The organism is Neolewinella persica DSM 23188 (genome assembly GCF_000373105.1).
GTDB classification, from domain to species: domain Bacteria; phylum Bacteroidota; class Bacteroidia; order Chitinophagales; family Saprospiraceae; genus Neolewinella; species Neolewinella persica.
This window is the reverse complement of sequence record NZ_KB890418.1, coordinates 67,877-164,806: the sequence shown is the minus strand read 5'-3', so window position 1 is coordinate 164,806 and position 96,930 is coordinate 67,877. Positions and strand designations below refer to the sequence as shown.

Below are 96,930 nucleotides of genomic sequence, written 5' to 3'. Positions count from 1 at the left end.
AGCTGCTCCTGACCGACGCCATTACGGTACGGGAAGGTGTTGGCGCCAACGGTGTGGGTAACGGTCTTGGCCTTGCCTTCAACGGTGAGCTTGCCCCTGCGTCCGCGCAAAACGTGCTGCACCAGAACACGCCCAACCCGGTTCGCACCGAAACGGTAATCCGCTTCGAGCTGGCCGCTGCCGCTCCTGCGACGCTGACGCTGCGCGACGCTGCCGGCCGTCTGATCTCCGTTCGGGAAATCGACGCTGCTGCTGGTCTGAACGTGGTGGAATTGACCAACATCAAGGCTTCCGGCGTGCTGACTTACACGCTGACGGCGGGTGAGTTCACCGCNTCTAAGAAGATGGTGGTGGTTAAGTAAACTGCATGCCAGACGCTCAAAGGTCCCCTCGGGCCGCTTTGAGGTCCTTGTACCGAAGCCCCGCTGCTCCTAGATGGAGTGGCGGGGCTTTTTGTTGTATACCAAACAAGTTACAGAATTATGTAATTTTACATATAGTTTCATCCCTAGTTAAAACACACCCTCTCCAATGAACGTCAAGGCAATTTTCGCGCTGACTGCCTGGATTCTTATATCTACGCTGTCCGCCCAAAACCGTCCAACCGGTGAAGTATTCGATGCTGAACTCTATAATTCTCTCCCGCTTAAAGCAAAAGTAAGTTCCCGGAACATTTTGCCCCCACGGGCAAACCTGGAAAAGTACTGTCCTACGCCCGGTGATCAGACCAGCTACATGACCTGTGCTGCCTGGAGTTCGGCCTATCACTTCCGGACCATTATCGAAGCCAAGCAACGCGGCCTCACTGATAAAGCAGAAATTGACAAACTGGTGTACAGCCCAACCTGGGTCTACGAAATCCTGAAACAAGAGGGAGATGACACCTGTGGAGAGGGGCTTGCCACGGCACGTTCTCTGATTGTTTTCAAACAGTTGGGCGTCCCCAGTTATGAGTCGCTTCCATTTGCCTGCCTATCCGGAGACCAAACCACCAGATTTAGCAAACTGGACCCCTTGATGCCCGAAGCAGCCAAGGCAAAGATCAGGGACTTACAAATCCTGTTCCTGGCAAAGGAAGGCATCGATCCCCTGGAAAAAATCAAAGCCATCAAAAAAGTATTGGCCGAGGGTTATCCAGTATTGGTGAGTCATACCCTTTATGACAGTTTTCACTCTGCCAAAGATGTTTGGCGAACACAGCCAGGCGAAGCCACGGCGAGTGACAGCCACGGCAGCCACGCAATGGTGATCGTAGGCTACGATGACGAAAAATTCGGAGGCGCATTTCGATACCTGAACAGCTGGGGCCCCAACTGGGGAGACGGCGGCTACATTTGGGTCCCTTACAAGACTACCGGAGACCTTTGCTATGGTGCTTACCAGGCATTTCCGTTTGCCCGAAACCCCGCTCCTGCTCCCTTCACAGCACCTGCGCCCGCGCCTGAACCTGCTCCGGTTCCCGCCCCAGCTCCTGCTCCAGTAACGCCAACCCCGGATCCGGTCCCCATGGCCGATGTTTTACCAGCAGCTGGTATGGAATTTCGCCTGCGGGACGGAAGCCTGATGAAGGTGTCCCGGGTCTCCACCCGAAACCTGATTACGGAGGACGACACCGTTGACGAACGCCCCGCATACCGGATGACTTCGCCCTACCCTTCCGGCACCCGCTTCAGGTTTTACCTCGAAACTGAAAACGAAGGTTACGTCTACGCCTTTGCCTCAGACCTGACGAGTAAGGTCAATAAAATCTTTCCTTATGACGATCAGGTCTCTCCGCTGGTTGGTAACAACTCCATTATTGCCTTCCCCTCCGACACCAAAGTGATCAGAATGGATGACAACCAGGGAACTGATTATCTACTGGTCTTATTCAGCCGGCAGGCACTTAACCTCGACCAACTTACAAAAACCATGGAAGCTACCAAAGGTGGGTTAACCACTAAAGTAAAGGCTGCTCTTGGGAAGGCATTGATTGACCCCAGCATGGTGGAATATGAAGCCGGAGACGTTGGTTTCGCCGTTAAAAAAGGCGCTCAGGGGACAGTCGTTCCCGTACTTGTGGAAATCTCTCACCAGTAGGAGTGTTCAGTTTTCAGGATTCAGTTTTCAGACATCAGGGTAGTAATATCTGATGCTAAAACCTGAATCCTGAACACTGAGACCTGATCGATAAATCCTGAAAATTGAATCTTAATGTCCCATCTTTTCATCTTCAATTTTGTGCCAGGGAAATTCGATAGAATGTCGCCTGATAGTAGCCGTCAGGCAAACTTTTGCCCGGCTACGCCAGGCCAAAAGTATTTATCGTACGGCCGAATCGCTCTAACTACTTTACTCCTACTGGTTTGTATTTCACTTTCGGGGCAGTCCCCCGAGCTGGTTATCCCCGCCAACCACGGCCAACGAATTTTCAGTATGGACGTAAGTCCCGACGGGAAGTTAATGGCATCCTGTGCCGGAACTGAAGTCAGAATATGGGACTACAAATCGGGCAAACTACTCAGGTTGCTAGACCTAACGGGGCCGGAATTCTGGACAAATGACCTCAGGAGTGTTGCTTTCAGTGCCGGCGGCAGACACCTTGCTGCCATTTCTGGAAATCGGTTTTATCTGATTGATGCAGATGACCTGACTGTTCTAGTTGCCGAAGATATAACCCAAGGGATGGGGGCTAAGGACAAGTACGCCAGGGTGAGCGATTTTCAATTCGAGGTCGGAGTAGTTGCTGCACACCCAGATCGAAACGAGTTTTACTATGAAGCCCGCTACGAAAAAGAACATCGTCTGATTCGCTACGAGGCCGGCAGTAAAAAAACGTCCATAGTCGCCACCTTTGCTTACCAGGGTAAGGCTGAACGGGTCGCCAAACGCATTACTTTCAGCCCGGATGGCAACCAGGTCCTGGTCACCTATTTCACCTCTGATGACGCAGTAGTTGTGGGATTGAATGATGGCAAGGTTACTAAGTATCCGGGTGGACAATACTGGCTTCCCAACGGAAATTTATTACTGCAACGGCGGTTAGCAGCCGGGCTAAGCCTGGCGGTATACAAGCCCGATGGCACGGTGGAATGGACCAAAAGCATTGCCGGAATCGACTTAAAAGTCGGCTCTTCGGAGTATTACGATCGACACTGGGGCAACCTGGCCATCGACGAGAAAACGCAACGGTTCTACTATGGATTTGAAAAAGGTGGTATGGTTGCTGGCAACTACGTCACCGGAGAAGACGTAGTACTGGTCGACAAACCTGGAAAACTAACCAATGCCGCGCTGACGATGGGTCCAAACAGCCGCCTTCTCGTTAGTAACGGTTATCCCTCAAAAATAGCTGAAGCAGACGCGGAAACAGGCAACAACCTGCGCTATTTCGGGGTGCCGTTGCTGGCCATAAGTAATATGGTAACCGATGTGACTTCACCGCACTTTGCGCTTTCGTCGCATGCTGGGGAGAATAAGTTGGTTCAGCTGACGCCACGTGGCTTACGGGTTAAAGCAACAGGTAAAACGCAGGAGGGAACCTCCACCGCCATAAGCCCCGGAGGACAATTTGCGGCAACGATCAGTTTAAAAAACGGGATTACCTGGCTCAATGGTAAAAATGGCGAATGGTACAGCCTTCAACCCGAATTTCCGGAAGCACGTGCGGTGGCCCTCGACGTAGCAGGAAATATGGTGGTGCAGTCAGCGGCGGGATTCAGCTATTTCGAAAGCCGGGTTCCAACACCAAAATGGTCTATCGCAGGCAGGGACCATCCCGATGCCTTCGCAAAGAACTATTGGGTGGCCATCTCTCCAGACGGAGAAATGGTAGTTGTTCTGGATTTCCTGGAGGATGAAGGAAGTATTTTAGCGGCCTACAGCACCAAAAACGGTAAGCTGAAGTGGCAAGCTGAAATGGAATTCAATAACTTCACTTTTTCGCAAGATGGGCGGGAATTGATTGGCGTCGGGTACCACCATGAAGTAGTGAAGCTCAATGCTAACAACGGCAAAGAACTGTCTCGGACCGCGGGAGACAAAAGCATTTATTTTGAGCCCAGCTTTAGTGCCGACGGGGCTTTGGTCGCAGGAACCAGCAAAAAGACCGAAGGAAGAACAGACGAAACGATTGAGATCGTGGGCACCAAAAGCCTTCAGGTCGTAAAAGCACTGCGTGGGCACATCTCGACCGTCAACACTGTGGGCTTTCTGCCGGATGACTTTTTCTTATCGGCCGGTTTCGACAACACCCTTCGGCTATGGGACCTGAAGACGGGCGTTGAAATGGCCAAATTTTTCCTTTTTGACGAAACCAACGATTGGGTAATATTAAGTCCGAATGGCCGGTTTGACGCTACACCGGCAGCCATGAAACACTTGTATTACGTCCTTGACAAACGTATTATTCCGCTGGAGCAATTTTACGAAGGCTTCTATACGCCGGGGCTGTTGGGGCAACTCCTTGACCGAAAGAATACTCCTGCTCCGCCATCGGTAAACATCGGTACGGTGGCACCTCCCCCGAAGGTAACCTTGCAGTATGTAGCGGGCACCAGGAACCTGATTGTGGAAGATGACGAGGCTGACGTAAGGGAGATTCAGGCGCAGACGCAGGATGCAAAATTGGTTGTAAAAGCAGTGGCTCCCCAGAGCGACGTTGCGGAGATCAGGCTGTACCACAATGGTAAACTGGTCGGCGACAATACCCGAAACCTTACTGTGGAGGAGGATGTAGCCGAATCAGAAAAAACCTTTAACATCGTTTTGCTGCCCGGTACAAATGACTTCCGGGCAGTGGCCATCAATACCGACCGAACGGAGAGCTCCCCTGCCCTGCTCCGGTTAACCTACACTGCACCTGCGGCCCCGCCCAAAACTTCTCCTTCCGAAGGCATTACCCTGCACCTGATGACTATTGGCATCAACAGTTACAAGAACCCGCGGTACAACCTGAATTACGCCGAAGCGGACGCCAGGGGGCTGGCAGAAGCCGTTACCGTGGGCCTGAGTGGGATCGTTGGCCAAACCAAGGCCTATCACCTCCGCAATGAAGACGCCACACGACAGGGTATCCTGCAGGCCATTCAACAAATTTCCGAATCGGCTACTCCGGAGGACGTTTTCGTATTTTACTACGCCGGTCACGGTGTGATGAGCGAGGGAGCCGGCAAGGATTTCTACCTCATCCCCTGGGACGTTACCCAGCTGTACGGTAATGACCAGGGGTTGGCCAGTAAAGCCATTTCCGCCCAGGAAATGAAACAATTAGCGGCTGGCATCCCTGCCCAAAAACAGTTGTACATCCTTGATGCCTGCCAGAGTGCAGGTGCCGTTCAAAGCATTGCCTACCGGGGGGCTGCCGAAGAAAAAGCCATCGCCCAACTGGCCCGTAGTACCGGTACGCATTGGTTAACGGCCTCCGGTTCAGAGCAGTTCGCCAACGAATTCGACGAGCTCGGCCACGGAGCTTTCACCTTCGTTTTGCTCGAAGCACTCGCCGGCAAAGCATCCGGTTCCGACCTCCGGGTTACCGTAAATGAGCTAAAGGCTTATCTGGATGAGATGGTCCCGGAAATTACGCAGAAGCATACCGGGCAAGCACAGTATCCGGCTAGTTATGGGTTTGGTCAGGATTTTCCGGTTAGTGTTAGGAAGTAGTCAGGGAGCAGGACTCCGTTTCAGGCGGGGTGACGTATTGACTTAGCTATATTTTGGTGCTACGACAGGTGCAGCGACCTTACTTATTCTATAACTCTCCGTCTCGCTTCGCGAGACGAAAGCTCAATACTGCTGGTCTTCTACGACCTTGTCAGGGTACGCTAGTATCCATTCTCCTTACAAATCAGCGACTGACGCTGAAATATGGCCCTCTAAAAAGTGAGTCCTGACCGCTGAATACTGACACCTAAAGCCTGAACACTGAGTACCGAAACTAGTGTACCCCCTTCCGCTTAACCATCCCCCCCCGGGTATCATTAATACTGGCCATGGTGATGAAGGCTTTTTCATCAACACCCTGAACGATGCCGGTAAGCTTATTGATTTCTAATCGGGTAATGACCGTGTAGATGATGTCCATGTCTTCTCCTTCTTCTGAGGTACGGTAGCCACCACGACCACGATAGATGGTTACACCGGTCCCCATACGTTCAATCAGGGCCGCGCGGACCTCCTCACTCCGGCGGGAGATGATGGTTACGCCGGTATATTCTTCGACACCATCAATGACAAAGTCAAGTGCCTTGGAAGCTACTATGTAGGTAAGTAAAGAATAAAGTGCCTGCTCAATGGATAATAAGTAGGCCGCTCCACTGAAAATTACGATATTGATCAAAATGACCCAGTCACTGACTTTAACGCCAAGCCTGCGGCTGAGGTAAATGGCCAGCACTTCCGTTCCATCCAGTACACTCCCACCCCGCATGGAGAGGCCAATACCGGACCCGAGAAAGAATCCACCAAAAACGGCCACCAGCAATTTGTCCTGCGTCACTTCAGGGAAGTGAATGAAGAGCAACGTCAGGGCCAATAAGGTAATGGCTATAGCTGTCTTATAGGCAAACCGCTGACCGATTACTACTCTCGCTAATACGAGAAAAGGCAGGTTGACTAAAAATAACAATATGGGCAGTTGCCAGCCGGTAACTTCCACCAGCAAAAGAGAGATACCCGTAACTCCCCCATCGATAAAATGATTGGGAAGAAGGAAGCTCTCCAGGCCAAAAGCGGCGGCAGCTACTCCGGAAATCAGGAACAAACCGTCTCTCAACAGTTCAAGAAGTTTTCGACTCATGGGGTTGTACCGTTTTTAGAGAATGGGTTAAGGGTAGAGACCACGTAACAAAAGGAATTCATAAACGGTGGTTTTCAGGCCTCAAGGTTGCTAAAAAAATAGGCGACAACGTAACTATTGCTCACCTCATTTCAGAAAGCGATAAAAACACTCCCCCACACATCCCGGTTTGAAGACAGGGTTCCAAATTATCCGGAGCTACAAAAGAGGGCGAAAAATTGAAAAAATCAATCGAAGGAGGCCGTACCAAAATATTTGTTTTTCTCAAAATCCTCGATCATTTGTACTTCTAAAGGAGTGTTTTTCAGCACGGGGTATTTCCGCCAAAATCGGGGCTTGTATTTAATCTTGCGAATTAAATCATAGTCGCTTTCCCCATCGGACCTATCCTTCCCCAGGCGTCGGGTGGGCATTTCTTCCAATACAACGAAGGTGGAGCGGACCTCATTTGAAGAAGTTTTATCCAACTCCAGCCACACAGCATCAAGCGTTATCACGGAAGAAATGCTGGCCGGTACCAGAGATGAATTGTCACTTGACCGTTTCATACGATAAGTTACCTCATGGACTTCGTTACTCGTGCTTACTTTGTCCTTGTCGAAGGTCAATTCTAAATCGCCGGCACTAAGGATCGTAAATTCCAGCAGATCCAGTGTAGTAGTATCTACATAAACTTTAGCGGAATAGGATCCTTCCGGAGCACCATCCTGAGGGAAGCAGTTAATAATGGCAATCGTCCTGTTTTGAGATTTCAGGTATTTCTCTACGTCTACTGCATAGAATTTTTGCAATTCCATATTCAGGGGATAACCTGCTCTACCTTTTTCGTAGGCCTCAACGAAGGTCTTTATCTTCCGGGTGTAGACTGAGAAATTGTATATGTTCATCCAGCCATCGCCGGGGCTGATTGCGAAGCGGCCGGTTTCCATTTCCCAACGCATGACTCCCTCACTGCTGAGGCCAACATCGATAAAACTTTCCAAAAGGCTGGTATAACGATCGTCCACTTGAGAAGTTTGTCGGTAATAGCCGCGCCCCTTGAAGAATATGCCCGACGTACTTTTTAATTTCCCCAGTGCTCCGGAGAGAAAGCGTAATCCTTTGGAGCCATTTACTTCTACAAGCGGTAACTCTATTTTTGCGGGCGAAAGCTTTACTTGAACAATTTTCGCAGGATCAGTAAGGTTCAGCGCATAGTCTTCGTAAAGAATATGGGAGATATTGATCGCTACGCCGTAGCCCTTAGGCCATATTTCAAACTGACCAGCCCCATTAGTGATCGCTCCACCGTTGTAGCAACCGGGACAAGCAATGGTAGCATAAGGTACCGGCTCACCAGAATCGGCATCCATTACCATACCATTAAAAGAGGTCGCGATCGAATCTTCCTGAGAAAACAACGACGGGGAGAACAGGGCTAAGAGTGCCAGCAAAATAGTTGCCTTCATCAATCTATAAATTTAAGGCAAAGGTAGGTAAGCACGTTCCGTAACCGGAGTACCTGTCGCTTAAAATTGGCTTAAAAAACTAACTGGATATTTTCCGTTCACATCACCTTCTCAAGTCCCGCTTCCCAGCTTCTGTAAGCAGCCTCGAGAGTAGATTTGTTGTCTCCGGGCCTTACAGTAGCCAGTACTTCCTGCCGGCCAACGGCGGCGGACAGATCATCCGCAAGTCCGACCGAAACAGCAGAAGCCAAAGCGGCTCCAACGGCTCCGGTAGTATTGTGCACCTCAATGATTGCGCCGGTCAACGTGGCGATCGTGGCGCTAAAAACCTCACTCTGAAAAAGGTTATCGTTCCCCACCCGGATGGTACTTAAGTCAACGCCAAGCTCCTTGAGCACTTTCATACCGTACACGAAGGCGAAGGCGACCCCCTCCAATCCGGCCCGAACGACATGGGCTTTGTCGTGCCGGTTAAGGTCAAGGCCCAGCAGGTGAGCGCCCACATTTTTATTGCCGAGCATCCGCTCCGGACCGTTGCCGAAGGGTAGAAAGTGAAGCCCGTCGCAGCCGGCCGGAACACCGGAAGCCATTGCTTCCATATCGCCGTAGCTGAGGCTGGCGTCGCCCACCAGGTTTTTCACCCAACGGTGTAGAATACCTGCACCATTGATGCACAGCAGTACGCCGATCCGGGGTGTACCGCCCTCATGATTGACGTGGGCGAAGGAATTGACCCGTTGGCCGGGATCGAAGGCCAGTTGATCCGTAACGCCGTAGACCACGCCGGAGGTGCCGCCCGTGGCGGCCACCTCGCCGGGGGCGAGGACGTTGAGGCTCAGGGCGTTGTTGGGCTGGTCGCCCGCACGATAGCCGACGACGGTACCCGGCATCAGGCCAAGTTCTTTTGCGGCAGTTTCATGGAGTACGCCCTGCTTTCCTACGGCGGGCACGCGGGGAGGAATGAGTGCTTTATTGAGGCCCATTTCATCCAGCACCAGGCTGGCCAGTTGGTCTTCTTTGAAATCCCAGAAAACGCCTTCGCTGAGGCCGGTAACCGTGGTGGTGGCTTCGCCCGTCAGGCGCAGGGCGATGTAGTCTCCCGGGAGCATGGCGTATTTTGCCCTGGCGTAGTTGTCTGGTTCGTGATCAGCCACCCACTTAAGTTTTGCGGCGGTAAAATTGCCCGGGCTGTTGAGGCAGTGGCTGAGGCAAGCCTCGGAACCAATGCTTTTGAAGGCTTTGTCTCCCATTTCCACGGCGCGGCCGTCGCACCAGATGATGCCTGGGCGAACGACCTGGTGGTCAGCATCCACCAAAACCAGGCCGTGCATTTGGTAGCCGATTCCCACTGCTTTAATGTCTTTGCTTTGCACCTGCGTCCGCGCCAGAATATCCTGCGTGGCAGCCACTACATATTTGTACCAATCCTCCGGGTTTTGTTCCGCCCAACCAGGTTCCGGCACGTCCATTCCCATTTCGGTATCAGGGGCCGTCACGCGGGCCAGCACCTTTCCCGTTTTCGCCTCCACTAAGGCTGCTTTTACTGAAGAAGAACCGATGTCATAACCTATGGTATACACGAGTGAATGGTTGAATGGGTGAATAAAAGAAGGGAGCAAGAATGTACTCCGGAACGAACTCCGCGTTTCTCCGCTTCTCCGTGCGAAAATTTAAAGCATTCCCGCGCGAAGTGGCGGAGCAGCGGTGTGGCGGAGAGAAAACAGAAAGCCGGCGAGTACGGGAGAACTGGAGGGTGAGTAATGAGCAAAGCCCGAAGATAAGCACTCCTTTCTTAGGCGTTTCGATACCATCGATTCCGATTTCGAAATTTCCGGGCGGGGCCGCAGGTGCAGAATAGGATGGATAGGAGCAAGGGGGGGAAAGCGCCAGTTTTTTCCCATCTTTATAGCCGTTATTCCATCATTTACGCATTAAGTCCCCCTCCCTTGAAACGAAGCTTCTACCTCCTGCTCCTCCTTACTTTCTCCTTTTCCGCCTTCGGCCAGAAAATAAAGTTCAAGAAACGGCAAATCCTTTTTGACAAGGAAGTTGCCTACAACTTCGATAAAACAGCTGGCAAGGGATTGGTCGAAGATCGGGCATTTGCCATGACCACTGTCACTGGAGACACGATCCTCACCTTTGAACCCGTTTCGCTTCATTTTGAGGTATTGCCCTTCCAGAAAGAGGCTACCTATTTCGATACTTATCATCTGATGAAGCTGCACGAAACGGGAGAATCCATACCGGTCGATTATTCTCCCATCGGCCTGCCCAGCCGTGCCTTTCAATACATGAGGAGCACTAATCTGCTTACGCCTGACGGCCTCGATTACGATCAACTGAAGCCCTTCGTCAAATTAATGGGCTCCGCCCAGAATATCATTGATGATCATCGTCAGGAGAACCGTAACCGACGAGATCGATACGAGACTACCGTTGCCAAATATGGCGAGGATGCCTACGTTGGCCGAAACGATGGGGCCGTTGTTTTAGTCAAAGACAAAATTCAGATTAATAAGGTCAATATTGGCCGATGGGCCGAAACGGGGAAGAAAAACGGAATTGGCAAAACGGGGAAGAAACTGGAATTCGTTGTCTACATGGTTAAAAACATGAAAGGCAACAACATTGCCCAACTGCACATGGCACTGGCTGAAAACCGGATAATCGTTCTTCCGGAAGTGGATGATGAGCGACATGAACTGGACTTTATACCGACTGTGGTCGCGACCAAGACGACCGATTTACTTAAGAAAGCAGCGCAAAAATTGGTTGACCTGGGGTATTTGTAGTAGGCTACTAATATTTACAACTTGCCCGACGGGGAAGCAGACACGCAAAAGCCCCGTACATCGGTTGATGTACGGGGCTATTTTTACACACTATTCGTCATTTGGTTTTTAACCAATTTAGTATTGGTTAGGCCAGTGCGAGGGAAGCGGCCGCAGGAAAGTCAACCGTTACTTTAGTAATTCCGTGCAGGTAATTCGTCACCGTGATTTCGGAAATAACCAGTACGGCGTCCACTACGGTCTCCCGGGTATAGCCAGCAGCCAGTAGCGCATCGACCGTTTCCTGGGAGGGCTTGCCACGTTGCAAGGCCGTTTCGCTGGCGAATACAGCTAAAGCATCAAGCTTCGTGTCGAAAGAGGCGTAGCCTTCCCGCAGTTCGAGGGTCTGCTCTTCCGTAAAGCCTTGTCCTTTGCCAATTGCGGTATGGGCCGCCAGGCAGTAAGAGCATTCGTTGACCTGGCTTACGGCCAGGTTGATGACTTCCTGCTCTTTTTTACTTAGGCTGGACTTGCCATTAGCGTAGCCAAGGAAGTTACTTAGTGCGTTTTCAGAATGTGCCAGGGTAGCGTAGAGGTTAGGAACGAATCCAAGACCTTTTTCCAATTGGTCGAAGATGGCCTGGTTGGCGGTAGATACTTCGTTACGGGTGGGAACTGAGAAATTTGCCATACTAAAATTGTTATTATTAATTGATTAGAAATAATGTCGGAGATTGCTTTCCCCTTTTGACATGGCAAAGATGCAGTGGGTAAGCAGCGGTTCACTTACCGATGCTTCCCGGGGGGATGTCAGTTTTTCCTTTTGTGGTGTTTGGAGACTTATTTCATTCGATGTAGGATGGTTAAGGGTGCGAAAATCCTCGTCCGACGAGCCAGCTCCTCCGTCACGTCCCGACAGAAGAGCGATTCCTTTCCCGCCACAGCCACCATTCCACCAATAGCAAATTACCCAACCACCCCAGCCAGGCCACCACCCGGTAGGTATCCATCGGTGGCGGAGCAAAAACCGCCACGATCCCAAACTTCCACAGCCTCAGGGTGACGGCAGACAGCGTAAGAGCATAGCTACGGAGCATAAAGGCCCGGTGCCTTGGCCAGTCTTTCCGGCGGGCAAGCTGCAGCGCGCGCGCCGTAAAGCCAAACCACAGAACAGCCTGCAGGCAAAAACTGAGTTGAGACCAGGGGCCACCGTTGGCGTGTACGCCCATCACCAGGCCCGTGGGTGCCGCAACTAATAGGATGAGTCCCACGTAAATCATTCCCAGGCTCCGATGGGCAACAGGCCAATTACTGCGGACTGTTGTCGAGAATTGGCTCATGCCGGCCAATAACACGAAGATGCTGGTGTACACGTGGCCGAAAAAAGACCACTGATAATATGGTCGGCTGATCTCCGCTTCTTTGAGACGAAGAAAGGCTACGTCAAAGTTCACCGGTACATACTGGAGGGTGATCAGGGCCATTAGGTAGGCGAAGTAGGCCAGGGCTAGGTAGACTCCCAGGCTAAAGGCCTTTCCTATGGCCATTTTTACAATTTGTAAAATTCTTGCCCCATTCCCTCGGTCCCTCTCCCCCGGAGAGGGACGACTCTTCGGTAGCGACTTAAGGCAAGTATTAGTGAATTTCAGCACGTGATTATGACTTTTGAAGTCTAAGCTTTTCCTTCATTTTACCTAAAAACACAAATGCTTGGGTCACCCCTCTCCGGGGGAGAAGGACCGAGGGAGAGGCGACTTCTGGAGAACCATGCCAAGTTTTAATCCTCTCATCGCGAATGAGAAAACCTCACCTTCAGGCTTACCCCCGTCCAAAAGAGTCATAGTACTCGGCTGCATTCTTTTCGTATTTTAGCAGCAGGCGAATGTTTTCCTTTTCAAGGTCGGTGAAATCGCTCCGGATGTCGGTATGAATGGGGATATACCAGGGCTGGGCGTCAAAGAATACCCGCAGCGGGCGGTTTTTGAAGGAGTAGCCATGGCGGGCGTAGATGGTGTTGCGAATGATGGTGAGATCTCCTTTCTTCAGGTTGTCTACTTCGCTTTTCTTCAACCTGCGATTGGAGGCATTGATCTCGTAGATGGCCTCGGTTGCCGTAGCGTACTGGCTTTGCATCCATTCTTCAAACTCGCCGTCGCCATAGTCCTCTGTGACCTTTTCTTCGATACTATTAGTCCAGTCGACGAACTGCTTAGCGTATTCAATCATGATGTCGGGGTCATAGGCAAATTCTTTTTTCTCCAATTGATACCTGCGCTTACGAATGTTGATGTTGCCGTAGGCCAGCCAGGTGCCTTCCAGGACGTCGTCTTCGATGTAGAAGGTGAAGGCACCGTCGTATTTATCATCGCCTGGTTCCCGCACCTTGAAGGTCATCGGATCAGCGATGCCATCCCGGCCCATCCGCCCGTAAAAGGGGCGGTCATTGCCCGCCACCACACTGTGGCCGATGACGGAGTCCCCGATGATCTTGTCGATAGAGAGATTGATCTTATTCTCCCGATCCCAGACGTAACCTTCGTCCAGAAATAGGCTGCGGTCGTCATAATCTCCGTCATTTCCAGTGTCCTTGCGGAAATAGCCTACCCAGCTGCCCAGGTATTCTTCGTTTTCGCTGTTGTCCCCGACTTCGGTAGCTGGAACGGGTGCGGGCGCTTCAGGCACCGGAGTTTCGACGACATCGGTTCCTTGTTCTACATCTACTATTGCTCCCTCGTCTTTAATGGGGTTACCGCAGGATTGAACCAGGAAGAGTAGGATAAGGATGGAAAGGAAGGGGTGTTTCATTGGGCTAAAATAGGGCTTGGAAATGAAATTAGCAGGACTGAAAGAAGCGGAACCGGTGGGAAGGTCATAGGCGGTACTATCGGCTAGGCAATATACTCTGCTTCATTAGTCGTTAGCATCCTAAGCCGACCAGTTCGCTGGAGGTGCTAGGGCAAGGCTACATGGCTTCCTCCCATTTTCAGCACCTACACGATAAGAAAACGGTCGAAAAAGTCCGATATTCGCGACCACGAAAATCAACTCTGCAAAAGCTTAGTATTTACTAGCATGGATGAGGTTACACCTCTTTTGACAGATGGCCCCAGTACAATACGTCGTTAATTGGGTTATAAACATTAAGAAATGAAAGAACCACTACTCCCAGAAAATGAAGAAGAAAGACTGGCGGATACCATTGCACTTAACTTAACATCCTTTGATAAGGCTGAACACTTCGAAAGGATTGTTTTGATTGTATCGAAATGCCTGGATGTACCTATAGCCTACTTTTCATCTATTGAAAGCACAAAACAAATAATACATAGCTCTTGTGGCATAAGTAACCTTTCAACCGACAGATCAACCTCTTTTTGTGGACATACAATTCTACAGAATGAAATTTTCATAATTGAAGACACCCTAAAAGACGAACGATTTTTTGACAACCCAATGGTAGTCAATGATCCAAAAATCAGATTTTACGCAGGTTTTCCTTTAACCAGCCTATTGGGCAACAATATTGGCTCACTTTGCATAGCAGACACTATTCCAAGAAAGCTTAACGAGGAAGAATTAAATGTTTTTAAAGCCTTAGGAAAACTGCTGGTAGAACGACTTCGGATGTATAAATTAGGGAGCATTCAAAGCCAAATTCAAGAATCAAAGGAGAAATTAGAATCTTTAAACAAAGGGTTATTACAATCTAAGCAATATTACCAGCAGTTGTTCGGACAATATATGAGTGAATCACTATTGGATAGCGTGATCAATGAGGAACAACAACCAAAATTAGGCGGCGAGGATAGGTTTGTTACCATACTGATGAGTGACTTAAGAGGTTTTTCTTCGCTTTCTTCAGAATACGAGGCTAACGTTATTGTCGAGATCCTCAATTTGTATTTTGATGAAATGTTCACCATAATTCACAAACATGAAGGATACATCAACGAAATAATGGGCGATGGAATTCTGGTTGTATTTGGCGCACCTAATCACGTTCAGGATTGTACTAAAAAAGCGATTGTTTGTGCAAGGGAGATGCAAGAAGCGATGAAGCAGGTCAACAATAAGCTGCTAAAAAAGAACTTGACATCCTTAGAAATGGGCATAGGGATCAACAGCGGCCATCTAATTGTTGGAAACATCGGTTCAAAAAAGAGAATGAAATACGGAGTAGTTGGCGAGGTCGTAAATATTGCATCAAGATTAGAATCATTGGCCATTCCGAATCAAATTTTGGCATCTGAATCTACTTTTCGTAAAAATGCGGACTGGATTCATCCAATTGGGCAAATGAGAACAAAACTTAAAGGATTTCAGGAGCCTATTCTTATTTACGATGTATCCTGAAAATCGGTACTGGCCTCAAAAAACAGGTCAGCCAGAACTCAATTTACAAGTCAGTTTTAATTTAAACCAATGCACCTAAAAGAAAAAATAAGATCCTTAATCAGCAACATAAAAATGCTCAACAAGGAGGAAATTGAGATAATCGTTAAAATGACCATTGTCGACGACTTTAAAGAAAGTACACTCTTGCTAAAAGAAGGACAAATTCCGACAAAATGCTACATGGTAGTAAAAGGCTGTGTTAGAGAATACATAATAAAAGATGGAGAGGAAAAGTCAACTGCGTTCTTTATGGAAGGAGATACATTCACGCCTCATTCCCGCAACAGTAAACCCTCTAAATTCTATTGGGAGTGCGTTGAAGATTGCATTCTAACCATCAGCAACCAGAGTTTTGAGGAGGAGATACGTGCAGCCCTTCCAAGGTTAGATGCTGTTTTTCAAGAAATTGCCATAGAAAAAATAAACAGTGCAAAAGAAGAGTGGAGCCAATTTGTTACGTCATCGCCTGAAGAAAGGTACCTCAATCTACTTGCAACAAGGCCCCTTCTCTTAGACAGGGTGCCGCAACACCAGATTGCCAGCTATCTTGGCATCAAGCCACAGTCGTTGAGTCGAATACGGAAAAGGTTAACGAAGAAAAAACCTAAGACGCTCCATCCTACTGTGACGAAATTAACTTAAGTGAATGGCAGGCTTTTCGTCGAGGCATACCTTTGATCGACAAAAAACCTGTAACATGAATAACAGAATTGCAACTGCTTCCCACTTCCTCTTCCTGCTGCTTATAATATTTAGTTGCCACAGCTGCACATCACCTAGAGATAAAAGCATTAAAGAGTGGAAAAAACACGAATGGAAAATAGTAAAAGCCGACAAAAGCGACGATCCTACCTGGGTGATATCCACTCGAAAAATATTTGATACAAATTTCTTAGAATACAAAATCGAAGGGGGAATAAGATCGTCTCCAAAAGCTTGTATGTCTTCATTTAAGCAAGATATTTATAATCTGGCTAGTGATTCGAATAGTAAAAAATTCCCTACCTATGAAATTGTCAGAGCTTCTAAGGACAGTCTCTTAACCTACGTCATTCACAATGAACCCTTTCCTTTTAAAGATACAGAAATGAGCGTCCGTTATTTCTTCTTTCAAGATTCCGAAAATTCTGCCGAAGGGGTTAATTGGCAAGAAGGCTGGGAGGACGCGTCAGTTCCACCGCCATCTAAAAAGCTATCTCGAATTCAAGTCTTCAGAGGTTCCTGGAAATTTTCACCAGGTGCTGGCAGCCATTGCAAAGCCATAAATAGTGTACAATTCGATGCTAAAAAAATGCCGCATTGGCTGGTCAATAAAATGGTGGTTAAATTTTTAGTTGAAGGACTGGAAAAAATCAGAAAAATGGCCTGCGTACCGGACAGCTTCTGAATCAGGTGGAATAAATAAGGAAGAACGGAAGCCATTCGCTAGGCTTGCTTATACGTAGGTATCTGGTAACTTATGCCTTCCACTGCATTAGGTGCAGCTTCGAAAACTGTGTCTCGGATGGGCGCTAGAATTACCTGCATCTCGGGTGATAGACTCTGCATGTATTCATCAACTGACCTGGGAGTTGAACTTGCCATAGCATAAGTAATTAAGAGCGTTATTTATACCATGGAGTGTAAGCCAAACGTATTACCCTCGGTATCCTTGCCCAGGACCATAAATCCGTAATCACCAAGAGAAATTTTGGGCTGTATCATGTTACTGGATTGAATTTACTCATTGCGAATTAATTTCGTCGGGATTAATTTGTTTCAGAGGTTGTTACTATGACCTTCCGCATACCTTTTAAAATTCTCCAGTATGGATTGCCATCCGCCCCGCTGTTGCTCGGCGGTATTAGTATCCTCAATCTCGAAGATCTCCGTGACCAAGGTCTTGTCCCCAAGATCTTCAAATTGGACTTGCATGCTTCGTCCATCTTCTATTTGTCCTGCAATCACTTTTAATGGATCTACTTTTGAATATTTTCCATTGAAATCAAAACCCATGGATCCATCTTTGGCCTCCATACGCCAGGAAAATTCCCCACCGGCATTAAGCTCATTTTTAGCGTTTGGGCAGCACCAATCATCATTTGCGAAATTCCATTTCACGATATGTGATGGGTCGGTCCAATAGGTCCAGACCTCCGCGATCGGACGATCGACTTTTGTTTCAACAGTGATTGTTTTTGGTCTGGTTGGTTCCATTGCTTATATTGTTTTGATGCAAAGATGGGTGTTAAATTCTTGCCCGGGCGGGTGTAATATCGACAATCCGAGGGGTGTTTTGCGACAAAAAAAGCATTATCTTTAGCGTAGACGTCTATTCTCATTTTTATGAAACATATCCATCCTAGTACCAATAGGCAATACCAGCGTAGTGAACATCGGGGGTACTCACCAAATGCTCTCTTGGGTAAATGAGTTTCTCGCCAGCACGGGTCGTAATCTGATCTTCGACATCCATTTGGTGGGGCTCGAAAGCAACACAGAACTACTTATTGAACGATAGTTCCAGCACACGCAACAAGCATCCTAAAGCTAAAGCATCGTTACTTTTCCATAATGATCAGGCCAAAAAGTAAACCTGCCTCTACCCCCTTACCCCACTAGGCGACTCCCCGGTAACCCGCTTAAATAACCGGCTAAAATGCCCACTTTCCAGAAAGCCCAATTCATCAGCAATCTCCCCCACCGGCTTATCGGTATACAGTAGCAGCCGGCGCCCTTCAAGCGCCAGGCGTTCATGGATGAGTTGTAGCGGGGTCTTCTGCCCCAGTTTCTTGAAGAGGTTACTCAACGTCTTCGGCGACTTAAACAGCATCGAAGCATAATCCGCCACCTGGTGGTGTTCCCGGAAGTGTTTCTCTACGAGCAGGCTGTACTGCCGGGAGAGGTCGTATTCCGGAGCGATCGTGTCTTCGGGTAGTAGCTGCACCTTGGCGGCCCGGGTGATGATAATGATCAGTCGCTTGAGGAGCATGCGCAACATTTCCCCCTGGATGTTGTCGGGAGTCGTAAACTCGTCTGCAAAAACGGGCAATAACAACTCCATTTTCTTCATGGTTTTCTCATCCGCTTCCAGCACCATGGGGCTGGGGAATCCGTAGAAGATGAAGCCCACACAACTCACTTCTGCATCATGATCGATCACACAGTAGAACTCCCGGTTAAAACCCCAGGCGGTAATATTTTCAGGTCGTTCAAAACGGTAAGTTTGCTGATCGATCAGCAGGATGAGGCCGTTGGCCGGTACTTGATGGGCAACATCATCTACCCAACAAGTCTGTGTGGCACCACGGTTCCAGGCGATGGTGAGCATATAGCTTGCATCCTCAGCAAAAGCCTCCCGGTGCAGGTTATTGTCGCCCTGCCATAGGTGGAGGATGCCTTTTGTTTTTGATTCTCTGTATAGATGGTGCATGGACGCTAATGATAATTACTTGTGGAACATGGCCAAACCAAAAAAGTAGGAGCTGGAGAACATTTTACTGAGTCATCTGCTGTTTGAAGTCATTTTGGTCAATAATCGCTAAATCGTTATCTTAGCCATTAGGCAGCAAAAAATTTACCTGCCACCAATCTTTCTGCAATGTCTTAATGACAGTTTCAGGTTAATCATTCCCCCTTAGAGACCAAGTTTGTAGCACTCGATTTTTTCACTATAAAAGTGTACTGCTATGAATTTCCTTTCGTCTCGCATCTTCCTTCTCATAAGTAGCCTTCTCTTACTCTCGCTAAGTTTATCCGGACAGTCAAAGCCGGGTAAAGTAGTAAGCAAGATTAAAGTCTTCTCTGGAGAAAGCTCCTACTTCGGCTACTTTCAGCACCTTGACTCCACTGGCCTCTATTTGGCCAACACGGTAATGGGTTTAGAGCAGCCCAGTGCATTGATCCACAGGCCGTTTTCCTCCGTAGATGCCATCAAACTTCGAAAAAAAGGCAGCGGTACTACTGGCGCTATCCTGGGCGTGCTTGGCGGCGTAGCTACTGGTTACATGGTCGGTTGGCTTGCGGGGCAAGGTGATGATTGCAGCTATCGAACGGTATATTTTCTGGGCTCTCCCATAAGGGTAAAGCCAATAGGCCCTTGTGGCCCCGGAGAAATAGGCGCATTCATGATGATTCCGGGGGCTGTTGTGGGTGGCATTATAGGCCTTGTTATCGGGAATTCATCAAAGAAGTTCACTTTTGACGGCAGTTACGACAATGTTCGTAAGCAGGAAAAAGCCATCAGGAAATTCGAATATCGACGGTAAGTATTATGTCTACATAACGGCGCGGGCGCGGGATGCAGGCAAGGGTGTAAAAGCAGGGTTGCCATCCTTGCCCTATACCTTTTTATGCACCTGCGCTGCGCCGCCCCACCCTATTCCCGGAGCAAGCGCTTACCTACCCAGCCTTCTTTAAATGCCTCCAATAGTAGCCCGTAAAGTAGCCTTCAGCAAATGCGGAAGCACCGATGTTAAAAGCAAGTGAGCAGGACTAGCTGGCCTACCCTAATGCCAAACGATAGCTACTAACTCCTGGTTTCTAGTGCCTAGATCAGGCCGCCTCAAAAACCATACTCCCCTCCAGCTCCTTGAACTGAACCGGCAGCACTCCACTACCCTGCTGCTCGTTGGTGTAAACGCCATAAATGGTATCCACCGCCTCCATCGTCAGCTTATTGTGGGTGACGATGATGAACTGGCTGTCTTTGCTGAACTTCTTGATGATCTTGTTGAACTTGGCAATGTTCGCATCGTCCAACGGGGCATCAACCTCATCAAAAATACAGAACGGGGCTGGCTTCAGCAGGTACAACGCAAACAGCAAAGCTGTAGCCGTCAGTGTTTTCTCTCCACCCGATAACTGGCTAATCGTAGTGGGTCGTTTTCCCTTAGGCTTAGCGACAATCTCAATCTTGGATTCAAGCGGGTTCTCCGGGTCCAGCAGGATCAGGTCACAATTGTCGTCCTCGGTAAACAGGCTACGGAATACGTCGATGAAGTACGTCCGCACCCGCTCAAAGGCGTCAAGGAACTGCACCGTCGCCTTGTTCTCAATTTCTTTGATGGTTTTGATCAACGTAGCCTTGGCGGCCACGATATCGTCCCGCTGCTTGGAGATGGTGTCGTGGCGTTCCTTCATCTCATCGTATGCCTCCACGGCCATCGGGTTAATCTCCCCGTAGTTTCCAATGCGGCCGCGCAGGCGGTCGACCTTCACTTCAAGATCACCGGTAGCTCCGACCCATTCTTCGATTTCAAGCTGTCCAAGCTCTTCCAGTCCAATGTTGAACTCAATTTTGAGCCGCTCGGCTAAACCATTGATTTTGAACTTAATGTCCGTAAATTTTTCCTTGAGCTGATTGACCAAAATCTGGCCATCTTGCCGGAAGCGGTTCTCCCGCCTCAGCTCATCTTCCATGCTGTTGATCGTCGTCCGCGCACTGAAGTAATCCTGCTCGGCCGCATTCAAAGTAGTCTGGTACTCCGTCTTATTGGCGTACATCACCTCCAGGTTCTTGGCCTGGACCTTCTCCTGCTCCTCAAACTGACGGGCCTCTTTAGCCAGTTGCTCCAGCTGCGTTTTATTGCTTACATCCTGGTCACCAAGCTCCTTTAGTCGATTTCTGCGAAAATTTAGTTCCCGCTCCAGGGTCTGTACCTGGTTTTGCTGCTGGATGTACTGAATGTTCTGTTGGTTGTAAGCAGCACTGGCTTCACTGAGCTGCTCGCTCAACTGGCGGTAATTACCGTCGGTACCAGCCAGCTGTTCCCGCATTTTTTCTACCTCAGCCTGGCTTTTTTCCAGGTCCTTAACGATGACAGCATTGGTTTTCACAATCTCCTTCACCTGTTTATCCAGGTTATCGTTTTTAGTCTGCGTTTCGGTGAAGTAATTCACAAAACTCTCCACCCGGGCCCGTAGCCCCGCACGCTTCTGCTGCAATCTGCTTAATTCGCGTTGCTTTTCCTGGATGTCTTTGTCCACCCGGCGCTGCCGCAGTTCGTTTAGTTTATTGCGCTCCTGGTAGAGCTCTTTTTCGATGGCCCGGGCCTGTTTCTCAGCCGCTTCAATGGCTTTTTCAAGCACCTCCAGGTTTTTCTTCCGACCAATTTTCTTCCCTTCAAAAAGCCCCACGCTACCGCCACTAACGGAGAATGGACGACGGATAAACCGTCCGCTTCGGGTCAACACAGTGATGCCTTCCGGTGGCCGTTCGGGGAGGGCGTCGGTATCGGTTACCAGTACATTGTGCAGCAAGTGGTCCAGCAGGGGTTGGAAGACTTTGTCGACCTTAACGACGTCGGTGGCCAGGCGCGTTCCCGGAGGTAACAGCGCAGGCCCGCCCTGGTAGCCAGGAATCGCATCGAGGAGGAAGAAATTTGCTTTACCCTTCTGGCTTTTGCTCAATAAAGAGATGGCTTGGGCCGCCTCCCCGGCGTCCTCCACCACGTAGTAATTCAGGATACTTTCGAGATAGTTTTCGATGGCTACCCGATAATCCTGATCAACCAGCACCAGATCAGACAACAACTGCGGATCTTCCTTCCACTGCTTGCTCTGGCTGAGGAAGCGTATGGATTCAGGAAAGCCCTCCAGGCTGTCGATCATGCTCTTCGTGAGCTTGAACTCATTCCTCCGGGCGTCGAGCCCACGGTTGATTTTGCTTTCTTCGTTCTGCAGCCGGTCAACTGCCTCCGTAGCCTTGTCGAGTGCGTCAAGGCGTGCGGTTTCCTGAACTTCCAGTGCCTCGATCGCTTTAAGCTGCTTAGCTTCTTCCGTTTCCAGTTCTTTCAGCGCGGTTTCCAAACTCTCTTTCTCCCCCCGCCGATCATCCATTTCGCCGGCATTGCGTTCAATCTGGAATTTGAAGTTCTCCACCTGATTACCGTTGATGGCACGCCGCTTTTCCAACTCGAAGATCTTTCGTTCCTCTTCCTGCTGGGCTTTGAGCCCCTCATCCAGCCGACCCTTTAACGACTCATGTCCGGCCCGGATTTCTTTCAGTGCTTCTTCCGCAGCGTCAAGCCCCGTTTTTCGCTCCGTCTCCAATTCCTTTTCAACGGCAATCTTTTGATCCATTTCCTCTATTTGGGAAACGAAGTCGGTCAGCTGCCCACCCGCGGTGGCAATATCCTGCTGGAGTTTCTCGGTCTGCCGGCGCACAAAAGTCTTGCGCTGGGCCAGCATCTGCTTTTCATTTTCCAGGCCTCGCAGTTCGTTAACCAGCTCGTTGAGTTTCTTCTGGCGTTCACCGAGCAGTTTTTCCTTGTCAACGTGCTTCGCACGTTCTGCTTCCAGGTTAGCTTCCAGGGTTCGGATTTTAACGTCGGTAGCGCGGTATTTATCCTCTGCTTCGGTAATCTGGCCTTTGAGTTTACCGTAGTCTTCCCGCAGGGCAGAAACCTTTACCTGGGTGAGCTGCAGGCTGAGTTCCTTGTACTGGGCTTTCAGCTCCAGGTAGCGGCGGGCCCGGCGAGCCTGCTTTTCCAGGCTGACGAGGTTGTTATTAATCTCGTGCAGTAAGTCCTCAATCCGGTCGAGGTCGCCTTCAGTGTTCTTCAGCTTATTCAGCGTCTCCCGCTTACGCGCTTTGTATTTACTGACCCCAGCTGCCTGCTCAAACATCCTTCGGCGGCTATTGTCCTTGTCCGAAAGGATATCATCCACCATACCGAGGGCAATGATGGCGTAAGAATTGGAACCAATGCCAGTATCCAGCAGAAGGCTGGTGATGTCTTTTAGCCGGCACTGAACCCCATTGAGGCGGTATTCGGAGTCGCCGGAACGGTACAACATGCGGGTGATGGTCACCGTATTGTATTCTGTAGGCAGCAACCCCTTATCATTGTCGAAGGTCAGGCTGACGGAAGCCAGGTTACCCGCCTTCTTACTTTTAGTCCCGTTGAAGATGATCGAACTCATCTTGTCCAGCCGCAGTTCACTACCTTTCTGCTCGCCCAGAACCCACCGAATGGCATCGACGATGTTCGACTTTCCGGACCCGTTAGGGCCTACGATTCCAATGACGTCCTCATCAAAATTGACGACCGTCTGGTTAGCAAAGCTTTTGAAGCCTTTTATCTCAAGTTGGCGTAGACGCATAGAGGGCGAAGGTAGAATGTTATACCGGTAGATTGTTAGTCAGGGCGGCCGGAAGTTTTCCGCAGGATTTCCACAGGGTTTTACACATTTCAGGAACCAGAAGCCAGGAACTAAAAACTAGTTGCTAGTTCCCTGGTTACTATGTTCCAGTTCTTAGTTCCTGATTAGGGCGCGGCCGCAGGTGCAATTGAAAGATAAAAGTGCAATCAATTGCCAAACCATACTTATATCAAAGTTACCCGTTATACCTTTAGAACCTGTTTGAAAATCCGCTCTTAGCGATTTATCTCCCCTCCCTCATGCCCATCATCTGGATCGGTTTTTTCCTCTTCGTCGGCCTACTCCTTTTTCTCGATCTTTTTGTCCTCAATAAGAAAGACCACGTACCCAGAACCAGGGAAGCCCTGAAATGGACCGCTTTGTGGACCACAATCGCTTTGTCCTTCAGTGGCGTCATTTATCTGGTGTATCAAAATGGATGGATCGAATCCACCTTAACGCCGCAAAAAGCCACCATCAATTACCTCACGGGGTACCTCGTGGAGTTGTCCTTAAGCATGGACAATGTATTTGTCATTGCCGTCATCTTCAGGTACTTTAAGGTTCCGCCTCAATACCAGCACCGGGTGTTGTTCTGGGGAATCCTCGGAGCAGTAGTATTTCGCCTGCTGATGATTCTGGCCGGCGTATTCCTGTTGCAGCAATTTGACTGGATGTTCTACGTCTTTGGGCTGCTACTCCTATACAGTGCCTACAAAGTAGTGGGTGATGCCGAAGACATTCATCCCTCGGAAAATCCAATTATCCGGTACATAAAAAAAGTCATACCGGTTACGTCAGATTATCACGGCCACGATTTCTTCTTCAAGCGCAGGGGCGTTCGGGCAGCTACGCCGCTGTTCATCGCCCTCGTTATGGTAGAAACCACGGATGTTATCTTCGCCGTTGATTCCATCCCTGCCATACTGGGTATTACTACAGATTCCTTCTTGGTCTTCTCTTCCAATATCCTGGCTATCCTGGGCCTTCGCTCCCTGTATTTCGTCCTTTCTTCGATGATCAACAAGTTCGAATACCTTAAATACAGCCTGGCTTTAATCCTGCTGTTCGTAGGTGTAAAGATGATGCTCCACCAGGTCTGGCACCCGGAAGACTGGATATCACTAGTGGTCATTTTCGGGTTGTTGGCTGGCGGGGTTATTTACTCGCTGTCGCAGCCAGACAAGGCGAAAAACGTTGAAATCATCCCGGACGAAGGGCACTCTAGGCCCGAGCTGTAGCGTTTCGCGGCGAACCGCCTTTCACGCTGTGCTTAAATCTGGCTAGCAGGCTGTCGGGGAGAACCGAAAGGCTGTTAAGCAAGGCTCAAAGCGGTAAGGCGAGTTTTTGCATTTTAGGTTTTTCGGCTGGAGGTTCACGATCAGACATCGGCACAGCCAAAGGCTTTTGTTTCTTTTGGCCTTCACCACGAAGTAGCCGCGAAGCGAAAAGAAAGCCCCCGGCAGGGAGGTGTAACGGGGAGCCATGTAAAAATGTGTGCAGTCCGTAGGGCTTGTCCCAGTCCGTATCGACACCCTGAAAACGCTTCATTCGTTCGCTAAGCGAACGGCGAATCCAATCTGCCTTTAGGGGCTGGGGCAAGCCCCGCCCCTGTGATAACGCCTTGATTCACGAAACTGCTGAATCAGTCCACTGGTCACTAATTCGCTTTTCAACGCAACACCGCCACGCGGCCAGAGGCCAACGTTTCCGCTCGCTACCGGAGGTAGCTTCGTCCGGGGCCGCTCCTTGCTTCTTTAACTTCCCATTGCACCTGCGACCGCGCCACTTTAGAAGCCAGGGGCTAGGGAGCTAAGAACTAGTTGCTAGCTACTAAGAAGCCCCTCCTGCCAATGGCAAGAGGGGCTTCTTTATTAAACCTTAAACGTCTGGGAGGAAACGTTTAGGCTTTCGAAGTTACGGGAGTCGCTTCAGTCGTCTTTGCTTCCATGTCCTCAGTAAGGTCGTGGACAATTGGCGTAGCAATGAAGATGGAAGAGTACGTACCAACAATGATACCTACCAACAGTGCGAAGGCAAAGCCCTTGATGCTGCTACCACCGAAGAGGAAGAGCACGAGGACCACGATCATCGTAGTGACGGAGGTAATAACGGTACGAGATACCGTACTGCTGATGGCACCGTTGATCACCTCGGTCTTACCGCGGCTCACATAGGTGTTGAGGTATTCCCGAATACGGTCATATACAACTACTGTATCGTTTATCGAGTAACCGATTACCGTAAGGATAGCTGCGATAAAGGCCTGATCAACTTCCATGTTGAAGCCGAAACGAGCCCAGCCGAAGGAGAAGATACCAAGTACAATGATGCTATCGTGCGCGAGGGCCAGGATGGCACCCAACGAGTACTGCCACTTGTTGAAACGAAGCAGGAGGTACAAGAAGATCAAGAGTAGACCAATGGCTCCAGCCCAGAAAGCGGAACGCTTAATGTCGTCGGCAATGGTAGGACCTACTTTACTTACACTGGTAATATGGGTACCGCTGTCGCTCTCAGTATGGCTGAAATTGTCAAAAGACATGCCGCTGTCGCCAGTAGCTGTCTGAACACCGGTGAACAACGCCTCAAGCACAACTTCCTGTGGTTCTTTGCCATCGATCTTATCGGTGGCGTCGATCAGGTAGTTCGTCACGATGTTGTAAGTATTGTCACTGTCAACCGCCTTGATGGTAGGTACACCGCCGAATGGTTCGGTCAGGGCAGTACGCAGCGTTTCGCTGTCGATGTCCTGGTCAAACTCAACTACGTAGCTGTAACCACCCTTGAAGTCGACACCGAGGTCGAAACCACGAGTTGCGACAGAAGCGAGGGAGGCAACTACCATCAGGCCAGAGAGCGTGTAAGTAAACTTACGCTTGCCCATCCAGTCGATGTTGACATTAGCAAAGAGGTTCTTACTCGGAGCAGTCCAGAAAGAAAGGGACTTGCCACGGTCCAACCACCATTCGATGGCCAGGCGACCAACGAGTACGGCGGTAAAGACGGAAGCAATTACACCTACGATCAGTACTACAGCGAAGCCCTTGATGGGGCCAAGGCCAAACCATGCAAGCGTACCGGCCACCAACAAGGTGGTTACGTTCGCATCGATGATGGCAGAGTAAGAGTTACTGAAACCGTCGGTTATGGCGTTTCGATCTGTCTTGCCGGCGCGGAGTTCTTCCCGTACGCGTTCGTAAATGATTACGTTGGCGTCAACGGCCATACCGATCGTGAGCAGGATACCGGCAATACCCGGAAGGGTAAGGACCGTACCGAAGCTGGACAGGGCACCGAAGATGAAGATCAGGTTAAGCAGCAGGGCGAGGATCGAAATGATACCGGCACCACCGTAGTAAAACATCATGAACACCAGTACGAGGCCGAAACCAATCAGCAGGGCCGTAATGGAACTGTTGATGTTGGCGGCACCGAGTGATGGACCGACGATACTTTCCTGGATGATCTCCGGACGCGCAGGCAGTCGACCTACCCGCAGGATGTTGGCCAGGTCAGTAGCTGTTTGTACGTCGAAGTTACCGGTAATGGCAGTGTTACCACCGGGTATTGGACCGTTTACTTGTGGTGCAGAGACAACCTTATCGTCAAGCAGGATAGCTACCTGCCGATTTTGGTCGTTCGCCGCCTCGGTCGTCATCCGGGCCCAGGTGCGGGCGCCTTCAGAGTTCATACTGAGGTTTACGGCTACCTGACCGTCGGGCTGAGGGCCGGAACTGGTACTGGTAATCGCCTCACCGGTCAGCAGCGCCTCGCCGGAGCGGGGCATTTCCAACTGGTAAAGGGCGAAAAGGTCAGTGGCTTCTCCATTTTCACCAGGTAGTGGGCTTTCTTCCCAACGGAAGATCACACCACGGAACTGGCGGGCAACTGCAGGAGATTCCAGCAGCTTGGTAATGGTGTCCAGGTTACTCTCCGTTGCGATACCGAGAACAGCCTGGCCCAGGTTACCCGTGTTGGGGCTGAAAAGGCTGAACAGTGGTCCGGCAGTCTGGTTAGTGGTTTCAGTTGAGTCGATGTTAGCAATCTGATCCGTCAGGTTACCAAGGGTATCCAGGGCGTAGGTAGTATCTACACGCCAGGTTTTGACTTCAACGAAGTTGCTGTCGCGGCCGGCTTTGATCTTCGCCTCACGATCCAGCTGCTGGTCAAGAGCGACCAGGGCATTGATGTCGGAGTTGTCTACACGCTTAACGTGGTAGAATTCCAGTTTGGCGGCTGCCTGAAGGAAAGTACGGGCACGCTCCGGGTTCTCGATACCGGGAAGTTCCACGAGGATGAGGTCGCGGTCGGCATCGAGGCTGACGTTAGGCTGGACAACGCCCAGCTGATCGATACGCTTTTTAAGCAGATCGTAGGTCAGGCTAACGGTTTCGGTTGCTTTTTCGCGAAGAATACGGATGACCTCTGCATCTGAAGTAGAGGTGGTGATTTCGTCGCGAAGGGCGTCGTTGGTGGCGAAGTAAGGGGCCAATGTCTTGGTGCCACGAACTTCCTGCCACGCATCAGCAAACAGGGCGATGTAATCATCTTGTGCATTCTTCTGAGCTTGGGAGGCTTTAGTAGTTGCTTCTTCAAATATGTTGTCTTTCGTCTTCCTTGCTAATGCGTGGAGAAATTCCTCCAGATCGACTTGCATAACGACGGCCATGCCGCCCTTAAGGTCGAGTCCCAGGTTAAGTTGCTTAGACTTAAGGTCCTGGTAGGTGAACGATTTGAATCCGGGTACTTTAAGGATCTCCTGATCGGAGATGCTGTCGAGGTAGAACGCGTAATTAGCGCGAAACTCCTCTCCTTCGGTCTCTCCTGATTGCTCTGTCGCAAAGTCTTCGGCATCATTTTCTGCCCCATTGGTGGGAATGATGTAGAGGTACTGTACGGCTGTCACGATCAGCATGACCACAAGGAAGAATTTGATAATTCCTTTACCTTGCATAATGATAAAAATTTAGGTTCAGCGTGGGCCGACCCTATGGTAGGACCAACACTATTTGAAAAAGGGTGAAGCTGCCGGTTTACATAACAAAAGCCTCCTTACGAAGGCCAACGGTATGAAACCCGGCAATCGCCAGACCGGAGCCTCCCAGACCCGGTTTTCGCGAAATGGCTGCAAATATACGAATAGTTCGTTTATACCAGCAGTTACCAGTAAATATGCAAAAGTTTTTGCGGGGAACCGTGCAGAGGAAGCGCTTAGTCTACCAAAGGCGGGCTTTCCTCGACGGAGGCAGGGAGCCTTAGATAGTTCCAAGGACTATTGCTTGATCACCTTGCGGGTAACGGAACGCCCCTGCTGATCGCGCACCAACACAAAGTAGGTACCAGCAGCAAATGGGCGCAGATCCAGTTCAGTTTGATCCGGAGTAGTGAACTCTTTGCGAACCAGCTGCTGGCCGGATACATCGAACAGTTCTACACTAAGCGGTCCAGTAGTCGCGGTTCCTGAAGTAGTAATCCAGAGCACATCCGGCGTCGGGTTAGGGCTCATGGTTACCTCCAGCGGCAGGGCCTCCTGCCCTCTTATATCGGTGATGTTGCCTTCTGAATCAAAAACGATAACAAAAACGTCGCTGGAAATGCTTGTTTCCGAAGCGTAGCCAGTGGCGATAACGGCTGTACGGGCTGTATCGACGAAAGCAATATCTGCGGGATATATACTCGTATAAAAGTTCGAAAATTCGAATGTGTTTACTAACGTCATCGCTACCGGATCAACCTCTACAACGCGGAGTAATTGGGGGTCGCCTACCCTCCTGGTGTTGTAGCCAAACACCAGCGTAACCTTACCATTGGGTCGTTGAGCCAGTTGATGTCCATAGGGGATAAAATGTCCACTTTCTATTACTATCCTACCAAGATCAGCACCATCAGCACCTAATTTTCTAAAATCAAGCTGCCTATCCTCAATACTTCCTCTACGACCAATATAGTTTAAAACCCCAATTGCCCCGTCGCGCATAGAAAGCAGTTTCGTCTCTGATGAGAAGTTAAAGTTCGGAATTTGGTAGGTATTCCTCCAGTTCTCCACCCCGCTTGTAAGATCATAGCTAACAACAAGAGTGCTGTCATCCTCATACGAGGATCCAGCAATAAGAAGGTTGCCTTCTTGGTCTACCTGCATACAGGAAAAAAATCCCGTTCGCTCCGTATAAAAAGAATTCAATTCTGCACCGGTAGAATCGGCATAAACAACTCTGGAGCGGAAATAACCACTACCTTCATCATCTATGGTGAACTTGCTTTCCGAAAAGGCAAATTCCCCTTGCCCAAGGTCTGCTATAAAATTAGATCTGAAACCAATTTGGTCCGTTTCGGGTTCAGCCCTCCACAACTCATTTCCTGCCGGGTCCGCTTTGGTTACCACTAACCCCGTGTTATTGCGATGATGAATCAGGAAATTTCCGTCCCTTGTTGGCACCACAAATGCTCCATTGTTGACTACTGTGCGTTCAACAAGTAGCTCGCCTAAAGAGTCGATGGTCCAAAAGCTTATACCGGCCTGACCATCTGGACCTGCACTGACGGTTTGTAGCAATAATTTGCCATCCGGAAGTGCAACAATCCCGCGTGCGTTCTCTTCATCATCATACCAGGCGCTTCCTCCTTTAAAAAACGTTAAAGATTGGTCCGAATTATCAAACCGCGAGAAAGCCTGATCACCATCATCATAGAGCGCCGAGAGCATAATATCACGACTCTCTATATAATACGAACCGAATAATTCAAAACCATCCACATATCTGCTTTCTTCCACAAAGGTGTTAGTTGGGACGTAATTATTTAATTCAATGAGTTGATAGTATTGGTCAACAGGATTATTGATGAACACTTTGTTTTTTCCGTACCAGGTCGCCCTTTCTCCTTCATGAAAATCGGTTAATCCTGATATCAGGTGCTCTTCAATTCGATTACCCAAAGTATCCATAGTGATAAAAGCACGGCTCAGGTCCCTTCTTCCCGCAACCACAATTACCGAATCACCAGGAGGGCGGTGAGCAGATGAGAGAAACTCATACGCACGCGCATTGGGATCGTTGACAGCATACTTAAATAATTGTTCCCAAAGGACTTCACCAGTTAGGGTGACCAGGGTAACAAAAACCTCGTCTCCTCGACCTCCCGTCATTAGAAGATTACCATCCGTCTGCCGTTCAAGACTCCATATTTCCGAGAAACCATTATTAAGATAGGTGAAAAGTGGCACGAGTCCTTCGGTGGCCGACACGCTGGCTACTTTAGGTGCCGTTTCCGGGAAATCTCCATTTTCAGCATAAACAAGGACCACTTCCGTCGAGCTGATAAAGTCAAGCCCCCTGATCCCCCCCCTTAGATCGTCGTGATCAATTAACGACTGATTCCAACTTAGGCTACCGTCCGCGTTAAAATAGGCCAAATTGACCGTATCTTGTTCATTGTAATATCCACTATTATAGACAACGAGGAATCCGCCATCTGGCCCACCAAAAGTTTCCAGTAGTTCTTCATGTTTAGGTAGTGCCCACACGGTACTGTCGATAAAACCTCCCGTTGGGCCAATGGTCCAGAAGGCGATGTCGTTACTTGAAGACTCAGCATTTTCCCTGGTGCCTATGAGTACGAAGGCATCTTCTCCGGTTTTTTCAATGGAGAATCCCTTTTCTTCCGCCCAGGGATAAGGCAGGCCGTAATATTTGCGAAAGATTTCCTCTTGACTAAAAAGAGAAAGGCTAGTCATGATTAACATGACTATTGGCAATAAGAATCTTAACATTAATAGATTGCTTTAGGTAAGTTGTAAATAGGTCTCACAAACTTACAACTTTACCTACGAAAAGCCACTTAAAATCATACTCCTAAAGATATCGTGAGTCTTACTCGATATCGGTAAAACTTTTGCGAAATAAATTCCCTACAGTACGCTGTCCACTATATTACAACCCCGCCACCAACTCAAAAGCCTCCTTAATCGCCCGCTTAGCGTCCAGTTCCTTAGCGTTGCGGGCGCCACCGATTAATTGAACCTTTATCCCACTCGTTTCCAGCTTGTCGGCCAATTCCCGCAGCGGCACCTGGCCGGCGCAAATAACCACGTTTTCCACGTCCAGTACCCGGGGTTCACCAGCCACCGTGATGTGCAGCCCGGCATCATCCACCTTCTCGTAGGTACACTGGGCCAGCATATTGACCTTTTTCATGGTCAGGCTGCTACGGTGGATCCAGCCGGTGGTTTTACCAAGGTCTTTGCCGTGCTTGCCTTTGGATCGCTTCAGCAAAAACACCTCCCGGGGAGAAGGCAGCGGTGCCGGCGCAGTTGCCAGGGAGCCACCGCGTTCGTAGTCCATGTCTACGCCCCATTCCTTCATGTAGTCCTCGACGCTGAGACTGACGGAAGGGTGATCGAAGTCATGGCTAAGGAATTCAGCTACGTCGAAACCGATGCCACCGGCACCGATAATGGCTACGGACTTTCCTACGGGCTTGCCTCCGGCCAGCACTTCGGCGTAGTCGAGTACTTTGGGATGATCAACGCCCGGGAAGTCCAGCTTACGGGGCGTAACGCCGGTGGCGATGACCACCTCGTCGTACCCTTTACCCGTCAGCATTTCTGCCGTTGCTTTGGTATTCAGGTGAACGTTTACCCCGAATTTCTCCAGCATCACGCCATAATAGCGGATCGTCTGCTGATATTCTTCCTTGCCGGGGATGATCGTCGCCATGTTGAATTGCCCACCGAGTCGACCGCTCGCTTCGTAGAGATCGACTTGGTGACCGTTTTCGGCGGCCACTGCTGCGGCAGCCATTCCTGCGGGTCCGGCGCCAATGATGGCCAGTTTTTTGGGCGCGGACGCAGGTGCAATGACCAGTTCCGTTTCGTGGCAGGCACGGGGATTGACGATGCAACTGCTGACTTGCAGAGTGAAGGTATGGTCGAGGCACGCCTGATTGCAAGCAATGCATGTATTAACCTCCTCAGGTTTGCCGGCAATGGCCTTGGCTACAATGTTGGCGTCGGCCAGGAAAGGCCTTGCCATGCTCACCATGTCGGAGCAACCATCGGCCAATACTTGTTCTCCAACCTCAGGAGAATTGATTCTGTTGGTGGCCACCAGGGGGATATTGACTTCCCCCATCATCCGCTTGGTCACCCAGGCAAAACCGCCGCGGGGTACCACGGTGCCAATGGTCGGCACCCGTGCTTCGTGCCAACCGATACCGGTGTTAATGATCGTAGCGCCAGCCTTTTCAATCTTTTTGGCCAAATGCACCACTTCTTCCCAGGTGCTGCCACCTTCCACCAGATCGAGCATCGAAAGCCGGTAGATGATGATGAAGTTTTCGCCAACGGCTTCGCGTGTCCGCCGGACAATCTCCAGGGGAAACTGAATCCGGTTCTCGTAGGGCCCACCCCATTTGTCGTCCCTTCGATTGATCTTGCTGACAATGAACTGGTTGATCAGGTAACCTTCAGACCCCATCACTTCTACACCATCGTAACCCGCTTGTTGAGCCAATTGGGCGCATTTTACGTAGTCTATGATGGTTTGTTCCACTTCGTCCGTGGTCAGTCCGCGCGCGGGGAAAGGTGAGATCGGTGCCTTGGTGTCGCTCGCGGAGACGTTGTGCTCAGAGTAACCGTAGCGACCGGTATGCAGGATCTGCATACAGATTTTGCCATCTTCGGCGTGGACGGCATCGGTCACCACCTTGTGCTTCCAAACTTCGTCCTCATTATCAAGCGGGTGACCGACGGGCAAGGCCAGCCCGGCCTTATTTGGGGCTACGCCTCCGGTAACGATGAGCCCTACCTGGCCGCGCGCGCGCTCGGCGTAGAAAACGGCTAACCGTTCATGCCCCCCTGGAATATCTTCGAGCATGGTGTGCATACTGCCCATCAACACCCGGTTTTTCAGGGTGGTGAAGCCAAGGTCAAGGGGTTCGAGGAGTCGGGGGTAGGTTGGATGGTTTTGCATGGTTTGGTGAAAATAGGACTCCTTCTCTAATTAGCGAATTTTCGCAGGACATTTAATCCACCAGATCATCGCAGGTAAAGTCTGGCAACAATATCCCATACGGATAATGGATCTGCCAATCGGCTAATTGGACTCATCAGCTCGCGGTCCTTTGGGTTGTTTGTCCTGATTTAATCGATAGACAAAGCCCATCACTACGCTTTGTGATCGACGCCATTGAAAATTGCTTTCCGATTTGAAGCCCGGGAGGTCGACGATGCGACGTTCAATACGGGTATTAAAGATATCGCGGCCGCTAAGGGTAAGTGATCCCTTTCCTCGTAGCACGTCAAGTGACGCTCCAATATCTAATGAGTAACGAGAAAGGGTACGGCCCTGGGCGTTATTTTCGGGTGCCTGGTAATCAAAAGAAATTTGAAAATCCAGCTTTTTGCTTAGCTCAACCTGATTATTGATCCTGCCACTCCAGGAAGCAATATTAGCGGAATAATCTTGCTCCTGGTAGCTCCCCTGGATGTCGGCCTGGTAAAGATTAAAATCAGCATTTACCTTCCACCAATCGTTCAGGTCGTAATTAAAATTAAATTCAACACCAAATGCGTTTCGTGTAGCAAGGTTAACCGGGAAGCGAGTGGTAGTGCCGTCTCCGTTAGGAAGGACCAATCGTTCGATGACTCCCGTTGTTCGGCGGTAGTAGATGCTCGCAAGGACGGAACCTTTAGTTAAATAACGCAACCCGCTAACTTCGTAGGAGTCGGTAAATTCAGGTCGTAATGAAGGGTTCCCCATTGGGTTACCACGAGGATCATTAAAATTAGAAAAGGGAAGCAGCAGGCGAAAATAGGGACGACTAAGACGTCGACTATAGCTCGCTTGAATCTGTGTTGTTTCTGCCAACTGGTAAGACACTGATGCGCTCGGAAAAAGGCTGAAATAATTTTGCGGGCTCTCAGTCTCTGCCTTTAATAAGGTTGCATTGATATCCGATAGTTCTCCACGCAATCCAGCCTGAACCCCCACATTACCAAATTCTCCGGAACCGATGAAGTAGGCTGCGTAGATATTTTCGGTGTACTCCAATTCGTCGTCGAAATCAGAAAGGGGAATGAACTGGCCGGCGGCATCGGCCTCCTCCACCAGAAAAGCATTTCTGATCGTCCTTAGCGCCGTCCGCAGACCTCCCTCCAGCTTGAGGCTATCGTTGAAGGGATGCACGTAATCTGTCTGGAGTAGCAGATTAGTTTCGTATTCAGTATTACTGGCATTTTGCAGTCTGTTATCTTCAAGTATCGTGCTGGTCTGGGTAAAATCGGTAAGCTCAAGGTCATCATCAAGAATATACTTGAAGTCGATGGTGAATTCCCGGTCCTTCTGGTCAAAAGTACGTTTGAAAGAGAGCGCCGTTTCCAGCTGTTCGTTGTTGGAATCTTCGGTGCCTTCACGGATGGTGGTATCCGTCACATCGCCCGAACTGTTGAGGTCCCGGTAGGTGACGGTAGCGAAATTCTCGTCGCTAGATTTACGGTAGAGCAGTGAGCCGGTGAGCACGTTTCGTTCTGAGAGGTACCAATCCAGCCCCAACTGGAGGTTACCGCCGAGTCCGCCGCGGTCCTGGTCGGTCTGACTATCGAAGGCATCCACGAGCCGGCCTCCTTCGTCGAAGAAACGCTGGGTAGCACTGCCGCCTCCCGGAGTACGTTGGTAGCCGACGCCGAAATTAGAGAAGAAATTGAGGTTATTGCGTCGATAATTAAGGTTATAACTCGCTCCAAAATTTTCGGGAACCCCGACGTTAGCACCGAAGGAACCATTGAAGCCCTTCTTCTTATCCTTTTTGAGAATGATGTTAATGATCCCGGCCTCCCCTTCCGCCTCATATTTGGCTGAAGGATTGGTAATGACTTCGACGGATTCAATGATGTCTCCCTGCATCCTCCGAAGTGCGTCAAGATCTCCGGAACTTAGCATAGCTGAAGGCTTACCATCCACCAGAATCCGCACACCGTTACTACCCCGCAGACTCACCGCTCCTTCGGTATCCACCGTTACGGAGGGTACGTTGTTGAGAATGTCGGCCGCAGTACTACCCGCGCTGGTAAGGTCTTTTCCAACGGTAAAGACGCGTTTGTCCAGTTTTAGCGCCATACTACTGCGTTCGGTCGTAACCTCAATAAGGTCAAGCTCAACGCCAGCTTGTCGCATCGTTAGTTGGCCCAGATCTTTCTTCTTTACGGTAGCGGGGATGATTATATCCGATAGCGTATTATTCTCATAACCTAGAAACTGGAGCACCAGGTAATAGCTGCCAGGCTGGATATTAAAGGAGAATTTTCCATCCAGGTCAGTGGTTGCATTCGTCACCATGGAACTGTCAGCGGCGGAGTAGGCAATCACGGTAGCAAAAGAGAGAACCGCTTCATTATCCTCCTGAATCACCCTACCGGATGCAACTACAGCACTTCCAGGCTGCGTAAAACCAACCGTTGAAAGCATTAAGATAAGTATAAAGGCGTAGAGGTATCTCACTGAGTTTGACTTTAAGGGGGCTTCGAAGAATTAACCGTCTAAGAAAAACAGGCAGTTTTTGTTGCGCTTCTTCCTTTATTAGAAATTTTTCTAAATAGCTCCGACTCTAAAATTATACTTCTGCCTGGTTCTCCTCAAGACCTCAATAATTCCCCCTTTCAAAACCACCATCCGACCCGACACCCCAGTGCCATCTCCGGCAACCACCGCCTGCCTTCCTGCACCGGGCCGAAGAATCCCCATTCTTCAAAATCGTCAATGTCTTCTCGTACGCCTACCCGGTCGGTGTATTTCACGTCCCTTAAAAAAACACCCAGCCCCGTGTATACATCAATGAAAAGGTGACGGCCAATAAGACGCTGAATACCAACTTTGCCGATAGCCGATAGGCGGAAACGGTCTTGTCGGGCAACATCAACGGATAACCGGTCTCCTTCCAGCGTAGTGAACCTGCCCTGAATATTACGCTCCATGAAGGTCACCGGCAACTCTAAGCCGACGTAAACATCCCGGTAATTCCTACCTACATCGTACCGTATTTCCGGTCGAAGACCAAAAAAGCTATAATCCCGTTTAGCCAGGTCATTTGGTAAGTCAGAAGAGCGATCAAAGCCATACTCAACGTCCAGCAGGTAACTGAACCGGTTACTTTTGAACTGCGCGCCCAGTCGCAGGCGGGGCAGCACGTTGATAAAGCTGAAGGGCATAAGGTGCAGGCCGAACCCCCGTTCCATATCTGTGCCGGCCGCGAAGCGGCTTTCCTCCAGCACTTCGCGTTGGGTGGTCGAATCCAGGCTCTCCAGCCAGCGCTTACTCACGCGGGCCGGAGGATTACTCTGGGCAAAGAGTTCGCCGGCCGTCAATAGCAGGCACAAGCAGAAAAAGCAGTACTTCATAAATAAACAGGGTTTAGAAGTAGGAACGTTTCCAGGTGAAATTCGCTGCATGGGATTGATCATCAGACCGTTTCCGTCTTTTGACCGCGCAACCGCCTCATCCCGTACTGCACGCCGATCATGACCGCGAGACCGATCACGTAAGAACTGATGAACAACAGCCAGTCGTAGGTATCCCGTTTGAGGGCATCACGACCGGAGGTAAGGCCCCATAGGTTGCCGATTCCCCGTTTGACGAAAAATGTAGTGACCAGGTTGGAAGCCAACAAACCAGCCAGGTAACCGATGGCCAGGTTGAGTACTTCCTGACCGATGAATTCCTTAAATTTTGGCATACTTTTTTACCTCAAATGTAAGCGCTTGCCTGGGATTTAGCCTTCGGTCTTATTTCGGCGCTTTTAACCCCAGCCAGCGTTAGAAAAACGCTTCATTTACAACTGGAGGAACAACCGGCACCCGAATTTTGAGGAAGCATCCATTCGGGTCGCACGGCCCTGACCCATTGCTCCTCCATCCTTTCCCGGCACCGGCGGCCGCGCCCTCCCCTTCCGCTTTCACCCAAGCAAGAACTATCTACGCCCTCCATCGTTTACCATCCGCAACCCCAAAATAAAAGACTTATGCCCCAAGCTAAAACCCTCGGCGAACTACGCGCCACTGGCTATACTTCCCGCTCCGTAAAGCAGGAACTACGTGATAACCTGATCAAAAAATTAAAGGCCAAAGAGGAAGTCTTTCCCGGCATTATCGGTTTCGACGATTCGGTACTACCCGATATTCAACGTGCCGTATTGAGTCGGCACAGTATTCTGTTACTTGGCCTGCGCGGACAGGCGAAGACCAGAATTGCCCGCCTGCTGGTAAACCTCTTAGATGAATATATGCCGGTAGTGGCTGGCAGTGAACTCAATGATGATCCGCTGGCACCCATCAGCCGCTACGCGGAAGACCTCATTGCCCAGCACGGAGACGCAACGCCCATTGAATGGGTACACCGTGATGAGCGGTACGTCGAAAAACTGGCGACGCCCGATGTCTCCGTCGCTGACCTCATTGGCGACGTGGACCCCATCAAAGCCGCCACCCTCAAGCTGACCTATGCCGACGAACGGGTGATCCACTACGGCCTGGTCCCGCGCGCCCACCGGGGAATTTTTGTCATCAATGAACTTCCTGACCTCCAGGCCCGCATTCAGGTTTCCCTTTTCAACATCCTGCAGGAAGGCGACATTCAGATCCGGGGCTTCAAGCTGCGCCTGCCGCTTGACATTCAGTTCCTTTTCACCGCTAATCCCGAAGACTACACCAACCGGGGCAGTATTATTACACCACTTAAGGACCGGATTCAGAGCCAGATCCTGACCCACTACCCCAAGACCATCGAGATCGCCAAGGCCATCACGCAACAAGAAGCGGACCTGGTGAAGTCTCAGTCGGAAATGGTAGCCGTAGACGACCTACTTAACACCATGTTGGAGCAACTCGCCTTTGCGGCACGGGAAAGCGAATACATTGACGAAAAATCCGGCGTATCGGCCCGCCTGAGCATCACCGCACTGGAAAACCTGATTTCTACGGCGGAGCGCCGCGCGCTGCTCGCCGGTGATAAGAAAACGAATGCCCGCATTACTGACTTTTGGGGGGTGGTTCCTGCCATTACCGGTAAAGTAGAACTCGTCTACGAAGGAGAACAGGAAGGTGCTTACGGGGTAGCCATGAAGCTCCTCAGCCAAAGCATAAAAACCAGTTTCCTGGAACTCTTTCCAAACCCGGAAGAGGCCGAAGCCAGTGGCCGTTCAGACAGTGACCCTTATGGCATCATCCGAGCCTTCTTCAGCGGAGGCAATGTGGTGGAACTGCTCAATGATGCCTCCAACGACGACTATCATAAGGCGTTGGACGGCGTCGCCGGCCTGCGCAAATTCGTCACCGGCCACTTGCACGACCGAAAGCTTGGCAAGGAGGAAACCTACCTGCTGATGGAGTTGGTCTTACAGGGCCTTGCGGAAACCGACGTACTGAACAAAGAGACGATGCAAAACAGCCTCAGTTTCAGAGATGTCCTGGCGGATATGTTTGGCAGTGAGGACCTGGACTTTGGATAAGGGGCGCTGCGCGCCCAGTTGCAGGGACGCTTCGCGCCCAGTTGCAGGTGTTGCAGAGACGCTTCGCGCCCAGTTGCAGGTGTTGCAGGGACGCTTCGCGCCCAGTTGCAGGTGTTGCAGGTGTTGCAGGTGTTGCAAAATAAACCAATCCTGTAACTCCTGCAACAGGAGCGAAGCGCGCGCGCAACAGGAGCAAAGCGACCTTGTTAATCTTTTGTGAACGATCTTTGCCCCTCAAATCTAAACTTCAAGCAAATGCTCCTAGTTGGCGGCTATACCACCAATATTCCCCAAGGGCCCAAAGGAAAAGCCCGGGGTATATCGGCCTATGATTTCTTCCCAACCGACGGGCGGATCGAATTCCTGGGATTCACCCCGGCCCTTGACCCAAGCTACCTACTGACTGATCGTAAACGCAGCATCGTATATGCGGTACAGGAAGTTGCCGGTAATGGCAGCGCTGGAGTAACGGCGCACAAGATCAGCAGGAACAACAGGGGTAAAATAAAATTCGAACTGATCAGTGATTTCACCTTGGCCAGTGAAGATCCTTGTCACTTAGCCTTTGCTGGCAACACCCTATTGGTTTCCAGCTTCAGCAGTGGTCACTTGCACGTGATCGAACGGCAGGAAGACGGCAGACTGGGTGCTGAATTGCAGACCGTTACATTGGAAGCCTCCAAAGAGGGAAAAATGGCGCACGCCCATTGCGCACTCCTGGTTCCTAAGAAGAATTGGGTCTTGGTATGCGACCTCGGAAATGACCTGTTAAAAGTATATGATCGGGCAGAGGACGGTACATTGACTGGCCGGCCGGAACTAGACCTTCCTTTTCAGGAGGGCCACGGCCCACGACATATTGCGCTGCATCCTGAGGGAGATCTTGCGGTCGTTAATGGAGAAAATGTGGGCCAGGTCCATCTGATAGACGTTAGCGGAGACAGACCATTGCGGGCGACCACCGCCAATGCGCTGCCGGAACGAGTAATCGAAGAGGCCAGCGGTGCAGCCATCCGGTTTGGAAGCAGTGGTAAGATGATTTATACCAGCGATCGCACGTTCAGCGTCGTCACGGTATTAAGGGTTGACGAACGGGGGAAGAAATTGGTCGTTAGAGACACCTTTCCAAGTGGCGGAGAATCTCCCCGGGATCTGATTGTGTCTCCCAATGATCAGTGGTTACTTACGGCGAATACACACGATTCAACGGTAGGCGTTTTCAGGATAGATCCACGAGGGGGGTTGGTTCATCACCATACCTTCCGGAAGGTACCCAGCCCTTCTTCGCTTGCCTGGTTGTAGTTTTATCACTGCTTAATCCCGTTAATTAAAGAGATTCTGCCCATGAAACCACACTGGCTCGTCGGTCTTGCAGCACTGCCCATCGCCTACCTGGGCCGTAAGCTCAGAAATGACCCACAATTTGGCGCGAGCGCAGGTGCCATGAAATACGTTAAAGAGCAAGGTTCCGTAGCCTGGAAGATGGGCGCCTTCCGGAATCTGGATAAAACGCGGTTACAGGAAGACATCGGCAGTCTTTTCGGAGACTTGGTCGGCTATATCCAGGCTAAGCATACTCAGCCCGAAACACTATTACCCGTAGCCCTCAACGATACAGCTTTGCAGCTTGACCCCTCCAAGGATTTTATGACATGGTATGGTCACTCTGCACTCCGGCTGGAAAGCGGTGGAAAAACGATATTACTGGACCCCATGCTAGGAGAATGGGTAGCTCCTGTCCCCTTCCTTGGTCATCGTTTTCCTTACCAAGATTATAATCCGCTGGCAGATTTTGGGACCATTGACCTCATTGTCTACTCCCACGATCACTACGACCACCTGGATTTCGATACCCTCATGGCTATTAAGGATCGGACCAAAGCATTCCTTTGTCCACTTGGTTTAGGGGCGCACCTCGTCTCCTGGGGCATACCCCAGGACAAGATTACCGAAGTGGACTGGTGGCAAAGCGTAGAGCTAGCGGGCTGTCGATTCACGGCCACACCGGCCCGGCATTTCAGTGGGCGGTCTCCGAGTACTCGTAACAAGTCATTATGGACCGGTTTTGTCATCGAAACCAACCTTAATAAGCTATATTTCGGAGGAGACAGCGGTTACGGCCGGCACTTCAAAGAGATTCATCGGAAACTAGGTGGAGGCTATGACTTGACCATGCTGGACAGCGGGCAATACCACGACCGATGGAAGAATGTTCACATGCAGCCAGAAGAAGCCCTGCAGGCACATGCTGAACTTGACGGTAAAAATTTACTACCCATTCATTGGGGAGCCTTTAGCCTAAGCAATCACGCCTGGTTTGACCCCGCTGAAAGAATCACGAAAGCAGACGCAGCCGGCTGTGTGGTCAGCCCAATGGTAGGCCAGCGTTTTGAAATTGGTAATACTACAGACTGCCAGGAACATTGGTGGGTGGAACCATCGCCAAGTAAGGGATAAACTAACCAATTCGGTTTAACCCTTGAAAAATGTAAGACTACTACTGACTAACCGTTCGCATCAACCCCATTCCCGTAAGGAAGAAGATGCCACCAATGATGGCCACTCCCCAAGGATTCTGTCCGAAAGCTAACCCCTTATTGAAGATGGACATAACGCCAACGGCCAGGCCGATAGCGCCAACGACCGTAAAGAGAATACCGAGAATTTGCTTGCTTTTCATGCTTATTAACTTTGGCGCGAAGATAGAATGCACGCAGCCACTAATGTGTAATCAGACTAAAATATCCTTCACCACGTGTCCGTGTACGTCCGTCAGGCGGTGCCTCCGTCCCTGTTGCCTGAAGGTAAAACGTTCATGATCGATGCCTAATAATGGGTGTCGCTCAGAAGAATTATTGATTGCAGGTTAGTACGTTCTGCTCAAAAAAAACACATTAACGTTCCCTCACACCTAAAGTATTACAGCTTTGCCTATATTTGCCGTCGAACTTTTGGTTCGAAAAAAGAGCTTAATAATCAACGGGCTGTTCCCGTTGGTTACGACGAAATAACATCAAACGTGAAATCATCGCATCGAAAGCGGAAACTGCGCCTTCCCCGGGTTGTTTTAGTTTCTGCGCTTTGCCTACTTGTTTGTGGCGCCATTGTCTACTCCCTTGTTGGCTTGGCACCACCTCCACCGGCACCTCAATTAAGTCCCTCTGCCTTCCCATTGGTAGAGCCAACCGTTAAATACGGCCTTGCTCTCGACACCGTGGAGTATCGGGTTGATACGATCCGTAATGGTCAGACACTGTCTGACATACTCACCGCTCAGGGTCTGGGCAACCAGGAAAGCTTTGACGCTTCAACTCGCTTCAATGGAATGTTCGACGTTCGTGGCCTCCGGGCCGGGCGTACCTATAGTGTACTGGACGACCCTGACACTGAAGGTGCTGACTTCCTGGTCTACCAGCCAAGTATGTTCAACTACGTCAGATTAGACCTTCAGGGCAATGAACTCGATCTTAAAGCCGACCTCCCTATGGTGATGGAGTTGGACTTTGCTTCCGGCGTAATCGAATCCAATGTCTCAGATGCGTTGGATGGCACGGGCCACACCGTTGCCCTCACCGCCGGCATGGAAAGTGCCCTGCAGTGGTCGGTAGATTTTTACCACATGCAACCACAGGATCGTTTCCAGCTGGTATTCGAAAAGCAAAAAGTTGGTAAAGACGAAGCCATTGGCAAAGTACTCGCTGCACGGTACAGCACTGGCGGGGAAGACATCTACGCCTTTTGGTACGAAACGCCCGATTCTTCTTATGCTGGATTCCTCGGCCTCAATGGCGAACCGATGAAATCTACCTTCCTGAAGTCTCCGGTCCAGTTTAGCCGGGTCAGCAGCTCGTATAATTTACGTCGTTTTCATCCGATCCTCAAACGGACCCGCCCACACTACGGCACGGATTATGCCGCGCCTTACGGCACGCCTATCCTATCCGTTGCTGACGGTGTGATCATCGAACGCGGACGTCGTGGAGGTAACGGAAACTTCGTTAAGGTCCGTCATAACAAACAGTTGACGACGCAGTATCTCCACATGCAGAAGTTCGCCTCAGGGCATAAAGTGGGCAGCCGGGTAAAGCAGGGAGAAACGATTGGCTACGTTGGTTCTACCGGCCTGGCCACCGGGCCTCACGTTTGCTTCCGCTTCTGGAAAGACGGCAAACAAGTTGACCACACCAAGTTTAAATTCCCACCGGCCAAGAAAATGGACGACGAGATGCTCCCCGGCTTTTTTGCCCAACGGGATGCTTTCCTAGCCCAACTCAACGAGATCGGCGAACCTGCTCAGGATACTGAGGCGCAGATCATTGAAGGACAGCGCGTTCAGGAAGAACTGAAAAAGGCAAAGCAGGAAGAGGCGAAGTAAATTCAAGTTCTCGGGTTGTCAAGTTGTCGGATTATCCGATAAATGCAATTTATAATTGTCATTGAACCTAAGAGCGTGTCTAAGACGCTACTACTAGCTTGGGATTTAGCGACACCGACGCAGGCAGCAACGCAGCTAACGAGAGAATAGGCTACCGCGTTAACCAACCACTTCGCTACGGTGCACTTCGTGGCTGCCTTCGCCGGTTGTTCACCAAGGGTGAGCAAGCGAGGCGAACGATACTTGCGGTAGCCATTAACTTCGCTGTTGCCTGCGGCGGTCGATTATTCACCGGTCGATTATCCATCATTTGATTACCATCGCGACTGTTTCAACAGATAATAGCTCATTCTAGCCCTTGATTCGCATTCGTAGTCCGAGAGGTCGTAGATAGCCCGGAATCTCTCAGCGGACTAACCAGCTCCTACGTCTCGTATCGGCCGACAAGCTATCCCTAGCAAATTCCAGCACCTCAAACTCCTGTTGCCTTGCTGGGTTGCATCCTTCAAATGAAGCGTATTGTGAGGCATTTGAGGTCCGACCGCTCGAATCTATAAATCTGGCTAAGCTTGGCCCTCCCCTAGAGAGTGATGCCCTTCCGCCAATCATATTTTACTTCAATTAATTGAACCCACGCAACTTTTGGACATCCCAAGAGCATCGTACCGCGATAATCTAAAACGACATGAATACCTGGTTTACTGCCGACACCCACTTCGGCCACACGAATATCATTAAATATACCAAACGCCCATTCCTCAACGCAAAAGCAATGGACGAAGCTTTGATCGCCAACTGGAACGCAAAAGTCCAGCCCGGAGACAATGTTTACCACCTGGGGGACTTCGCCCTGAATTCTGCCTCCGAATGCAACGACATCCTTGATCGGCTAAATGGCAACATTCACCTCATTAGAGGAAACCATGAGGCCTCAGCAGAAGCCTGTGCCAAACGATTCGTTTGGGTAAGGGATTATTACGAGCTGATGGTGGAAGACGAGGAGGCCCACCAGGGACAACAATCCATCGTACTGTTTCACTACGCCATGCGGGTATGGAACGCCAGCCATCATGGCAACTGGTCACTATATGGTCATAGTCACGGCACCTTACCTGATGAGCCTGCCTCACGTTCAATTGATGTAGGCGTTGATGTTCATAATCTCTCCCCCCTTAGTTATCAGGAGGTCAAAGTTATTATGGCTAAGAAGCAATGGGTTTCTCCATTTGCCAGAGAATGACCAGCCAGCTACCTTAGCGTAAAATATTTACCTATGCGCATCCTTATTTGCCTGCTATTATTCAGTTTAGTTACCTCGCTCACTTCCTGTAATCGCAAAATCAAAGGAAAAGATACTGACCTGATTTGGGCGGATGAATTCAACGGTCATGAGCCGCCGAATAGCGCTAAATGGGGGTTTGACATCGGTACGGGGGACTGGGGATGGGGAAATAATGAGCTGCAATACTATACCAATCGACCTGAAAACGTACGACTATTGAACGGCAAACTGGTGATTGAAGCCCATAAGGAAGACTACGAAGGCAGTAAGTACACCTCCGGCAGGGTGGTTACCAGAAACAAGGCTTCCTGGGTACATAAACGAATCGCCATCCGTGCCAAATTGGCCAGTGGCCGGGGGACCTGGTCGGCCATCTGGATGCTGGGTGATAAAGTAGAGGAAGTTGGTTGGCCGTTAGGTGGAGAGATTGACATTATGGAACATGTGGGACATGCTCCGGACACCCTTTTCGGTACCGTCCATACCAAAGCCTTCAATCATATGCTCGGAACCGAGGACGGAGGGAATACCACGGCTAAGGACCTGGAGACCAATTTCCATATTTACTCCATTGATTGGCATGAAGACCGGATCGAGTTTAAACTTGATGGCAATACCTACCACACCTTCCACAAACGGGATAATGCCACCGATGAAGAATGGCCGTTTGACGAGCCGCATTACTTACTGATGAACCTGGCCGTTGGCGGAATGTGGGGCAGCGTAAAAGGAGTGGACGAGGACATTTGGCCCAGGCGGATGGAGATTGACTGGGTTAGGGTTTATAAGCTTTAGCCACTTTAGCGCTTCAACACTGCGTCTCCCAATTTCCGGAGTACCGCCCCATCAACAAGCTCCACTTCAAGCTCCCAGATAAAGACCTGAGGGTTCATCGTTTTGCCGTCCAACGTGCCATCCCAGCCAAAATCTTCGCTTCCGCGTAAAGGATCTGTATTGAGGTCATACAACAGCTCGCCCCACCGGTCGAAGACCCGGAATTGGAGGAACCTTTGCACCTGCGGCCCCGCAAAAGGCCTCAAAAGATCATTTGTTCCGTCTCCGTTAGGACTAAAGACATTCGGAACGTACACCTCCACCGTTCCGTCAACCTGGACTACCACATCATCAGTAGCAAAACATCCCTCTTCATCCATAATCGTCAGCCGGTAAGACTGGGAGGATAAGGGGCGAACAGTTATGGCACTATCAGATTGTAATACCGGCAACGAGCCGCCGCCCGTCCAAATCAAAGTATCCCAGTTAACGAAATTGGTAAAAAAGTCAAGGGATAAGCTATCTCCTAACCGAATAATCGTGTCTTCCCTAAGGAAGACGAAAGGTTCGGAGGCTGGCAGGATATTGAAGGTCGTTTCCGTACCACAACCGTCCTCCCCAATCACTTCCAATAGGTAGCTGCCCAGCGGCAATCCGTCGTAATAAATTCGATCCGTCAGCAGGCCATTGTCCAGCCGGTAACGAAATGGTCCGGTTCCTCCGGTCACATTGAGGATTTCAACACTTCCGTCTCGGTCTTCCACACAAGCTGGTTGATCCACCTCGATCTCCAGGCCATCTATCTGGACAGCTTCCAGAATCAGTTCTACACTATCGGTTGTACTACAGCCATTATCGAGATCAGATACCGTTAGGTAGTAAAACCCTGGCTCAGTTCCCCGAACCTGGTAACTGTCGGCCGTTGGTTCCGCACTATTGCCAGGGCTTCGCCACTCCCGGGTAAAACGAGGTCCTTGTGTACTCGCAGAGCCGTCAATAGTCGTAAAACTTCGGGAGCAATTCAGTACTAATGGGTCACGTAAAATCACATCCGGAGCGACAAAATCTCCAGTAACTACACTCATCACTGTATCCCTGCAGCCATTTTGCAGGTCCCTAGTAATGAGGGTGTAACTCCCTTCAGCGAAAACGGTTTGGCTTACGGCATCTCCCAGCAGCACATTTCCATCATCCAGCCACATGAAACGATATGTCCCCGGAGGAGCCCCGCCGGCAAGCCGGAGCGCTGTACTATCCCGGTTACAGGTTAGCGGTAAGGGTGGCACAATATTGACCGTTGGCGGTGTAAAGTCTTGGGTAACACGCACCGTTTCTACGGTAGCGCATCCATTAATTTCACTTGTTGCCATTAACCTGTAATTTCCAGAAGAGGAAACCATGAGGCGATCGGTATTTGTCGGTTCCTGAAGAATAGCTCCGGGAGGACCGGTCCATTGGTACCTGATGGTACTTCCCTGCGTCTGGCTTACCTGGCTGGTCAGCTGCGCCTCAGGGAGATTACAACTAAGCGCGAATCCCCTCGTTGCACGTATGACAAGGCGAGGCGCCAAAGTATCCTCAAAAACCCTGACGATGTCTGCGCCCGAGCAATCGTTCACCGGGTCCGTAATGTTCATTTGGTATCGTCCGGTGCTGTCCACAAGCGGTGTGCGGGTACCCGCTCCAGAAAGTATGTTGCCATCGGTGGTTGTCCACGAAAAAAGACTTTGTCCACTCACCGTAATACCGTCACCGTTCAATTGCAGCACCCTACGGCTACAAGTCAGGGTCGTATCTGCGCCAGCAAAAACAATAGGTGCCTCGACGTCCCGGAAGATCACCACACTGTCTATTGCCACACATGCATTGCGGGGGTTCGTCACTTCAAAAAAGTAGGTATCCGGTTGAAATATCGTTGCGGTAGTAGCGTCTGCATGATCAATAAAGAACCCTGTCGCGGATCGCCAGGAGTAGGTCGGCTCTTCTAGCCCATTAACGGTCCCGGAGCCTATTACCAATAAAGAATCCAGGGCACAGAAAAACGTGTCCGGAGCACTGGCTCTGGCAAGTGGAAGGGTGAGGTCGGCAGAGACATTTACGGTAAAGTCGTTATCACACCCGTTCTGGTCGTTCCTGATGTAAAAACGAAAACGACCAGCATTGGTCACCTCAACCACACCAGGTTGGACTTCCGGTAACGGTACATTTCCTCCGGGGAATACTTGCTCCCAACCGTAGGTAATATCTGCCCGGCTTATATCTTGTCCAATCAACCTTAAAGTATCGCGGGCGCAATTAACACTGGTGTCAGGAATCGGAATAACTATTGGTAAAGCCTCATCAGTTTCTACCCGAACGGTAGCGGTCGAGCTACAACCGTTGAGTGTGTCCCTGACCAATAGCTGGTAATCTCCGCCACAGCGAACTAATGGGTTCAGGGTAGCTGTTCCTTCCAGGCAAGCGGTGGACGGTCCCCCACTCCATTGATAGACGTACTGCATACCAAGGCTCGAGCGAATCCCATCCAATACCCGACGTTTATTATTACAATCAAGCAAGCGGCTGTTCCCGGCATTGGCTATCGGAGCAACGGTATCGTAGGTCACCAGTACTGTATCCAGGATACGACAATCACTAAACAAATTAGTGGTTTCCAACTGATACAGCCCCCCTGCGGACACCCGCAAACTATCGGCTTCTTCCCCGGCAAGGGTGCCTCCATTCGGGCCAACCCAGCGGTATGAAAAAGGAAAATCCGGTTCAGGAGCATCCTCCCAAAGGAGCACATCGGTGACTTTACAGCTCAGCTTACGATCCGGCCCTGCGTTTCCAACCGGTAGAATCCGACTTTCGGTCACCACCGCTTCTGCCGTTCCACGCAGACCAAATACATTGATCACCACAATACGGTAGGTGCCCGTTTCTGTGACCCGCAATTCTGTCGTGTTTTCTCCTGGCACCACAGCACCATTTCTTCGCCAGGTATAGGTACATCCCTGACATGGATCCCGAAATGTCGTCAACAGAGTAATGGTATCCGTCCGGCAGGTCAGGGTGGTGTCCTCCAGCATGGGGAAAGGCGGACAAGGTAAACGCGTCGCCTCGACGGTAGCACTGATCGGGCAACCATTATCGATATTCGTAACCGTTACGGCGTAGACCCCAACGTCTGCAATCCGCACGGTATCGTAATCACCTTGTGCAACAATGGCTGGCCCAGACCAATTGAACGCATAATTCCCCGGTGCGTCAGGAATAACCGCCAGCGCAAAATCAATGGTATCACAGGGCAAAACAGGAGAACTGAAGGCTAAATCGGGCACCTCTAAGTTATTGAATACCCGAACGTTATCTACGGCATCACAACCAGTTTCCCGCTGGGTAACCCGGAGCAGGTAAATGCCCCCACTTGATACGTCCACCTCCCGGTTTATGCCCAGGGTATCGTCCGCCGTATTCGTCCACAAATAGTCAAAGACCGGGCCAGAGGAGCTTCCTGCTCCGCTTAGGGTTACTGTTCTTTGATAACAATTTACTGTATCCGGAAGTCCGGCATCGGCGATTGGCTGGATCAGGTTCCGGGCTACGTCCACGTAGGTGGTATCAGCGTCGCCGGAGATAAGGTTGTTGATTACAAAGCCAAAGGTTCCTGGCGTAAACACTGTAAGGAGACGTTCATTGGGATCCGTTCGGACAACGGCTCCCGTTGGAATGAGCCACTCTGTTGTTACGTTGGGGCCGGCAGTCGGGACGGAAGTAGTACCATCGAGTAACACCAACGAATTGTCACAAGTAATGCTATCGGGAGGAACGATTACGGAAAGGGCCGGACAATTAGCGGCGACGACAATTCGGGCGGTGTCCAGGCAGCTCTCGTTAAAGTTACCTAAGACCAGCGTGTAAATACCCGGCACCGTGACCACTGGTCGTTGCCCAAGCAGGTTTACCGGAGTTCCATCCCTGAACCACCTGACAACCGGAGCGTCTGTCCCCTGGCTGCGATCAATTCTGGTTTGCCCGGTTTCACAGTTCAGGAAAGCCGTATCGGGCAGTAGGGCCACCACGCTGTTGTTAGCGAGGGAAACCGTTACGGAATCCCGGGATCGGCAGCCGGTTTCCTCATTAATCACCGTATAGTAGTAGGTCCCCGGACAGTAAACCCAGATCTGGCTGGTATCCGTATTGTTTGGAACACATGGACCACTCCAATTTTGTACGTTATCGTAATTAAGGTTAGTACTCCTGGCATCGAGGGACACCGAATCAACGAAACAATCAAACTCAAAAGGCAGGTCGATCCGGATAAAAGGGGTATCCAGCTCCAGAAGGACGCGTGTTTGGTCCGTAGTAACACATCCGTTGTCTACATTAGTGACGGCCAGGCGGAAGAAGCCGCCGGGATCATCAACGAAAAGCGTACGATCCCGGCCAATGGTATCGAACGGAGTACCAATCATCACCCAGCTGTAGGCAAATTCCGGTCCCTGACTGGTCAGTGCAGTACCCAGTGTATGGGTCGGGGTATAGCAATTCAGTCGGAGGGTATCGATGCCCGAGTCGGCTACTGGCTTAAGGGTATCGGCGGGGATGGTTACCATCGCGGAGGCGGAGCAGCGGCTGAGGCGGTCAACGGCCGTCAGGGTATATATTCCGGCCAGGGTGGCTACCAGGGTGTCGGCCGAACCAATGGTGTCGGAGCCAGATTCGTAGGTCCAGTAGAACTCCTGACCGTTGGAGGAGGAGCTCCCAGAGGCATCCAGTGTTCGTTCGGGAAAGTAGCAGGATATGGGCGGGGCCGCAGGTGCCAGGGAAAGGTTGGAAGGAGCAATATCCTGAACAACGGTAAAGGTGGTATCGTTGCTGCAACCGCTGGCGAGGTTAAGTACCGTTAGGGTGACGGACCCCGGACAATCCAGCTGCAGCATCGGGCCGGAGACCGGTCCTGGCAGGCAACTTCCCCTCCAGGTGTATTCGAGGCTAGCCCGGTTGATCTGATTGGTATCGGCTTGTAGATTAAGGGAAGTGACCGCACAGTTGAGCAGTTCGTTTCCGGTTACCGCAACGCTGGGTGTAAGTGTATCGATACCGATGGCATAGAAGGTATCCAGGCGGCAACCGGTGGCCGGATTTTCAATCGTTAACGGGTAAATGCCCGGGGCGTCGACAACGATCTCCGGGCCATCCGAAGGGCCGATGATGTTGCCGCCGGGCGGCACCGACCACTGAAAGTCGTAGACTCCGGCCGGAAAGGGGGTTGCCAGAATACCCAGCGTAGGGTTCCGGCAGGAGATAAAGTTACATTGCTCATCAAGTCCGGTACATTGCACCTGCGTCAGCGCCAAATCAGCTTCCACTTCGAACCGAAGATCGGGGACAATCAAGGTATCCGTCACCGTACACCCTACCCCTCTGGTATCGTGCGTCAATTCGTAAATGTACACCCCTCCGGTATCCACCGTAAGGGTTCGTAAAACACCCAATTCGACACCCAAGGTATTCACCCATACCCCACGGTTTATAAATTCGAAAGAGCTGGCGGATGCATCCAATAAAATTGTAGGGTTGTCACAACTAAGCCCCGATCCGACCGGCGCCAGGCTGATGATCGGATCGATAACGATCAGGTCAAGGTTTACCGTAGAATCACAGCCATTTGCGGCGGGGATCACCCGCGTCGTCTGAATGGTATTAAAGAAAGGTTCCGTGCCGATGAGAAAGGAATCTCCTGCACAAATGGCGAGAGTTGTATCAAAAGTAATGGCTGCCGCAACGGATAAATTCAGGGTAATTATGCTGTCGCAACCAAGCACGGAAAGCACCGTGTCTACGTAGGTCCCCGGAATATTGTACAGGTTGCCGTCCTGAGGGTAAACCGCTTCGGCGCAAATGGTCGTATCCAGCGTTTCCCGCAGGGTGGTGACCACTTCCAGGTCCAGCACAACTATGCTGTCGCACCCCGCCCGTCCCCCGAGCGTTGTCGGGTGGATCCCAGTAGTGGTGTAATCCGTAAAGCCTACCCGATAAACACCGCCATCACAAATCTTGGCCGAGACGAAAGTCGTATCCGGAATCGGGAATAAACGGACCAATTGGCATACCGGTGTAAGGTCCGCACAAAGTAGTGGCGAAACGGCCGAAAAATCCTGTCGCAAGTCATCAAAAGTCATGGTTCCGTCCACCGGTAGCTGCCCTAGTTCTCCCAGTCGATAACTCAGGCCACAGATTTCGTAACTGCCAGCGGGGAAGTTACCCAAATCGGGATTGTCCTGCACGTACAGAACCGAATCGTTGCGGGCAATGGCATAGGTGTAGCCATACAGCGCAGCATCGGGCCGGGGCCGGCGGTAGCGCGGGGGCAAACCTACCGGAAAGGCCGGGGTGAATTCACAGATTTCAATTTCCGGGACAGGTTCCAGCTCACCGGCATCCGCAAAACAACAGGGTCCCTGGGCGTTGAGGTCATCGCAGAATTCCAGGAGCAGGTAAGTCAGTCGTCCTGACTGTAAGGTGCGGGTCGTATTGAAGGTAAAGGTCCAGTTTCCGTTGACCGGACCAGTATTAAAATCTTCGAGGCATCCGCTTGCCGGGGCGTACTCGCCCCGGTACAAACCGAAAGCTGACCAGTTGAAGGGGGCGTTATTATTCCATTGTCCGGGGGCACCTGTATCGGGTGCCGTTGGTTCTCCACAAGTATTGAAATCGATGAACCAGCGCGCCAGGTTGGTGGGCGGACGGGTTTGGGCATTGACCGGACCGATCAGCTGGACGGATTGCCCGGCGGGGCTGGTCACCGTCAGCGTGAAATCATATACATACGAATGCTGGAAGTAAACGCTGACGCCGCAAAGGCCCTGCCCGGCGTTACTCAGGTCATTGTTCAGGTAATCTTCGATGGACACTTCAATGTCCGTTGATCCGAAAGCTCCGATGGCCACCGTATCCGTAAAACCACACCTTTGCCCCCACGCCGATAGGGACAGTCCACAGCAGAGGACCAGGGTGATAATTTTGTGGTACATGGGATGATAAACGCTGAAAATGAGGGATTATTTGGCAAATATACGGTGCAAAATTCTCCCAACCGTGCGGGTCGGGGGCTGGCCCCACCACTGATGACGGGGATCATTCTGTGGGCGGGGGGGGCAAGCGCTGCCCCTGATGACGGGGATCATTCCGTGGGCGGGGGCAAGCCCCGCCCCTGCATCTTTAACTTCACCCTACCCTCTTTAAGCCGAACGTCTACCTCACCCTCGACCAAATCATCAGGATTTGTAATCAACCGGCCTTCCTGGCTAACCAGGGCGTAGCCCCTGGCCAGGGTTGTTTCAGGCCGGAGGGCCGCCAGTAACTGTTCATAATGTGACAATTGGTCGTTGGCCGTAGAAAGTATCCTGCCCGGCAATTGGTTCAGCTCCCCCGCCAGGCGGTCCAGTCGGTGGTGTTCGTGCAATAAAGACTGCCCGGCGGCCTGGCGGACAGCACTGGCCTGCCGGTTGAGTTCTTGTGTCGCTGCCGACAGCTGGTGCGTGCCAACCGATAAAACACCTCTGCCTAACTGCAGCAAGCGGACCTCGGCCTGCATCAGGCGTTCGACCAGGAAAACAGCCGTAGCAGTGGGTGTTTTCAGGCTTTTGTGCGCCACCCGATCAAGCACCGTTTCATCTGTTTCATGGCCAATTCCTAACAGTACCGGTAACGGAAATTCCGCAACGGCCCTGCAGAGCGCCTCATCATCAAAAGCAGCCAAATCTGTTCGCCCACCTCCACCACGGACGATAACAACGGCGTCAAAAGCATCGGGCCAGTTTCGGCGGATCTCCCGCAGCCGGCTGATGATTTCAGGGCTGGTTTGGGCGCCCTGCATCGCGGCGCCAAATAGCCGCAGTTGAAAACGGTAGCCGTAGGGATTCCCCTCCAGCTGTTCCCGAAAATCTGCGAGGCCAGCAGCGGTATCGCTGGAGATGACCGCCAATCGTTGCGGCACGACGGGCAGGGGCAGCTCCGCATTACGGTTCATCAGATTATCGGCAGCCAAACTTTCCAGCGTTTGTTGTCGCCGGCGTTCCAACGCGCCGATGGTGTGGGTCGGGTCAATGTCTTCAACAACCAGCCGCAGACCAAATCGCTCGTGAAAAGACGTACTTACCCGCAAACGGACCGACATGCCCTGTTGCAACAGCCCCTTAGTCATTTTTAAACCATGTATCCCCTGTAATTCACGGAGCTTATTAGCCCAAACCACGGCCTCCAGCTGGGCCTTGATGGCGTCACTCTCCGCTTCTTTTTGCACCAATGTCAGCCAACAATGTCCCCGGGAAATGTTTACCTGGGCCAATTCCGCCGCCACCCAAACAGGTTCGGGTAGATTCAGCGCGAAAACGCGTCGGATGAAGCTGGTTAGATCGGAAAGTTGGTAGGTTGCCGGAGCCATGGGGTGAAGGTAGGGATTCGTGGGTAGTATGTAGTTGGTGGAGGGGAGTGAGCATTCCCACTTAGGCCCGGAGGGGTGTCTTGCGTAGCGAGGGCTCAGCGCAGATCTGTAGGATCAAGCGCAGCCCCTCGTTTTCGTTGCGTTGCCTGGGTCACCAGTTCAAAGTGTAAAACTTAATGCCTCAGTGCCTTAGTGGTTCCCTTCCCCCACACCAAAAAAAGAGAGGGCCAGACAATGTCCGGACCCTCCTAGAAAAACACCTAAAACCCATATTCATATCATGAAAAACCTATGTTATGTCCTCCATTTATGAAAAGCGTGCTTTCCTGTTGGAGACGCTTTTTTGACGGAGGACACATAAATTAGTCACCTATTTCTTTTAGTTAAATTTTTTAAGACCTTGTTATACAGCTACAAAAACGGAAAACCCATGCCCTCAGACTTCGCCCGGAGACCGAACTACTTTAAGGATTGCGGTTCCGCCTGAGGTGGAACAAAGACTTGGTTTTGCTTCCGGAACCGAGGGGTCCGAAGGTGTTTTTGTAGCGGTTTAAAGACCTTACTTAACCAACGTACGTAGCCTAACGGCCAATTGGATTAAAGAGTTCAGATATAATGTTTTAACATCTGAAAACTTGTTCCAATTAAGGGAGTACAAAGATACTTTCGAAAATCAAATCGGGGGTTGTAAGTAAATAAAATACTTACAACCCCTGAAGCTAATTTTGCCAATGCTGGATTATTTGGGGAACAATCTACTAGCGAGGTCCAGCCTCAACGACCAGTGGGTCAGCTTCGTCGGCGAAAGCCTTGAAGTTATTGTTGAACAGACCTGCCAGTTTCCTGGCAGTTTCGTCGTAAACCTCTTCGTTACGCCAGGTATCTCTGGGGTTAAGGATCGCGTTGGGGACGTCCGGGCAGGTCTTTGGAATTGAAAGTCCGAAAAACGATTCCTGATGAAACTCCACGTCATTAAGCGCGCCGGTGAGGGCCGCTTTGATCATAGCGCGGGTGTAGGTTAGTTCCATGCGGGAACCGGTACCGTAAGCGCCACCTGTCCAGCCGGTGTTGATCAACCAGACATTTATGGGGTTACCATCCGCCGCCGCAGCTTTGAGTTTATTGCCTAGCATATCGCCATAAACGGTTGGGTGCAGTGGGATAAAGGGAGCACCGAAACAGGCAGAGAACGTAGCGAGTGGCTCCGTTATCCCAGCCTCCGTACCGGCAATTTTGGCGGTATAGCCACTGATGAAGTGGTACATAGCCTGCTCAGGCGTCAGCTTACTGATGGGAGGCAGGACGCCAAAGGCATCACAAGTCAGGAAGAAGATGTTCTTCGGCAAGTCTCCGCGGGAGTTGTACATGATGTTATCGATGTGGTAGATCGGGTAACTCACGCGGGTATTCTGAGTAATGCTGCTGCCGGCATAGTCCGGGGTATGGCCATCTTCCTTTAAGTCAATGTTCTCGAGAAGGGCACCATACCGGATGGCTTTATAAATCTGAGGTTCTTTTGTTTCGCTGAGGTCAATGACCTTTGCGTAGCATCCACCTTCCAGGTTAAACACGTTGGCCTGAGACCAACCGTGCTCGTCGTCACCAATTAAACGGCGGTCGGGGTCGTTGCTGAGGGTAGTTTTTCCGGTACCGGAAAGACCGAAGAACAGGGCGCTGTCTCCTTTGGTTCCAACGTTGGCGGAGCAGTGCATGCTCAGGACATTGCGTCGCGTCGGGAGAACAAAGTTCAGTACAGAGAAAATCCCCTTCTTGATTTCACCCGTGTAGGCGGTTCCACCAATGATGATGGTCTGTTTGGTGAAATTGATGATGCTGAAATTTTCCTGCCGGGTACCGTGCAGAGCGGGATCCGCCAGGCAGCCGGGGAAGGCATAGATCGTCCATTCGTCGGTCTGTAGGTTGCTGTGGGTTTCACCATCAGGCCGAAGGAACATATTGTAGGCGAAGAGATTTTGCCAGGGCTGTTCGGTGTACACCTTTACGTCGATGCGGTACTTGTGGCTGGCACAAGCCTGGGCATCGCGGTAGTACACAGTGTCGAGCCCTTTGGCGTACTTCAGGATTTTCTCTTCCAGTGCGTCGTAGCCGGCAGAGGTGAAAGGGATATTGATATTTCCCCAATCTACTTTATCCCGGGTGATATCGTCTTCTACGATGTAGCGGTCCTTGGGAGAGCGGCCGGTAAATTTCCCTGTATTGATAATGAGTGCGCCCGCATCAGATAGCCGGCCCTGACCGGTTTTGATACTGGCTTCCACAAGTGCGGAAACGGAAAGATTTTCCTTTAGGTTAGGATGTTGCATGAACTGATTTGGTTTTAGAAAAAGAGCCACCGATCAATGGTAGTTGAAAAGATGGCCGGTTGGCTAAATTCCAGCACACAATGCGTGCACTGCGCCGCCAAGGTGGTGGATGCGGCATTTGAGGCTGCAAAGTTAGTGAAGGCTTAGGTAGTATTACAGTATTAAGGATTCAGTTTTTAGGAATCAGTATCCAGTATACTGAACAATAAGGCGCGGCCGCAGGTGCAAAAAGGAAACTTTAGAGCAAAGTAGAGGTGTTTGGGGATTGGGTGCAAATGAATGCTTACGGTGCTGGCTTATGGCTATGCCCCATCAGACGGACATCCCCATTTTCGCTCCTCCGTCGAACGGCTAATCTCAAGCTAAACATTGCCAGCGTCAACGAGCATCCGTCACTGCCTCCCCTGCCTCTCAAACTTCCTCTGCACCAGCGTCCGCGCCTCCCGGACAAAACGCCGGATCAAACTAAAATCAAAGTAGAAATGCCTCAAGCTAAACAATCCCCCACCCTCAAACCGTTTCTTTCACACAAGCAAGCTATGGAGAAAGTACGTATTGACAAATGGCTCTGGGCCGTTCGCATTTTCAAGAGCAGGACATTGTCGGGAGACACCGTCCGTCAGGGAAAGGTTCGCCTCAACGGCGCAACCACCAAGCCCAGCACGTCCGTTACCGTCGGTGATCGCATCACCGTGCAGAAGAATGGTTTCAGCCTGGAATATGAAGTACTTCGCCTGATTGAAAAGCGCGTCGGCGCGCCAATTGCCATTACCTGCTACGAAGACCACACGCCCCAGGAAGAACTCAACAAGTACAAGGATTGGTTCGTCGGTAAAGCCGGCACCGAATTCCGGGAGCGGGGCTCAGGTCGGCCCACCAAACGGGAACGTCGGACGATCACGCGTTTTAAGGACGGTTTTGACGATCAGGAGGACGATTTATAGCGGCCTACTCACAAAATTATCAGGTGACGGAAGCTTTGATTAAAAACGTGTGGCGTTTTCAATAGCCTTAACCCATGGGGATGTGGCGTGAGAGTGGGTTTCTTAGGATTGCGCTGCGATTTATAGCGGCAAAACGTACCTTGTGCTTTCTAACCCATATTCCCCTTATGCCAAAACCAGAAACTGTTGGGATCATTGGTGCCGGCACCTTCGGCACGGCTATGGCCAACCTTTTGGCCCTCAACACCGAGGTCCTGGTTTACAGCCGCAATAAGGAGTTGGCCGAGAAGCTCCAAAAAGACCGTTTGCGCTTCGGGGTGAAACTTCACGACCGGGTAACGGTACTCAATGATTTTGAGGAGATTGCCGATCGGTGTCAGCTGATTCTTCCCATCGTCCCTTCCAATAATTTCCGGGACATGATGCGCTCGGTCACCAAGCACCTCCAGCCCAGCCACGTGATGATTCACGGTACCAAAGGTTTCGACATTACGGGGGTGGACGAGCAGGACATCCCGATGACCGGCATCGACCGCCGGCAGGTGCATACCATGACTGAGGTCATCCTGGAGGAAAGCGTGGTCGTGCGTGTCGGCGCTCTGGCAGGCCCCAACCTGGCCCGGGAATTGCTTGACGGGCAACCTTCGGCCTCCGCCATCGCCAGTAAATTCGACGAAGTCATTCAACGGGCGGATGCCGTTCTCAGCTCCCCGCAGCTGCACGTTTTTCATACCCACGACCTCCTGGGTGCCGAACTCGCCGGTGTACTTAAAAATGTGGTGGCCCTTGGCTCCGGCATCCTGAAAGGGTACGGACTGGGCAAAAATGTACAGGCGATGCTCATTACGCGGGGCCTCCACGAAATGATTCACTTCGGCCGGGCGTTAGGAAGCGACAACACGGCGTTCTTTGGTACCGCCGGTATCGGGGACCTTATTGCCACCGCCACTTCGAGCAAAAGCCGGAATTACACGTTTGGCTTTCGCCTTGGCTCCGGAGAAAACCTGGAGGAAGTACGTGCTACCAGCCAGGAACTTGCCGAAGGCGTACGGACGCTGATGATCACCCGCCACCTGGCGAAGAACCTGCGCCTGCGTGCGCCCATTACCGAGATGCTCTACCGCATCGTGTTTGAGAACTATCCCATTGCAGAGGCAATGGACTTTCTGATTACGTATCCTTACGAAGTCGACGTCGACTTTTTATAAGCTACCCACATGAATTTTAAAAGCTTTATCCCGCACCTGATCGCCGTTGGCGTCTTCTTCGCAACGGTATTTTTTCTCTTTGCCCCACAATTTCAGGGAAAAAGCCTGCCAAAGGGAGACATTAATGCTTACCTGGGCTCAGTACGGGAAACAACCCAGTACGAAGCTAAGTCAGGAGAAGAAGCTTTGTGGACCGGCACCAACTTTGGCGGAATGCCAACGTACCAGATCAGTCCGCCAGCATCGGGAAACCTCATTAAAAAATCGGGTAAACTTTTTAACGGGTTCATGGCCCGGCCCGCCGGCTATTTCTTTGCGGGTATGCTCGCCTGTTACCTTTTATTGATCCTGATCGGCGTCAGCCCCTGGCTAAGTATTGCCGGGGCACTGGGGGCAGGGCTGGCCACCAACGGCTTCGTCCTTTTTGAAGCGGGGCACATGACTAAGGTGCTTACGGTATTCTACCTGCCCTTGGTCGCAGCGGGTGTACTGTTGGCTTTTCAGAAAAAATACCTGCTCGGCGGACTGGTTTTTGCCTTCGGTATGGGGCTGGCAATTGCCAGCAACCACCCTCAAATGCTCTATTACTTTGGGCTTACACTGCTCTTTTACGGAGTGGCCCGGCTGGTAAAAGACTTCAAAGCGGGAGAACTACCCCATTTCGGCAAGGCCATGGGGGTATTGATCCTCGGATTATTCCTCGCCATCGGATCCGGTGCCAGCTTATTGTGGACAACCAAACAGTACACTGCAGAGACCATGCGCGGCGGGCAAAAGCTGGAAACCGTCGTCAAAACAGATATCCGTGATCCTAACGCCGCCGTTCCCGACGACGGCCTCGAATGGGACTACGCCATGCAGTGGAGTAACGGCCTGAAAGATCTGTTGGCCACCTACTCGCCATTGGCAGCTGGTGGCGGAAACGGCCAGCAAGTCAGCAATAAAACCGACCTCGGCAAAGCACTGCGCAAATTCGGTGCCCCCCAGCAGTCCGTTTTTCGTTTCCCCATGTACCACGGCTCGCTGCCCTTCACCGAAGGGCCGGCTTACCTGGGTGCCGTAGTTTGGGCATTGTTCCTGTTCGGGTTGTTTACCGCACGACGCACCATTGCCATCTGGCTTGGTGCCGGCACATTCTTCATTTTTCTGCTCAGTATGGGCAAGAATGCGGAGGGCATCAACCATTTCCTGTACGACACCCTACCCTTCCTGAGCCTCTTCCGTGCGCCGAGTTCTGCGCTCAGCATTTCTACCTTCATGATGGTCTTTCTGGGCATCGTCGGGGTTCACGATTGGTTGAAAACACTGGACACGGACGAAGAAAAAGCCCGCAAGCAGTTACTGTTTTCTGGTATCACCAGTTTCGCGCTTGGTCTGATCATTACGGTAATCGTCCCTTCCTTCATCGACTTTAAGGCGGCGGGAGACGGAAGCATTCTCCCGGCCGACAACCCCAACACCGCTGCGGTACTGGATGCCCTGGTAGACACCAGACGGTCGATGTATGCAGACGGCGCCTGGCGCAGCTTCCTTTTCGTTGGTCTCACCTTCGGCGCGATCTTCCTTATGTTCCGTCGCACCATCAGTCCGATGATTGGCGGCCTTATCCTCGCAGCGCTGATCGCCGTGGACTTCACGGGCATCAACAGCACCCGGATGGAAGCCAAAGACTGGCGTCGGGTCCCGGCTTCCGCAGCGCCTTACCAGGCAACTGCGGCCGACAACACCATCCTGCAAGACAAAGACCCGAACTTCCGGGTGTATAACGCTACGGTCAGCGCCTTCCAGGACGCCAGTACCAGTTACTTTCACAAGAGTGTTGGCGGGTATTCGGCGGTTAAGATGCGCCGCATTAATGATGTTATTGACGGCTACCTGGCGCGCAATGAAAATGCCTACAAATACAATTACCCTGCCCGCGAAGACCAGGCCCTTTTCAATATGCTCAACGTTAAGTGGTTCATATTACCGGGACAAGATGGCGCACCCCGCGCCCAGGTGAATCCGGCAGCTTTCGGCCATGCCTGGCTGGCGAATGCCATCCAGACGGTGCCCACCAACGACGCAGAGTTTGCGGCCCTGGGCTCGGTGCCCGACCTGAAAGCGACGGCGATTGTCCACCAGGAATTTGCGAATGAGATTGCCGGCTTGCAGCCAACCGGTCAGGGCGCGGTACAGCTAACGGAGTATACCCCCAACGCACTTTCGTATAGTTTCAATTCTCCCACCGAGCAGCTGGTGGTGTTTTCTGAAATGTGGTACGGGCCCGACCTCGGTTGGGAAGCGACCATTGACGGACAGCCCGCTAACCTCATCCGGACCAACTACCTGTTGCGCGGCTTACGTGTACCTGCGGGGCAGCATACCATTAGCATGGAGTTCCGGCCCACCAGCTACTTTGTTGGTCGGCCAATATCTATGATCTGTAGTTTGCTGGTAATTTTGGGACTGCTGGGATATATTGGGTACTCGGTTATGGAGGCCCGGAAGAAGGAGCAGGCAGCGTAGCGATTCCCTTTTTGGCGCGGCCGCAGGTGCAATGGAATGGTTTTGGGGCAGCGTCTGTAGGGGGCTGATGGACCTGGCTTTAGACCGGTAGTCCCTGGGCTACACGTACACTTCCCGTTAGCCCCTCCCGAAGTATTAATTTCAGACACGCGCTGAAGTAAATTTTAAAAAAATCAGATTTTAAAATCAGCAAAAAATACTACAAGATGCAGAACGAAGATATTTACGAAAAGGCGCATAGAAAGGTAAAAGCTAAAAAGGGATTCTTTTACCACCTCATAGCTTATGTGTTTACCATCGGGATGCTTTATGCCATCATGCATTTTGAAAACAATGGTGAATTACTTCCGGTGATAATTGTCTCCCTAAGTTGGGGGGTTGGTTTAGTAGCTCATTACTTTACCGCTTTTGGAACAGAGAACTTAGAAGTCCTCGGCATTAGTCCTAATTGGGAGGAGAATGAGTTAGAGAAAGAATTAGAAAGACTGACACGGAAAAGGGAACTCAAAGACCAGATCAGACAAGAGAAAGACCTCTTGGAGGAGCCCAAAAACCTGGAGTTAAAGGAAATTGTGAGAAAACCTTTAGGGAATGATGACTTTGTTTAGTTGAACAGTTCAAACTACTGCATTTTCCCAGTCCCTAAATTCAGCCAATTAGGTTGAAGGAGTTATCCCAAAGATTACAGTCGTTGCGGAAATTACGAGACTGCGCCCCTTGCAAAAACCGTAATTTAATGTACTATTTTTTGCACGTGAGTAGGAAGTAAGTAACGAACCTACGTTTGGTCTCCTTTACCTCAATAAGTCAAATCCTCCACTAAAAAGCCACGAAAAGCGACATTGAGCGTAGTCTGACTAATATTCGCATTGTTGAAAATGCGAATGTTTTCTCCGGGCCGGAGAATGATCAGTGGGCTGGTGAGGCTACCGGAAATGGGCGGAAAAGAGTGATTGGTACCAGCATAACGAAGCGCGGTTGAGAAACGGCTGAAGGAAGTGCCTGCTCTTATGCTGACATTCATCCGTTCTAGCCCGGTGCTCAGGTTATTGTCCAATACATTTATGTGGGTAATGATAAAATAGTGGCCTGCAGGGACCTGCGTAAAGGAGTTCGGTCCGGGGTCACCGGTTACTCCAGATTTTTCAAAAGTGCAGTTTACGGCCTCGGTGTTACCGACGGGGACGGGGGAAGAAAAACCTCCGTAGGGAATGGGGCCGGTGGGGGTATCGCTGCTCTTGTCAAGCGAGAGCACTTTCCATTCCCTCCCGTTATAGCCCTCAAATTCGCTGGTCTGATCGTTAAAGCGGATGGTACCGCGCTCTGGTGGCGTTGCATCGTCGGATACCTGAATTTTACCCATAACATCAAGGGCCTGGGAGGGTGTGGGAGTATTTACCCCTACCTGAGCTGTGAGGAGGCTGCTAAAAAAAATAAGCAGGATGAGGCTAGAACTGCGCATGGCGAGTGGAGTTAGCGGTAAAACAAGAGGGTATTCAGCCCTCTATGCAAGCAAAATGCAAAGCGTTACACATTCGGTGGCTGTATGTACAGTATTTAAGGTTTGGCTATTTGCCGGCCTGAAAGGCCCGACTTATTGAACAAGAGGTTATAACCAACGCATTATTACTTGGCGAACGAGCTTCCTTCTACGTCTCGCTCCGGCCGACGAGTAATTGACGATGCGAGCAGGTTAAAATCACCAAAACACCACAAAAAACTTCCCAATTACCCCATCATTTTGCTTCACCCAAACCAAAGGTGATCGCTTGCTGATAATGTCAATTTCAATTATTTCTATGGCCGAAGCATAACTGATCCATTCAACGTCATGATGTGGAGCGATCAGCCAATCCAGTTTAACAGGAATAAAAAATTTAAGCCCTTTAAATAGGGCTATCTCACGAAAGGCGAGATAAAAACCTGCTACACAGTCACTATTTAATGGGCTAACGCCAACACTTCTGTTTTGGTACGGTAAAAACAGTTGTGCTTTGAAACACAGCATTTGTCTGATGGTACTTACCTCTAACTTATAGTCTTCCAGATAAGGCCTGGTTAATTCACTGTGCAGAAGCGCAAACTGCTTAAGGTGAAGCTTCCCCAATTTATAGAACAGACTATCCTTACGGTTTGGGCCAATCCAGTAAGCCAGTGGCTCATCGTAGTCTTCGATGGTATCGTACAGGTAAAATTTATAGGCGATTTCCAGGTGAACGGGCCTTCCGTCATCATAGAACAAGGCGTCAATTTCTCCAACTGTTCGTTTGTCCTTTTGAATCTGCACGTTATCATCAATCCAGGAGGTGGAAGGTCGGCTTTTCACCTGGTGAAAGACGAACTCTTCTACGAGTTTGCCCAAACGATGATTCTTGAAGATCACGGAATCATCAACAGCTTCTGCGGTAGTGGCCAGCTCAATTTGTTTGAAGGGAGATACCGTCTCACTTTTCCATAGCGGTGGTGTAGAGATACAGCCTTGATAACGCAATTTAGTTGCTAAATCCATTGATTGCCGAAAGTACGAACTACCTTTGTGTCAAATATAAATTATGGCAACATTTTCTGACTTAGGCGTAAGTAAGGCTTACATAAAAGCACTGAAAGAACTCAATATCATAACGCCAACGGAGATTCAAGCTGCCGTAATACCAACGCTTTTAGGGACCAAAACCGACCTTATCGGCTTAGCGCAAACAGGAACAGGAAAGACCGCGGCTTTTGGCTTGCCGCTTTTAAGTTCCATTGATGCCAACAAACCACAAGTACAAGGCTTAATCATTGCGCCAACGCGCGAGCTTGTGCAGCAAATACAAAAGCAACTCTTCAGGTTTACCAAGTACCTTGATGAGATGATTTTTGCTGAAGGTGTTTACGGTGGAGAGAGGATAACCCGCCAAATCAAGGCCTTGACCAGACCCACCCATGTTGTTGTTGCAACACCAGGTCGTTTGCTTGATTTAATTGAGCGTGGCGCAGTAGATATTTCAAACGTTAAGACACTAGTTCTTGATGAAGCGGATGAAATGCTGAGTATGGGTTTTAAAGAAGATTTGAACAGGATCCTGCAGCACAATACGTCCAGACGAAATACCTGGTTGTTTTCTGCTACAATGCCTGAAGAGATTAAGCGAATCGTCAGGACCTACATGTCAGCCGATGCCGTTAGAGTTGAAGTGAACAGGAATTCGTTGGTAAATGAAAATATTTCACATCATTTTATCAATACCAGTATCAAGGATAAAGTAAATACCATTGTAATGCTTCTTAAGAAGCGACAAGGCAAAAGAGGAATCATATTTTGCAGGACTAAAGCCGGAACCCAGAAACTAACAAAGCAACTGCACAGCAAAGGTTTTACGGTGGGAGCTTTAGAAGGTGATATGCAACAAAAAGAGCGAGATAAAGTAATGCGCGCCTTTAGAAATGAAAGCCTTCAGATTTTGATATCAACCGATGTTTCGGCAAGGGGAATCGACGTAAACAACCTCTCTTTTGTATTGCACCATCAATTGCCGGAGCATTTAGAGTATTACACGCACAGAAGTGGCCGAACGGCCAGAGCGGGTAAAACAGGGCAGTCAATAGCGCTGATTATTCCCGGTGAAATGAAAAAGGTACTTGATGTTCAACGCGCATTGGGAATCAAGTTTAGTGAAATGACTTTGTAATGTTGTGCGCCAACTCGCTACATTGAGGGACTACAGAAAATGCCGGATAATCACAGCTTGGTTTATAAACGAGGCCACTCTGGTTTCATAGAGACAATGTGAAGAGGTGCACACTCCACAGCGCTACGCGCCGCCAAATTAACGCTGCATCCATTGCCCAAAAGGCCCAGCAGCCAACCTTCACATTCTTATGAGGAGATAGCAGTGAAAGGATACGGCCCAGCCTAACCTACACTGCACCTGCGGCCCCGCCAAAAAGTCTTTCTAAAGCGTTAATATTTTGGCGCTTCAGGAAAAATGCTTTACCTTTTGCAGCGTATTCTTATTTACCCGTATCACTTATGTGACCTAACCCTAGCCAAATGCGTAAACTCCTACTTTACCCCACCCTATTCGCTCTACTCCTCTTAAGCGCCTGCCGCGAAGAAGGTTTAGTCGTAACCACCATTACCGGCGAAGTCCCAACACCTGCCATCATCACCGCTACGGTTAGCGCCGTGACGGCCGAGCGGCCAGGGAACACTTTATCGGATGCTACCATAACGGGACTCAATGCTTCACAAATACAAGTCAACCCCGACGGCTCCGTCACCATCCAAGCCAGCCAACTAAACCCTGATGGCACACCGGTGACCGTCACTAAACCCGGATTCTGGCCGGAGAACCGCTTACTTATGCCAGCTGGCGACGGCGAACTGCGGGAAACCTTTGTCATGGAACCAAAAGTAAAAGCCGGTGAAATCAACCCCGCCGCGGGCGGAACGATACAACTTGGCGAAAACTTCTCCGTCAAACTTCAGCCCAACACCGTCGTCACCACCGAAGACGGCACGCCCTACACTGGGGAAGTGGAAGTTTACATAAACCACGATGCCCCCGAAGACGCTAACGAGATGCTGAACAGCGCCCTCAACTTCCCGGCCCGGTTGGCGTCTGGCGAAGAAGCGGCATTGGAAAGCTATGGCATGATGGACATCGCCCTGGAGGCACCGGATGGCACGCCACTCGTGCTGGGAGAAGACACCCCCGCAGAAGTACGCTTACCCATTGACCCGTCGACCCAGGCAAAAGGAACCGACGAGGTCCCTTTTTGGGTCCTGGATCCCGACGGATTCTGGCTGCCCGCTGGCGTGGCCCGCCTTGCCCCTGGCTGCTACGTTGTCTACATCACGTCCAGTGGTACGTGTAATGTAGACGTCCCCCATCCGGTGACCCGTATCTGCGGCCGATTCGTCGATCCCAACGGTCTGCCCCTCACACACTCCCCCTTCCTGGTGACACTGGATGGCGGCATGAGCTGCTCCGCAGCACGTGTGGATTGTGACGGCTACTTCTGCGTAAAAGTCGCGGCTAACGTTCCACTAATCTTCAGCGTAACGGATCCCTGCACCGAGGAGATTTTTGTATTTGCTATTGACCCCGTGGACGAGAACACCTCCCGCGAAATCGGAGAAATCACCGTTGACCTGACGAACCCCGTCTTTGTAGCTACGGTACGCGATTGCAGCGGTACCGCCTTACCAAATATTGATAAATCGGAAATCTGGGTTGGCGGTAACGGTGGCAACGGCGGAGAGTATTTCGCTCCCGACGGCGACGGCATGACGGTCATCAACGTAATCGATTGTAGCGGTGACGACCTGCTCGTTCAGGCCTTTACCAGTGATTACAAGGCATCCTCCCGCGTCGTCCGCCGCGCTGCCGACGAGGAAATGCCCACCGAATTCATCGTTTGTGGCGACCTGAGTGACGGCGAATACTTCGACCTTACCATCGACGGTGTCGCCGTACCAATCACCGAGCTAGTCCCCATTTACTGGCCAGATAACGGTTCGTTCGATTGGCTCGTGCGCGCCGCCGGCGAACTCAACGGAGAAGAATACAGCCTGTTCCTTCAATTTGCCAATCCACGCGAGGGAGGTTTTACAGATGACGAAGCTTCCGCCGCGATCTATCGCCTGCTTCCCGGCCAGGAGTACGGCGAGGGACGCGTATACGTAGACCCGCTGCAAAAGCTAAACCTGAATGGAATAAGCCTTTCCGAAGACGGTATGACTTTCGAAGGTTCGTTCAACGTAGCCATGAACCTACAAAACGATGCGGAGCAATTGGTAGAAAAAACGGGGCTTGCGGTGCAGGTATCGTTCCGGTTCGAACTGTAAAGCCTGGTTAACCGCTAGAAGGCACTTGCCAAAAATCGACCCTTCGCCGGTCCTCTCCACCGGAGGGGGGTGACCCAACCAGTAGTGCGCCCGGTAGCCGTGAAGCTAAAGGGACCAGTGTATAAACATTAAGCCATCATTTGACCCATCTAATGACTGTGTGCGCCGTGCCAAAAAACAATGCGTCTTACAACGAACTGTATCGCTACTGGTCTCCAGTGGTGAACGTTGTTGTGGGTAGCATTATACGGATGGCGATTACGTTAGGGTTAGTAGTTATTTCCTCTATTGGCCTATCCGCAGCGGACCTCGATGCCAAGCCATACTACTCCCCTTCGGAGGACAATCCTTTCATAGTACAGGACTCCGTTCCCGTGCCAACCCGCACTGCCTCTGTCAAAGAGCCATTCCGTCCCACTACCCAGTCGGAACGCGAACGTACTGCCATTATACTAAAGCACACCAGATTGGGCACGCCCCCTCCACCGCCCGAAGTGTTAGAACAGCAACGACGGGAACGGGTAGAAAAAGTTGAGGAGCGCAAAGCAGAGCAGCGAGCCCTGTTTGTTAACCGGCTCGAACGCCGTAGCCAGCGCCTGAAAGCGTTGAATGACGAAGGAAGTAACCTCTCCAAAGCCAACAAACAAAAACTGGCTCGCCAATTAAAGGAAGATCGAAAACGCGAAGCCGACCGGTTGAAAGCTGAACGCAGACGCGAGAAAGCCCTTGCTAACCGTGAAGCGCAAAAGGCAAAACTACTGGCTAAAAGAAAAGCAGAACGTCAAAAACGCGAAGCGCAAAAGGCAAAACTACTGGCTAAACGGGAAGCAGAACGTCAAAAACGCGCAGCAGATAAAGCCAGGCTCCTGGCCAGGCGCGAGGCTGCCCGAAACAAACAGGAAGCAGAAAAGGCCAGACGCTTAGCCGAACAGGAAGCGGTAAGAAAAGAACAGGAAGCAGAAAAAGCCAGACGCTTAGCCGAGCAGGAAGCGGTAAGACGAGAACAGGAAGCAGAAAAAGCCAGACGCTTAGCCGAGCAGGAAGCGGTAAGACGAGAACAGGAAGCAGAAAAAGCCAGACGCTTAGCCGAACAGGAAGCGGTAAGACGAGAACAGGAAGCAGAAAAAGCTGAAATCCTTGCCAAACAGGAAGCGGTACGGCAGAAACTCGAAGCGGAAAAGGCGAAGCGTTTGGCCGAACAGGAAGCAGAAAAAGCCAAACTGGAAGAAGAACGCCGTAAGGCATTGGACCTACAGCGGGCCGAAGCGGAACAACAAGCCATCGTGGCTGAGGCGAAGCGTGTTGAAAAGGAACGTAAAGATGCCGCCCAGCGTGCTGCAAGTTCCCTACCACCAGAAACTCCGATCCGGCCCCGGCTTTCTCCCGAAGAAAAAGAGCGCCAGCAGTGGGCTGAGCAAGAACGTGCAAAGTTCCAGCGTGAGCAGCTGGTCGAGGCCCGAAAGGCAGCGTTGAAGCGTCAAAAAATTGCCCGGCGCCAGGCAAGTATCGCCTACCGTGAAGGACGCTGGGAACGCAGAGCGGCGCGTAAGAAAGCCATGCGGGAAGCAGCCGAAGCTCGCATCGCCCAGCGAGAGGTCCACCAAGAAGACCTGCGTCAACGTCGCGCCAGTGTGCGTGCTGAACGTCAGCTTCGATTAACAGAACGTGCGGAGATCAAATCCCGACGCTTTTCCGAGCGCCAACAACTCAAAGCTACAAAGGCCCGCGTCCGCGCGGATCGATTGGTGGCCCGTGACCTGCAAAAATCGGAACGGCTCGCCGTTCGGGAAAAACAAAAAGCAGAACGCCTGGCCGACCAGCTCGCCCGTAAGGCTGAGCGCGATCTGCGGAGGGCCGAAAAGCTGGCCGCCAACGAGGCCCGCCGCAACGAACGGCTCGCCGCCCGGGAAAAACGAAAAGCAGAACGCCTGGCCGACCAGCTCGCTCGTATGGCTGAGCGCGATCTACGCAGAGCCAAAAAGCTGGCTGCCCGCGACGCCCGTCGAAGCGAACGGTTAGCCCGGAAGGAATTGCGTCGTTCCAAACGGCTCGCTCGACGTGCAGCGCGCAGGGCCGCGCGTAAGGCACGGCGTGAGGCCCGACGCTTACGTCGTCAGCAAAATCCGCCTTACTGGACGGCCGAGCCTGCCTTGATTGTTGGCCTTTCCGCCCGCTCCGGTGGGCCCGCCGAAGAGAAATCTCTTGAGGCAATTACTGTACAGGCATTGGTTGGCTACCACCGGGCAAAAGGGCTTAGTCTTCGCGGAGGCATGGCTGCCAGCGTGATCAACAGCAAAGTGTCGTCCAGCACGAGTATTACCGGAACCGTCTCCCAAACCGGTGTTGTTCGGATCATTCAACACCCGGATGGCACCCGTACTGAAGAAACGGGAACCATTCAGGTGCCACAGACCACCATTCGGGAGGAACGTTATTACAACCACCTGAGCAGTATTGATTTCCCACTGTTGCTTGGTTACCGTCTTCAGGGTAGTCGTTACGGTTTGCTAATTGAGGCTGGCCCTAGTCTGAACCTCTCTAGTGGTGGCGCTGCTCATTTCCGGAACGGGGAGGGTTTCCAGTCGGTAAGTGGCGGGCACTTCCTGCGTCGTCGCACCGGAATCGGTTTCCTGACCATGTTGACCGGCGAATACAAACTGAGTGAGAACACTGCACTGATCGGTGGCCTTCGCATACAATCCTTCGGGCGTGCTTTCGAAAATCCGGAGGTTACCGGTAATGCTACACGGATTACTACGGTGGGTTTGCAGGTGGGGTATCGGGTGCGGTTTTGAGAAAAAATGCACCCTACCGGACAGTTTGTCTTAGCCGTAGGGTTTCTACCGGTTCTCAACTATTCAGTTGAAGTTGATGTAAGAGTTGCAGTTGTTACAAGGGTTGCAGTTGTTGCAGGCGAAATGGCCAACTGGGACTACTGCAACTCCTGCAACACTCTTCAAGCCCGTAAGACCTCAGCAAAAGTGTCGCAATAATTGTTTTTTGGGCGGGGCCGCAGGTGCAGTGAGAAGGTTTGGGAGCTGGGTTTTTAGGGGGTGGTCGGTCCCAAGCTGGTTGGTGGACCTTAGCTAACATTTCTCGTACCTTAATCGCCTGGAATTCATCATGCATTTCAATCTACTATAAATAGTAAATGAGATTTAATTTTTAAATTACCGAAAAATAGATATATTTGAAATATATATTTTTTTTGATTACCAATGTTCAGGCGAGTATGTAAAAACGACCGAATAGCAATTCGTAGCTTGACGGCCTGTCAACAATAATATTTAAAAAGAAAAAGGTAATGCCATCAATCTCCAGTCCTGTAGCACAGCTAATGCCTCATCCATTCCTGGCCTACGTTTCTTCAGGGACCGCAGAGGCCTACCTGGAGCACTACGGCCGCACCAAGCCAGACTCAGCGCATGAACAATTCTGGCCCCATACGGATATGCTTCTTGCCGCTGCAAAGTTTGAGGTCGTAGACAAGGGTGCGCGAAATATATTTGTAGGGGAAGACCACGTGGCCGCACTCAAGAAGAAGGAACAACGGGTTCTTCTGCTTGTTAGGCCAGCCTTTTTCCTTCCAGCAGACGAAGAGATCAACGACGAGTACATCAGTTTCATAGCCGAGGCATCCCCGCTTTTTAAAAAGGGCACCGTTGTTTACGTGAGAGAGACCAATAAATCGTGCATCAATTTCGTCCTGCCTCACCTTAGAGTAAGTTCCATGACTGGACAACTTGCGCTGACAAATGAAGAACGCCCGCAACCGATCACGGGAACCGAAGCGGCTGCGATGACCTATATGCCAGGCCGCCCTATAGCCTCCAACCAGGTACCAATAGCTCGGATGGCGGCCGCGGCCGCGTCAGCCAAACCCATAAAGACCGGGCTTGCAATCGTTAAGAACTTCAAGTTCATTTTTCCATCGCCCTATGGCGACGGCATCAACGCTGCGCTGTCGATCTTTGAGCTAATCTTGGGCAGCGGCGGCCCGTCCATCGCCGATGCAGTCAAAGAGCTCAAAGATTTCATGGAGCAGAGAGACGTAAATAACTGGGTGCGCCATGTGCATGATTTCATAAACTGGTGGAGCCTCAAGACTCACGCACTGCACCAGAAAAACGTTGACGCAACTGAATACATCATAAACGACCTACTGTCACAACTACAAAAAGCAGTCGATGACCAGACCACTAATAGCATAGTAGTAGCCATCAACGGACTTAGCGAAGACGAGCATGTGATCAAACCTGGCGTCATTGACCAACTATGTCTTTCTGTCGCTGTCTACTGTCTCGCGCTCAAGATGAGGGTTCAACTTGAAGCGGTAGTTGCTCGGCATCTGAAGGACCAGCAAGATCCTAGGTACAAAAAATGGGCGGCACTTGTACCAGCCCACTACGACAATTTTAGAACGGCGATACTCGGCGCACCAGAAGACGGCTACATCGGTTGGGCAGATCGTATTGATCGTGCAGTAGACGCCCTTGTGAACGTGCGGATGGCAAGGATCAGCCCGACAAAACGCACCATTGCCTGGGGCAAAATGACCCGTTCAGGGCAACATCTGGTCAACGGATGGGGTTTCTACGATCTAGATATGCAGGGAGGGACCCATAGCACGCCTCAACTAGTTTGTTTCATTCAGGACACTGGTGACTGGTGCTGTGACACTCACGTCGGTTTTCAAAAGGAGGTGGAGGCCTATCGTCAGAACTACGTCGCTGGCATCGAAAATAATCAACGATCCAAGTATGGTGAGATGACTGCCTTCGCGAAAGGCCTTCGCGAAGGAATTATTTCGTGGCCGAACTCCTTACCGCCATTGGACTAATAGTTTGTCAAACCTCTACTGCAGTACGCCGGCACGCCAGCCATAGTAGGCTAAGCTAACTGACCTATACCCCAAAGGCGCAACCAGAAAAGGAGCTTCCCCTCTCCCTCCCCACCCTAACCAAAAAATGCCATAAAAACAACAGCATAGCTATAGCTTTCATGGCACCATATAAAATAGAGGTTGAAGTCAAAACATCGAATGCTGAGGCCTCAATAAATGCGTAGTATTACTAGCCCACTAAGACCCGAACTTCGGTAGCGATTGGTCCTTTTGGTCCTTTGCCAATTTCAAAGCTCACCTTATCGCCGTCTTTGATCTGGTCGATCAAGTTATCGGCATGGGTGAAGTAGCTTTCACTGTTTTCGTTGGCTACGATGAAACCGTAACCCTTTTCAGTGTTGAAAAAGTTCACCACACCTAGCTTAGTAAACTTAGACTCGTTAGACTTCTCTGACTTGGGCACACTGATTTCAATGTCCTCAATGTTAAGTTTCTTTTTCTTGATGGGATCCGGGGCCTGGGTAGTCAGGTTGCCATCTTCGTCTACGTACATAAATTCTGGTGGCTTGGCGTTCTCTGACTTCTGATCCCTTTTATATGCCTTGTCCCTCTTCTTTTTCTGCCGTTTCTTCTCTCTTTCTTTTTTATTAAAACTATCTGCCATTGTGGTTATTTGTGTGAAAAATGCGACGCTGCTTTCTCAATATTGAGAACCTGGTCATGGCCACAAAGGTAGACAATTTCAAAGGAAGTGCTTTGCATTTCTCAATCGGGAGCTCCCTTACGGCCATACCTCTGTGCTTTACCTCGAGTCAGCTCTCCCCTGACACATAACCAAAAACAGTTATCGTGTCTGTTTCTCCCGAAGCACCACTTTCCGCCCATCTGCCTTTGCCACATCGATTAAGAACTGCCGGTAATCGCTATAGGCCGTTGCGGGTAAATCAACGGGTAACAGCTTCAAAGTCCGTACCCAGGTGAGTTGACCAGGCTTAGTACTTACCACGGAGCGATATTCCCCCGCAGCATGGTCAATGCTGGTAACTTCCTCCCCCAGACTTTCGATTTCCATGGTTGAAGGATAAGCCATATGGACAGTATCTACGTAGAACCTGGCCTTATTAAGGACGACAGGTAATTTGCGTTCTTCCAGTTTATCCGGTACGTAATCATAAGCATAGAACTTATTGATGGGGACGAACATTCGCTTACCTAACTTACGGGTATAGCCCGGCAGCGTGGTCACATAATTAAGGTGGGCCACGGGAGCATCTTTCTCAACTTCCAACTTGTAGGTATCTCCTCCAATGTCAGGTAGTACGCCACGCTGGTTAAGCTGTTCTCGTTGTTTCGTTTCATCACGTTCTGCACTTGCGAAATACCTTAAAAAATCTTGCGTTGCGCCGTAGAAGTGACCATCCAGCGAAAAGCCTGTGGAGCCGTCAGGGTTAATGTTCAGACTTACGGTACGCAGGTAACTGTTATCAGCAGCGGGCAAACTTGGGGTACGGGACAGTTTCCCTCCGCCGGGAGTGATCCAAAGCACATTTCGGTCATCGGTCCCTTCTCCGAGATAACCAGTTGGTGCCAGTTTACTGGTACATTCCAGGTACATCTTCTCTCCGGGGACGTAAAGGATCATGTGATTGAAAGCCGAAGTGGTAAAGGACTCATCCACCGGAAAGAATGGGGTGTCACTGGAGTTCACCAAGACCGGATAAGTTTCGATGCCCACCTCGGTCAACATAGCCCCCATATAATTGCTCAGTGCTTTACAATCCCCGTATCGGTTGGTCTCAACGTACTCCGCAGAAAAGGGCTGCCACCCTCCAATGCCAAGTTGTACGCCTACGTAACGGGTTCGATCCTGCATGAGGCGGTACAGGGCATTGATCTTTTCGCTGTCGGTTGTCAACCCGGCAGTCGTTTCCCGTACGAGGCTTTTGAGTTGGTCCGGCAGGACGGACCGGCCCTCCATCAGTTTTCCAATGAAAGCGCCAAATTCCTCCCAGCTGTTCAGGGTGCCCTCGTAATCATCGATACGAAAGTTGCTGAGCCCAGTCCGCAAGTAGGGTGCGGTTTGGCTAAGTGGCGGCGCGCTGGACTCTCTTCGGTTAGCGGGTAACAGTTTAACCGACCAGGAAAACACCTTATCCCCACCCTCTTCAGAAACTTCCGGTTCCGGCAAGGCATTCAGGTGGTAAAGCAACTTAATGTCGGTCGGAACGTGAGCGGTAAAAGAAGATTGCTGCACTGACTGCTCATAAGTAAGCGGCATCCAAGATGGGAAGTCGACGATGGCAAAGTCTTTCATCACCTTCTCATATTCAAACTCTACAGTGTAGGGGTAAGTCAAGTGTTCAATTGTCGTCGTCTGGATTCTGCTATCCGTGTAAAATTGCCCGCCCGTGAGGTAGCGAACATCCTCTATTTCTGATTTTTTGGCCGAACGTACTTTTTGGCCAAGTGCGTCAAACAGCGTCGCGTTAAATTTGGAAATCTTCGAATTACCATCATAGTACACCGCCAACTGATTTTTGTGTCCGTGATTATCGTTTAGAATAGTAACCACCTTACGTTCATAAACACGAGCCTCTGACCGGGACACCACCCGATAAACTATCTCGTGTTGCCGAACCACCGAGTTGGCGTTCTCGCGCAGCTCTGCGGGGATCGTGAGCGCGACGTAATCAAGGCCCTGACCAACAAGCACGAACGCCTGAAGAAGAAAAACAACTGCAAACAGACTTCTCATTACTTGGAGCGTTTTAGGACAATAGTCGATTCCTGAAAGTCGATGATCATTTTGAATATCTGCTTTAGCGCCAGGTATTCCGAAGGTGCGTAAACGGTTTTACCAATCGTAACCGTGAAATTCAGTGCGATGGAGTTGTCGCCTCTGTCGTCCATGGCAAAAGTGCAAACAATGGTTCCATCCTCCGAGGTAATCCGTTGACTCTCGGGCAATTCATCAAGTACGTAGCCTTCAGGCAGGGTAATGTTAGCGATGTAACGTTCCTGCCGTGGGTAGGCGAAGTCAACGGGGTACAGCCGTTGATCTACGTCAGCCAACCCTTTGTCAATGAAGGTAAAGAGAAATGGCTGGACATACAGGTAATCGTCTATGCCTTCCCCAACCGGCACCCTCAATTTCATGTTCAGCGTCAAAGGTCCACTCACCTCATCACTTTCAGGGATTTCGTGGCTTACAATTTCGGCCTCGGGGTAAACTTTGATAATCTCCTCCGCCAAGGGTAGTTCGTTATCCTCCACCATCTCATCAAGTTGCTGACGGCCGTTAAATCCGTAGTAACTGCTCAGCCGACTCTGGATGTCTACTTCCGCCATTCCGTTTTCATCGAGCACCATGTTGGCCATCACGATTTTCGAAGCCGTCGGGACTCCAACATCAATCCAGCGGGGATTCTGCGGGTCGGCAACAAAACCTCGGTGATTGAGTGCATTTACCCGGGGCAACCCCATAGGTCGATGCACACTCCCGGGGTCCAGCACCACTTGTTTCCCGTCGATGGTAGCCAGTATCATAACGTGATCGAATTGCGTCAGCAGAGGATAAATTTCCAGGGGTGCGCCACCATCTCGGAGTGAGATTAGTAATGGCTGAGACTCGATCTCCGCCTGCCGCAACAGGGCCAACAATAAAAGACTCACTTCACCACTCGAACCGGAAGCTGCATCAAATACTTTATTGGGGGTGTTATCTGACCTCCACCGGTATTTCCCGTCCCAGCCTATTTTACTCGCTACGAACTCATACAATACCTTTGCTTTTTCTTCCTCCGTGGATAATCCTGCAAGTAGGGGTTCCATCTCTTTCCATACCTTATTGCTGTTGCTTTTAATACGGTAAGACTTACCGAAATCCGACCATTCATCAATTTCTTCGGTTGTTTTCTGCCAATCGGAAAATATCTCCTGAGTGGACTGCCCCGGGTAGCTGACCGATTGCAGTTGCATTCGGACCTGAGGGATATAATCCGAAAAGTTATTAACGTACGGTTGTTCTGTGTAGGCGGGTAAGTCCTTGAACGCCCAAAGCAAATCAATGTGCCGCATGTTTACACCTCCGTAGTTGAGGTTAACTGTATTTGACTGATTAATGTGATAGTCACTTGAACCGTTCGCCAGGCTAACGTAATTGAATACATAAGGAATAGTAGAGTGGTATTCGGCGTAACGCACGGGAATGTCTTCCTGAAAAAAGTACCGGCTGGGCACCAAAATAGATTCGCTGTTTTCCGAATAAGTGTATTCAATTACGGCTCCTACCCTTACCCCGGGAAAGGTAAATTTGATGATGTCCCGATTATCATCGTAACGCTCCCGAATAAAATCTTTATTAGATAATTTTTTAGAACCACCATCGGGAAAATGAATAACGGCATTCATGCTATAAATTCTCGAATACTTGGGGTTAAACACTAATTGAACATCCGCGCGACTAAAGCCTTCTTCCGTTAATAACTTAATCCGGCGGTGGCGGTACTCTTTCAAAGCAGGCCTACCGTCTCCATCCTGAAGGAACCTCACTTCCAGTGCATCATACAAAACGTAAGCTTCGGCAGTGGAATCCGCTCCTGGGGCAGTCATCAGCGCCCGGTCCTCTGGGGTAATTTTTCCAAATTTTATTTTCACGGGGTCTTGCGCTGCCACACTAGTGACTAAAACGCACAGAAATAACAGGGTAAAGAATTGTAATTTAGACAAGGGATGATGCTTATTTAACAATGAGATAATATCGCAACACAAAGTTACGGCGCGAGTTCGGTTTCTATAATGCAAAATATGGTTAAATGGGCGGTTGCTTATTGAAAGCATTGCAGGCAAAAATATTGCACAGATAGGCTGCCCCCCCTGTCCTTCCCGGTGAAAATCACTTTCTACCGGGCGATTGCGGTAGCAGTTTAAAGGGGGCGGTGATAATGAATCAGCAGCAATCTCCTGGTTCACCAGCTCCTATCCCAGTTACTTCGCCGGATAATGATCATCCAGCTTCCGCTCGTGCGGTTCGTTAAGTTTACCGACAGATTTGCCAACCAGCATGGCCACCGTCGCATCGCCAGTAACGTTAGCCACCGTTCGACACATATCCAGCGGACGATCGACCGCAAAGATCAGGGCAAGCCCCGCTTCAGGAATACCTGCCTGGCCAAGAACAATGACCAGCATAACCATCCCAGCACCTGGCACCGCAGCGGAACCAATACTTGCTGCCAAAGCAGTGGTGATGATGCCCAGCTGGGTCATCAAATCGAGATCCATACCGTAGGCCTGGGCAATAAATACCGCAGCCACCGCCTGGTACAGACTTGTCCCGTCCATGTTAATGGTCGCACCAATTGGCAGTACAAAGCTGGTCACTTCCTCATCGACGCCTAAGTGCTCCTCCACCCGTTCCATCGTAACGGGGAGGGTGGCCGCGCTGGAACTCGTAGAAAAAGCCAGGAGCTGCGCCGGACTAATACCATTGAAGAAAGTGCCGGGTCCCATTCCCGTAAATACCTTCACCAGCACCGGGTAAACGACACCGATCATAAGACCAAGACCGGCCAATACACAGAGAGAGTATTTTATCAACGCATAGAACAAGTCGGCACTCGGCGATTCAACCACTAAGGCGGCCAACAGGGCAAATACACCGTATGGCGCCGCAATCATTATCAGATCAATGAGTTTGAGCACCACTTCATTCACCCCGTCAAAAAAGTCTTTGACTGGTTGCGCCTTCTTCGGGTCGATCAGGATAAGACCGATACCGAAACAGATGACAAAGAAGATCACTTGTAGCATATTACCGTTGCTGGTCGCTGCACCGACAATATTTTCCGGTACGAGGTCGACCAGCGCCTGCAATGGTCCGGCTTCCCGTTGTTGCTCGGCGGCCATGATGCGCTTCCCGGCATCGGCGGCAAAATCATTCAGAAGGTTGTCCCGGGTAGCTTCGTCGAGGCCACGTCCCGGACCGACCAGGTTAACGATGCCCAGGCCAATGACGATGGCCAGCACCGTAGTGCCAATGTAAATAGCGATGGTCCGCCCACCCATGGCCGACAGTTTGGAAATGTCCTTAAGGTCAGTAATGCCCTTGATCAGGCTGGCCACGATAAGTGGAATGGCGATTAACTTAAGGCTATTGATAAAAATGGTACCGAAGGGCTTGATCCAGTCTTTAACTAAGTCACCCCAACCAAACTGGTTAGCAGCAACACCAAAAGCAATACCGGCAACCATGCCGATCAAAATTTTCCAATGGAGGCCGAGGTTTTTCATCTTAAGGGGGTTATTTGCGCGGTAAGATAGTATTTAGGGGACAGTATTCAGGTCTCAGGTCTCAGGTTTCAGGTTTCAGGTTGCAGGTTTCAGGTTTCAGGTCTCAGGTTTCAGGTTTCAGGTCTCAGGTTTCAGGTCTCAGGTTTCAGGTCTCAGGTTTCAGGTCTCAGGTTTCAGGTTTCAGGTTTCAGGTTGCAGGGATCAGGGGTCAGTATTCAGAAGACAGAAGTCAGGAATCAATATTCAGAAGTCAGGAATCAGGAGGCAATATTTAGGGAGTCAGCATACAGAAGCTACCAGGTTAAGCCGGGCTCCTCCCCAGAACCCTGCATACTGGACCATAAAACTGGACCCTGAGCACTAACTCCTGGATACTAAATTCTGAAAACTGGTCCTTGAGAACTGAATCCTGCTGCTTTTACCGAACAATTCCCTACATTCCACCTTAAAGTAAAAAATCACACTCAACTATGAAGAAAATTGGTATTCTTTACGGCCGTGAACGGTCGTTCCCCCCTGCAGTTATCCAAAGGATCAATGATATGAACGTGGACGGCATTATGGCCGAACCCGTTAAAATCGACAAAGTCGGTCAAGGTCTTAACCCTGGCTATGCCGTCATCATCGACCGGATCAGCCAGGATGTTCCGTTCTACCGCGCAATGCTTAAGAATGCCGCAGCCACCGGTACCGCTGTTATTAACAACCCGTTTTGGTGGAGTGCTGATGAGAAATTCTTCAACAACGTCCTCTGCGTTGGCCCAGCTGGCGTTCCCGTTCCGAAAACAGTACTGCTGCCCAGCCACGGGCTACCAACCGATACTACCGACGAAAGCTTCACCAACCTGGCGCACCCGCTTGATTGGCAAAGCATGTTCAACTACATCGGTTGGCCAGCCTACATGAAGCCTCATGACGGCGGTGGCTGGAAATCGGTCTACAAACTCAACGGCCCCGAAGACCTTTGGAAAGCGCACGCAGAAACCGGACAATTGGTGATGATGCTCCAGGAGAACATCAACTTCACCAGCTACTTCCGCTGCTACTGCATCGGCCGCAAGTACGTCAAAATCATGCACTACGAGCCACGGAACGAGTTCCTGGATCGCTATAACTGCCACCACGATGTGAGTGATGAGATCATGCAAACCATGCACGATTACGTCATCAAAATTTGCGACTGGCTTGGCTACGACTTCAACACCGTTGAGTTTGCTGTCCGTGACGGTATCCCGATTGCCATCGACTTCTGTAACCCTGCTCCCGATGCAGACAAGTTCAGCGTAGGAGAAGAAAACTTCAACTGGGTCATCGAACATGCCGCCAAGTATTCCATCGAGCGGGCACAGGCCGCCGAACCCGGCAAAATGAACCTCACCTGGGGTAAATTCATCTCCGAGTCGGTAAATGGTGGGTATAACTTTGGATCTTAAGGAATATTGATTACCCGGGCCTTCGGGCCGTGATGGTCTAAAGCCTTCAGGCTGTGCCTGACCACACAGTAAATAAAATCGCCCGTCCCATTCATTTGGGGTGGGCGGTTTTGGTTAATGCCCTGCCGATGGGCGCTCCGCGCCCGAGCAGTAGCGCTTGCTTCCGGCAACGAGGCTCAACGCATCCATCCATCCTTGGTGGACAAACGAAAACGAGGAGTTTCGCTTAATCCTTCGGATCGGCGCCCACCCCTCCCTACGCAGGACAACCCTTCGGGTCTAAGACTCCACCTTACTTCTCAAACCGTCCTCTGCACCTGCGGCCCCGCCCCCTTACTGTCGCCGCAAACTGACTTCCTTTATCCATATACCTTTCGGCTCATAGGTATAAAGACTTAATCCTTTTGCACCAGCAGGCACCTCAATGTCAACGCTAATTTCTGCCCAGGTGCGCGGGTAAACCTCCTTTCGTTTTACTCTGTCTGCCACAGTAATTAATTCACTTTGAATCGGTGATAACGAAAAGGAGAATTTATCTCCGTTGTCTATTGTCAAAACAAGTGAAGCTCCTTTCCCTGTTTCGTTATGGTACCGAACGGTGGCCCGGTAAGTCCGATCTTCACTGTTCTTTATCGGCCAGGAAGCATGGCCTCCCCAAACCATCTCAAAGTAATCATTGGCCCAACCATTCTTCTCTGAAAATTGAGTTGGGCTGGTGGCCTCCCCCTCATGCGCCAGCAATCGCACCGGGCCCCAGGTCGCATCAAGATCAATGGGTGGTGCCACTAAATCAGGACGAGCCACTGTGGCCGCAAATGCCGCGTACTCCTCCGCAAACCCTTCCACTTGTTCCTGGTTTACGTTGGCTAAATTGTGTCGTTGCTCCGGGTCGGCCAATAAATCATACAGTTCATGCTCGGTCTCCGTCCGGCGAACATATAGAGAATGGCCATTACGCATACTGCCTGGCCAGGGACTGAATTCATAGCCCTGCTTGAAGGTATAAATCATCCTGCTCACACCAGCACCTTCCTCATCTTCCAATAGTGGCAACAAACTGCGTCCGTCCAGCTGCTCAGGGATCGGTAAGTCCACCAATTGAAGTAAAGTCGGCACCAGATCAATGTGGGCAGCAGGTGTATCGAAAACTTTGCCATTAGCCGGATGGTTTCCCGGCATTCGGATGCCAAAGGGCACCCGAACGCCCCCCTCGTCCACCTGCCCCTTGGTCCCTTTCAGCCCCATGCGATACCGATCGCCGTTCGGCCCATTATCGGTCGAGAAGACGACCACCGTATTGTCCAGTTCCCCGGCTTTTTCCAACCGGTCGAGCAGTTGGCCGATCCGGTCGTCGACCGATTCGATCATGGCGTAGATGCCCGTGTTGTAGTCTGTCAGGCCACGTTTTTTGACGTTGTCCCAGTATTTATCCGCCACCTGGACCGGCGTATGCGGTGCCTGGTAGCTCAGCATACAAAAGAAAGGATACGGACTTTCCCGCAGCATAAAATGGCTGGCGGTGTCCGTGAGTATTTGGGTCAGATCTCCGTTGAACGGCACCAGTTCGTTCTTTTCGTTTTGCAGCTCCCCGTTGAAATAGTCGTTGAAATGGCCGAGCGTGAAGCCCAGAAACTGCTCGAAGCCCTGGCTTCCGGGGTCGTAGGGAGCGGTGGCGCCATTATGCCATTTCCCGAAAAGCCCGGTGCGGTATTCGGCATGACGCAGGTATTCCGGGATGGTCATGATCCCGTCGTCCATCGTTTCATGGCGGCGGGTAACGAAGACGGCACCGGTGCGCGGGGCGTAAAGGCCACTCAGGAAACTTGCTCGCGTGGGGGCGCACACCGGGCTGACGTAGAACCGACTAAACTGAGCAGAAGACCTGAGCAATGCGTCCATATTCGGCGTTTGGATACTGTCATTGCCGTGTAGGGATAGATCGCCAACGCCCTGGTCGTCGGTCAGGATAAAAAGGATATTGGGTAAACGAGGCTCCTCTCCCACTCCCTGACTTTCTGACCCTCTGACTACTTGACTGTTTGACTCCGTGACTAGCTGACTTTCCTGGGCGCGGTCGCAGGTGCAGAGGAAGGGTAAAAGGAGCAAGGGAAGTAGGCGGAGGTAGCTTTGCATGGCTGCTAATGTAACGGCTGGCAGATTGGTTCCCCGGCATTTATGCCGTTGTGTTGTAGTTGCTAAAGCAAAACGGTATAAATGTCGAGAAACCAGCCCTACCCCTTAGAAGGAATCACCGACCCATGCGGATCCGTCTCCGGATAGCCCAGTTCAGCATCCACCCGATCCAGCATTTCTTCGGTTAGCAAGTGCTCCAGGCGTTCTGCCTCATCGTGGATTTGTTCCGGGGTGAGCCCCACTTCCTGGTTGAGGTAGGTCTCCCATAGCCGGTGGGCACGCACCATCCGCAGTGCGAGTAATTTACCACCGTCCGTTAGGCGAAGCTCGTCTTGCTGTAACAGCCCTTTTTTGCGGAGCAAAGAGAGTTGCCCATTCCAGGTTCCACGACCAAGTTCCAGTTCCTCCCGAATATGGGTCGGATCAGCGGCACCATGCTTTTGATTCTGGCGAAAGATTCGCTTTAGAATATCCTCCGCAATGGTTTGTTGCCGTCGCTGGTAGCGGTAGTAGGCTTTAGCTACCATCCCTCGCCGGGGAGCAAAGACAACCGTAAGGAGGTACAAAAAGGTAGCGACTAAGGCCATCGCCGGTCCGGGCGGTGTGTTGAGCCACACGGCAAAGACCATCCCGACAATGGCGGACAGCATCCCCAGGCCTCCGGCAATCAGGATAACAATTTTGAGCCGTTGCGCGAGCAATAAGGCCGTGGCAGCCGGAGTGATCAGCATTGCCACCACCAGAATAACGCCTACGGTCTGCAAGCTGGCTACAACGGCAAAGCTTAGCAACAGCATCAGGAAATAATGCAGGAGTTTCACGGGGATTCCCATGGTTTGGGCCACAACGTCCTGAAAAGTGGAGGCGAACAGGTAGCGGTAGAATACGGCGATGGAAACAAGGACGTAGGCCATCACCATGCCCGTAAGCAATAAGTCGGTATCCGATACGCCGAGGGCGTAACCGAAGAGAAAGTCTTTCAGGTCCAGGTGAACGCCGTCATTCCGGCTGATCCGGCTGATCAGGATAACGCCAAGGGAGAACATGGAAGTGAAGACGATGCCGATGGCAGCGTCGTTCTTGGTTTTAACCTGCTGCTGAATCCAGGTAATTCCGAAGGCGGTAAGCAGACCAGCCACCACCGCGCCGCTGAAAAAGGCCAGTGTACTGTACCCTACCAGCAAAAACGCGACGACCACCCCCGGTAAAATGGCGTGGGCCAGGGCGTCACCCACCAAAGACATGTTCCTTAAAACGATGAAGCAACCAAGTACGCCACACATCAGCCCTACCATACTGGAAGCAATGATGGCCCTCACGGCCCATACTTCGGTTAGAATGTCAAATAAGGAGGCTTCAGTCATGGCGGGTTAGTGGGTTGTCGGAAATCGGGGTTGTCGAGTTGTCGGAGTTGTCGAAAATCGGGGTTGTCGAAGTTGTCTAGTTATCGGAGTTGTCGGAGTTGTCGGAGTTGTCGAGAACCTTGATAACCTGATAACCTGATAACCTGATAAGTCGCCGAAAGTTAGACTAGTCTAACAATTAAACCTAGCCTTGTCACGGTTTTCTTTCAGAAACGCACCTTTTACTGCGTATCCGTCCGGCACTTTGCTCTTTCTACCCTTATTCTGCACCTGCGTTCGCGCCCAAAAGAGGGTACTTGAACTAGTGAATGGGTGAATTACTGCCCCAATTATCACGCGCTGTGCTTCGCTAATTCACCATAGTGAGCAAGCGAAGCGGACGGAATGTGCGGTAGCCCATTCCCTCATTCTCTACTTTGCATCTTTAACACATCGAAACCCCAGGTGATTCAGCCCGCTGTCTGCCGGAGTAAACTGACGTTGTTGGAAATTAAACCCGGTGCAGTAGCTGGTGCTGCAAAGAAAGGACCCGCCCTTGATCACGAACTCCCCCGTAGCGCTCTTTTTTGAGGTAGTCCACTCCCAGACGTTCCCTGAGATGTCATAAAGCCCGTTGTCGGCGGGAGGGAATGACTTAACCGGTGCAATACCGGGAAAACCATCGAGGACAGCGTCCTCATACGGAAAAGGTCCCTGCCACCAGTTGCCCGGATAATTTTCAGGATCAGGCACCATTTCTTTTCCCCAGGGGAACTCAGGAAACTGACCACCCTGGCTGGCTGCCCAAATCCACTCCGCTTCCGTCGGCAATCGTTTTCCGGCCCATTCAGCGTATGCCCGCACGTCCCGCATACTAAGTTGGGTTACAGGATGTTCTGGCTGAGCAGCTGCACTGTCCGGCCCCAGAGGGAAGCGCCAGGTTGCGTCATCTACCGGCAACCAACCAAGGCTATCCTTGGAGAATACGCCCGACCAGCCGAAGTCTTCAGCTTCCGTTTTGTAGTTGGTAGCCTCGACAAAATCTTTGTAGTCAGCAGTCGTCACTTCGGTAGCATCCATATAAAGATCGGGGATGTCAGCCCCGTTCCCCTTAATGGTCACCATTCCCTCCGGAGCAGGAGCTGAAGCGGTCTCTTCAACTGATTCCTGACAGGCAGCAAAGCTCAGACACATCAAAATAATATGGATCCTGATTAGCCCCGTATTCTTGCCTGAATTCAATAAATGAAAGTGTTTCATACCGCAAAGTTAAGGCACATCCGCAGATAGAAAATTTCATGGATAACTCAGACAAAACAGGGCTAAAATTGCATTTGGCCGACCAAAAAATATTAGGCGAAATTTCATTTATCCGACATAAACACAGGTGTAAACAAGCCTTTTGCTTACATTGGTCCTGAAAATGTGCTTAGCGGCTAAATTCCCCTGTCCTATAATAGTCGCTCCAACACCCACTTATTATTTCATACACTGTTCATAATCATACGTTTTATGTTTAACAAAATCCTGCTGGGGGCCGTATGCCTCCTCTGGGCCAGTACGGCCTTTGCCCAAAGCCAGTACTACCATACCGATAATGGTATCCTTAGTCTCACCTCCACTACACACAATTTCATCATTACGGCCAACGAAAGCAATACCCTGCGACGGGTAAAGACCGACGACGTAAAGCAGTACCAAAGCTGGCCCCACAAAAACTATTCCATTCTGGAAACCGCCCGGGCAATGACGACTTCCGAAGTTGCCACAAGTCTCGGTTTCGACACGGATGAAGTACAAATAAGTACTGGCTTCGCCCTCGAAGACGGATTTGTTCTTTACCCTACCCGGGAAATCGTCATTAAGCTTGGTGATAAGAACGACGCACCTGCGATGCAACGGATCCTGGCCCGCTTCGGGGTAAAGGACATCGTAAAAAAATATGGCACTTACCGTGCTGAAATGAATCAACTCGACCAGGTCTTCAAAGCTGCCAATGCACTTGCAGAAAGTGGCCTTACCGAGTTTGCACAACCAGACTTCTACGCCCCCATCCAGCGTTACCAAATCAATGACCCCTTATTCAGTCAGCAGTTCCAGATGAACAACACCGGCCAGACCCTGGACGGTGTAACCGGGCAGAACGATGCCGACTGTAATGCGCTTGAAGCCTGGGGCATATCAACCGGTTCCTCCGGTATTACGGTGGCCGTGATCGACGATGGTCTGGAAACTCATGAAGACTTAAACAACGGCAGCGGACAAAGCCGCTACACCGCTGGGTTCAGCCCGGCAAACAACGGCAACGGTAACGCTGTAGCCGGAAGCGCCCACGGCGTTTCCTGTGCTGGCTCCATTGCTGCCAGCCACAACAGCCTCGGTGTCCGGGGTGTAGCACCTTTGGTCAACCTGATCTCCGTCAATATTTTTGTTGGTGGCGAATCCACCCAGGATATTGCCGACGGCTTCACCTGGGCCAAGAACCAGGGAGCCGATGTAATGAGCAACAGCTGGGGCTATACCTCCTGTACCGCCAACTTCTCCAACATTAACAACGCAATGTCTGACGCCAACAGTAATGGACGTGGAGGGCTTGGTAGCGTAGTGGTCTTCGCTTCCGGCAATGGCTACAAGAGCTGTGTTGACTACCCTGGCAATCAGTCTTCCGTTATTGCTGTCGGAGCCTTCGCCAACACCGGCGTCCGTTCTGCTTATTCCAACTATGGTCCGGCACTGGACATCGTAGCGCCTTCTAACAATGTAGGTGGCCCCGGTGCGGGCGTTCGGACTACCGATCGTATGGGCAGCAATGGCTACAACAGTACAAATTACACCGCTACTTTTGGCGGAACTTCTTCTGCCTGCCCGGTAGTTTCGGGCGTAGCAGCGCTGGTGTTGGGGTACAACTCCAGCCTGACGTCAACCGAAGTTAAGAACATTCTCTATTCAACCGCCGGAGCTATCGGTAGCACTAACGAATATGGTGCCGGTAAGGTAGACGCGTTTGCTGCACTCCAGGCCGCCGGTGGCGGCGGTGGCGCCACTTGTACTGATGGCATGCAGAATGGCCAGGAGACCGGTGTTGATTGTGGCGGACCTTCCTGTCCTTCCTGTCCTCCCCCCACCGGTTGTACAGATACTGAGGTGACGCTTTCCATTACGCTTGACAACTATCCCGAGGAAACCAGTTGGACACTGACCAATGATGGTGGCCAGACCGTTGCCAGCGGTGGCACCTATGGTAGCCAGCCTGACGGTAGCACCGTAACTGAAGTAATCTGCCTGATAGACGATTGCTATACTTTCACGATCACCGACGCCTACGGAGATGGTATCTGCTGTAGCTACGGAAATGGTGCCTACTCTCTTACGGATGGCGGTACGACCCTGGCCAGTGGTGGTTCTTTCACCAGCAGCGAAGCGACTGCTTTCTGTATCACTAGCTCTGGTCCGGACACCAGCCCACCCACCAATCCAACAAACCTGACCGTCAGCGGCGAGCAAGACACCCAGATTTCTCTAAGCTGGAATGCTTCAAGCGACAATGTAGGCGTTACCGGTTACGAAGTCTTTTTGGATGGTAGTTCAATCGGCACCGTTGCCGGCACTTCCGCTAATGTGACGGGCCTCACGGCCTGTACCGGCTACAATTTTGGCGTTCGTGCGCTAGACGCGGCAGGTAATGCCTCTGGCCAGGCTACCGCAAGCGGAACGACCACTGGTTGTACCACCGCAGATACTACGCCTCCATCGACTCCCACGAAGCTGTCCGTCAGTAACGAACAGGACACCCAGGTTAGCCTGAGCTGGAATGCTTCCATTGACAATGTCGGTGTTACCGGTTACGAAATTTTTCTGGATGGCAGTTCAATCGGAACGGTTACCGGCACCACAGCGAACGTAACCGGCCTCACGGCTTGTACTGGTTACGGCTTCGGCGTTCGTGCTTTTGATGCAGCGGGCAATAATTCAGGTCAGGCAACTACCAGCGGAACGACTACTGGTTGTACCGGCGGTGGCACTGGTTTCACTGAAGGCTACTTCTTTGAAACCGGCCTGGAGGGCTGGGCTGATGGCGGCAGTGACTGTGCCCTGATCACCTCTTCCTCCCGCAGTTACGAAGGTAGCCGCTCTGTCCGGATCAGGGACAACAGCGGTACCGGGTCCTCTATGACCTCACCAACTTATGACCTTGCCGGGCTAGCCAGTGTAGACATTAATTTCTACTTCTACCCCAACAGCATGGAGAATGGAGAAGACTTCTGGGTTCGGTACAACGACGGGTCTGGCTGGCAGACGGTAGCAACCTACGCCAGAGGTAGCAGCTTTGAGAACGGAAGTTTCTATACTGCAACCGTTACGCTCAACGCAGGTTCTTTCAACCTTACCGATGGTGCCCAATTTCGTTTCCAGTGCGACGCCAGCACTAACTCCGATCAGATCTACATCGACCAGGTAACGGTAACCGGCAATGCAGCCGGCGGCGCCAATGCTATAAATGGTGCCATTGCCACCATTGAGCAGGTTTCGACCATCCAGCGCTTCGACACGCCCGGAGCAGAGGATTATGAAGTAAAAATTGCTCCAAACCCTGCCAGTGACATCATCAATGTAGTTGCTGGTGAGGAAATCCAGGAAGTCTCCGTCTTCAGCATTGATGGCAAACTCCTGATGCACCGCGTCTTCGAAGGCGCTGACCGGGTGACCCTGAAAGTAAATGATCTGCCAACCGGTATGTACCTCGTCAGTGTCCTGACCGAAGAGGAACGAAATACTGAACGGGTGGTTATCCGTCGGTAGTGAATACCAGCATAAGTGAATGAGTGAATGCGCGTACCGGATGTTTCGGTAACGCGCATTTGCTTTTGGTTAATAAACCGTATGTCGATACCCGACGCTCAGAAAATACGGCTGGAGGGTCGGTACTGCGTCCGGATCAATTCCTTCGTACCGATAAATGCCTGAAAGGCTGCGACCGTACTGCAAAAACAAGCCGGATTTTAAGGAAAACTGAAGCGAGGCACCAAATAACAGTTGAAGATCAAGGTTTTCATAATTCTCCAATTCAGCAGTATAGTTTTCCTTCTCTGTGAGTAACTCGATAATTCCTAGCTCCTTTACCCGCCGGCCCGTGGTTCGGTTTACGGCAACGCCAATTTGTATTTCGCCACTCCGGTAAAGACCGTAATTAGTTTTCCTGGTAGTAGCCTTTGTATCTCCCAGGCGAAAGTGAAACAGGAGGGGCAACTCAACCGTGTTTAGCCTAAGATCTATGGCGGCACCCGCATCTTCTGATTGTTCCGACCGGCTGGCCTGTGAGCCCAACTGACTAAAGCCAAAGCCCAGACTAGTGTAAATCTTAGGAGACCAGAGTATATTGACGCCGATACCCGCTCGGGCACCAATTTTATTGTAGCCAGAATACGAGTCTCCTTCAATTTGGGCCAGATTGACTCCGGTGTAACCAAAGGCACTAAAACGCTGGTATTTATCTGGCTGAGCTCCGAGAAAAAAAGGAAGCAGCATAAAAACCAGTATTGATATTCGTTTAATGGACATTTCGAAAGGTAGCACTATTGGGAAAACAAAAAATATCGGCTACCTTACCATCACACACATTACAGTTTAAACTTAGGCGATCATGACACCCTTTCTCGGCGAATTTATCGGCACTGCCATCCTCATCCTGCTTGGTTGCGGGGTGAATGCCAACACTACACTGAAAGCCACTTACGGCCAAAATAGTGGTTGGATTGTAACGGCCTTCGGGTGGTCAATGGCGGTATTCGTAGCCGTATTTGTAGCTGCCGACGCCTCCGGCGCGCACCTGAACCCGGCAGTCACTGTTGCCCTGGCAGTTGCGGGCAAGTTCGCTTGGGCAAAAGTCCCCATGTATTTTCTGGCGCAGGTTCTGGGCGCCATTACCGGAGCTACCTTATGCTGGCTGCAATACCGGCCGCACTATGCTGCAGAACCTGACCAGGGGGCCATCCTGGGTACGTTCTCCACTGGCCCGGCCATTAAAGGCACGCCCTCCAACTTCATTTCTGAACTATTGGCCACTTTTGCCTTTGCCGTTGCGGTGTTGTACCTCACCGCCCCAAACCTCGGAACGCCCGACGGGAAACTCGGCTCGCTTGATGCCTTGCCAGTGGCCCTTGTCGTACTGGCGATCGGCCTGTCTTTAGGTGGCACCACGGGCTACGCCATCAACCCGGCGCGTGACCTTGGTCCACGTATTGCTCACGCGATCCTACCCATCCCCGGTAAGGGAGGAAGCAATTGGGGCTATTCCTGGATTCCGGTTTTCGGACCGCTTCTCGGTGGTGCTATGGCTGCAGGATTATACATGGTATTGCAGATGCAGTAACCCTTCCCCACCCCTGCTCTGCATCCTTTCTCTGCACCTGCGGCCCCGCCTAATGACACGAAGGAAAGAATAGATGATTGGCTACCTTTGCCCCGGTGACCGTATTGCTGCTCATGGTTCTGCTCTTTTGTCTTTTTTGCGTTGCGCACAGCTACGTAATTTACCCGATGTGGGTCATGGTGAAAGACGCTGATAAGGCGCGAACGCAGGTGCAAAGTGAGGTTAAGGAGCGCAGGGCAACCCCCCATCCACGGGTCTTTGTGCTCATGGCCGCCCATAACGAGGAGGCCGTACTGGACGAAAAACTTGCGGGCCTGGCGGCCCAGGATTATCCCGGGCCAATGGTTTTTCATGTCGGAAGCGATTGCAGCACCGACCGTACCAACGAAATATTGAAAGACTGGTGCGCCCGTGATCCACGGTTCCGCGCTACCCTTTTCACTTCCCGCCAGGGAAAACCCAACATCATCAACCAGCTGGCGGTCATCGCCGGAAAGGAAGGGATTTTTGTACTGACGGATGCCAGCGTGATGCTCCGCCAGGACACTATTTCGGGGCTTGTTCGGCCAATGATGCGCGATCCGAGAGTAGGAGTAGTGGATGCAACCATGGTGCAGACCGGCGGAAAAGCCAAAGGTATAGGCCGCGCCGAAGCCACCTATATAAATCGAGAAGTTGCCATAAAACGGGCGGAAGGACGACACTGGGGAGCAATGATCGGACCGTTCGGAGGCTGCTGGAGCCTCCGCGCAGAAGCCTTCAGGCCAGTACCCGAAAATTTTCTGGTCGACGACTTTTTTCTATGCATGGCTGCCTACGAAGCGGGTTGGCAAGGTATAAGTAGCGAGGAAGCCATAGTGTTCGAAGGCGTAGGCCAATCCATAAAAGATGAGTTTCGGCGCAAGGTCCGTATCAGCAGCGGCAACTGGCAAAACCTGGTGCGGTTTCGCCGTCTTTGGTGGCCTCCCTTCAAGAATCCACTGGCTTTTGCTTTCTTCAGCCATAAGATTCTTCGCTGGTGGACCCCGTTTTTTGTTTTAACCGGCACAATTTGCGTCTTGCTTCTACTCCTAACTTTGGGCAACCATTGGGCCATTACTCTGTTAACATTACTGCTTGGCCTGGTGCCGGCACTGGGTGCAGCCGACTTTGTACTGGCAGCCTTTGGTATTCATTTGCGGGTCCTGCGTGGCCTGCGTTATTTTTTGGCCATGAACGCCGCCCTGCTGGTCGGCTTTTTTCGCTACCTAACCGGAATCACATCAAATGTCTGGCAACCAACTCAGCGTCACTGACGCCACCACCACCGAAAACAATCAACGTCTTCAACTCAACACCATTGAAGAGGCCGTCGCCGACATTCGGGCGGGAAAAATCGTCATTGTCGTCGACGATGAAGACCGGGAAAATGAAGGGGACTTCGTTTGTGCCGCCGAACGGGTAACGCCGGAGACCATTAATTTCATGGCCACCTACGGGCGTGGCCTGATCTGTACCCCCATCGAAGATGAGTTGGCCAACCACCTCAACCTCCCCATGATGGTGGCGACCAATACGGACATCCACGAAACGGCCTTTACCGTCAGTATCGACATGATCGGCGGTGGTTGCACTACCGGAATTTCCGCCTACGACCGGGCCACCTGCATGCGACGGATTACGGAGCGGAGTGCCAAGCCGACAGATTTTGCCCGGCCGGGCCACGTATTCCCCCTACGCGCGGTCAAGGGAGGTGTACTCCGCCGGACCGGCCACACGGAGGCCGCCGTTGACCTGGCCAGAATGGCCAACTTATTCCCCGCAGGCTGCATCGTTGAAATTCTGAAGCCTAACGGTGAGATGGCCCGCTTGCCCTACCTGATTGAATTGGCTAAAGAACACCAACTTAAGATCATCAGCATCGAAGACCTCGTTGCCTACCGCCTCCAGACGGAGCGATTGGTGGAGCGGGAATTCGAAATGGACCTGGATACCCGCTACGGAAAATTCCGGCTCCACGCCTACCGGCAAACCACCAACAACGACGTACACCTGGCCCTGACCCACGGAGAATGGCAGGTGGACGAGCCCGTCCTGACCCGTGTTCACGCCAGCACCAGCAGCCGGGATTTGCTCCACAGCCTGCTGAGCGGCTTCAGCACCGGCCTGCACGGCCCGCTGGAAAAGATCAGCGAAGCCGGCAAGGGTGTCTTGTTGTTCATGCGCCCCCACCAGGACGGCAGTGAAGTCATCGCAGGGCTTCGCCTGCTGAAATCCCGGCTCGAGAACGGCGCCGCCGTCCAAACCAGCCAACCGGCCAGTATGGAGCAGCGGGACTTCGGCATCGGCGCGCAGATACTTCGCGACCTGAAGGTCTCCAAGCTGCGTATTCTGAGTAACAACCCTAAGAACCGGATTGGATTGGAGGGGTATGGGTTGGAAGTTGTTGAGTTTGTGGGGATGTAGTTTGGGAAAGTGGACATTTGGAGCTAACACATAGATAAAAGTATCCAAGGCTTTCGGTCAAACGAATTATTGAACTACTACTTTCTTCGTAACCATCAAGCCTTTCCGTACGTCTACCAGAATGAGGCTGTACATCCCCGGGTGTAAATCCTTAACATCAATTCGAGTCACGCCCCTCAAAGATTTCACCATTCGACCATTCATGTCTAGCATCATTACATCAAGTGCCACATCGTAATGCCAATTGATAACGTTTTTGGCCGGTTGGGGAAAAACATTGATATCATCATGTTTAGCAAAAGACGATTCCCTTTCAGCTGAACCGCTTTTAACCCTTTTTTCAGGGATTCGTACGATCCCAGAATACTCCCGCTCTCCATCCAATACAGAACAAACTGCACGGTACTGGCCGGGTAAAAGATTTTGATAGAATGCAAATTTCCCGGTAGTGACTTTACTATACCCGTCACTATCCAGTCTCCATTTATAATCTTCATCTGTAAAATACCCGCCGGATTTAGATAGTGTCAAGTAAGCTTCGCCATTAGCATTTGTTACAGCGATGAACTCTGGCAAGGGTACTAGTTTATTCAATCGAATATCCGTATTTTCGTATTTTTCGGTAGCGCAACCATCAATTGTCTGGACAATCCTTGCTTCTAGTTGGCCACCTTGTTCGACGGAAAAACCGGGAGCGAGGCGTACTGCTTCTCCGGCGGTTAACTTTCCCTTCGCTCCCGTTTCAACTACTACGTTACCGGAGACCATAAACTTGGGCTTAGCGTCATCTTTCCAAGTGTTTACATCATACCCAACGGAGAGTATTTCTTGAGCATGAAAAAACTTTACCTCTCCTGGATGAATCACTCGATTTTGCAGATCGTAAGTATCTATCATTATTTCTCGTTCTTTGAAGCGATCTCCTAAGTAAGAATCCAGCATTGAAAACTCTATATGTGCAGTGTTTTTGCTAATTGAATAAATATCATCAAACAAAACAAGTTTGTTCTCCACCAAATATCTCCTTGTTTTTGACGGATCGTTAGCAGCTTCATTGTAACGGCTTAAGCTACCCTCCGTATTAAAGACATCCCTCTTGAGGCCTATTGAGCTGGCCGTCGGGACGAAAGAAAACATTCGATTTCCAGATTGAAAACTACCCGGAGAGATATCATAAGATTTTTCGGGAAAAGAGTATTTTCCTTCCTCTTGAACATCAAAAAACAATCTCGACAATCCGAATCGGCTACCTCTCTTAGATATCCTAGAAACTATAGCGCTCAGTGTATCACTGAAAGATACTAACGCATAAACTTCCACTTTTTTACTAAGTTTATCAACTAGCCTGTCACCTTCCTCTAAATCTTCAGCATCTTCGGAAAGCGATGTTTTTTGAGGCACTGCATGATCAGATCCGTTTGAAATAGTTATGTTTCTACAACCCTCCGGAAATCCTACTTGTTCCAACAATTGCATAAATTCAAGATGTGCCGGATTCGCTAGCGAAAATTCGTTTTCTTCGTTTCTATTTCTGATCGCCATCTGAAGCGCTGAAGTCGATTTGTTAGCTGTAATAGCCTGGTCTATGGTAAAATCTTTCAGTTCTCTTTCCGTTATCACATTTATTGAATCTTCAATAATGCGTGCGGGAAGATCCGCATCATCTGTAATTCCAGCTATATCACTTGCAGTGCCTATTAGTGAGTTTATACCAAAGGGTGAAATTAGTGACAAGGCAATTCCTCCAAGGATACTATTAGCATTAGCATTCTTTGCATCATGTACTGTTTCCTGAATGGAAAGCGGAATGTTGGATCCATTATGTGGAGAGTCAAAGGATACGTAAAGGCCAAAATCATGTTTCTGGCTATCACGCTCCATTTCAGCTAAGGCTATCCTTGTAACGAGTCCCCCCATACTTTCTCCAATAATTATATTGTCGTAATACCCTACTTTGGTGTCATTAACGAAACTTATAATTTGTTTAAGAAATCGCGCATTAAATCCAATCGGTAAGTGGGTGCTTACAAAACCAACCGCAATCACATCGTATCCGTTTAGCCGTAAGTAAGTGGCTATTCCATTCTCATCATACGACCCATAAACACTGCTTGCACGAGAAGGTCCGGGCACCTGGAACCCTGGCACTAGAATAACTGGCTTATCCAATTCGCCATCACAACCAAGATATATATTTGCTTCAGCAAAAATTATTGGAACAGGACCGGCATCTGTAATTCCGAACAAGTGGGTACTTGAAGGCTCGTTGATGAGATTAACCTTAATAAAGCTAAATGATGATAAAGTATCGGTATTTGTGTAGGCTCTAAAATTTAGTGCTTTAATTCCTACCGTTTCGTATGTAACACTATAATTTTCGTTAAGACCAGAAATGTTTTGGTAACCCATACCATTACCAAAATCTACTTCGAATCTTCTAAATTGATCGTTTTTATTCGTAAATACAAGTTCACTATTGAAAATATAATTGACCACCATGTCTTCTTCTACATAGACATTGTTTTCAAGATTGCTCATGGAAAACACATTGATGATTTCAGTTGGCACGTCGGCAGCTAAAGTAGAATCAGGCAAGATATAAGGATTCATTGAATCAGGTCGGATGTAGTCGCCGTCAAAATTAAGTATCCCGATTGAGGACTCATTATTTTCTACTTCCTCCCCTTCAGCGTACAAATCATTTAGCGGAGGGAGTCTCAAGTCATCGTTGATTGCCGCAATAGAAACGTTAACGTAAGTACTTATCCAGTCATTGGGACTGGTAAATATAATCCTATCACTTAGTGACTCTTCACCCTCTCCTAGAATGAACTTATCCAACTCTTCTTCATTGATAAAAGAGCGATTCAATAAATACCCAGTAACCAAGGGTACGTTCTCAAATCCGTCATAGTACCTTTGAAGGTCAGAACCTATACCCTGCGCACAAAGCGCAGTAGTAAACATAAATGACAAAGTAAGAAATATAGACTTATACATGATTATCATTTTTAATTAACAATTAGGATCAATTTAACCTTCTAATTATCTCCATCAGACTTAGCCTTCATCATCCCTAATTCTCGCGCATGACGGTCTTGCATATCTATCAACCGAAGGGTTAATTCCTCTATTTTTTTCAACAAGATGGTTTGCATTTCGCCTAATTTCAATCCGTTTTTTTCAACTTCTGCTGCTGATGGCACCCCTGGTAGATGTCCATTTTTTTTAATAAAATTAGCAACCTCTTCTAGTGGCATCAATTCATACTCCGGAGCAAAAACATAATCCGGCCAATTAGGAAATTCTTTGACCCAGGCTTCCGTAGCAATTAACGAACCATTGAAAAGGGCGACGTGGTTCCCTTCCTCCGTCGTTGTATTCACCAGTAATTTTCCTCTCGCGATTTCAACATTGTCTTCAGCGACGCGGACCTTACCTTTAGACACTTCAATGTCTTGGTCCTCAACTACTAAATCACCCGAAGAAAGTCTAAACTCCCCCTCTAAAGAAGCGAGTAGCTGGGTAGATTCTGTAGGATGATAGGAGACGTCAAATTCAGCAGGATCGCCGTTTATGCCACCAGAGACCTTCAGTAGAGAATTAGTCCCTCCCATACCGTCGTTGAGCTGGGAGACGTGAAACCTGGCAAGTGGCTCTGAAACGTTCACTCCGAGCATCCCCTTCTGGGTGATCCGAAACCGTTCCAACAGTGAATTTACACCCGTTTCGAACACGAAGTCCATTGGTACGAATCCATCCCTTAGCGGGTCGGTTGCAATAACGCGCAAGGCAGCGCCATCATAATACTGACCAGATACCAGGGTCTTAAAATTCAGGCTCCCGACTGGGGTCCCCACTATTTCGCCGCCAGTAGTTCGGGTAAATGTGAAGCGAGGATTAGGGCCGGTTGCTCCTTGAGAAAAGATCGGACCTAAGCCGAAAAGGACTACTGAGAATAAGAGAATGTACTTCATGGTAAATGCAATTATGGGTGATAATCGGTTAGTTTATGACTGGATAGTGGTGGAAAGTTGATGGAAGAGAAAGGGGAAGTGGAAGACTGCCTAAAAGCAAGTCCACCCCTCAATCTCGGCACCACTGCGGACCCGGTTTGCGTCACCACAGTCGGCCCAAGTGCTCTCTTTAGCTAGAAAGGCGCGATTGCGGGAAGAGGTAGGTGCGGCGAAGCCGTAGCGTTCGGTGGGGCCGGCAAATTCATAATCCAGTGTACCGTTACCGGTAGCGATATTATTGACCAGCAGACAATTGTTCGCCCCGTCAATCACCTCTATTCCATTGTTGAAGTTGTTACTGCTTTCGTTGTGGTAAGTCAGCCAGCGGGTAGCGGGGAGTTCGGAGCCGACTACAGTCCCGTTAGCCAGTGGGAAGCTGACCGGAACCTTACAGAGTTCAATGCCGTTGACGTTGCCCGATAGCTGGTTGTAGCCCAACCGACCAAACTTATCGCAGGCCCAAACGCCGAAGACTGTGTTTTGGATTTTGTTGTTAAAGATCGTCGCCCGCTCACCATTTATGACGACGATGCCGAAGACGGGAAAGTCCGGATTTGTCTGCCACTGTGATGAGCCGATAAATTCTGACCGTTCTACGTAAAGCCGGGGGCTATTTTCAGCAACAACGCCGTTTTGCCAATCTTTGGCCGTTACGCGGGAAACAAAGGTGTAGGGTGCATTCTGGACCAAAATAGCGGTAGCGCCTTGGCCACCAACTGGAACTAATTCAAGGTTCCGAATACGGACGAATTCGGTTTTATAAACGTGGATGCCCGCTTCAATTGTGGGAGCGATACCAACCGGGGTGGTTCCGGAAATCAGTAGACGAGCACCGGGATTACCGATGATATTAACGGGCTTATCGATGGTGAGGGTCCCGTCCTGATGGTGGTCGCCTTTAGCAAGACGAATGACGCCGTTGCGGTCGGCAGCAGCGATGGCGGCAGCCAGCGCGTTTTGAGAACCGGCCGGGATGGTGAGCCGGTGCGCCTTCTGGGTATTGGTGAATACCTCGAGGTGGTCATTTAGTTCCGCGGCAGCGGCGGCTTCGTCTGCGGTGATTTCGGCCAGGAGGGTGGCGGTAGGCATCTCAGCCAGACTACCTTCTCCTAAGCCAAAGGATGTATCATCCTTAGTACAGGAAGTTAGCGCCAGAAAGGTAAAAGCGATTAAAAAAGGGAGAAATTTCATAGTGTCTCTTTTTGGGTGAAAGGATGAATTCAGTAAGTGAGCACTTGCATTTCCAGCAAGGCTTTTATATTATTCAGTAAGAGAGCTAGTCTTATTCCTAACCAACCCTTACGGCTTACTTTACTGCTGCTAAACTTACGGTAGAACCAGGCCAATAGTCGTGAATACCCCT

60 protein-coding genes are annotated in these 96,930 nt (G+C 50.7%); 28 read left to right on the top strand and 32 right to left on the bottom strand.

Annotation, left to right across the window (positions count from 1 at the left end; genetic code table 11):
• The first annotated feature begins 53 nt into the window (after positions 1-53).
• From B036_RS0105530 to B036_RS0105520, 3 genes are all read left to right on the top strand, one after another.
• Positions 54-362 carry a T9SS type A sorting domain-containing protein gene (locus tag B036_RS0105530; protein ID WP_455014365.1) on the top strand — a complete coding sequence of 103 codons (309 nt, stop codon included), beginning with the start codon at positions 54-56 and terminating at the stop codon, positions 360-362.
• Positions 363-531: 169 nt separating this feature from the next.
• Entirely contained in the window at positions 532-2,079 is a 1,548-nt protein-coding gene (locus B036_RS0105525; RefSeq protein WP_020567696.1) for a DUF4384 domain-containing protein, read from the top strand.
• A gap of 114 nt (positions 2,080-2,193) precedes the next feature.
• Positions 2,194-5,640, top strand: coding sequence for a caspase family protein (locus B036_RS0105520; protein ID WP_083926143.1), 3,447 nt, complete (start codon positions 2,194-2,196; stop codon positions 5,638-5,640).
• Between the two features lie 274 nt (positions 5,641-5,914).
• On the opposite strand, the gene B036_RS0105515 is transcribed toward B036_RS0105520, so the two are convergent.
• From B036_RS0105515 to B036_RS0105505, 3 genes are all read right to left on the bottom strand, one after another.
• Positions 5,915-6,775, bottom strand: a complete 861-nt coding sequence (locus B036_RS0105515; RefSeq protein ID WP_020567694.1) for a YitT family protein — start codon at positions 6,773-6,775, stop codon at positions 5,915-5,917.
• A 227-nt stretch (positions 6,776-7,002) separates the two neighbouring features.
• Complete coding sequence (locus tag B036_RS0105510) at positions 7,003-8,223, bottom strand: peptidase associated/transthyretin-like domain-containing protein (RefSeq protein WP_020567693.1); 1,221 nt, start codon at positions 8,221-8,223, stop codon at positions 7,003-7,005.
• Between the two features lie 98 nt (positions 8,224-8,321).
• The gene (locus B036_RS0105505; RefSeq protein WP_020567692.1) at positions 8,322-9,803 is read right to left on the bottom strand and encodes a xylulokinase; all 1,482 of its coding nucleotides are present in this window, start codon (positions 9,801-9,803) and stop codon (positions 8,322-8,324) included.
• 366 nt (positions 9,804-10,169) lie between these two features.
• Between B036_RS0105505 and B036_RS0105500 the strand changes: the two genes are divergently transcribed.
• Positions 10,170-11,018 (top strand): hypothetical protein, encoded by an 849-nt coding sequence (locus B036_RS0105500; protein ID WP_020567691.1) that lies wholly within the window; start codon positions 10,170-10,172, stop codon positions 11,016-11,018.
• Positions 11,019-11,145: 127 nt separating this feature from the next.
• Here the strand turns inward: B036_RS0105500 and B036_RS0105495 are convergent, their stop codons facing one another.
• The 3 genes from B036_RS0105495 to B036_RS0105485 all read right to left on the bottom strand — a co-directional run bounded on the left by B036_RS0105495 (position 11,146) and on the right by B036_RS0105485 (position 13,802).
• On the bottom strand, positions 11,146-11,688 hold the full coding sequence (locus tag B036_RS0105495) for a carboxymuconolactone decarboxylase family protein (protein ID WP_020567690.1): 543 nt from the start codon (positions 11,686-11,688) through the stop codon (positions 11,146-11,148).
• A 214-nt stretch (positions 11,689-11,902) separates the two neighbouring features.
• Positions 11,903-12,544 carry a DUF2306 domain-containing protein gene (locus B036_RS0105490; protein WP_020567689.1) on the bottom strand — a complete coding sequence of 214 codons (642 nt, stop codon included), beginning with the start codon at positions 12,542-12,544 and terminating at the stop codon, positions 11,903-11,905.
• A 271-nt stretch (positions 12,545-12,815) separates the two neighbouring features.
• Positions 12,816-13,802 (bottom strand): YARHG domain-containing protein, encoded by a 987-nt coding sequence (locus B036_RS0105485; RefSeq protein WP_020567688.1) that lies wholly within the window; start codon positions 13,800-13,802, stop codon positions 12,816-12,818.
• 342 nt (positions 13,803-14,144) lie between these two features.
• Here B036_RS0105485 and B036_RS28180 point away from each other — a divergent pair, with 342 nt between their 5' ends.
• The 3 genes from B036_RS28180 (at position 14,145) to B036_RS33430 (ending at position 16,779) form a co-directional block, all read left to right on the top strand.
• Positions 14,145-15,350, top strand: a complete 1,206-nt coding sequence (locus tag B036_RS28180) for an adenylate/guanylate cyclase domain-containing protein (RefSeq protein ID WP_020567687.1) — start codon at positions 14,145-14,147, stop codon at positions 15,348-15,350.
• A 69-nt stretch (positions 15,351-15,419) separates the two neighbouring features.
• Complete coding sequence (locus B036_RS0105475; protein ID WP_020567686.1) at positions 15,420-16,034, top strand: Crp/Fnr family transcriptional regulator; 615 nt, start codon at positions 15,420-15,422, stop codon at positions 16,032-16,034.
• Positions 16,035-16,089: 55 nt separating this feature from the next.
• Entirely contained in the window at positions 16,090-16,779 is a 690-nt protein-coding gene (locus B036_RS33430; RefSeq protein WP_157472044.1) for an SRPBCC family protein, read from the top strand.
• 371 nt (positions 16,780-17,150) lie between these two features.
• On the opposite strand, the gene B036_RS0105460 is transcribed toward B036_RS33430, so the two are convergent.
• Both B036_RS0105460 and B036_RS0105450 read right to left on the bottom strand, forming a co-directional pair.
• Entirely contained in the window at positions 17,151-17,588 is a 438-nt protein-coding gene (locus B036_RS0105460) for an SRPBCC domain-containing protein (RefSeq protein ID WP_020567683.1), read from the bottom strand.
• A gap of 385 nt (positions 17,589-17,973) precedes the next feature.
• Positions 17,974-18,804, bottom strand: a complete 831-nt coding sequence (locus tag B036_RS0105450; protein WP_020567681.1) for an AraC family transcriptional regulator — start codon at positions 18,802-18,804, stop codon at positions 17,974-17,976.
• A gap of 256 nt (positions 18,805-19,060) precedes the next feature.
• Here B036_RS0105450 and B036_RS0105445 point away from each other — a divergent pair, with 256 nt between their 5' ends.
• Positions 19,061-19,639: a hypothetical protein gene (locus B036_RS0105445; RefSeq protein ID WP_020567680.1), complete on the top strand. Its 579-nt coding sequence runs from the start codon at positions 19,061-19,063 to the stop codon at positions 19,637-19,639.
• A 286-nt stretch (positions 19,640-19,925) separates the two neighbouring features.
• On the opposite strand, the gene smc is transcribed toward B036_RS0105445, so the two are convergent.
• Positions 19,926-23,477 carry a chromosome segregation protein SMC gene (gene smc, locus B036_RS0105440; RefSeq protein WP_020567679.1) on the bottom strand — a complete coding sequence of 1,184 codons (3,552 nt, stop codon included), beginning with the start codon at positions 23,475-23,477 and terminating at the stop codon, positions 19,926-19,928.
• A gap of 299 nt (positions 23,478-23,776) precedes the next feature.
• On the opposite strand from smc, the gene B036_RS0105435 reads away from it, so the two are divergent.
• A complete protein-coding gene (locus B036_RS0105435) occupies positions 23,777-24,757 on the top strand; it encodes a TerC family protein (protein ID WP_020567678.1) in 981 nt (326 codons plus the stop codon).
• A 662-nt stretch (positions 24,758-25,419) separates the two neighbouring features.
• Here the strand turns inward: B036_RS0105435 and secDF are convergent.
• The 6 genes from secDF to B036_RS0105405 form a co-directional block, all read right to left on the bottom strand.
• A complete protein-coding gene (gene secDF / locus B036_RS0105430) occupies positions 25,420-28,473 on the bottom strand; it encodes a protein translocase subunit SecDF (RefSeq protein WP_020567676.1) in 3,054 nt (1,017 codons plus the stop codon).
• Positions 28,474-28,791: 318 nt separating this feature from the next.
• A complete protein-coding gene (locus B036_RS0105425) occupies positions 28,792-31,287 on the bottom strand; it encodes a T9SS type A sorting domain-containing protein (protein WP_083926142.1) in 2,496 nt (831 codons plus the stop codon).
• A 160-nt stretch (positions 31,288-31,447) separates the two neighbouring features.
• Positions 31,448-33,487, bottom strand: coding sequence for an NADPH-dependent 2,4-dienoyl-CoA reductase (locus B036_RS0105420; RefSeq protein ID WP_020567674.1), 2,040 nt, complete (start codon positions 33,485-33,487; stop codon positions 31,448-31,450).
• 123 nt (positions 33,488-33,610) lie between these two features.
• The gene (locus B036_RS0105415) at positions 33,611-36,013 is read right to left on the bottom strand and encodes a TonB-dependent receptor (RefSeq protein ID WP_211217370.1); all 2,403 of its coding nucleotides are present in this window, start codon (positions 36,011-36,013) and stop codon (positions 33,611-33,613) included.
• Between the two features lie 158 nt (positions 36,014-36,171).
• Positions 36,172-36,909 (bottom strand): hypothetical protein, encoded by a 738-nt coding sequence (locus B036_RS0105410; protein ID WP_020567672.1) that lies wholly within the window; start codon positions 36,907-36,909, stop codon positions 36,172-36,174.
• A gap of 62 nt (positions 36,910-36,971) precedes the next feature.
• Positions 36,972-37,244: a hypothetical protein gene (locus B036_RS0105405; protein WP_020567671.1), complete on the bottom strand. Its 273-nt coding sequence runs from the start codon at positions 37,242-37,244 to the stop codon at positions 36,972-36,974.
• Between the two features lie 285 nt (positions 37,245-37,529).
• Between B036_RS0105405 and B036_RS0105400 the strand changes: the two genes are divergently transcribed.
• The 3 genes from B036_RS0105400 to B036_RS28170 all read left to right on the top strand — a co-directional run bounded on the left by B036_RS0105400 (position 37,530) and on the right by B036_RS28170 (position 41,471).
• Complete coding sequence (locus tag B036_RS0105400) at positions 37,530-39,014, top strand: sigma 54-interacting transcriptional regulator (protein ID WP_020567670.1); 1,485 nt, start codon at positions 37,530-37,532, stop codon at positions 39,012-39,014.
• 255 nt (positions 39,015-39,269) lie between these two features.
• Positions 39,270-40,316: a lactonase family protein gene (locus tag B036_RS0105395; RefSeq protein WP_020567669.1), complete on the top strand. Its 1,047-nt coding sequence runs from the start codon at positions 39,270-39,272 to the stop codon at positions 40,314-40,316.
• Positions 40,317-40,358: 42 nt separating this feature from the next.
• Positions 40,359-41,471: an MBL fold metallo-hydrolase gene (locus B036_RS28170; RefSeq protein ID WP_020567668.1), complete on the top strand. Its 1,113-nt coding sequence runs from the start codon at positions 40,359-40,361 to the stop codon at positions 41,469-41,471.
• 40 nt (positions 41,472-41,511) lie between these two features.
• Here the strand turns inward: B036_RS28170 and B036_RS0105385 are convergent, their stop codons facing one another.
• Positions 41,512-41,694: a hypothetical protein gene (locus tag B036_RS0105385; RefSeq protein WP_020567667.1), complete on the bottom strand. Its 183-nt coding sequence runs from the start codon at positions 41,692-41,694 to the stop codon at positions 41,512-41,514.
• 339 nt (positions 41,695-42,033) lie between these two features.
• Here B036_RS0105385 and B036_RS28160 point away from each other — a divergent pair, with 339 nt between their 5' ends.
• From B036_RS28160 to B036_RS0105370, 3 genes are all read left to right on the top strand, one after another.
• The gene (locus B036_RS28160; RefSeq protein ID WP_157472043.1) at positions 42,034-43,389 is read left to right on the top strand and encodes a M23 family metallopeptidase; all 1,356 of its coding nucleotides are present in this window, start codon (positions 42,034-42,036) and stop codon (positions 43,387-43,389) included.
• A 685-nt stretch (positions 43,390-44,074) separates the two neighbouring features.
• A complete protein-coding gene (locus B036_RS0105375) occupies positions 44,075-44,629 on the top strand; it encodes a metallophosphoesterase family protein (RefSeq protein ID WP_020567664.1) in 555 nt (184 codons plus the stop codon).
• 33 nt (positions 44,630-44,662) lie between these two features.
• Positions 44,663-45,466: a glycoside hydrolase family 16 protein gene (locus tag B036_RS0105370; RefSeq protein ID WP_020567663.1), complete on the top strand. Its 804-nt coding sequence runs from the start codon at positions 44,663-44,665 to the stop codon at positions 45,464-45,466.
• 5 nt (positions 45,467-45,471) lie between these two features.
• Here B036_RS0105370 and B036_RS0105365 read toward each other — a convergent pair whose 3' ends face one another.
• From B036_RS0105365 to pckA, 3 genes are all read right to left on the bottom strand, one after another.
• The gene (locus B036_RS0105365) at positions 45,472-52,464 is read right to left on the bottom strand and encodes a T9SS type B sorting domain-containing protein (protein WP_020567662.1); all 6,993 of its coding nucleotides are present in this window, start codon (positions 52,462-52,464) and stop codon (positions 45,472-45,474) included.
• A gap of 149 nt (positions 52,465-52,613) precedes the next feature.
• Entirely contained in the window at positions 52,614-53,876 is a 1,263-nt protein-coding gene (xseA, locus tag B036_RS0105360; protein ID WP_020567661.1) for an exodeoxyribonuclease VII large subunit, read from the bottom strand.
• 758 nt (positions 53,877-54,634) lie between these two features.
• The gene (pckA, locus tag B036_RS0105355) at positions 54,635-56,200 is read right to left on the bottom strand and encodes a phosphoenolpyruvate carboxykinase (ATP) (RefSeq protein WP_020567660.1); all 1,566 of its coding nucleotides are present in this window, start codon (positions 56,198-56,200) and stop codon (positions 54,635-54,637) included.
• A 539-nt stretch (positions 56,201-56,739) separates the two neighbouring features.
• Here pckA and B036_RS0105350 point away from each other — a divergent pair.
• From B036_RS0105350 to B036_RS0105335, 4 genes are all read left to right on the top strand, one after another.
• On the top strand, positions 56,740-57,144 hold the full coding sequence (locus tag B036_RS0105350) for an RNA-binding S4 domain-containing protein (protein WP_020567659.1): 405 nt from the start codon (positions 56,740-56,742) through the stop codon (positions 57,142-57,144).
• 167 nt (positions 57,145-57,311) lie between these two features.
• Positions 57,312-58,352: an NAD(P)H-dependent glycerol-3-phosphate dehydrogenase gene (locus B036_RS0105345; protein ID WP_020567658.1), complete on the top strand. Its 1,041-nt coding sequence runs from the start codon at positions 57,312-57,314 to the stop codon at positions 58,350-58,352.
• A 9-nt stretch (positions 58,353-58,361) separates the two neighbouring features.
• Positions 58,362-60,860, top strand: coding sequence for a glycosyltransferase family protein (locus B036_RS0105340; RefSeq protein WP_020567657.1), 2,499 nt, complete (start codon positions 58,362-58,364; stop codon positions 60,858-60,860).
• 206 nt (positions 60,861-61,066) lie between these two features.
• On the top strand, positions 61,067-61,468 hold the full coding sequence (locus tag B036_RS0105335) for a 2TM domain-containing protein (RefSeq protein WP_020567656.1): 402 nt from the start codon (positions 61,067-61,069) through the stop codon (positions 61,466-61,468).
• Between the two features lie 191 nt (positions 61,469-61,659).
• On the opposite strand, the gene B036_RS0105330 is transcribed toward B036_RS0105335, so the two are convergent.
• Both B036_RS0105330 and B036_RS0105325 read right to left on the bottom strand, forming a co-directional pair.
• A complete protein-coding gene (locus B036_RS0105330; protein WP_020567655.1) occupies positions 61,660-62,322 on the bottom strand; it encodes a hypothetical protein in 663 nt (220 codons plus the stop codon).
• 237 nt (positions 62,323-62,559) lie between these two features.
• On the bottom strand, positions 62,560-63,369 hold the full coding sequence (locus tag B036_RS0105325; protein WP_020567654.1) for a DUF1853 family protein: 810 nt from the start codon (positions 63,367-63,369) through the stop codon (positions 62,560-62,562).
• 43 nt (positions 63,370-63,412) lie between these two features.
• Here B036_RS0105325 and B036_RS0105320 point away from each other — a divergent pair, with 43 nt between their 5' ends.
• The 4 genes from B036_RS0105320 (at position 63,413) to B036_RS0105305 (ending at position 71,533) form a co-directional block, all read left to right on the top strand.
• Complete coding sequence (locus B036_RS0105320) at positions 63,413-64,531, top strand: DEAD/DEAH box helicase (protein ID WP_020567653.1); 1,119 nt, start codon at positions 63,413-63,415, stop codon at positions 64,529-64,531.
• A 362-nt stretch (positions 64,532-64,893) separates the two neighbouring features.
• Positions 64,894-66,693: a hypothetical protein gene (locus tag B036_RS0105315; RefSeq protein WP_020567652.1), complete on the top strand. Its 1,800-nt coding sequence runs from the start codon at positions 64,894-64,896 to the stop codon at positions 66,691-66,693.
• Positions 66,694-66,860: 167 nt separating this feature from the next.
• Positions 66,861-69,488, top strand: coding sequence for a hypothetical protein (locus tag B036_RS0105310; RefSeq protein WP_157472042.1), 2,628 nt, complete (start codon positions 66,861-66,863; stop codon positions 69,486-69,488).
• Positions 69,489-69,997: 509 nt separating this feature from the next.
• Entirely contained in the window at positions 69,998-71,533 is a 1,536-nt protein-coding gene (locus tag B036_RS0105305; RefSeq protein ID WP_020567650.1) for a hypothetical protein, read from the top strand.
• A gap of 232 nt (positions 71,534-71,765) precedes the next feature.
• Here B036_RS0105305 and B036_RS0105300 read toward each other — a convergent pair whose 3' ends face one another.
• From B036_RS0105300 to B036_RS0105285, 4 genes are all read right to left on the bottom strand, one after another.
• Positions 71,766-72,200, bottom strand: a complete 435-nt coding sequence (locus B036_RS0105300; protein WP_020567649.1) for a cold-shock protein — start codon at positions 72,198-72,200, stop codon at positions 71,766-71,768.
• A 180-nt stretch (positions 72,201-72,380) separates the two neighbouring features.
• The gene (locus B036_RS0105295) at positions 72,381-74,291 is read right to left on the bottom strand and encodes a DUF3857 domain-containing protein (RefSeq protein WP_020567648.1); all 1,911 of its coding nucleotides are present in this window, start codon (positions 74,289-74,291) and stop codon (positions 72,381-72,383) included.
• Positions 74,291-76,264: a DUF3857 domain-containing protein gene (locus B036_RS0105290; protein WP_026231718.1), complete on the bottom strand. Its 1,974-nt coding sequence runs from the start codon at positions 76,262-76,264 to the stop codon at positions 74,291-74,293. The genes B036_RS0105295 and B036_RS0105290 overlap by 1 nt, the downstream gene beginning before the upstream one ends.
• Before the next feature lie 258 nt (positions 76,265-76,522).
• The gene (locus tag B036_RS0105285) at positions 76,523-77,827 is read right to left on the bottom strand and encodes a dicarboxylate/amino acid:cation symporter (protein WP_020567646.1); all 1,305 of its coding nucleotides are present in this window, start codon (positions 77,825-77,827) and stop codon (positions 76,523-76,525) included.
• Positions 77,828-78,297: 470 nt separating this feature from the next.
• Here B036_RS0105285 and B036_RS0105280 point away from each other — a divergent pair, with 470 nt between their 5' ends.
• Positions 78,298-79,260: an ATP-grasp domain-containing protein gene (locus B036_RS0105280; protein WP_020567645.1), complete on the top strand. Its 963-nt coding sequence runs from the start codon at positions 78,298-78,300 to the stop codon at positions 79,258-79,260.
• A 333-nt stretch (positions 79,261-79,593) separates the two neighbouring features.
• Here the strand turns inward: B036_RS0105280 and B036_RS31680 are convergent, their stop codons facing one another.
• From B036_RS31680 to B036_RS28150, 3 genes are all read right to left on the bottom strand, one after another.
• The gene (locus B036_RS31680) at positions 79,594-81,393 is read right to left on the bottom strand and encodes a sulfatase-like hydrolase/transferase (protein ID WP_020567644.1); all 1,800 of its coding nucleotides are present in this window, start codon (positions 81,391-81,393) and stop codon (positions 79,594-79,596) included.
• Positions 81,394-81,491: 98 nt separating this feature from the next.
• Positions 81,492-82,757, bottom strand: a complete 1,266-nt coding sequence (locus tag B036_RS0105265; RefSeq protein ID WP_020567643.1) for a metal ABC transporter permease — start codon at positions 82,755-82,757, stop codon at positions 81,492-81,494.
• Between the two features lie 411 nt (positions 82,758-83,168).
• Positions 83,169-83,996, bottom strand: a complete 828-nt coding sequence (locus B036_RS28150; RefSeq protein ID WP_020567642.1) for an SUMF1/EgtB/PvdO family nonheme iron enzyme — start codon at positions 83,994-83,996, stop codon at positions 83,169-83,171.
• 252 nt (positions 83,997-84,248) lie between these two features.
• On the opposite strand from B036_RS28150, the gene B036_RS31675 reads away from it, so the two are divergent.
• A complete protein-coding gene (locus B036_RS31675; protein WP_020567641.1) occupies positions 84,249-87,536 on the top strand; it encodes a S8 family serine peptidase in 3,288 nt (1,095 codons plus the stop codon).
• A gap of 69 nt (positions 87,537-87,605) precedes the next feature.
• Here the strand turns inward: B036_RS31675 and B036_RS0105245 are convergent, their stop codons facing one another.
• Positions 87,606-88,262, bottom strand: a complete 657-nt coding sequence (locus B036_RS0105245) for an outer membrane beta-barrel protein (RefSeq protein WP_026231717.1) — start codon at positions 88,260-88,262, stop codon at positions 87,606-87,608.
• 115 nt (positions 88,263-88,377) lie between these two features.
• Between B036_RS0105245 and B036_RS0105240 the strand changes: the two genes are divergently transcribed.
• The 3 genes from B036_RS0105240 (at position 88,378) to ribB (ending at position 91,551) form a co-directional block, all read left to right on the top strand.
• Positions 88,378-89,106 carry an MIP/aquaporin family protein gene (locus tag B036_RS0105240; RefSeq protein ID WP_020567639.1) on the top strand — a complete coding sequence of 243 codons (729 nt, stop codon included), beginning with the start codon at positions 88,378-88,380 and terminating at the stop codon, positions 89,104-89,106.
• 77 nt (positions 89,107-89,183) lie between these two features.
• Positions 89,184-90,401 (top strand): glycosyltransferase family 2 protein, encoded by a 1,218-nt coding sequence (locus B036_RS0105235; protein ID WP_026231716.1) that lies wholly within the window; start codon positions 89,184-89,186, stop codon positions 90,399-90,401.
• Positions 90,373-91,551 carry a 3,4-dihydroxy-2-butanone-4-phosphate synthase gene (ribB, locus tag B036_RS0105230; protein ID WP_020567637.1) on the top strand — a complete coding sequence of 393 codons (1,179 nt, stop codon included), beginning with the start codon at positions 90,373-90,375 and terminating at the stop codon, positions 91,549-91,551. The genes B036_RS0105235 and ribB overlap by 29 nt, the downstream gene beginning before the upstream one ends.
• Before the next feature lie 66 nt (positions 91,552-91,617).
• On the opposite strand, the gene B036_RS0105225 is transcribed toward ribB, so the two are convergent.
• The 3 genes from B036_RS0105225 to B036_RS0105215 all read right to left on the bottom strand — a co-directional run bounded on the left by B036_RS0105225 (position 91,618) and on the right by B036_RS0105215 (position 96,758).
• A complete protein-coding gene (locus tag B036_RS0105225; RefSeq protein ID WP_157472041.1) occupies positions 91,618-94,551 on the bottom strand; it encodes a T9SS type A sorting domain-containing protein in 2,934 nt (977 codons plus the stop codon).
• Positions 94,552-94,592: 41 nt separating this feature from the next.
• Positions 94,593-95,528, bottom strand: coding sequence for a hypothetical protein (locus tag B036_RS31670; protein ID WP_020567635.1), 936 nt, complete (start codon positions 95,526-95,528; stop codon positions 94,593-94,595).
• A gap of 90 nt (positions 95,529-95,618) precedes the next feature.
• A complete protein-coding gene (locus tag B036_RS0105215) occupies positions 95,619-96,758 on the bottom strand; it encodes a NosD domain-containing protein (RefSeq protein ID WP_020567634.1) in 1,140 nt (379 codons plus the stop codon).
• Positions 96,759-96,930: the final 172 nt, after the last annotated feature.

Bases quoted from the DNA above. Each gene is read 5' to 3' on its own strand.
- B036_RS0105525 (WP_020567696.1), top strand. From the start codon at position 532: ATGAACGTCAAGGCAATTTTCGCGCTGACTGCCTGGATTCTTATATCT.
- B036_RS0105520 (WP_083926143.1), top strand. From the start codon at position 2,194: ATGTCCCATCTTTTCATCTTCAATTTTGTGCCAGGGAAATTCGATAGA.
- B036_RS0105515 (WP_020567694.1), bottom strand. From the start codon at position 6,775: ATGAGTCGAAAACTTCTTGAACTGTTGAGAGACGGTTTGTTCCTGATT.
- B036_RS0105510 (WP_020567693.1), bottom strand. From the start codon at position 8,223: ATGAAGGCAACTATTTTGCTGGCACTCTTAGCCCTGTTCTCCCCGTCG.
- B036_RS0105495 (WP_020567690.1), bottom strand. From the start codon at position 11,688: ATGGCAAATTTCTCAGTTCCCACCCGTAACGAAGTATCTACCGCCAAC.
- B036_RS0105490 (WP_020567689.1), bottom strand. From the start codon at position 12,544: ATGGCCATAGGAAAGGCCTTTAGCCTGGGAGTCTACCTAGCCCTGGCC.
- B036_RS0105485 (WP_020567688.1), bottom strand. From the start codon at position 13,802: ATGAAACACCCCTTCCTTTCCATCCTTATCCTACTCTTCCTGGTTCAA.
- B036_RS28180 (WP_020567687.1), top strand. From the start codon at position 14,145: ATGAAAGAACCACTACTCCCAGAAAATGAAGAAGAAAGACTGGCGGAT.
- B036_RS0105475 (WP_020567686.1), top strand. From the start codon at position 15,420: ATGCACCTAAAAGAAAAAATAAGATCCTTAATCAGCAACATAAAAATG.
- B036_RS33430 (WP_157472044.1), top strand. From the start codon at position 16,090: ATGAATAACAGAATTGCAACTGCTTCCCACTTCCTCTTCCTGCTGCTT.
- B036_RS0105460 (WP_020567683.1), bottom strand. From the start codon at position 17,588: ATGGAACCAACCAGACCAAAAACAATCACTGTTGAAACAAAAGTCGAT.
- B036_RS0105450 (WP_020567681.1), bottom strand. From the start codon at position 18,804: ATGCACCATCTATACAGAGAATCAAAAACAAAAGGCATCCTCCACCTA.
- B036_RS0105445 (WP_020567680.1), top strand. From the start codon at position 19,061: ATGAATTTCCTTTCGTCTCGCATCTTCCTTCTCATAAGTAGCCTTCTC.
- smc (WP_020567679.1), bottom strand. From the start codon at position 23,477: ATGCGTCTACGCCAACTTGAGATAAAAGGCTTCAAAAGCTTTGCTAAC.
- B036_RS0105435 (WP_020567678.1), top strand. From the start codon at position 23,777: ATGCCCATCATCTGGATCGGTTTTTTCCTCTTCGTCGGCCTACTCCTT.
- secDF (WP_020567676.1), bottom strand. From the start codon at position 28,473: ATGCAAGGTAAAGGAATTATCAAATTCTTCCTTGTGGTCATGCTGATC.
- B036_RS0105425 (WP_083926142.1), bottom strand. From the start codon at position 31,287: ATGTTAAGATTCTTATTGCCAATAGTCATGTTAATCATGACTAGCCTT.
- B036_RS0105420 (WP_020567674.1), bottom strand. From the start codon at position 33,487: ATGCAAAACCATCCAACCTACCCCCGACTCCTCGAACCCCTTGACCTT.
- B036_RS0105410 (WP_020567672.1), bottom strand. From the start codon at position 36,909: ATGAAGTACTGCTTTTTCTGCTTGTGCCTGCTATTGACGGCCGGCGAA.
- B036_RS0105405 (WP_020567671.1), bottom strand. From the start codon at position 37,244: ATGCCAAAATTTAAGGAATTCATCGGTCAGGAAGTACTCAACCTGGCC.
- B036_RS0105400 (WP_020567670.1), top strand. From the start codon at position 37,530: ATGCCCCAAGCTAAAACCCTCGGCGAACTACGCGCCACTGGCTATACT.
- B036_RS0105395 (WP_020567669.1), top strand. From the start codon at position 39,270: ATGCTCCTAGTTGGCGGCTATACCACCAATATTCCCCAAGGGCCCAAA.
- B036_RS28170 (WP_020567668.1), top strand. From the start codon at position 40,359: ATGAAACCACACTGGCTCGTCGGTCTTGCAGCACTGCCCATCGCCTAC.
- B036_RS0105385 (WP_020567667.1), bottom strand. From the start codon at position 41,694: ATGAAAAGCAAGCAAATTCTCGGTATTCTCTTTACGGTCGTTGGCGCT.
- B036_RS0105375 (WP_020567664.1), top strand. From the start codon at position 44,075: ATGAATACCTGGTTTACTGCCGACACCCACTTCGGCCACACGAATATC.
- B036_RS0105370 (WP_020567663.1), top strand. From the start codon at position 44,663: ATGCGCATCCTTATTTGCCTGCTATTATTCAGTTTAGTTACCTCGCTC.
- B036_RS0105365 (WP_020567662.1), bottom strand. From the start codon at position 52,464: ATGTACCACAAAATTATCACCCTGGTCCTCTGCTGTGGACTGTCCCTA.
- xseA (WP_020567661.1), bottom strand. From the start codon at position 53,876: ATGGCTCCGGCAACCTACCAACTTTCCGATCTAACCAGCTTCATCCGA.
- pckA (WP_020567660.1), bottom strand. From the start codon at position 56,200: ATGCAACATCCTAACCTAAAGGAAAATCTTTCCGTTTCCGCACTTGTG.
- B036_RS0105350 (WP_020567659.1), top strand. From the start codon at position 56,740: ATGGAGAAAGTACGTATTGACAAATGGCTCTGGGCCGTTCGCATTTTC.
- B036_RS0105345 (WP_020567658.1), top strand. From the start codon at position 57,312: ATGCCAAAACCAGAAACTGTTGGGATCATTGGTGCCGGCACCTTCGGC.
- B036_RS0105340 (WP_020567657.1), top strand. From the start codon at position 58,362: ATGAATTTTAAAAGCTTTATCCCGCACCTGATCGCCGTTGGCGTCTTC.
- B036_RS0105335 (WP_020567656.1), top strand. From the start codon at position 61,067: ATGCAGAACGAAGATATTTACGAAAAGGCGCATAGAAAGGTAAAAGCT.
- B036_RS0105330 (WP_020567655.1), bottom strand. From the start codon at position 62,322: ATGCGCAGTTCTAGCCTCATCCTGCTTATTTTTTTTAGCAGCCTCCTC.
- B036_RS0105325 (WP_020567654.1), bottom strand. From the start codon at position 63,369: ATGGATTTAGCAACTAAATTGCGTTATCAAGGCTGTATCTCTACACCA.
- B036_RS0105320 (WP_020567653.1), top strand. From the start codon at position 63,413: ATGGCAACATTTTCTGACTTAGGCGTAAGTAAGGCTTACATAAAAGCA.
- B036_RS0105315 (WP_020567652.1), top strand. From the start codon at position 64,894: ATGCGTAAACTCCTACTTTACCCCACCCTATTCGCTCTACTCCTCTTA.
- B036_RS0105305 (WP_020567650.1), top strand. From the start codon at position 69,998: ATGCCATCAATCTCCAGTCCTGTAGCACAGCTAATGCCTCATCCATTC.
- B036_RS0105300 (WP_020567649.1), bottom strand. From the start codon at position 72,200: ATGGCAGATAGTTTTAATAAAAAAGAAAGAGAGAAGAAACGGCAGAAA.
- B036_RS0105295 (WP_020567648.1), bottom strand. From the start codon at position 74,291: ATGAGAAGTCTGTTTGCAGTTGTTTTTCTTCTTCAGGCGTTCGTGCTT.
- B036_RS0105285 (WP_020567646.1), bottom strand. From the start codon at position 77,827: ATGAAAAACCTCGGCCTCCATTGGAAAATTTTGATCGGCATGGTTGCC.
- B036_RS0105280 (WP_020567645.1), top strand. From the start codon at position 78,298: ATGAAGAAAATTGGTATTCTTTACGGCCGTGAACGGTCGTTCCCCCCT.
- B036_RS31680 (WP_020567644.1), bottom strand. From the start codon at position 81,393: ATGCAAAGCTACCTCCGCCTACTTCCCTTGCTCCTTTTACCCTTCCTC.
- B036_RS0105265 (WP_020567643.1), bottom strand. From the start codon at position 82,757: ATGACTGAAGCCTCCTTATTTGACATTCTAACCGAAGTATGGGCCGTG.
- B036_RS28150 (WP_020567642.1), bottom strand. From the start codon at position 83,996: ATGAAACACTTTCATTTATTGAATTCAGGCAAGAATACGGGGCTAATC.
- B036_RS31675 (WP_020567641.1), top strand. From the start codon at position 84,249: ATGTTTAACAAAATCCTGCTGGGGGCCGTATGCCTCCTCTGGGCCAGT.
- B036_RS0105245 (WP_026231717.1), bottom strand. From the start codon at position 88,262: ATGCTGCTTCCTTTTTTTCTCGGAGCTCAGCCAGATAAATACCAGCGT.
- B036_RS0105240 (WP_020567639.1), top strand. From the start codon at position 88,378: ATGACACCCTTTCTCGGCGAATTTATCGGCACTGCCATCCTCATCCTG.
- ribB (WP_020567637.1), top strand. From the start codon at position 90,373: ATGTCTGGCAACCAACTCAGCGTCACTGACGCCACCACCACCGAAAAC.
- B036_RS0105225 (WP_157472041.1), bottom strand. From the start codon at position 94,551: ATGTATAAGTCTATATTTCTTACTTTGTCATTTATGTTTACTACTGCG.
- B036_RS31670 (WP_020567635.1), bottom strand. From the start codon at position 95,528: ATGAAGTACATTCTCTTATTCTCAGTAGTCCTTTTCGGCTTAGGTCCG.
- B036_RS0105215 (WP_020567634.1), bottom strand. From the start codon at position 96,758: ATGAAATTTCTCCCTTTTTTAATCGCTTTTACCTTTCTGGCGCTAACT.